The 115343-nt window shown below is 66.8% G+C and carries 108 protein-coding genes, 1 tRNA gene and 3 rRNA genes (1 of these 112 running past the window's edge); 78 read left to right on the top strand and 34 right to left on the bottom strand.

All coding sequences use genetic code 11. The annotated features are described in order from the left end of the window. The 9 genes from SOM10_RS05560 to rrf all read left to right on the top strand — a co-directional run. Positions 1-26: the 3' end of a bifunctional proline dehydrogenase/L-glutamate gamma-semialdehyde dehydrogenase gene (locus SOM10_RS05560; protein WP_320488838.1), read on the top strand. The gene continues 3676 nt to the left of window position 1, outside the view; the window shows 26 of its 3702 coding nt (coding positions 3677-3702); its start codon lies beyond the left edge, outside the window; it ends in the stop codon at positions 24-26. 90 nt (positions 27-116) lie between these two features. Then, the gene (locus SOM10_RS05555; protein ID WP_285363442.1) at positions 117-551 is read left to right on the top strand and encodes a hypothetical protein; all 435 of its coding nucleotides are present in this window, start codon (positions 117-119) and stop codon (positions 549-551) included. After that, a complete protein-coding gene (locus tag SOM10_RS05550) occupies positions 551-781 on the top strand; it encodes a helix-turn-helix transcriptional regulator (RefSeq protein WP_320488836.1) in 231 nt (76 codons plus the stop codon). The genes SOM10_RS05555 and SOM10_RS05550 overlap by 1 nt, the downstream gene beginning before the upstream one ends. 1 nt (position 782) lies before the next feature. Then, positions 783-1799: an NAD(P)-dependent alcohol dehydrogenase gene (locus SOM10_RS05545; protein WP_320488835.1), complete on the top strand. Its 1017-nt coding sequence runs from the start codon at positions 783-785 to the stop codon at positions 1797-1799. Between the two features lie 165 nt (positions 1800-1964). Next, positions 1965-2852, top strand: a complete 888-nt coding sequence (gene ddaH, locus SOM10_RS05540) for a dimethylargininase (protein ID WP_320488833.1) — start codon at positions 1965-1967, stop codon at positions 2850-2852. Next, positions 2849-4060 carry an ornithine--oxo-acid transaminase gene (rocD, locus tag SOM10_RS05535; RefSeq protein ID WP_320488831.1) on the top strand — a complete coding sequence of 404 codons (1212 nt, stop codon included), beginning with the start codon at positions 2849-2851 and terminating at the stop codon, positions 4058-4060. The genes ddaH and rocD overlap by 4 nt, the downstream gene beginning before the upstream one ends. Before the next feature lie 595 nt (positions 4061-4655). Continuing rightward, a 16S ribosomal RNA gene (locus SOM10_RS05530) occupies positions 4656-6180 on the top strand. 412 nt (positions 6181-6592) lie between these two features. After that, a 23S ribosomal RNA gene (locus SOM10_RS05525) occupies positions 6593-9697 on the top strand. A 109-nt stretch (positions 9698-9806) separates the two neighbouring features. Beyond that, positions 9807-9924 (top strand): 5S ribosomal RNA (gene rrf / locus SOM10_RS05520). Together the 16S, 23S and 5S rRNA genes form the textbook arrangement of a ribosomal RNA operon. Before the next feature lie 45 nt (positions 9925-9969). Here the strand turns inward: rrf and SOM10_RS05515 are convergent. Beyond that, positions 9970-11520, bottom strand: coding sequence for a hypothetical protein (locus SOM10_RS05515; protein ID WP_320488829.1), 1551 nt, complete (start codon positions 11518-11520; stop codon positions 9970-9972). On the opposite strand from SOM10_RS05515, the gene SOM10_RS05510 reads away from it, so the two are divergent. From SOM10_RS05510 to SOM10_RS05430, 17 genes are all read left to right on the top strand, one after another. Beyond that, a complete protein-coding gene (locus SOM10_RS05510; protein WP_320488827.1) occupies positions 11461-12498 on the top strand; it encodes a hypothetical protein in 1038 nt (345 codons plus the stop codon). The genes SOM10_RS05515 and SOM10_RS05510 overlap by 60 nt on opposite strands. Next, the gene (locus SOM10_RS05505; RefSeq protein WP_320488825.1) at positions 12498-13535 is read left to right on the top strand and encodes an HAD-IIA family hydrolase; all 1038 of its coding nucleotides are present in this window, start codon (positions 12498-12500) and stop codon (positions 13533-13535) included. Before SOM10_RS05510 ends, SOM10_RS05505 begins: the two co-directional genes overlap by 1 nt. Positions 13536-13598: 63 nt before the next feature. Then, a complete protein-coding gene (locus SOM10_RS05500; protein ID WP_320488823.1) occupies positions 13599-13775 on the top strand; it encodes a hypothetical protein in 177 nt (58 codons plus the stop codon). Beyond that, on the top strand, positions 13772-14569 hold the full coding sequence (locus SOM10_RS05495) for a TlyA family RNA methyltransferase (RefSeq protein WP_285363376.1): 798 nt from the start codon (positions 13772-13774) through the stop codon (positions 14567-14569). The genes SOM10_RS05500 and SOM10_RS05495 overlap by 4 nt, the downstream gene beginning before the upstream one ends. Continuing rightward, positions 14566-15480, top strand: coding sequence for an NAD kinase (locus tag SOM10_RS05490; RefSeq protein WP_053096854.1), 915 nt, complete (start codon positions 14566-14568; stop codon positions 15478-15480). Before SOM10_RS05495 ends, SOM10_RS05490 begins: the two co-directional genes overlap by 4 nt. Beyond that, positions 15477-17168, top strand: a complete 1692-nt coding sequence (gene recN, locus SOM10_RS05485) for a DNA repair protein RecN (protein ID WP_320488821.1) — start codon at positions 15477-15479, stop codon at positions 17166-17168. The genes SOM10_RS05490 and recN overlap by 4 nt, the downstream gene beginning before the upstream one ends. 17 nt (positions 17169-17185) lie before the next feature. Then, positions 17186-18904: a CTP synthase gene (locus SOM10_RS05480; protein ID WP_320488818.1), complete on the top strand. Its 1719-nt coding sequence runs from the start codon at positions 17186-17188 to the stop codon at positions 18902-18904. Between the two features lie 14 nt (positions 18905-18918). After that, positions 18919-19497, top strand: a complete 579-nt coding sequence (locus tag SOM10_RS05475) for an NUDIX hydrolase (protein ID WP_320488816.1) — start codon at positions 18919-18921, stop codon at positions 19495-19497. A 2-nt stretch (positions 19498-19499) separates the two neighbouring features. Further along, the gene (gene xerD / locus SOM10_RS05470) at positions 19500-20402 is read left to right on the top strand and encodes a site-specific tyrosine recombinase XerD (protein WP_320488814.1); all 903 of its coding nucleotides are present in this window, start codon (positions 19500-19502) and stop codon (positions 20400-20402) included. A 156-nt stretch (positions 20403-20558) separates the two neighbouring features. Beyond that, positions 20559-21392 (top strand): ParA family protein, encoded by an 834-nt coding sequence (locus SOM10_RS05465; RefSeq protein WP_053099169.1) that lies wholly within the window; start codon positions 20559-20561, stop codon positions 21390-21392. A gap of 103 nt (positions 21393-21495) precedes the next feature. Then, positions 21496-22314 carry a segregation and condensation protein A gene (locus SOM10_RS05460; RefSeq protein ID WP_056279127.1) on the top strand — a complete coding sequence of 273 codons (819 nt, stop codon included), beginning with the start codon at positions 21496-21498 and terminating at the stop codon, positions 22312-22314. Continuing rightward, on the top strand, positions 22304-22918 hold the full coding sequence (gene scpB / locus SOM10_RS05455) for an SMC-Scp complex subunit ScpB (protein WP_053096848.1): 615 nt from the start codon (positions 22304-22306) through the stop codon (positions 22916-22918). The genes SOM10_RS05460 and scpB overlap by 11 nt, the downstream gene beginning before the upstream one ends. Before the next feature lie 76 nt (positions 22919-22994). Then, positions 22995-23783 (top strand): pseudouridine synthase, encoded by a 789-nt coding sequence (locus SOM10_RS05450; RefSeq protein ID WP_056278993.1) that lies wholly within the window; start codon positions 22995-22997, stop codon positions 23781-23783. Beyond that, the gene (locus tag SOM10_RS05445; protein WP_082297845.1) at positions 23780-24925 is read left to right on the top strand and encodes a prephenate dehydrogenase; all 1146 of its coding nucleotides are present in this window, start codon (positions 23780-23782) and stop codon (positions 24923-24925) included. The genes SOM10_RS05450 and SOM10_RS05445 overlap by 4 nt, the downstream gene beginning before the upstream one ends. After that, complete coding sequence (cmk, locus tag SOM10_RS05440; protein ID WP_320488813.1) at positions 24918-25592, top strand: (d)CMP kinase; 675 nt, start codon at positions 24918-24920, stop codon at positions 25590-25592. The genes SOM10_RS05445 and cmk overlap by 8 nt, the downstream gene beginning before the upstream one ends. Beyond that, the gene (der, locus tag SOM10_RS05435) at positions 25585-27105 is read left to right on the top strand and encodes a ribosome biogenesis GTPase Der (protein ID WP_053096842.1); all 1521 of its coding nucleotides are present in this window, start codon (positions 25585-25587) and stop codon (positions 27103-27105) included. The genes cmk and der overlap by 8 nt, the downstream gene beginning before the upstream one ends. Before the next feature lie 108 nt (positions 27106-27213). Next, complete coding sequence (locus SOM10_RS05430) at positions 27214-28152, top strand: NUDIX hydrolase (RefSeq protein ID WP_320488811.1); 939 nt, start codon at positions 27214-27216, stop codon at positions 28150-28152. A 200-nt stretch (positions 28153-28352) separates the two neighbouring features. Here SOM10_RS05430 and SOM10_RS05425 read toward each other — a convergent pair whose 3' ends face one another. The 6 genes from SOM10_RS05425 to SOM10_RS05400 are packed head-to-tail and all read right to left on the bottom strand — an operon-like array spanning position 28353 to position 32195. Continuing rightward, positions 28353-29807, bottom strand: a complete 1455-nt coding sequence (locus tag SOM10_RS05425; protein ID WP_320488809.1) for an HNH endonuclease signature motif containing protein — start codon at positions 29805-29807, stop codon at positions 28353-28355. A 38-nt stretch (positions 29808-29845) separates the two neighbouring features. Next, a complete protein-coding gene (locus SOM10_RS05420) occupies positions 29846-30232 on the bottom strand; it encodes an RNA-binding S4 domain-containing protein (protein WP_053096838.1) in 387 nt (128 codons plus the stop codon). Continuing rightward, positions 30232-30900 carry a lysoplasmalogenase family protein gene (locus tag SOM10_RS05415; RefSeq protein ID WP_320488807.1) on the bottom strand — a complete coding sequence of 223 codons (669 nt, stop codon included), beginning with the start codon at positions 30898-30900 and terminating at the stop codon, positions 30232-30234. The genes SOM10_RS05420 and SOM10_RS05415 overlap by 1 nt, the downstream gene beginning before the upstream one ends. Positions 30901-30940: 40 nt before the next feature. Next, a complete protein-coding gene (locus SOM10_RS05410) occupies positions 30941-31396 on the bottom strand; it encodes a hypothetical protein (protein ID WP_320488805.1) in 456 nt (151 codons plus the stop codon). A gap of 20 nt (positions 31397-31416) precedes the next feature. Next, positions 31417-31614: a hypothetical protein gene (locus SOM10_RS05405; protein ID WP_320488804.1), complete on the bottom strand. Its 198-nt coding sequence runs from the start codon at positions 31612-31614 to the stop codon at positions 31417-31419. Further along, on the bottom strand, positions 31611-32195 hold the full coding sequence (locus tag SOM10_RS05400; RefSeq protein WP_320488803.1) for a GNAT family N-acetyltransferase: 585 nt from the start codon (positions 32193-32195) through the stop codon (positions 31611-31613). Before SOM10_RS05400 ends, SOM10_RS05405 begins: the two co-directional genes overlap by 4 nt. Positions 32196-32313: 118 nt before the next feature. Here SOM10_RS05400 and SOM10_RS05395 point away from each other — a divergent pair. After that, positions 32314-32390 (top strand) — tRNA-Pro (locus SOM10_RS05395). A gap of 115 nt (positions 32391-32505) precedes the next feature. On the opposite strand, the gene SOM10_RS05390 is transcribed toward SOM10_RS05395, so the two are convergent. Further along, positions 32506-32799, bottom strand: coding sequence for a tyrosine-type recombinase/integrase (locus SOM10_RS05390; protein ID WP_320488801.1), 294 nt, complete (start codon positions 32797-32799; stop codon positions 32506-32508). 224 nt (positions 32800-33023) lie between these two features. Between SOM10_RS05390 and SOM10_RS05385 the strand changes: the two genes are divergently transcribed. Further along, the gene (locus SOM10_RS05385; protein WP_320488800.1) at positions 33024-33359 is read left to right on the top strand and encodes a hypothetical protein; all 336 of its coding nucleotides are present in this window, start codon (positions 33024-33026) and stop codon (positions 33357-33359) included. 63 nt (positions 33360-33422) lie between these two features. On the opposite strand, the gene SOM10_RS05380 is transcribed toward SOM10_RS05385, so the two are convergent. From SOM10_RS05380 to SOM10_RS17935, 3 genes are all read right to left on the bottom strand, one after another. Further along, on the bottom strand, positions 33423-33902 hold the full coding sequence (locus tag SOM10_RS05380; protein WP_320488798.1) for a hypothetical protein: 480 nt from the start codon (positions 33900-33902) through the stop codon (positions 33423-33425). A 350-nt stretch (positions 33903-34252) separates the two neighbouring features. Next, on the bottom strand, positions 34253-36070 hold the full coding sequence (locus tag SOM10_RS05375; protein WP_320488797.1) for a hypothetical protein: 1818 nt from the start codon (positions 36068-36070) through the stop codon (positions 34253-34255). Between the two features lie 518 nt (positions 36071-36588). After that, complete coding sequence (locus tag SOM10_RS17935; protein WP_414683567.1) at positions 36589-36960, bottom strand: helix-turn-helix transcriptional regulator; 372 nt, start codon at positions 36958-36960, stop codon at positions 36589-36591. A gap of 1055 nt (positions 36961-38015) precedes the next feature. Between SOM10_RS17935 and SOM10_RS05370 the strand changes: the two genes are divergently transcribed. Both SOM10_RS05370 and SOM10_RS05365 read left to right on the top strand, forming a co-directional pair. Next, the gene (locus tag SOM10_RS05370; protein WP_320488795.1) at positions 38016-38249 is read left to right on the top strand and encodes a hypothetical protein; all 234 of its coding nucleotides are present in this window, start codon (positions 38016-38018) and stop codon (positions 38247-38249) included. 799 nt (positions 38250-39048) lie between these two features. Beyond that, complete coding sequence (locus SOM10_RS05365) at positions 39049-39216, top strand: hypothetical protein (protein ID WP_198032317.1); 168 nt, start codon at positions 39049-39051, stop codon at positions 39214-39216. 80 nt (positions 39217-39296) lie between these two features. Here SOM10_RS05365 and SOM10_RS05360 read toward each other — a convergent pair whose 3' ends face one another. From SOM10_RS05360 to SOM10_RS05345, 4 genes are all read right to left on the bottom strand, one after another. After that, positions 39297-39572: a hypothetical protein gene (locus SOM10_RS05360; RefSeq protein WP_320488791.1), complete on the bottom strand. Its 276-nt coding sequence runs from the start codon at positions 39570-39572 to the stop codon at positions 39297-39299. Positions 39573-39627: 55 nt separating this feature from the next. Beyond that, positions 39628-39912, bottom strand: a complete 285-nt coding sequence (locus SOM10_RS05355; RefSeq protein WP_232224452.1) for a hypothetical protein — start codon at positions 39910-39912, stop codon at positions 39628-39630. Between the two features lie 190 nt (positions 39913-40102). Continuing rightward, positions 40103-41692 (bottom strand): amidohydrolase, encoded by a 1590-nt coding sequence (locus tag SOM10_RS05350; RefSeq protein ID WP_320488789.1) that lies wholly within the window; start codon positions 41690-41692, stop codon positions 40103-40105. Further along, positions 41689-42927, bottom strand: a complete 1239-nt coding sequence (locus SOM10_RS05345; RefSeq protein WP_187249836.1) for an MFS transporter — start codon at positions 42925-42927, stop codon at positions 41689-41691. Before SOM10_RS05345 ends, SOM10_RS05350 begins: the two co-directional genes overlap by 4 nt. Positions 42928-43105: 178 nt before the next feature. Here SOM10_RS05345 and SOM10_RS05340 point away from each other — a divergent pair, with 178 nt between their 5' ends. Then, on the top strand, positions 43106-43708 hold the full coding sequence (locus SOM10_RS05340; RefSeq protein WP_072591474.1) for a TetR/AcrR family transcriptional regulator: 603 nt from the start codon (positions 43106-43108) through the stop codon (positions 43706-43708). A 30-nt stretch (positions 43709-43738) separates the two neighbouring features. Here the strand turns inward: SOM10_RS05340 and SOM10_RS05335 are convergent, their stop codons facing one another. Further along, positions 43739-44602, bottom strand: a complete 864-nt coding sequence (locus SOM10_RS05335) for a DUF72 domain-containing protein (protein ID WP_320488786.1) — start codon at positions 44600-44602, stop codon at positions 43739-43741. Positions 44603-45026: 424 nt separating this feature from the next. Here SOM10_RS05335 and SOM10_RS05330 point away from each other — a divergent pair, with 424 nt between their 5' ends. Beyond that, positions 45027-45416 (top strand): hypothetical protein, encoded by a 390-nt coding sequence (locus tag SOM10_RS05330; RefSeq protein WP_053096818.1) that lies wholly within the window; start codon positions 45027-45029, stop codon positions 45414-45416. Between the two features lie 5 nt (positions 45417-45421). Here the strand turns inward: SOM10_RS05330 and SOM10_RS05325 are convergent, their stop codons facing one another. The 3 genes from SOM10_RS05325 to SOM10_RS05315 are packed head-to-tail and all read right to left on the bottom strand — an operon-like array spanning position 45422 to position 51218. Then, on the bottom strand, positions 45422-48883 hold the full coding sequence (locus SOM10_RS05325) for an error-prone DNA polymerase (protein WP_320488784.1): 3462 nt from the start codon (positions 48881-48883) through the stop codon (positions 45422-45424). Continuing rightward, positions 48883-50424, bottom strand: a complete 1542-nt coding sequence (locus SOM10_RS05320; protein ID WP_320488782.1) for a DNA polymerase Y family protein — start codon at positions 50422-50424, stop codon at positions 48883-48885. The genes SOM10_RS05325 and SOM10_RS05320 overlap by 1 nt, the downstream gene beginning before the upstream one ends. After that, a complete protein-coding gene (locus SOM10_RS05315; protein ID WP_056278977.1) occupies positions 50421-51218 on the bottom strand; it encodes a hypothetical protein in 798 nt (265 codons plus the stop codon). Before SOM10_RS05315 ends, SOM10_RS05320 begins: the two co-directional genes overlap by 4 nt. A 132-nt stretch (positions 51219-51350) precedes the next feature. On the opposite strand from SOM10_RS05315, the gene SOM10_RS05310 reads away from it, so the two are divergent. The 5 genes from SOM10_RS05310 to SOM10_RS05290 are packed head-to-tail and all read left to right on the top strand — an operon-like array spanning position 51351 to position 54634. Then, on the top strand, positions 51351-51821 hold the full coding sequence (locus tag SOM10_RS05310) for a prepilin peptidase (protein ID WP_187249834.1): 471 nt from the start codon (positions 51351-51353) through the stop codon (positions 51819-51821). Positions 51822-51859: 38 nt separating this feature from the next. Further along, positions 51860-52072, top strand: a complete 213-nt coding sequence (locus SOM10_RS05305) for a hypothetical protein (RefSeq protein WP_042538484.1) — start codon at positions 51860-51862, stop codon at positions 52070-52072. Continuing rightward, positions 52065-52709: a CYTH domain-containing protein gene (locus SOM10_RS05300; RefSeq protein ID WP_056278975.1), complete on the top strand. Its 645-nt coding sequence runs from the start codon at positions 52065-52067 to the stop codon at positions 52707-52709. Before SOM10_RS05305 ends, SOM10_RS05300 begins: the two co-directional genes overlap by 8 nt. 54 nt (positions 52710-52763) lie before the next feature. Next, positions 52764-53918 (top strand): type III polyketide synthase, encoded by a 1155-nt coding sequence (locus SOM10_RS05295; protein ID WP_222839260.1) that lies wholly within the window; start codon positions 52764-52766, stop codon positions 53916-53918. Then, a complete protein-coding gene (locus SOM10_RS05290; protein ID WP_320488778.1) occupies positions 53915-54634 on the top strand; it encodes a methyltransferase domain-containing protein in 720 nt (239 codons plus the stop codon). The genes SOM10_RS05295 and SOM10_RS05290 overlap by 4 nt, the downstream gene beginning before the upstream one ends. A 56-nt stretch (positions 54635-54690) precedes the next feature. Here SOM10_RS05290 and lpdA read toward each other — a convergent pair whose 3' ends face one another. Then, entirely contained in the window at positions 54691-56088 is a 1398-nt protein-coding gene (lpdA, locus tag SOM10_RS05285) for a dihydrolipoyl dehydrogenase (protein WP_053096802.1), read from the bottom strand. A gap of 9 nt (positions 56089-56097) precedes the next feature. Beyond that, a complete protein-coding gene (locus tag SOM10_RS05280; RefSeq protein WP_320488775.1) occupies positions 56098-56757 on the bottom strand; it encodes a copper resistance protein CopC in 660 nt (219 codons plus the stop codon). Positions 56758-56856: 99 nt separating this feature from the next. On the opposite strand from SOM10_RS05280, the gene SOM10_RS05275 reads away from it, so the two are divergent. From SOM10_RS05275 to SOM10_RS05265, 3 genes are all read left to right on the top strand, one after another. Then, positions 56857-57342 (top strand): FHA domain-containing protein, encoded by a 486-nt coding sequence (locus SOM10_RS05275; RefSeq protein WP_150115087.1) that lies wholly within the window; start codon positions 56857-56859, stop codon positions 57340-57342. Continuing rightward, positions 57342-58028: a MerR family transcriptional regulator gene (locus SOM10_RS05270; protein ID WP_056278971.1), complete on the top strand. Its 687-nt coding sequence runs from the start codon at positions 57342-57344 to the stop codon at positions 58026-58028. The genes SOM10_RS05275 and SOM10_RS05270 overlap by 1 nt, the downstream gene beginning before the upstream one ends. A gap of 99 nt (positions 58029-58127) precedes the next feature. Continuing rightward, complete coding sequence (locus tag SOM10_RS05265; RefSeq protein WP_053096796.1) at positions 58128-58673, top strand: MerR family transcriptional regulator; 546 nt, start codon at positions 58128-58130, stop codon at positions 58671-58673. Positions 58674-58766: 93 nt separating this feature from the next. On the opposite strand, the gene SOM10_RS05260 is transcribed toward SOM10_RS05265, so the two are convergent. After that, positions 58767-59579 (bottom strand): ParA family protein, encoded by an 813-nt coding sequence (locus tag SOM10_RS05260; protein WP_053099164.1) that lies wholly within the window; start codon positions 59577-59579, stop codon positions 58767-58769. Positions 59580-59673: 94 nt separating this feature from the next. Here SOM10_RS05260 and SOM10_RS05255 point away from each other — a divergent pair, with 94 nt between their 5' ends. The 3 genes from SOM10_RS05255 (at position 59674) to def (ending at position 65540) form a co-directional block, all read left to right on the top strand. Next, positions 59674-63081, top strand: a complete 3408-nt coding sequence (locus SOM10_RS05255) for a pyruvate carboxylase (protein ID WP_320488773.1) — start codon at positions 59674-59676, stop codon at positions 63079-63081. Positions 63082-63147: 66 nt separating this feature from the next. Next, positions 63148-65049, top strand: coding sequence for a MinD/ParA family protein (locus tag SOM10_RS05250; RefSeq protein ID WP_320488772.1), 1902 nt, complete (start codon positions 63148-63150; stop codon positions 65047-65049). Beyond that, complete coding sequence (gene def / locus SOM10_RS05245; RefSeq protein WP_072591465.1) at positions 65049-65540, top strand: peptide deformylase; 492 nt, start codon at positions 65049-65051, stop codon at positions 65538-65540. The genes SOM10_RS05250 and def overlap by 1 nt, the downstream gene beginning before the upstream one ends. Before the next feature lie 58 nt (positions 65541-65598). Here def and SOM10_RS05240 read toward each other — a convergent pair whose 3' ends face one another. After that, entirely contained in the window at positions 65599-67431 is a 1833-nt protein-coding gene (locus SOM10_RS05240) for an AMP-dependent synthetase/ligase (RefSeq protein ID WP_320488769.1), read from the bottom strand. Positions 67432-67582: 151 nt separating this feature from the next. On the opposite strand from SOM10_RS05240, the gene SOM10_RS05235 reads away from it, so the two are divergent. Together SOM10_RS05235 and SOM10_RS05230 are read left to right on the top strand one after the other, a co-directional pair. Next, complete coding sequence (locus tag SOM10_RS05235; RefSeq protein ID WP_053099163.1) at positions 67583-68281, top strand: lysophospholipid acyltransferase family protein; 699 nt, start codon at positions 67583-67585, stop codon at positions 68279-68281. Between the two features lie 37 nt (positions 68282-68318). Beyond that, the gene (locus tag SOM10_RS05230; RefSeq protein ID WP_053096786.1) at positions 68319-69659 is read left to right on the top strand and encodes a class II 3-deoxy-7-phosphoheptulonate synthase; all 1341 of its coding nucleotides are present in this window, start codon (positions 68319-68321) and stop codon (positions 69657-69659) included. A 122-nt stretch (positions 69660-69781) separates the two neighbouring features. On the opposite strand, the gene pknB is transcribed toward SOM10_RS05230, so the two are convergent. Both pknB and SOM10_RS05220 read right to left on the bottom strand, forming a co-directional pair. Beyond that, on the bottom strand, positions 69782-71728 hold the full coding sequence (gene pknB / locus SOM10_RS05225; RefSeq protein ID WP_320488767.1) for a Stk1 family PASTA domain-containing Ser/Thr kinase: 1947 nt from the start codon (positions 71726-71728) through the stop codon (positions 69782-69784). Positions 71729-71807: 79 nt separating this feature from the next. Then, entirely contained in the window at positions 71808-73010 is a 1203-nt protein-coding gene (locus SOM10_RS05220) for a muramidase family protein (RefSeq protein ID WP_320488765.1), read from the bottom strand. 215 nt (positions 73011-73225) lie between these two features. Here SOM10_RS05220 and SOM10_RS05215 point away from each other — a divergent pair, with 215 nt between their 5' ends. Beyond that, positions 73226-73570 (top strand): Rv2175c family DNA-binding protein, encoded by a 345-nt coding sequence (locus SOM10_RS05215; RefSeq protein ID WP_332257703.1) that lies wholly within the window; start codon positions 73226-73228, stop codon positions 73568-73570. Positions 73571-73596: 26 nt separating this feature from the next. Here SOM10_RS05215 and SOM10_RS05210 read toward each other — a convergent pair whose 3' ends face one another. After that, positions 73597-74697, bottom strand: coding sequence for a polyprenyl synthetase family protein (locus tag SOM10_RS05210; RefSeq protein ID WP_414683566.1), 1101 nt, complete (start codon positions 74695-74697; stop codon positions 73597-73599). An 86-nt stretch (positions 74698-74783) separates the two neighbouring features. Between SOM10_RS05210 and SOM10_RS05205 the strand changes: the two genes are divergently transcribed. From SOM10_RS05205 to SOM10_RS05075, 27 genes are all read left to right on the top strand, one after another. Continuing rightward, positions 74784-75155, top strand: coding sequence for a DUF3040 domain-containing protein (locus SOM10_RS05205; protein ID WP_053096778.1), 372 nt, complete (start codon positions 74784-74786; stop codon positions 75153-75155). A gap of 279 nt (positions 75156-75434) precedes the next feature. Beyond that, positions 75435-75866: a division/cell wall cluster transcriptional repressor MraZ gene (gene mraZ, locus SOM10_RS05200; RefSeq protein ID WP_053096776.1), complete on the top strand. Its 432-nt coding sequence runs from the start codon at positions 75435-75437 to the stop codon at positions 75864-75866. Between the two features lie 117 nt (positions 75867-75983). Then, positions 75984-76922, top strand: coding sequence for a 16S rRNA (cytosine(1402)-N(4))-methyltransferase RsmH (gene rsmH / locus SOM10_RS05195; RefSeq protein ID WP_320488759.1), 939 nt, complete (start codon positions 75984-75986; stop codon positions 76920-76922). Next, complete coding sequence (locus SOM10_RS05190) at positions 76919-77494, top strand: hypothetical protein (protein ID WP_072591461.1); 576 nt, start codon at positions 76919-76921, stop codon at positions 77492-77494. The genes rsmH and SOM10_RS05190 overlap by 4 nt, the downstream gene beginning before the upstream one ends. 39 nt (positions 77495-77533) lie before the next feature. Continuing rightward, positions 77534-79315, top strand: a complete 1782-nt coding sequence (locus tag SOM10_RS05185) for a peptidoglycan D,D-transpeptidase FtsI family protein (protein WP_056278962.1) — start codon at positions 77534-77536, stop codon at positions 79313-79315. A 28-nt stretch (positions 79316-79343) separates the two neighbouring features. Beyond that, the gene (locus tag SOM10_RS05180; RefSeq protein ID WP_320488755.1) at positions 79344-80756 is read left to right on the top strand and encodes a UDP-N-acetylmuramoyl-tripeptide--D-alanyl-D-alanine ligase; all 1413 of its coding nucleotides are present in this window, start codon (positions 79344-79346) and stop codon (positions 80754-80756) included. Beyond that, on the top strand, positions 80753-81865 hold the full coding sequence (gene mraY, locus SOM10_RS05175) for a phospho-N-acetylmuramoyl-pentapeptide-transferase (protein ID WP_053096767.1): 1113 nt from the start codon (positions 80753-80755) through the stop codon (positions 81863-81865). Before SOM10_RS05180 ends, mraY begins: the two co-directional genes overlap by 4 nt. After that, positions 81855-83393, top strand: coding sequence for a UDP-N-acetylmuramoyl-L-alanine--D-glutamate ligase (gene murD, locus SOM10_RS05170; protein WP_320488754.1), 1539 nt, complete (start codon positions 81855-81857; stop codon positions 83391-83393). The genes mraY and murD overlap by 11 nt, the downstream gene beginning before the upstream one ends. Beyond that, positions 83362-84600, top strand: a complete 1239-nt coding sequence (ftsW, locus tag SOM10_RS05165) for a putative lipid II flippase FtsW (RefSeq protein ID WP_320488753.1) — start codon at positions 83362-83364, stop codon at positions 84598-84600. Before murD ends, ftsW begins: the two co-directional genes overlap by 32 nt. Beyond that, a complete protein-coding gene (locus SOM10_RS05160; protein ID WP_053096761.1) occupies positions 84597-85673 on the top strand; it encodes a UDP-N-acetylglucosamine--N-acetylmuramyl-(pentapeptide) pyrophosphoryl-undecaprenol N-acetylglucosamine transferase in 1077 nt (358 codons plus the stop codon). The genes ftsW and SOM10_RS05160 overlap by 4 nt, the downstream gene beginning before the upstream one ends. Positions 85674-85737: 64 nt before the next feature. Continuing rightward, positions 85738-87135, top strand: a complete 1398-nt coding sequence (gene murC / locus SOM10_RS05155; RefSeq protein ID WP_053096759.1) for a UDP-N-acetylmuramate--L-alanine ligase — start codon at positions 85738-85740, stop codon at positions 87133-87135. 3 nt (positions 87136-87138) lie between these two features. Beyond that, on the top strand, positions 87139-88086 hold the full coding sequence (locus tag SOM10_RS05150) for an FtsQ-type POTRA domain-containing protein (protein ID WP_320488752.1): 948 nt from the start codon (positions 87139-87141) through the stop codon (positions 88084-88086). A 175-nt stretch (positions 88087-88261) separates the two neighbouring features. Further along, positions 88262-89413 carry a cell division protein FtsZ gene (gene ftsZ / locus SOM10_RS05145; protein ID WP_053096755.1) on the top strand — a complete coding sequence of 384 codons (1152 nt, stop codon included), beginning with the start codon at positions 88262-88264 and terminating at the stop codon, positions 89411-89413. Then, positions 89410-90114, top strand: a complete 705-nt coding sequence (locus tag SOM10_RS05140) for a YggS family pyridoxal phosphate-dependent enzyme (protein WP_320488750.1) — start codon at positions 89410-89412, stop codon at positions 90112-90114. The genes ftsZ and SOM10_RS05140 overlap by 4 nt, the downstream gene beginning before the upstream one ends. 43 nt (positions 90115-90157) lie before the next feature. Then, complete coding sequence (locus tag SOM10_RS05135; protein ID WP_053096751.1) at positions 90158-90622, top strand: cell division protein SepF; 465 nt, start codon at positions 90158-90160, stop codon at positions 90620-90622. 3 nt (positions 90623-90625) lie between these two features. After that, on the top strand, positions 90626-90925 hold the full coding sequence (locus SOM10_RS05130; RefSeq protein ID WP_053096749.1) for a YggT family protein: 300 nt from the start codon (positions 90626-90628) through the stop codon (positions 90923-90925). 152 nt (positions 90926-91077) lie between these two features. Continuing rightward, positions 91078-91686 carry a DivIVA domain-containing protein gene (locus tag SOM10_RS05125; protein ID WP_053096747.1) on the top strand — a complete coding sequence of 203 codons (609 nt, stop codon included), beginning with the start codon at positions 91078-91080 and terminating at the stop codon, positions 91684-91686. 51 nt (positions 91687-91737) lie between these two features. Further along, positions 91738-92328: a signal peptidase II gene (gene lspA / locus SOM10_RS05120; protein WP_072592313.1), complete on the top strand. Its 591-nt coding sequence runs from the start codon at positions 91738-91740 to the stop codon at positions 92326-92328. Positions 92329-92330: 2 nt separating this feature from the next. Continuing rightward, on the top strand, positions 92331-93251 hold the full coding sequence (locus tag SOM10_RS05115) for an RluA family pseudouridine synthase (RefSeq protein WP_053096743.1): 921 nt from the start codon (positions 92331-92333) through the stop codon (positions 93249-93251). Between the two features lie 42 nt (positions 93252-93293). Beyond that, positions 93294-93893, top strand: a complete 600-nt coding sequence (locus tag SOM10_RS05110) for a GNAT family N-acetyltransferase (protein WP_320488747.1) — start codon at positions 93294-93296, stop codon at positions 93891-93893. Positions 93894-93924: 31 nt separating this feature from the next. Further along, entirely contained in the window at positions 93925-94509 is a 585-nt protein-coding gene (locus SOM10_RS05105; protein WP_072591451.1) for an RNA polymerase sigma factor, read from the top strand. After that, entirely contained in the window at positions 94496-95617 is a 1122-nt protein-coding gene (locus SOM10_RS05100; protein WP_320488745.1) for a hypothetical protein, read from the top strand. The genes SOM10_RS05105 and SOM10_RS05100 overlap by 14 nt, the downstream gene beginning before the upstream one ends. Before the next feature lie 71 nt (positions 95618-95688). After that, entirely contained in the window at positions 95689-99207 is a 3519-nt protein-coding gene (gene dnaE, locus SOM10_RS05095; RefSeq protein ID WP_053096735.1) for a DNA polymerase III subunit alpha, read from the top strand. A gap of 113 nt (positions 99208-99320) precedes the next feature. Continuing rightward, positions 99321-100751, top strand: a complete 1431-nt coding sequence (locus SOM10_RS05090) for a hypothetical protein (protein WP_320488743.1) — start codon at positions 99321-99323, stop codon at positions 100749-100751. After that, positions 100751-102058 carry a histidinol dehydrogenase gene (hisD, locus tag SOM10_RS05085; RefSeq protein WP_320489763.1) on the top strand — a complete coding sequence of 436 codons (1308 nt, stop codon included), beginning with the start codon at positions 100751-100753 and terminating at the stop codon, positions 102056-102058. Before SOM10_RS05090 ends, hisD begins: the two co-directional genes overlap by 1 nt. 10 nt (positions 102059-102068) lie before the next feature. After that, on the top strand, positions 102069-102539 hold the full coding sequence (gene nrdR / locus SOM10_RS05080) for a transcriptional regulator NrdR (protein ID WP_053096729.1): 471 nt from the start codon (positions 102069-102071) through the stop codon (positions 102537-102539). Positions 102540-102549: 10 nt separating this feature from the next. Beyond that, a complete protein-coding gene (locus SOM10_RS05075; protein ID WP_285363347.1) occupies positions 102550-103572 on the top strand; it encodes a quinone-dependent dihydroorotate dehydrogenase in 1023 nt (340 codons plus the stop codon). A 75-nt stretch (positions 103573-103647) separates the two neighbouring features. Here the strand turns inward: SOM10_RS05075 and SOM10_RS05070 are convergent, their stop codons facing one another. After that, complete coding sequence (locus SOM10_RS05070; protein WP_053096724.1) at positions 103648-104235, bottom strand: DUF3043 domain-containing protein; 588 nt, start codon at positions 104233-104235, stop codon at positions 103648-103650. Positions 104236-104281: 46 nt separating this feature from the next. On the opposite strand from SOM10_RS05070, the gene SOM10_RS05065 reads away from it, so the two are divergent. From SOM10_RS05065 to SOM10_RS05045, 5 genes are all read left to right on the top strand, one after another. Further along, positions 104282-105703 (top strand): dipeptidase, encoded by a 1422-nt coding sequence (locus tag SOM10_RS05065; RefSeq protein ID WP_320488742.1) that lies wholly within the window; start codon positions 104282-104284, stop codon positions 105701-105703. A gap of 71 nt (positions 105704-105774) precedes the next feature. Next, complete coding sequence (erpA, locus tag SOM10_RS05060; RefSeq protein WP_053096720.1) at positions 105775-106140, top strand: iron-sulfur cluster insertion protein ErpA; 366 nt, start codon at positions 105775-105777, stop codon at positions 106138-106140. Positions 106141-106236: 96 nt separating this feature from the next. Then, positions 106237-107136: a cytochrome c oxidase subunit II gene (gene coxB, locus SOM10_RS05055; protein ID WP_053096718.1), complete on the top strand. Its 900-nt coding sequence runs from the start codon at positions 106237-106239 to the stop codon at positions 107134-107136. Between the two features lie 3 nt (positions 107137-107139). Further along, the gene (gene ctaD, locus SOM10_RS05050) at positions 107140-108873 is read left to right on the top strand and encodes a cytochrome c oxidase subunit I (RefSeq protein ID WP_053096716.1); all 1734 of its coding nucleotides are present in this window, start codon (positions 107140-107142) and stop codon (positions 108871-108873) included. Between the two features lie 3 nt (positions 108874-108876). Next, positions 108877-109311 (top strand): cytochrome c oxidase subunit 4, encoded by a 435-nt coding sequence (locus SOM10_RS05045; protein ID WP_053096714.1) that lies wholly within the window; start codon positions 108877-108879, stop codon positions 109309-109311. 58 nt (positions 109312-109369) lie between these two features. On the opposite strand, the gene SOM10_RS05040 is transcribed toward SOM10_RS05045, so the two are convergent. From SOM10_RS05040 to SOM10_RS05010, 7 genes are all read right to left on the bottom strand, one after another. Next, the gene (locus SOM10_RS05040; RefSeq protein ID WP_072591446.1) at positions 109370-109789 is read right to left on the bottom strand and encodes a rhodanese-like domain-containing protein; all 420 of its coding nucleotides are present in this window, start codon (positions 109787-109789) and stop codon (positions 109370-109372) included. Between the two features lie 85 nt (positions 109790-109874). Beyond that, positions 109875-110378, bottom strand: a complete 504-nt coding sequence (locus SOM10_RS05035) for a GNAT family N-acetyltransferase (protein WP_285363345.1) — start codon at positions 110376-110378, stop codon at positions 109875-109877. Further along, positions 110375-110788, bottom strand: coding sequence for a RidA family protein (locus SOM10_RS05030; RefSeq protein ID WP_320488736.1), 414 nt, complete (start codon positions 110786-110788; stop codon positions 110375-110377). Before SOM10_RS05030 ends, SOM10_RS05035 begins: the two co-directional genes overlap by 4 nt. Positions 110789-110882: 94 nt before the next feature. After that, positions 110883-112697, bottom strand: a complete 1815-nt coding sequence (locus tag SOM10_RS05025) for a cytochrome bc complex cytochrome b subunit (protein ID WP_320488734.1) — start codon at positions 112695-112697, stop codon at positions 110883-110885. Further along, positions 112694-113770 carry a ubiquinol-cytochrome c reductase iron-sulfur subunit gene (locus SOM10_RS05020; protein ID WP_042538395.1) on the bottom strand — a complete coding sequence of 359 codons (1077 nt, stop codon included), beginning with the start codon at positions 113768-113770 and terminating at the stop codon, positions 112694-112696. The genes SOM10_RS05025 and SOM10_RS05020 overlap by 4 nt, the downstream gene beginning before the upstream one ends. 36 nt (positions 113771-113806) lie before the next feature. Then, the gene (locus tag SOM10_RS05015; protein WP_053096702.1) at positions 113807-114610 is read right to left on the bottom strand and encodes a c-type cytochrome; all 804 of its coding nucleotides are present in this window, start codon (positions 114608-114610) and stop codon (positions 113807-113809) included. A 20-nt stretch (positions 114611-114630) separates the two neighbouring features. Then, positions 114631-115287, bottom strand: coding sequence for a cytochrome c oxidase subunit 3 (locus SOM10_RS05010; protein WP_053096700.1), 657 nt, complete (start codon positions 115285-115287; stop codon positions 114631-114633). Between the last annotated feature and the right edge of the window lie 56 nt (positions 115288-115343).

Here is a 115343-nt window from a genome sequence, read left to right as displayed (position 1 = left end):
ACGCCTGGAGTGCTTCCGTCATCTGACGCCGCGCGAGCGCGGTGTAAAGAATTCTTGACACAGCGGATGCCGCAGGCGTAACCTCGTGTCAAGAATCTTTTACACGGGAGGGTGTCATGGTCTACGAGGAGCGCAACGTGTGGGTCGGTCTCGTCGTCAGCCTTATCGCCATCACGGCGTACGTCGTCGCGGTGCTGCAGCAGGCGGCCGGCGGTCCCGTGACCGAGGTCGACTGGCCGCCGCTGATGCTGTGGATGATCGGCGGCGGAATCGTCGTGACCATCGCGATCAGCATCATCTGGGGCATGATCGCCGGCGCACGTGACCCCGAGGGCGTGGGCAAGTCCGACATCCGCGATCGGGACATCGGTCGCATGGGGAGTCGTGTCGAGCAGGCGTTCGTGGCCATCGCGGGCACCGGCGTGATCCTGCTCTGCGCGATGAACGCGGACGTCTTCTGGATCGCCCACGCCATGTTCGCGGGCTTCGCGGTCGCGACGATCGTGGGCGGGATCGCGCGGGTCGTGGCCTATCGCCGGGGTCTCGTCTGATGGTCAAGCCGACGCTCGTCTCCAACCGCATCCGTGCGCATCGGGAGGCCGCCGGTCTGACCCAGGCCGAGCTCGCCCGCCGTGTCGGCGTGACTCGCCAGACGCTGATCGCGATCGAGCAGGAGAAGTACTCGCCGACCCTCGAACTGGCCTTCCAGATCGCCCGGGCATTCGGCGTCGGCATCGACGACCTGTTCCAGTACCCCGAGCCCACGAGCGCGGAGGTGTGAGATGACCGAGACGATGCCTGCCTGGGTGCGTGAGACGTACGGCCCGTCCGACGGAGTGCACCTCGAGCAGATCCCCGTTCCGATTCCGCGTCCGGGCGAGGTGGTGCTGCGCGTCGAGGCGACCGCCCTCAACGCCGGTGACATCCGCCTCATGCTCGGAGACCCCCTGCTCGTGCGTCCGGTCTTCGGCCTGACGCGCCCCAAGCATCCGGTGCGGGGAATGGAGGTGGCCGGCACCGTCGTCGCCGTCGGATCCCAGGAGATCGGCGCCGAGGTCGGCGAGCGCGTGGTGGGCGAGCTCGTCGGAGGAGGGGGACTCGCATCGCATGTCGCTGTGCCCGCGACGCGCCTCGTCCCGATCCCGCCGGATGTGACCTCCGTGACTGCGGCCTGCCTGCCGATCGCCGCAGGCACCGCATGGCAGGCCCTCGACCACGCGGGGATCGGCTTCCGCTCCGTCAAGCACATTGCGGCGGGCCACGTTCCTCGAGTCCTGGTGCTCGGCGCCTCCGGGGGAGTGGGCACCTTCGTGGTGCAGCTCGCGGCGCTGCGCGGTGCCGAGGTCTGGGCGACGTGCGGCGAACGCAACGCGCGCCTCGTCGAGCACCTCGGCGCCGTGCGCACCCTCGACCACCGTCGCTCGCCGCTGACGGAGCTGCCCGCAGCACACTTCGACGCGGTGATCGACATCGCCGGAGGGATGCCGCTGCGCGACCTGCAGCGCCTCGTGATCTCCGGCGGCCGGGTGGTGCTCGTGACGGGCGACGGCGGCCACGTGCTCGGCCCGATCCCGCGGATGCTGAAAGCGGCGTTCCTGTCGATCGGTTCGAGCCGCCGCATCCGCCCGCTCGCGGCGAGCCCTCGTCCGGAGATCCTCGCGAAGCTGCTCGAGCTCACCGCCGAGGGGCGGATCACACCCGTGATCGAGCGCGAATTCGGATTCGACGAGGCCCGCGCGGCCCTCGCGCATCTCGAAGCCGGGCATACGGTCGGCAAGGTCGTCGTCCGCGGAGCCTGAGCGAGAAGCGCCTGCGCTCTGGCGGCGTCCAGGGGGCGGGTGACAGAATGGATGCTGGCGTGCCCGAGTCGCATCTTCCCCGGGCGCCGGCTCTCATCGAGCGGCGCGGGTCGAAGGACCGCCGGGCCCCTGGACAGCGTCCGCCGCATCCGTTCGAGGAGCCCCATGTCTGTCGAAACCACTGCGCCGGCATCCGAGACCGCAGCCCCGGTCCGCACCGCACACCACCGTCACTACCTGATGTGCACGCCGTCGCACTTCACGGTGAACTACTCGATCAACCCGTGGATGGAGCCCTCGAAGCCGACCGACACGGCCAGGGCGGTCGAGCAGTGGCAGAAGCTGCACGACCTGTACCTCGAGCTCGGCCATGAGGTCGAGCTGATCGAGCCTCTCGCCGGGTTCCCCGACATGGTCTACACGGCGAACGGCGGGTTCCTGATCGACGGCCGCGCCTACGTGCCGAAGTTCCGCTTCGTCGAGCGCCAGGGCGAGGCACCCGCGTTCGCCGACTGGTTCCGCGCCGCGGGCTACGACATCGTGATCCCCGAAGAGGTCAACGAGGGCGAGGGCGACTTCCTGCTCGTCGGCGACGTGATCCTCGCCGGCACCGGGTTCCGCTCGACCGGCGACAGCCACCGCGAGGTCGGCGACGTCTTCGGCCGTGAGGTCGTGTCGCTCAACCTGGTCGACCCGCGCTTCTACCACCTGGACACCGCGATCGCGGTGCTCGACCCCGTGCAGGGCGTAGAGAACGGCGGCCCCGAGCGCGCGAACATCGCGTATCTGCCCGGCGCGTTCGATGACGAGAGCCGGGCGATCCTCGAGGAGCGCTTCCCCGAGGCGATCCTCGTGTCCGACGAGGACGGATCCGTCTTCGGTCTCAACTCCGCGAGCGACGGCTACAACGTGATCATCTCGCCGCGCGCGAAGGGCTTCGAGAAGCAGCTGCGCGAGCGCGGCTACAACCCGATCATGATCGACCTGTCCGAGCTGCTGCTCGGCGGCGGTGGCATCAAGTGCTGCACCCTCGAACTGCGCGGTGCGGTGTGACCGCCGTCGACTCCGGCGTGAGCGCCGAGGTGACGGCGGAGCCGCACGTCGCCCACAACTACCACCCGCTGCCGGTCAACATCGCCCGGGGTGAGGGTGCGTGGGTGACGGATGTCGAGGGCAAGCGGTACCTCGATCTGCTCGCCGCCTATTCGGCGGTGAACTTCGGGCACCGGCATCCGGCTCTCGTGGCGGCCCTGACCGAGCAGCTCGGTCGCGTCACCCTCACGAGCCGCGCCTTCATGAGCGATCGGCTCGAGCCGTTCGCCGCCGCGCTGTCGACTCTCGCCGGCAAAGACATGGTGCTGCCGATGAACACCGGCGCCGAAGCGGTCGAGACCGGCATCAAGGTCGCTCGCGCATGGGGGTATCGCGTCAAGGGCATCGCGGACGACCAGGCGCGCATCATCGTCGCGGCCGGCAACTTCCACGGCCGCACCACGACCATCGTCAGCTTCAGCGACGACCCCGAGGCGCGGACGGACTTCGGCCCGTACACGCCGGGATTCGACGTGGTTCCCTATGGGGACGCGGATGCCGTCGCAGCGGCCATCACCGAGAACACCGCCGCCGTGCTGATCGAGCCGATCCAGGGCGAGGGCGGAGTGGTGATCCCCCCGGAGGGGTACCTGCGCCGCATCCGCGAGATCTGCGACGAGAAGAACGTGCTGTTCATCGCCGATGAGATCCAGTCGGGTCTCGGCCGGGTCGGCGAGACCTTCGCCTGCGATCGGGAGGGCGTCGTGCCCGACCTGTATCTCCTGGGCAAGGCGCTGGGCGGCGGGATCCTTCCGGTGTCGGCGGTCGTCGGCAACGCGGATGTGCTCGGAGTCATCCGCCCGGGTGAACACGGTTCGACGTTCGGGGGCAACCCACTCGCCGCGGCCGTCGGCCTGCGGGTCGTCGAGATGCTCGAGTCCGGGGAGTTCCAGGAGCGCGCGCGCGCACTCGGCGCCCACCTCGCCGCCGGCCTCGAGCCGCTGATCGGGCACGGGGTGACCGAGGTGCGCATCGCCGGGCTGTGGGCCGGCGTCGACATCGACCCCGCCAAGGGCACCGGCCGCGAGATCGCGGAGAAGCTCCTCGACCGGGGTGTGCTCGTCAAGGACACCCACGGTCAGACGATCCGCATCGCCCCTCCGCTGGTGGTCCGCGCGACCGAACTCGACTGGGCGGTAGAGCAGCTGAAGCTGGTTCTCGGGGCGTGACCCCCTGTCCGCCGGGCGACACGCCCGGCGGACAGCCCGGATTTGCCGGAACCTCGGAACCCACGTAACTTATTACTTGTTCGCCCCACAGGGAAGCGGAGAGGCCGAGAGCCTTACCCCCCTCAAGCGGAGAACCACCTCCACTCGATCAGCTCTTCGGAGCAGATCGCAGACACACTTCTGTCTGACCTGGAGCTTCCACTTCGGAGAAACGGTCGATTTGACAGCGACTCCGGAACGGATAAGCTAGTGAAGTTGCCTCGGCGGCCTTGAGCCCCGAGCTGCAGATCTGGTTCTGAGCCTCACGGCGTGTCGATTTGACAGGCCGAATGGCACAGATAAGATAGAGAAGTTGCCCTTCGGGCCTGGTTGTGATGACTGGGTCGTGGGAGCATCCGATCCTTGAGAACTCAACAGCGTGCACTTGTCAAATGCCAAATAACCTCGATTCAGCTTCGGCTGGATGAGATTCCTTTGGATCAAAGACCAACCTCCTTGTGGGGTTGGCAACGGATAAAGTCAGCAATGATTTGTCTCTTTGGTCAGCATCAAACTCGCTGCGTCACCGTTTTCCCGGTGTCGTATGCATTTCTTTTTTACGGAGAGTTTGATCCTGGCTCAGGATGAACGCTGGCGGCGTGCTTAACACATGCAAGTCGAACGGTGAACACGGAGCTTGCTCTGTGGGATCAGTGGCGAACGGGTGAGTAACACGTGAGCAACCTGCCCCTGACTCTGGGATAAGCGCTGGAAACGGCGTCTAATACTGGATACGAGTAGCGACCGCATGGTCAGTTACTGGAAAGATTTATTGGTTGGGGATGGGCTCGCGGCCTATCAGCTTGTTGGTGAGGTAATGGCTCACCAAGGCGTCGACGGGTAGCCGGCCTGAGAGGGTGACCGGCCACACTGGGACTGAGACACGGCCCAGACTCCTACGGGAGGCAGCAGTGGGGAATATTGCACAATGGGCGCAAGCCTGATGCAGCAACGCCGCGTGAGGGATGACGGCCTTCGGGTTGTAAACCTCTTTTAGCAGGGAAGAAGCGAAAGTGACGGTACCTGCAGAAAAAGCGCCGGCTAACTACGTGCCAGCAGCCGCGGTAATACGTAGGGCGCAAGCGTTATCCGGAATTATTGGGCGTAAAGAGCTCGTAGGCGGTTTGTCGCGTCTGCTGTGAAATCCGGAGGCTCAACCTCCGGCCTGCAGTGGGTACGGGCAGACTAGAGTGCGGTAGGGGAGATTGGAATTCCTGGTGTAGCGGTGGAATGCGCAGATATCAGGAGGAACACCGATGGCGAAGGCAGATCTCTGGGCCGTAACTGACGCTGAGGAGCGAAAGGGTGGGGAGCAAACAGGCTTAGATACCCTGGTAGTCCACCCCGTAAACGTTGGGAACTAGTTGTGGGGTCCATTCCACGGATTCCGTGACGCAGCTAACGCATTAAGTTCCCCGCCTGGGGAGTACGGCCGCAAGGCTAAAACTCAAAGGAATTGACGGGGACCCGCACAAGCGGCGGAGCATGCGGATTAATTCGATGCAACGCGAAGAACCTTACCAAGGCTTGACATATACGAGAACGGGCCAGAAATGGTCAACTCTTTGGACACTCGTAAACAGGTGGTGCATGGTTGTCGTCAGCTCGTGTCGTGAGATGTTGGGTTAAGTCCCGCAACGAGCGCAACCCTCGTTCTATGTTGCCAGCACGTAATGGTGGGAACTCATGGGATACTGCCGGGGTCAACTCGGAGGAAGGTGGGGATGACGTCAAATCATCATGCCCCTTATGTCTTGGGCTTCACGCATGCTACAATGGCCGGTACAAAGGGCTGCAATACCGCGAGGTGGAGCGAATCCCAAAAAGCCGGTCCCAGTTCGGATTGAGGTCTGCAACTCGACCTCATGAAGTCGGAGTCGCTAGTAATCGCAGATCAGCAACGCTGCGGTGAATACGTTCCCGGGTCTTGTACACACCGCCCGTCAAGTCATGAAAGTCGGTAACACCTGAAGCCGGTGGCCTAACCCTTGTGGAGGGAGCCGTCGAAGGTGGGATCGGTAATTAGGACTAAGTCGTAACAAGGTAGCCGTACCGGAAGGTGCGGCTGGATCACCTCCTTTCTAAGGAGCATCTGACTCTTCGGAGTCCAGAACCCAGATCGAAGACGTTCGTTCTTCGCTGGGAGCTCATGGGTGGAACATTTGACATGACATCAGCGCAGCTGAGTCTCGTGAGTACGCTGACCTTCGGGTTGGTTGGAAAGTGGGGCTTCGTGAGCGGGGTGTCTGCACGCTGTTGGGTCCTGAGGGACCGGATGCGATCTTCGGATCGTTTCTGTACCTCTGGGCCTCTTGTTGTTTCCCCTGTGGGGGTGGCGAGAAGGGGTACCGCCCGTACTTTGAGAACTACACAGTGGACGCGAGCATCTTGCAGCCGGCTTCGGTCGGTTGCACAAGATGATCTTAAAGATCATTAGTCAATTTCATGCCAGGCCTTCGGGTCTGGTGTCGATTCTGATTCAAACTCATGTGATTTCAAGTCTTTAAGAGCAAACGGTGGATGCCTTGGCATCTGGAGCCGAAGAAGGACGTAGCAATCTGCGATAAGCCTCGGGGAACTGATAAGCAAGTTTTGATCCGAGGGTGTCCGAATGGGGAAACCCCGCTGGGCGGCGTGCCGACCTAGTGACTCCCGCCTGAATATATAGGGCGGGTAGAGGGAACGTGGGGAAGTGAAACATCTCAGTACCCACAGGAAGAGAAAGCAACCGCGATTCCGTTAGTAGTGGCGAGCGAAACCGGAACAGGCTAAACCTAGCGTGTGTGATAGCCGGCAGGCGTTGCACGTTGGGGGTTGTGGGACTTTTCAGTCATCTCTGCCGAGATGGCGGCGTTACACGATGGTATAGACGAACGGTCTTGAAAGGCCGGTCATAGAGGGTGCCAACCCCGTAGTCGAAATGCCAACCGTGGCGCGAAGAGTATCCCAAGTAGCACGGGGCCCGTGAAATCCCGTGTGAATCTGTCAGGACCACCTGATAAGCCTAAATACTCCCAGATGACCGATAGCGGACAAGTACCGTGAGGGAAAGGTGAAAAGTACCCCGGGAGGGGAGTGAAATAGTACCTGAAACCGTTTGCTTACAAACCGTTGGAGCAGCCTTAGTAGCTGTGACAGCGTGCCTTTTGAAGAATGAGCCTGCGAGTTAGCGATATGTGGCGAGGTTAACCCGTTGAGGGGTAGCCGTAGCGAAAGCGAGTCTGAATAGGGCGATTCAGTCGCATGTCCTAGACCCGAAGCGAAGTGATCTATCCATGGCCAGGTTGAAGCGACGGTAAGACGTCGTGGAGGACCGAACCCACTTAGGTTGAAAACTGAGGGGATGAGCTGTGGATAGGGGTGAAAGGCCAATCAAACTTCGTGATAGCTGGTTCTCTCCGAAATGCATTTAGGTGCAGCGTTGCGTGTTTCTTGCCGGAGGTAGAGCTACTGGATGGCCGATGGGCCCTACAAGGTTACTGACGTCAGCCAAACTCCGAATGCCGGTAAGTGAGAGCGCAGCAGTGAGACTGTGGGGGATAAGCTTCATAGTCGAGAGGGAAACAACCCAGACCACCAACTAAGGTCCCAAAGCGCGTGCTAAGTGGGAAAGGATGTGGAGTTGCCTTGACAACCAGGAGGTTGGCTTAGAAGCAGCCACCCTTGAAAGAGTGCGTAATAGCTCACTGGTCAAGTGATTCCGCGCCGACAATGTAACGGGGCTCAAGCACGCCACCGAAGTTGTGGCATTGACATTATTGGTAGGCCTTCGTGGTCCAGCCGTGTTGATGGGTAGGAGAGCGTCGTGTGGCCAGCGAAGCGGCGGTGTAAACCAGCCGTGGAGGCTACACGAGTGAGAATGCAGGCATGAGTAGCGAAAGACGTGTGAGAAACACGTCCTCCGAAAGACCAAGGGTTCCAGGGTCAAGCTAATCTTCCCTGGGTAAGTCGGGACCTAAGGCGAGGCCGACAGGCGTAGTCGATGGACAACGGGTTGATATTCCCGTACCGGCGAAGAACCGCCCAAGCTAATCCAGTAGTGCTAAGTGTCTGAATCCCAGTGACTGATCCCTTCGGGGTGACGCGTTGGGCCTAGCGCACGACCCCATTCTGGTGCGGTTAGCGTATTAACAGGTGTGACGCAGGAAGGTAGTCCAAGCCAGGCGATGGTTGTCCTGGTGCAAGTGCGTAGGCCGAGAGATAGGCAAATCCGTCTCTCACATAGGCTGAGACACGATGCGGATAAAAAGTGGATGATCCTATGCTGCCAAGAAAAGCATCGACGCGAGGTTCTAGCCGCCCGTACCCCAAACCGACTCAGGTGGTCAGGTAGAGAATACCAAGGAGATCGAGAGAATCGTGGTTAAGGAACTCGGCAAAATGCCCCCGTAACTTCGGGAGAAGGGGGGCCTTCGACGTATTAGGACTTGCTCCGAAAGCGTTTGGAGGCCGCAGAGACTAGTGGGTAGCGACTGTTTACTAAAAACACAGGTCCGTGCCAAGTCGCAAGACGATGTATACGGACTGACGCCTGCCCGGTGCTGGAAGGTTAAGAGGACCGGTTAGCCGCAAGGCGAAGCTGAGAATTTAAGCCCCAGTAAACGGCGGTGGTAACTATAACCATCCTAAGGTAGCGAAATTCCTTGTCGGGTAAGTTCCGACCTGCACGAATGGCGTAACGACTTCCCAACTGTCTCAACCGCGAACTCGGCGAAATTGCATTACGAGTAAAGATGCTCGTTACGCGCAGCAGGACGGAAAGACCCCGTGACCTTTACTACAGCTTGGTATTGGTGTTCGGTGTGGCTTGTGTAGGATAGGTGGGAGACTGTGAAGCATGGACGCCAGTTCATGTGGAGTCATTGTTGAAATACCACTCTGGTCACTCTGGATATCTAACTTCGAACCGTAATCCGGTTCAGGGACAGTGCCTGGTGGGTAGTTTAACTGGGGCGGTTGCCTCCCAAAAAGTAACGGAGGCGCCCAAAGGTTCCCTCAACCTGGTTGGCAATCAGGTGTCGAGTGTAAGTGCACAAGGGAGCTTGACTGTGAGACTGACAGGTCGAGCAGGGACGAAAGTCGGGACTAGTGATCCGGCAGTGGCTTGTGGAAGCGCTGTCGCTCAACGGATAAAAGGTACCTCGGGGATAACAGGCTGATCTTGCCCAAGAGTCCATATCGACGGCATGGTTTGGCACCTCGATGTCGGCTCGTCGCATCCTGGGGCTGGAGTAGGTCCCAAGGGTTGGGCTGTTCGCCCATTAAAGCGGTACGCGAGCTGGGTTTAGAACGTCGTGAGACAGTTCGGTCCCTATCCGCTGCGCGCGTAGGAAATTTGAGAGGATCTGACCCTAGTACGAGAGGACCGGGTTGGACGAACCTCTGGTGTGTCAGTTGTTCCGCCAGGAGCACCGCTGATTAGCTACGTTCGGGATGGATAACCGCTGAAAGCATCTAAGCGGGAAGCCGGCCTCAAGATGAGATTTCCATACCTTCGGGTGAGAGGCTCCCAGCCAGACTACTGGGTTGATAGGCCAGATGTGGAAGTGCAGTAATGCATGCAGCTGACTGGTACTAATAAGCCGATGACTTGATAACACACCGTTTGTTGGTGCTACGCGTCCACTGAGTGGTTCTCGATGTACGGTCGAGAACCCTACAGACAACAATGATTTGTCTATAGGTTTGATTGAAACATCAATAGTGTTTCGGCGGCCATAGCGTGAGGGAAACGCCCGGTTTACATTCCGAACCCGGAAGCTAAGCCTCACAGCGCCGATGGTACTGCAGGGGGGACCCTGTGGGAGAGTAGGACACCGCCGGACTTCTTTTAAGCAAATGGCCACCCATCGTTGGGTGGCCATTTTGCGTTAACAACATCTAGAACAGGGAGCATCATGCCGGAAGAGGAAGAGCGCCGTCCGCGTCGCAACGACGACCAGGGATCGCGCAGTAACCGACCTTCCGGAGGACGCTCGGAACAGAATCGCAGCAGCGGTCCGCGTCGCGACGACGCACCCCGCCGCGAGGGCGGTTACAGTCGTGACGGAGGAGCCCCCCGTTCTGGTGGGTACAACCGCGACAATCGCGATGGTGGCGCTCCCCGTTCGGGCGGCTATAACCGCGACAACCGTGATGGTGGCGCTCCCCGTTCGGGCGGCTATAACCGCGATGGTGGTGCCCCGCGCACTGGCGGCTACAACCGCGATGGTGGTGCCCCGCGCACTGGCGGTTACAACCGCGATGGTGGTGCCCCGCGCACCGGCGGTTACAACCGCGACGGTGGGGCTCCCCGTTCGGGTGGGTACAGCCGTGACAGCCGTGATGGTGGTGCTCCTCGCACTGGTGGGTACAACCGTGATAACCGTGATGGTGGTGCTCCTCGCACTGGTGGGTACAACCGTGATAACCGTGATGGTGGTGCTCCTCGCACTGGTGGGTACAACCGTGACAGCCGTGATGGTGGCGCTCCGCGTTCGGGCGGTTACAACCGTGACAGCCGTGACGGTGGCGCACCTCGTACCGGTGGCTACAACCGTGACGGTGGCGCTCCGCGTTCGGGCGGTTACAACCGTGACAGCCGTGATGGTGGCGCTCCCCGTACCGGTGGCTACAACCGCGACAATCGTGATGGTGGCGCACCTCGTACCGGTGGCTACAACCGCGACAATCGTGATGGTGGCGCACCTCGTACCGGTGGCTACAACCGCGACAATCGTGATGGTGGCGCACCTCGTACCGGTGGCTACAACCGCGACAACCGTGATGGTGGCGCTCCCCGTACCGGTGGCTACAACCGCGACAACCGCGACGGTGGCGCCCCCCGCACCGGTGGCTACAACCGTGACGGTGGCGCTCCGCGTTCTGGTGGGTACAACCGTGACAGCCGTGACGGTGGCGCACCTCGTACCGGTGGCTACAACCGTGACGGTGGCGCTCCCCGTACCGGTGGGTACAACCGTGACAGCCGTGACGGTGGCGCACCTCGTACCGGTGGCTACAACCGTGACGGTGGCGCTCCCCGTACCGGTGGGTACAACCGTGACAGCCGTGACGGTGGCGCACCTCGTACCGGTGGGTACAACCGTGACAGCCGTGACGGTGGCGCACCTCGTACCGGTGGCTACAACCGTGACGGTGGCGCTCCCCGTACCGGTGGGTACAACCGCGACAGTCGCGACGGCGGCGCTCCGCGTTCGGGCGGCTACAACCGCGACAGTCGCGACGGCGGCGCCCCCCGCACCGGCGGCTACAACCGCGACAGTCGCGATGGCGGCCCCCGCACGGGTGGCTACAACCGTGATGACCGCGCGCCGCGGCAGGACCGCGACTCGTCGCGCTCGTACCCGCAGCGTGGGGGAGTGGACCGTGAGCGTCCGGTGCAGGCAGCGGGCGATCGTCCTCGCTTCAACGACCCGCACATCCCCGATGACGTCACGGCCCGCGACCTGCACACGTCGGCGCGCAATGAGCTGAAGACCCTGAGCAAGGAGAACGCCGACCTCGTCGCTCGTCACCTCGCGATGGCGTCGCGTCTCATCGACGAGGATCCCGCTCTCGCTCATGAGCACGCTCTCGCAGCATCCCGCCGTGCCGGCCGCATCGCGATCGTCCGCGAGACCCTCGGGATCACCGCCTATGCGACCGAGGACTTCGCTCTTGCGCTGCGTGAGCTGCGCACGTACCGCCGCATCTCCGGCAAGGACGATCAGATCGCCCTGATGGTCGACAGCGAGCGGGGCATCGGCCGCCCCGACCGTGCGCTCGAGACCGGTCGCGCTGTCGACCGGACCGCTCTGACCACGCCCGTCCGTGTCTCGCTGGCGATCGCCATGTCGGGTGCACGTCTGGATCAGGGCGACCTCGAACTCGCGCTCGGCGAACTCGAGATCCCTGAGCTCGACCCCGACCGCGCATTCGAGTGGAGCCCCGCGCTCTTCGCTGCGCGCGCCGCCGTGCTCGAGGACCTGGGGCGCACCGACGAGGCAGAGTTCTGGGCGCATCGCGCCGAGGTCGCTGCGGAAGCGCTGGGCGTCGACGAAGCCGGTGATGAGGAGATCATCATCGAAGACGGTCTCATCGAAGGTGACTTCGATGACGACCATGCTGAAGACGGCCGGTCCGACTCTGAGTCTGACGATTCTGAGTCCGACGATTCTGAGTCCGACGATTCTGGCTCTGACGATTCTGAGTCCGACCTGGAGCCCGCCGAGTCCGACGAGACCATCGCGGCTGCAGGTGCTGAAGAGGCGGACACCGAGTCCGATATCGAGCCGGAACCGTCGATCGACGATGAGGTGCGTGAGCTTCTCGGCGAGGACGAGGACGAGGACGAGGACGGCGATCCCGCCGACACCGACGCGAAGCGCACAGCATCCGAGCCCTCTGAGGAGGCGTAGTGGGGCTGTTCTCCAAGAAGTCCGCACTGCGCACGCCGCTCGACGGCGTCGACGCCGTGCTCGCTGACCTGGATGGCGTCGTCTATGCGGGCCCTGGCGCGCTGCCCTACGCGGTGGAGAGCCTCAACGCGGCCGGTGAGACCGCGAGACTCGGTTACATCACGAACAACGCGTCGCGCACCGACGCGTCGGTCGCCGAGCACCTCAGCAGCCTGGGTCTCGACGTCGCCCCGGCTGATGTCATCACCAGCCCGCAGGCCGCCATGCGGCTGCTCGCCGGGATCGTGCCCCCTCCGGCGACGTTGCTGATCGTCGGGGGAGCCGGGCTCGTGGACGAGGCCGAGAAGGCCGGTTACACGGTGACTCGCAGTGCTGAGGATGTTCCGGATGCGGTCGTGCAGGGCTTCGCCCCTGAGGTCGCCTGGACGGACCTGGCAGAAGCGGCATTCGCCCTGAAGCTCCCCGAAGATGAGGGCGGCATCCCGTGGATCGCCACCAACACCGACTGGACGATCCCGCGCGAACGCGGCGTCGCCCCGGGCAACGGGACGCTCGTGTCCGCCGTGCACACGGCGATCGGTCGGCTCGCGACAGTGGCAGGCAAACCGGAGACTCCGATCTTCGAGGAGGCCATGTCGCGCTTCGGCGCGACGAAGCCGCTGTTCATCGGCGACCGTCTCGACACCGACATTCTCGGGGCGGTCAGGGCGGGTATCGACTCCGCGCTGGTGCTCACGGGCATCGACCGGCCGAAGCACGTGCTCGCGGCACCGGAAGGATCCCGTCCGACGTACATCCTGAGCGATCTGCGGGAACTGCACCAGCCGTACCCGGAGGTCACGTCCAAGGACGGCGTCTATTCGGTCAACGGCGCGTCTGTGCGCGTCACCGGTGCGGATGTCGAGATCATCGCCGAGGGCGAGGCGCAGATCGATCTGCTGCGCGCCGGGGCAGCCGCGATCTGGGCTTCCGGGACACCGGTGTTCGTGCTTCGCGTCCCTGAGCGCCTCTACGACGACCCCTTCCACCGGCCCTGACGGGCAGTCGGGCCCTCGCCGTGGCTCCGCCGACGTGTCGGCCCTGCCGCGTACAGTAGAAGCGTGAGCGAAGAGACGACGGACGCACCGACCGATGGTCTGTGGAGTCGCCTGCGCCTGATCGAGGGGCAGCCTCTCGCTGCCAGAGCGGACGCGTACTCCGGGCTGCATGACGAGCTGTCCCGCCGCCTCGACAGCGGCGCGAGACTCGATCAGCGCGATGCGCCGGGCGCCCGATGACGCGACTTGACGCTGCCCTCGCCGCGCGAGGACTCGCCCGCTCACGCACCCACGCCGCAACCCTGATCGCTGACGGTCTGGTGAGCATCGACGGCCGACCGGTCGTGAAGGCGTCGACGCCTGTCAGCGATGAGGCCGAGATCTCCGTCGCGGGTGCCGACCACTATGTCGGTCGCGGCGCGCACAAGCTGGTCGCCGCGCTCGACGGCTTCGGCATCTCTGCCGAAGGGCGCCTAGCGCTCGACATGGGCGCCTCCACCGGTGGCTTCACCCAGGTGCTGCGTGAGCGCGGAGCGCGCCGTGTGCTGGCCGTCGACGTCGGACACGATCAGATGGCCGCTGCCGTGGCATCCGATCCCGGTGTGGTGCGCGTCGAGGGGTACAACGTCCGATACATGACCCCAGAGAACCTGAGGGACGTGACCGGGGAGGACGCAGCCCCCGACCTCATCGTGGGCGACCTCTCGTTCATCTCGCTCGAGCATGTCCTGCCGGCCGTCGCGAGCGTGGCAGCGGCGGGATCCGACATCGTGCTGCTGGTCAAACCCCAGTTCGAGGTCGGTCGAACGGCCGTGCGCGGGGGACTGGTGACAGATCCCGCCACGCGCGCCGACGCCGTCGCGCGGACGGCGTGGAGCGCTTGGGACGCGCGGCTCGGCATGCTCGGCATCCTGTCCTCCCCGATTCTCGGGACCCACGGGAACACGGAATACCTTCTGCACCTCGCACCGGGCCGCGGCAGTGATCCGTCAGAATGGTCGGACCGCATCAACGAACTGACAGGGAGACGATGAACGAGCGCAACATCCTGGTCGTCGCCCATGCCGGGAGGGAAGACACGGTCGAAGCGGCCCTCCGCGTGGTCGATGCGCTGCGCGGCGCGGGGGCGCGCCCCGTGCTCGCTGCCGACGACAGCCTCGACCTGCGTGCCGTCGATGCCCGCTTCGCGGATGTCGACGTGCTCGGCGAGACGGTGCAGCAGGAGCAGCTCGAGCTCGCGATCGTCCTGGGCGGCGACGGCACGATCCTGCGAGCCGCCGAGCTGGTGCGCGGCTGCGCGGCTCCCGTGCTCGGGATCAACATGGGCCACGTCGGATTCCTCGCGGAGATCGACCGCGATGACATGGATGCCGCCATGCGCCGCGTCATCGACCGCGACTACGAGGTCGAAGAGCGTCTCGCGCTGTCCGTCCGGGTCAAGGACGTCGACGGCGAGGTGGTCTACGAGACGTTCGCCCTCAACGAGGCGACGGTCGAGAAGGCGAGTCGGGAGCGCATGATCGAGGTCGTGCTCGAGATCGACGGACGCCCCCTCTCGAGCTTCGGATGCGACGGAATGGTCGTGTCCACTCCGACCGGGTCCACGGCCTACAACTTCTCCGCGGGCGGTCCGGTCATCTGGCCGAGCGTCGAAGCCATCGCGGTGGTGCCGCTCTCGGCGCACGCGCTCTTCGCCAAGCCGCTGGTGGTCAGCCCCGATGCCGCCGTGGCCATCGAGATGCTCGAAGGCACGTCCGGCGCTGGCATCCTCTGGTGCGACGGGCGACGGTCCCACGACCTGCCGCCGGGGGCCCGAGTCGTCGTGCGGCGATCATCGCGCCCCGTGCGCCTCGCGCGTCTGCACCCGACCGCGTTCACCGATCGTCTGGTGCGCAAGTTCCAGTTGCCGGTCGCGGGATGGCGCGGGCAGGGGGCAGCCTCATGATCGAGGAGATGCGGATGCAGGGACTCGGCGTGATCGCCGACGCCGTGCTGCCTCTCGGGCCCGGATTCACCGCGATCACAGGTGAGACCGGTGCCGGCAAGACGATGGTCGTGACCGGCCTCGGCCTGCTGCTCGGTCAGCGCGCCGATTCCGGAGCGGTGCGTGCCGGTGCCACCCAGGCCTCGGTCGCGGGCGTGTGGATCGTCCCCGAGACCGGCGACGTCGCGGACATCGTGGCAGACGCCGGGGGCGAGCTGGAACCCGCCGGTTCCGGTGCCGCAGAGCTGTACGTCTCACGCACGCTGAGCGCCGAGGGACGCAGCCGTGCGAGCGTCGGAGGACGCGCGGCGCCTGCGGGTGTGCTGTCGGCCCTGGCCGAGGAGCTGGTCGTCGTGCACGGTCAGTCCGAGCAGCTCAGGCTGCGCTCTGCCGCTGCGCAGCGCGATGCGCTCGATCGCTTCGGAGGAGCGTCGATCGCCCGGGCGCTCGACGCCTACGCATCGTCGTTCACCCGGTGGCGCGAACTGGATTCCGAAATCGCGGACATCACCGAGAACCGTGATCGCCGAGCCGACGAGGCCTCCCGGCTTCGGGAGGCACTTGCTCTCATCGAGGCTGCCGCCCCCGAACCGGGCGAGGACGTCGAGCTGTCGGCACGGGCCGAGCGCCTGGCGAACGCCGAGGAGCTGCGCCTCGCGGCCTCGCTCGCCCACGGCGCGCTCTCGAACGAAGAGGGCGAGCCCGACGCATCCGCGTTGATCGCCGAGGCGCGTCGCGCGCTCGAACGGGTCTCCGACGCCGCGCTCACCGAGATATCCGCAGGCCTCGCCGACATCGGCTACCGGATCGCCGACATCGCCGGACAGCTCTCCGCCTACCTCGCCGATCTCGACGAATCGGGACCGCACGAGCTCGCTGCTGTCGAAGAACGGCGCGCGGCACTGAGCACGCTCATCCGTGCGCACGGTTCGCTGGACGAGGCACTCGAGCTGTGGCAGACCGGATCGACCCGGCTCGCCGAACTAGAAGACGACGGCGAGCGGCTCGCACGCCTCGAGGCCGAACGGGACGCCGCTCGCGCTGAGCTGGATTCCCGGGCCGAGGCACTGACCGCGAAGCGCACCGCAGCCGCAGCACGACTGGGCGTCGCCGTGAGCGATGAGCTGCACGAGCTCGCCATGCCGGACGCGACTCTCGAGGTCGCGGTCACGCCCGGGGCGGAGAGCGCTCACGGCCGCGACGACGTCGCCATCCTGCTCGCGCCCCACCCCGGTGCCGAACCCCGCTCCGTCTCGAAGGGGGCATCCGGCGGTGAGCTGTCGCGCGTGATGCTCGCCATCGAGGTCGTGATCGCCGGCACCGACCCCGTGCCGACCTTCGTCTTCGACGAGGTCGATGCCGGGATCGGCGGTGCGGCGGCGATCGAGGTCGGCCGACGACTCGCCCGACTCGCAGAGAAGTCGCAGGTGATCGCCGTGACTCATCTGGCTCAGGTCGCCGCGTTCGCCAACAACCACCTGTCCGTCGTGAAATCCCACGACGGAGCAGTCACCGCATCGAGTGTCCGCCGTCTCGAAGGCCAGGAGCGCGAGGCCGAGATGGCCCGACTGCTGTCCGGATTGACCGATTCGGATGCCGCGATCACCCACGCCCGAGAACTTCTCAGCCTCGGCGCCCTCACCTCCTGATAGGATCGAAGCCCGTGATGAACTCTTCTTCTGCGGGGCCCAAGAACGACACGACCAAGCACATCTTTGTGACGGGTGGTGTCGTTTCGTCTTTGGGTAAGGGGCTCACTGCCGCAAGCCTCGGCAACCTCCTCACCGCACGCGGACTCCGCGTCGTGATGCAGAAGCTCGACCCGTATCTCAACGTCGATCCGGGCACGATGAACCCGTTCCAGCACGGTGAGGTCTTCGTCACGGATGACGGTGCCGAGACCGACCTCGACATCGGCCACTACGAGCGCTTCCTCGACATCAACCTGTCGCAGGCGGCGAACGTCACGACCGGTCAGATCTACTCGCAGGTCATCGCCCGCGAGCGTCGCGGCGAGTACCTCGGCGACACCGTGCAGGTCATCCCGCACATCACCGATGAGATCAAGCGCCGCATGCGTCTGCAGGCGACCGAGGATCCTCGCCCCGACGTGATCATCACCGAGGTCGGCGGAACGGTCGGCGACATCGAGTCGCAGCCGTTCCTCGAGGCCGCTCGTCAGCTGCGTCACGAGCTCGGACGCGACAGCGTGTTCTTCGTGCACGTCTCGCTGGTTCCGTTCATGGGCGCATCCGGTGAGCAGAAGACGAAGCCGACCCAGCACTCGGTGGCGGCCCTCCGTCAGGTCGGCATCCAGCCCGATGCCCTCGTGCTCCGCAGCGACCGGCCTGTGAGCGAGAGCAACCGCAACAAGATCGCACTCATGTGCGACGTCGACGCCGAGGGCGTCATCAACACGGTCGACCTGCCGAGCATCTACGACATCCCCTCGACGCTCAACGACCAGGGGCTCGACTCGTACATCGTGCGGCGCCTCGGACTCGACAAGAAGGCTGCCGACGAGGTGGACTGGTCGCGCTGGAGCAAGGTCCTCCACGCCGTGCACAACCCGAAGCACGAGGTCACCATCGGCCTGGTCGGCAAGTACATCGACCTGCCGGACGCCTACCTCTCGGTGACCGAAGCGCTGAAGGCCGGCGGTTTCGCACAGGAGACCAAGGTCAACATCCGCTGGATCCCGTCGGACCGCTGCGAGACCCCCGAGGGCGCCCGCGAGCAGCTCGCCGCACTCGACGGCATCTGCGTTCCCGGTGGCTTCGGCATCCGTGGGATCGAGGGCAAGCTCGGTGCGCTGAAGTTCGCGCGCGAGCAGGGAATTCCGACCCTCGGCCTCTGCCTCGGCCTCCAGTGCATGGTCATCGAATACGCCCGTGATGTCGCCGGCATCGAGGGCGCGTCGTCGAGCGAGTTCGACCCCGAGACGACCGAGCCGGTCATCGCCACGATGGCGGAGCAGATCGAGATCCTCGACGGTGGAGACCTGGGCGGCACGATGCGGCTCGGCCTCTACAAGGCGGCGCTGGCGGAGGGCTCCCTGGCGAGCGAGCTGTACGGCGGCCCCGAGGCGTCGGAGCGTCACCGCCACCGCTACGAGGTCAACAACGCCTACCGTGTGCGTCTCTCCGAGGCCGGTCTGGTCTTCTCGGGTCTCAACCCCGAGCTCGACCTGGTCGAGTACGTCGAGCTCCCGCGGGACGTCCACCCGTACTACATCGCCACCCAGGCGCACCCGGAGCTCCGCTCGCGCCCGACCGACCCGCACCCGCTGTTCCGTGGCCTGGTCGGGGCTGCGATCGAGCGTCACCGCTCGAGCGAGCTCTTCGACGTCGGGGCCGATGCCGAGTTCGGCGAAGCAGTCGCCTGAGCGTGGCGAAGCCCATGTCTGAGTTCTATGAGCTGAGAGACGAGCCCTTCCAGCCGGAGGTTCTGCAGAGTGACCTCGTCTACGAGGGTGCCGTCTGGAATGTGCGCGACGACCGTGTGCGTTACGGCGACGGGGAGATCCGCCGTCAGTATGTCGCGCACACCGGCGCCGTAGCGATCCTCGCGCTCGATGACCAGGGTCGCGTACTGCTGATCCAGCAGTACCGGCACCCGATCCGTCACCGCGACTGGGAGCTGCCGGCAGGTCTGCTCGACATGCCGGGGGAGGAGCCCCTCGCGGCAGCTCAGCGCGAGCTGGCGGAGGAGGCCGATCTCGTCGCCGCGCACTGGGAGCCGCTCGTATCGTCGTGGACGACCCCGGGTGGCAACGACGAGGTCATCCACGTCTTCCTCGCGAGTGGTGTGTCGACGGCGAACGAAGCGCACGCGCGCGTGGACGAAGAGGCTGACATCCGCGTGGAGTGGGTGCCGCTCGATGCCGCGGTCGCCGCGGTGCTCGATGGGCGGATGCGCAACGGCATCCTCAGCATCGGCGTCCTCGCGGCCGCGCAGAGGCTGCGCGACCGGAGCTGAGCATGCAGCTCGACCGAGCGTTGGACACGTATCTGCGCCACGTCACGATCGAGCGCGGTCTCAGCGAGCACACCATCTCCGCGTATCGACGCGACCTGGACATGTATCTGGAGTGGCTCGTGTCCGAGGGGGTGACGGACACCGCTGAGATCAGCGCTGCGGTCGTCGGACGCTTCATCGCCGATCGCTCCGGGGCCGATCCGGCGCCTGCGGCGACGAGCCTCGCCCGCCTGCAGTCGTCGGTGCGCGGATGGCACCGGTTCCTGGCGCGTGAAGGGATCGAACCGGATGACCCGAGCGGCCGTCTCCGTCCGCCCAAGGCCCCGCGGCGTCTGCCGAAGGCGCTGACGATCGACCAGGTCGAGAGCCTCCTCGGCGCCCCCAGCGCGGAGGATCCGCTGGGCATCCGTGACCGGGCCCTGCTCGAGCTGCTCTACGCGACCGGCGCTCGTGTGTCGGAGGCCGTCGGGCTCGACGTCGACGACCTCGCTCATGGCGATGTCCTGCGCCTCCGCGGCAAGGGGTCGAAGGAACGTATCGTGCCGATCGGCTCGTTCGCCCGCGCAGCGGTTGACGCGTACCTCACCCGGGTCCGTCCCGGGCTCGCAGTGAAGGGTCGGGCGTCGGCGCGGCTGTTCCTCGGCGCGCGCGGTGCGCCCCTGTCACGCCAGAGCGCCTGGCTGGTCATCCGCGCGGCCGCGGAGAACGCGCACATCACCGCCGAGGTCTCACCGCACACGCTGCGGCACTCGTTCGCCACGCACCTGCTGCAGGGCGGCGCAGACGTGCGCGTCGTGCAGGAGCTGCTCGGACACGCCTCGGTCGCGACGACCCAGATCTACACGCACGTGTCTGTCGACACGCTGCGCGACATCTACGCGACGTCGCACCCTCGCGCCCGGTGAGCCGAGCTGCGGCCAAAACGCGGGATCGCCGCGGCCGAGGCGTGGAACCCTCCGGGCGATCGGTAGACTCGATCAAGCACGAAACGAGCAGGAGAATCGGTGGCTGAGAACGCGGCGAAGTCCAGGGCGAAGACGTCGAAGACCGACGACACCCCCATGGGACCCACCGGGCGTCCCTATCACGGCTTCGCGACCCCTGCTCCTCTCGCCTCGCATGGTCCCGCCCGCATCATCGCCCTCTGCAATCAGAAGGGCGGCGTCGGCAAGACGACTACCTCGATCAACCTCGCCGCGGCCCTCGCCGAATATGGCCGGAAGGTCCTCGCGGTCGACTTCGACCCGCAGGGCGCACTGTCGGCTGGTCTCGGGATTCAGACGCACGATGTGCCGACGATCTACGATCTGCTGCTCGACACCAAGCGCGACGCACATGATGCGATCGTGCACTCGGGTGTCGAAGGCCTCGACGTCATGCCGGCGAACATCGACCTGTCGGCCGCTGAGGTGCACCTCGTGAACGAGGTCGCCCGCGAGACGATCCTCGCCCGTGTCCTCCGCCAGGTCGCGGGGGAGTACGACGTCATCCTCATCGACTGCCAGCCCTCGCTCGGTCTGCTGACGGTCAACGCGCTGACCGCCGCTCACGGCGTCATCATCCCGCTCGAGTGCGAGTTCTTCGCGCTTCGCGGTGTGGCGCTGCTGATCGAGACGATCGACAAGGTGCGCGACCGGCTGAACCCGTCGATCACCATGGACGGCCTCCTCGCCACCATGTACGACCCGCGCACCCTGCACTCGCGTGAGGTTCTCGAGCGTGTGGTCGAGGCGTTCGGGGACGACGTCCTGGAGACCGTGATCGGTCGAACCGTCAAGTTCCCCGATGCATCGGTGTCCGGTGTGCCGATCACCGAGTTCGCTCCGGAGCACGCTGCCGCGCAGGCGTACCTGCGACTGGCGCGGGAGCTGGTCGCCCGTGGCGCTGTCGCCTGAGCTCGAGCCGCCAGACACCCCGGCTCAGTCCGTCTCGCCTCAGTCCGTCTCGCCTCAGTCCGTCTCGCCTCAGTCCGTCTCGCCCGTTCAGTCCGTCGCGGACATCGGCTCAGACATCGCTGACACCGCACCGCCGGCGGATGCCGGGTTCCGCGTCTCCCTGTCGAACTTCGACGGCCCGTTCGACCTTCTGCTGAACCTCATCTCGAAGCATGAGATGGACATCACCGAGGTGTCGCTGAGCGCCGTCACCAACGAGTTCATCGCATACCTCAAGGAGCTCGACGACGACGAGGAGCTCGATCAGGCGTCCGAGTTCCTGGTGGTCGCAGCGACGCTGCTCGACATGAAGGTGGCGGGACTGCTGCCTCAGGGCGAGCTGGTGGATGCCGAAGCCGTCGCTCTCCTCGAAGCACGTGACCTCCTCTTCGCGCGACTCCTGCAGTACCGCGCCTTCAAAGAGGTCTCGGCGTGGTTCGCCCGATGCCTGCAGCGCGAGGACCGTCGGCACGTGCGTGCTGTCCGGCTGGATGAGAAGCACAGGCGAAAGACCCCCGAGCTCGTGTGGTCGCTCAGCGCGGATGACTTCGCCGCGCTCGCGCTTCTCGCGTTCGCGCCGAAGGAGATCCCGCATGTCGGCCTCGATCACCTGCACGCTCCGCTCGTCAGCATCCGCGAACAGGCCGCGATCGTGGTCACTCTGCTGCGCGCGGCGGAGTCCGTGAGCTTCCGCGAGCTGGTCGCGGGTGTGAGCGAGCCCGGGATCGTGGTCGCGCGGTTCATCTCCGTGCTGGAGCTCTACCGGCACGCCGCACTCTCCTTCGAACAACTGGAACCGCTCGGCGAGCTCACGCTGCGCTGGGCAGCCGACTCCTGGTCGGACGAGACACTGGCATCCCTGGGAGCCGACTATGACCGATGACACCGTTGACGCAGTGACCGGAGCCGTGACCGAGCCGGCCGTGCGTGACACGCCTCTCTCCGAGCGCATCGAGGCGATCCTGCTGATCATCGACGAGCCGATCGGACTCGTCGCTCTCGCCGCTGCCGTCGGATCACCGGTCGCGGCCGTCCGACAGACGATCGAGACGCTGGTCGACGACTACGACGGCAAGGGTCACGGACCGCGACGGGGTTTCGAGCTGCGTGAGGTCGGCGGGGGCTGGCGCCTGTACGTCCGGGAGGACCACGACGACGTCGTCGCGGAATTCGTCGGGGGACAAGCGCCAGCGCGACTCTCGCAGGCGGCGCTCGAGACGCTCGCGGTGATCGCCTACAAGCAGCCCGTCACGCGCAGCCAGGTGGCGTCGATCCGCGCGGTGAACGTCGACTCCGTCGTACGGACGCTCCTCGCACGAGGTCTCATCACCGAGCTGTTCGCGGACTCCGAGACCGGCGCCATCAACTACGGCACGACCGACGCGCTGCTGCAGCACCTGGGCATCAACTCGCTCGACGAGCTGCCCCCCATCTCTCCTCTGCTCGACGACGGCGCGGACGGCTTCGACGAAGGGACCATCCGATGATCTCGGTCGTCCTGACGGCAGCGACCGGCCGCGACGGCGCGACGCGCAGAATCAGTTTCAACGAAGGGACCATCCGATGAGCGGCTTCGAGACACCAGAGGGCATCCGCCTGCAGAAGGTGCTGTCGGCGGCAGGCGTGGCCTCGCGACGCGTGATCGAGCAGTACATCGTCGAAGGGCGCATCCGTGTCAACGGCGTGACCGTCACCGAGCTCGGCCGTCGCGTCGACCCCGAGACCGATCTCATCGATGTGGACGGCACCGCTGTTCAGCTCGACGTGTCGAAGCGCTATGTGATGCTGAACAAGCCCACCGGGGTCGTCAGCAGCATGCGGGACGAGAACGATCGCCCGGATCTGCGCCGGTTCACCGAGGACTACGAGGAGCGGCTCTACAACGTCGGGCGGCTCGACGCGGAGACCAGCGGGCTGCTCGTGCTGACCAACGACGGAGACCTCGCTCACGTGCTCGCTCACCCGTCGTTCGGGGTGACCAAGGTCTACATCGCCAAGGTCGAAGGCGAAGTGACCGCGCAGACGATCTCGAAGCTCACCCGGGGCATCGAGCTCGACGACGGTCCGATCGCGGCAGACAAGGCGAGGCTGCTCGACACCTCTCGCGGGTCGAGTCTCGTCGAGCTGACACTGCACTCCGGGCGCAATCGCATCGTCCGACGGATGCTGGCAGCGGTCGGCCACCCGGTGACCGAACTCGTGCGCCGCCAGTTCGGCCCGCTGCACCTGGGAACCCTCCCGGTTGGGAAGACGCGCGAACTGACTAAAATCGAACTCGGCGCACTCTTGACTCTGTCGCGCCGTGATTCCGGTGTCGCCGAGGCGCCAGGCGAGCAACAGGAGAACGAGTGACCGATACGACGAGTGCGCCCACGGGGGCTCGGAGTTCTGTCGCGCCACGAATCGCGGCCAGACTCTCGGGAACCGTTCGCGTCGTCGGCGCCGGGCTGCTCGGCGCGAGCATCGGACATGCCCTTCGTGCGAAGGGTGTCGACGTGGTGCTCGCCGACACCTCGCCCGCCCAGCTGCGTCTCGCGATCGACTACGGGGCGGGCCGCTCGGCCGCCGAGGACGATTCGCCGGTGCTGATCGTGGTCGCCGTGCCGCCGGACGTCACCGCGGATGTCATCGAGTCGGAGCTGAGTCGTTTCCCTCACGCTGTCGTCACCGACGTGGCGAGCGTCAAGCTCGAGCCCCTGCACAGCCTGCAGCACCGTGGCGTCGACCTCACCCGCTACATCGGCTCGCACCCCCTCGCCGGACGCGAGCGCGGCGGAGCGATCTCTGCGCGCGCCGACCTCTTCGTGGGCCGCCCCTGGGTGGTGTGCCGGGATGCCGACACGACCGCCACCGATCTCGCGCTCGTCGAAGCGCTCGCCCTCGATGTCGGAGCGATGCCGCTCGAGATGACTCCCGAGGAGCACGACCGCTCGGTCGCTCTCACCTCCCACGTTCCTCAGGTCGTCGCGAGCCTGCTCGCCGGCCGTCTCGCCACCGCCGACGAGGGTGCGCTGCGCCTCTCCGGCCAGGGCGTCCGCGACACGACGCGTATCGCGGCATCCGCACCCGAACTCTGGGTGCAGATCCTCGGAGCGAACGCCGGGCCCGTGGTCGAGATCCTCGACGCTCTGGCATCCGATCTCCGCGAGGTGTCGGACGCTCTGCGCGCGCCCGAGGCCCCCGGGGCTCGGCGTGTGGTCGCCGAGACGATCCGGCAGGGTAACGACGGCGTCGAACGTCTTCCCGGAAAGCATGGGCAGAACCAGCGATTCGAGTCCCTGGTCGTGATGGTCGACGACACCGCCGGCCAGCTCGGTCGACTGTTCGGCGAACTCGGAGAGCTCGGCGTCAACGTCGAGGACCTCCGTCTCGAGCACTCGCCGGGCGCGCAGTTCGGCCTGGCCGAGATCAGCGTCGACCCTGCTGCGCTACACGGGGCGATCACCGGACTTCAGGAACGCGGCTGGCGGATTGCAGGTACGACCAATGACTGATTTCATCGCGATCGACGGGCCCGCCGGCTCCGGCAAGTCCAGCGTGTCCAAGGCGGTCGCTCGGGCTCTGGGCTTCGGCTACCTCGACACCGGCTCCGCGTACCGCGCTCTCGCCTGGCATGTGCTGGATCGAGGCGCCGACACGGCGGATGCCGCGGCGGTGCTCGACGCCGTCTCCGACTTCCCTGTGCGCCTCGGCCTCGACCCCGACGAGCGCACCGTGCTCGTCGGAGAGGTCGACGTCACGGACGCGATCCGCGAACCATCGGTCTCGAGCGCGGTGAGCGGCGTCGCCCGTGTGCCCGAGGTGCGGGACCGGGTCAATCGTCTCTTCCGCACCCTCGTCGCCGAGGCGCCGTACCCGGCGGTCGTCGTCGAAGGGCGGGACATCACCACCGTGGTGGCTCCCGACGCCCCGGTGCGCATCCTCCTCACGGCTGCGCCCGAGGTGCGCGCCGCACGACGTGCCGGCGAGCTCGCCGGCGAGAACGCCGAGGCCGTCGCGGCCGCACTGCACAAGCGCGACGCATCAGACAGCGCCGTCGTCGACTTCCTGAACGCCGCAGACGGCGTCGAGGTCGTCGATTCGACGGAGCTCGATTTCACACAGACCATCGACGCCGTCCTCGCGGTGATCGAACGAATCCGAGGAGTACACCATGGCTGACGACGAATACGAAGGCGGCCCCGACCAGCTCGCCGAGAAGATGGAGTCGCTCGACGAGCAGCTCGCGGAGGCGCGCGCCGAGACCCTGCGCGCCGGCCTCGCCGACTACGACCTGGACGATGAAGATGCCGCCCTTCTCGCCGGCATCACGATGGGCGAGGACGGGATCCAGTTCTTCCCGGCCCTGCCGGTCGTCGCGATCGTCGGTCGACCGAACGTCGGCAAGTCGGCTCTCGTGAACCGCATCCTCGGCCGTCGCGAGGCAGTCGTCGAGGACACCCCCGGTGTGACCCGCGACCGCGTGACGTACAAGGCCGAGTGGGCCGACCGTCGCTTCTCGCTCGTCGACACGGGCGGCTGGGAGCCCGACGCCCGCGGCATCGACCGCTCGGTCGCCGCGCAGGCGGAGGTCGCGATCGACCTCGCCGACATCGTGCTGTTCGTCGTCGACGCCATGGTCGGCGCCACGTCGACCGATGAGCACGTCGTGAAGCTGCTGCGCAAGAGCGGCAAGCCGGTCTTCCTCGTCGCCAACAAGATCGACGACGCTCGTCAGGAACCTGAGGCTGCGGCTCTCTGGAACCTCGGCCTCGGCGAGCCCTACCCGGTGTCGGCGATCCACGGTCGTGGCGTCGCCGATCTGCTCGACCAGCTGCTGAAGAAGCTGCCGGATGTCTCCGCGGTCGCGAAGGCCGAGATCGGCGGGCCGCGGCGCGTCGCGATCCTCGGTCGCCCGAACGTCGGCAAGTCCTCTCTGCTCAACAAGGCGGCCGGCGAAGAGCGCGTGGTCGTGAACGACCTCGCGGGAACCACCCGTGACCCGGTCGATGAGATCGTCGAGCTCGGTGGCAAGCTCTGGCGCCTCGTCGACACCGCCGGCATCCGCCGCCGGGTGCACATGGCGCAGGGTGCTGACTTCTACGCGTCGCTGCGCACGTCCGCTGCTCTCGAGAAGGCGGAGGTCGCGGTCGTCGTCCTCGATGTGTCCGAGACGATCAGCGAGCAGGACGTCCGCATCATCGATCTTGTGCTCGAGTCGGGCCGCTCTCTCGTGCTGGCATTCAACAAGTGGGATCGTCTGAACGACGACGACCTCGAGAACGCCGATCGACGTCGGTACCTCGAGCGTGAGATCGAGCAGGACCTGGCGCACGTCGCCTGGGCGCCCCGAGTGAACATCTCGGCCAAGACCGGTCGTCACCTCGACAAGCTCGTGCCGGCGCTCGAGACGGCGCTGGAGAACTGGGACCGTCGCATCCCGACGGGTAAGTTCAACGCCTTCCTCGCAGAGCTCGTCGCCGAGCACCCGCACCCGCTGCGTGGCGGAAAGCAGCCGCGCATCCTGTTCGGCACGCAGGCATCGACGCGTCCGCCGACGTTCGTGCTGTTCACGACGGGATTCCTCGACCCGGGCTACCGCCGCTTCATCCAGCGTCGTCTGCGCGAGCTCTACGAATTCGACGGAACTCCGATCGTCATCAACATGAGGGTCCGCGAGAAGCGCCAGCGCTGATCGCACCCGATTCGACAGCTGTGCCCGCGCGAATCCGCGCGGGCACAGCTGTTCCCGCGTATGACCCCGGCGGATGCCGACAGCCGGATGCTGTGACAGGCTGAAGGGGTGACTGTCGTACCTCCCGCCGCAGGTGAACCCCGCCGCCCAGATGGGCCGCGAAACCCGGGCGACGCCTGGGTGATCGCCCCCTCGGGGGAGAAGTACTGGGGGCGCTTCGGCGCGGCTGGACTGCTCGCCGTCGATCCGGAACGCGGGATCCTTCTTCAGCACCGGGTGTCCTGGTCGCACTTCGGTGGGACATGGGGGTTGCCTGGCGGCGCCATGCACGAGGGCGAGAGCGCGATCGTGGGCGCAGTGCGCGAGGCGCAGGAAGAGGCCGGGGTTCCGGATGCGGCCGTGCGACCCCGGTTCACCAGCGTGCTCGATCTGGACGTGTGGTCGTACACGACCGTCATCGCCGATGTGGTGCGTGCGTTCGACCCCGTGATCAGTGACCCCGAGAGCGTGGCTCTCGAGTGGGTGCCCGTCGATGAGGTGGACGCACGGCCGTTGCACCCCGGTTTCGGTAGCGCCTGGCCCGCTCTGCGCACCCTGCTCGATGTGCGCCTGTCGCTCGTCGTCGACGCCGCCAACGTGGTCGGCTCTGTGCCGAACGGATGGTGGAGAGATCGTGCCGGTGCGACGGCTCGTCTTGCCTCGCGCCTCGACGGACTCGCTGTGCCCGCGGCCGACCTCGGGGTCGGGGGAGCGACCTGGTTCCCGGAGATCGCTCTCGTCGTCGAAGGGCAGGCGCGCGGGATCGTGACTCCGTCGTCGGACGCCGATGCGGAGGTGCCCGAGCTGCTTCCCCCAGGTGGCGTCTCGATCGTCCGCGCCGACGGGGGCGGAGACGATGCGATTGTGGCTGAGGTGGAGCGTCGGACGCATGCTGGGCAGCATGTCGTGGTCGTCTCGAGCGACCGCGAGCTGCAGAACCGCGTCGACGCAGCGGGCGCGGCGCAAGTGCGCTCGGCGGGCTGGCTGTTGAGCGTGCTCCCGCAATAGTCGGGGCCGCTTTCGTCTCAGTGCGTGCTCCGCTCCGTCTCAGCGCGCGCTCCGCTTCGTCTTGGCTGTGCGCCCCCTCGTCCGACGGCGGCTGCGCTCAGCCTGAGGGGTGTTGCGCTCAGCGTGACGCGTGCTGCGCTCAGCGTGAGGATGCTGCGCTCAGCGTGAGGATGCTGCGCTCAGCGTGACGTGTGATGCGCTCAGACGAACATCACTCTTCGTCGCGGTGGGTCGACATACTCGCGGCCGAGCGGACTCGTCCACGTGAGCGACCCGTCAGAGGTCTGGCGCGCCGTCCACCGATGCCGCTCATGGATGTCCGGATGCTTGAGCGAGTGGTGCGTCGTGCAGAAGTGGCTGAGATTGTCGACGCGCGTGCGTCCACCACGGGCGTGGTCGTGGTTGTGGTCGACCTCGCAACGATGCACCGGCATCCTGCATCCGGGAAACCTGCAGTGCTGATCGCGTGCTCTGAGGAACCGTCGCATCGGCTCTGTCGGGGAGTATGAGTCGGTCTCCGTGACCAGTCCCTGCGCGTCGAGGAACAGACGTGCCCACCCGGTGCGATGTCCTGCGAGTCCCCGCGCGACGTCGGGATCGAGCGGCCCGTGTCCGTCGAGTTCAGCGGGACGATCGTCCTCCCCGGCGAGAGTGCTTGCAGCGACGGTGACCTGGATGCGGGCGGAGATGTTCTCCAGCCCTGTGCCTGTCGCTTCGCTCGGATCGGCAGTGAGGAGCAGGTCAGCCAGCACATCGGCGCGCATCTGGTCGAATGTGCGAGCGTCGCCGGAGAGGTGCTCGATGTCAGGGCTCGAGGGGTCGGCCATCGGGTCGATCAGTCCGGCAAGCGGGTCGGTGACGAACGTGCCGTCGGCGGCGATCACCCCTGTGTCGAAGTAGGACTCGTATCGGGGATCGTCGGGCGAGAGGTCGTCGAGGTAGAGCGAGCCCTCCGGTTCGTCCAGCGGCTCGAGGATAGGCTCCTGCTCGTTGCGGGTGCGAGTGATGTGCCGGGCCATCTGCGTGAGCCGATCGGAGATCGCCACTGCGACCCACTCGGGCAGGATCGCCGTGAGGGCCGCAAGCCCGTCGCCGACGGACTTGACGGTGACACACCGTTCCGCGGCCGCTCGGCGATGCTGCTCGACGACGGTCTCGCCGACGAGAGCTGCCGCCACCTGACGTGCATGGGTCTTCGTTCTCGGTGCCGTGTCGTTCTCAGCGACCACCAGAACGGCAGCCTCGTAGACGCTCATCGTCTCGGCGTCCACCCGCCCATCGCGGATGGCGTCGTCGACGATCTCGCTCGCTCGCACGATCTCACGGACATGACGCACGCCGATCGACCCGACAGAGAAGGCGGCCTGCACGGCCGGGAGCGTGCGCGTCAGAGTGCGTGCATCGGTGAAGGCGTACTCGACCGAACCTTTCGGGATGTGACCGGCCGCGGAGTACTCTGCGACCATCGAGCGGTAGATCGCCTCGCGATGGTGCGGGCTCTCCGAGACGTCGCTGTCGTGCATGCCGATCCGCTCGACCAGCAGCGCGTAGGACTCGGCCTCGAGCGCAGCGATCTGGCGGCGCGTGGCGACCCATTCGTCGAGCAGGCGGCAGCGCTCCTCGAGATCGAGGTCGAAGTCGGTACGCCGGGTCATAGGTCCACATTAGAACCTATGTTCGACCGCATCCAGGCTCAACCCTGGAATATGCCGTCATCCTCGTATCCTCGCCCGCGCAGCTTGTCGATGTCGCGACGCTCGCGTTTCGTGGGTCGCCCCGCCCCCCGATCACGCAGTCCGAGAGCCGCCTGCGGTTCGCGCTCCGGTGTGCGATCCTCATACGCCAGCGCAGCGAGAGGGGCGCCGACGCGCTTGACGAGCAGCTGACGCACGATGAGAATCCGATCGAATCCGGCGATCCGGATGCGCAGTTCGTCGCCGACGCGGATGTGCTGAGCAGCCTTCACTTTGTCGCCGTTCACGCGCACATGCCCCGCACGGCATGCAGTGGTGGCGGCCGAGCGCGTCTTGTAGACGCGGATCGCCCAGAGCCAGCTGTCGACCCGTGCTGCATCCGCCATCAGATGTCTCGCTTTCTCAGTGCGATCAGGGTGCCGGCGATGATCAGACCCTGCCCGAGCGTGTAGGTGGCCATGATGGCGGGGCTGCTCCAGTCCGGCAGGGAACCGGGCAGGAAGAGCCGAAGAGCCAAGAGAGTGTCACTGGCGAGAAAGAAGGCGCCGCCGATCGACACGAGCGCAGAGCATCGAGTGGCGGCGGCCGCTGTGCTCGCGAGGACGAGACCGTAGACAGCCACCGCGATCAGCAGCCCACCGGCGTGCGGGCCGATGAACACCAGCATCACCACCCACCACGCGGCGTAGACGAGCGCCCACCACGGCATCCGCCGCGCGGCGAGATGGCGCATGAAGAGCGCGATGTATGCCAGATGCGCGATGCCGAAGAACAGGAGCATCAGAGGCACTTCTGGCGCCGCGGGGAAGAACACCCCTGCGCTGTCGCCGAGCCACGAGAACAGGAGCGCCGCGATGGTCAACGCCAGCGCGGAGCGCTCCGCGGCGCGACCCACCGACACGAACACGGGCACGGCGAGCAAAGGCATGAGCAGGAGCTTCGTCGGGCCGGCTGCGGGGCTGCCGACGCTCAGCAGCGCCACGTGCGTCGCCGATGCCGCCGCATAGGGCAGAAAGGCCCAGAGAAGCGGGTCGGATGGACGGCGTCGCTGCATCTCACCATCGTAGGGCGGGATCGAACGCGGTCAGCCTCGCTCAGGATTCGACCGTGACCTGGGTGATCTGACCGTCGGCACCGAGGTGCACGGCGGGCCAGTAGCCCTCGGGGAAGTGCTGGCCGCAGGTGTCGATGAAATGGAGCACGACCGTGCCATCGGACGAAGCTTCGAGCGTCTCGAGGGTGAGGTCGGTCGCCGCGTCGTCGAGCTCGTGCTGCTCCGGGGCCGCATTGCTGAAGGCGGCGACGACCGCATCCGTCGCCAGTCGTCGTAGGACGCCGAGGGCGGCTATGGTCTGATGCACATGGGGGAGCAGTGCGGCAGCCTCATCGGCATCGGTGCCCTCGATCATGAGATCGAGCGGGGTGCCGGCGACGACCGTGCCGCCTGCATACCAGTCATGGGTCAGTACCGTTCCGTCGGACAGCTCGGTCGTGGCGCGCGTGAGGGTGCCCAGTTCGGGATCTTCGATGGTCGGGTTCTCGTCGCTCATGTCACCACGCTAGCGCTCGCTCACGGCCCGAGAGTCGAGCCGCGGGACTCGAGGTGCTCGCGCAGGATGCGAATGGCCTTGGGCCCGACTCCGTGGATCGCGAGCAGCGTCGTCTCGGACGCGCCGTCGAACTGGTCGAGACGCGTGAACCCGTGGAGCGCGAGCCCTCGTCGTGCGACCTTGCCCATGGACGCCGGTAGGTCCGTCTCTTCGCTCATGACGACAGATCCAGCGCGACCAGGGTTCGGCCGGGCTTCATCTCCGCGCGTTCTTCGAATCCCGCCGCCAGGAACGTGGTGAGCGTGCCGTGGAACAGATCGTTGGTGCGCTTCTTCTCGCCACGGGTGTCGACGGGGTACCCCTCGACCAGTCTGGCGCCGGAGCGTCGAGCGAGATCGACGGCGGCGCGCAGCAGCTCGAGGGTGATGCCCAAGCCGCGGTGTTCGCGACGGACCACGAAACATGTCACGGCCCATACGGACTCGTCATCGAAGGGTTCGGTTGATGCCGCCGCGATCATGCGCGTGCGCGGCACCCGCTGCTGCAGGGTTCGCGGACCGATCCTGATCCACCCCGCGGCCTCGCCGTCGATGTATGCGATCAGACCAGGTGGAGGGCCCGCCTGGATCTCATCGTGCAACATCTCTGTGCGTTGCGGCGTGGTGGTCTCATTCCACTCCTTGTTGTTCAGCATCGGCCAGATGCACTGGCAGCTGGCACCGTCGCCGCCGCCCGTCAGCGCATGCTGAACGTCATCCCATCGGGCGCTGGTCGCCACCTCGGTCGTGATCGTCACCATGGATGCGACCGTACGCCGGGGCTCCGACACCTCGCAACGCCCGGCGCTCACCCGGTTCGCGGAGTTCCGTCGAGTGGGGCTAAGATAGGGGAGTTGCCTGCGCGAGAGTGCAGAACAACGGGCTGTGGCGCAGCTTGGTAGCGCACTTGACTGGGGGTCAAGGGGTCGCAGGTTCAAATCCTGTCAGCCCGACCACAAAGCCCCGGAGAGCCGCAGAAGTACGCGGAACTCCGGGGCTTTTCTCGTGCCCGGAAACGGTCGTAAATCGGGGCGTCCAACATGCGTCCAACATGGAGATGCACGCCGGAAGTCAGAGAGCGCGCAGATCCCCGAGGCCGAGAGCCTTCGCACGTCGTCGCTCGACGGCGTCGATCACCTCATCGACACGATTTGGCCATAGGTGCGAGTAGGTGTTGAGGGTCTCTGTGGCGTCCTTGTGGCCGAGCATCAGCTGCACGAGCTTCACATCCGCGCCGGCGGCGACGGCGTTCGTTGCCGCAACGTGGCGCAGGTCATGCGCCGAATAGCCCGAAGCGGACTGAACCGCGCGGCGCGCCTTCAGCCAGATGCGGTTGCACCAGTTCTTTTCCGTCGACGGCTGCACCGCGGACCGTGCGCGACGAGGTCACCGGCCTTCGCGCAGAGGTCACCGAAGTGCGCCGCGCCGACACCCGAAAGATGCAGGCCGTCGCGCGTATCCTCCGCGCCCTGTTCGACCAGTGGCCCGGGCACGACACCCCCAACCTCGACCCCGAAGACATTGCCGGAGATCGAAGACACCGTTCCGCCCGCGTGGGTTCGCCGCCGGGCCGTCTGACAAGGAGAATGATGGACATCGCAATCCCCGTCGCACCCCTCGGCGTGCTCACCCTGCTCGGCTTCTTCGCGCCCCATGCGGTCGGCGCGCTGAACGGCGCTCTGCCGTTCGTGAAGACGGCCTGGCAGAAGAAGATCGTCTCGGTCACCGTGGCGCTCGTGCTCGCCGCGATAGTCGTGGTCTTCTACTACGCGATCACGAAGGAACCGATCACCGACTGGTGGTTGTTTGCCCTCCTGGCGATCGTGATCGTGAACGCGTCCTATGCGCTGATCACTCGCAGCTCGGCATCCGCTGTCGAGCGCGCCGCCGATCCGAACGTCATCACCGTTCACGAGAAACGCTGAGCTCCCTCGCCCGGCACGACAAAAGCCCCACCTGGCCTTCGGGCCGGGTGGGGCTTTCGTTGTTCATGGCCGGTAGCCGGCCGTGGTGATCGCGGCTCGCAGCGCGGCCATCGTTGGTTCGTCGAAGGGCCCTCTGTGGGGCCGCCGGATGAGCTTCAAGGACGCGTCGTTGGAGTATGTGCGAACCGCGTCGAGATAGATCTCTTCTAAGCCTGATAGCCAGTGGCGGAGTAGATCGTCGAGGGCGCGATTGTCGGGTGCGCCATCGAGGATGTATTTGATCGAGGCTACAGACTCGTCGACCTGGCTGTAAACGATCGTTTCGCTGCCGTCTGGCAGTTCGACAGTCCAGTACGAGAGGCCCATGGGGCCTCCGATGATGCGGGACTTTGCGCCTGGGGGAGGATCGCGCATGAGATCGGCCGTCGATGCCCTGTTCAGGATAATCGAGGTAGATCCTTCGCCGTGGGTGCCTCGCTTCTCGATGTCGTTGCGCATCTTGACGAAGTACTTCGCAATGGGATCCGCCTTCAACCTCTCCACGTGGGGGCTCGTACCACTCGCCAAAATCAGCGACTGACGAAGTGAGGTTCTGAAGAACGATCGTCACGGACCGGCCAGCGGAGACGGCGTTATAGAGCCCGGAGAGCGCTCGATCAGCGCCCTCGAGATAGTCTGCTTCGCCTTGCAGAGCGTTCTCCAGAACTCGCTTTGCGGACTCCAGTACGTCTGCTACTTCGCGCGCCATAGGGTGAGCCTACGGTCCACGCCGAACGCAGCAACAGATCGACAGTGCAGACACCGTCGCCGACGACCTCGCGAAGCACCGCAGACCCCCACCTAGCCTTCGAGCCGGGTGGCGGTCTTTCGTCGTTCAGCGCACCGTGTAGTGGTTACCGAGAGCCGAACAGCATCTGCAGGACAACACCCTTCACGGGGGAGTCCTTCCCCGCACCGATGAGCGAGAATCGCTTCGTTTCGAGTCGCCACTGTCCGTTGGCGTAGATCCGCGCATAGATCGATCGCAGCGGTTCGGACTCGAGTAGATCAACGCCCTCCGCTCCCAGCTCGAGGACGGTCGCGTTATTCATCGGCCGGTCAAGACCGCGGGCGCGAGCGATGTTGAGCATGAACTCTGGCGGACCCGCGGGCACGTCATCAGGCGTGCCGAACACTGCATACGGTGACAGATTCGACGCGTCGATCGGCCCGCCCAGGACTTTGAGTCGCCCCTCGATGTAGGCCGGCGAGAGATCCTTTGTCGCCCGCCCCGGTTTCCCCTTGTCGTAGGGCATTGCTGCCAGCTCAGGGTTCAGCGCGATGCATACGTCGTTGACGATCGAAGGCTGGTAGCTGGTCGGATAGGGGAGCTCGTTCTTCGCGGAGTGCGCCAGCGCCACGAGCTTGTTCTGTAGCAGCGGAGCGAACCCCAGCATCTGCAGAGGTCGTCCGGTGCCCCCATGCAGGGCAAAGCGGTAGTTCCCATAGTGAAGTTCCGAGGCACGCCTGATCGTCGGGTCGGCGCCGACGGCTTTCAGTCCACTGACGCCTTGCTCGTAGAGCGCTGCAGCGACAGCCGGGTGCGGGTTCGTGAAGGCCTCGACGATTGTCGGCCAGGAGCGCCACCCGTAGTTGCCCCGAGTCACCTCACCACCCATCCCCGTGAGGTTGATGTGCTTGATCGGGTTCCGCACGGACTTTGGCCGGGTCATGTAGTCGTACATGCCGAGGTCCGCGAGACCCCACATCATCAGCGGTGTGGCCTTGTATGTGCGGTCGGAAAGTCTGCCGGCGGTGGAGCGGCCGTTCAAGGTCAGCCCAAACCGCTCCGCGACGAGCGTCGCGACCGCGAAGTCGTCGGCGTGGTGGGGTTGTGTGTTCTGAGTGTTGATCTGCATGTCGCCCGCGATGCCAGCCGCTATCGCGCCTGCGAGAGGAACTCGAGAGTCGTAACCGCCTGAGAAACTGAGCGCGGGCTTCCAGTCGCCGAGTTCCATGAACGTCGCCATGGTCCGCGCGATGTTCTCGGCGCTCGTGCGGAGGGCATCCCGGTACGTCTCGCCCGAGTTCAGGTGCAATCCGTCCATCGCGCCACCGGACGCGGTTGCCGTCGGCGTCTGGCCCAAGCTCACACGAAGCGTCTGACGCGCTGGGACGAATTTAATCTGCTCGACATAGGTGTCGGGGCTGAGCTGCTGACCGCCATATACGGCGAGCAAAGCCCGGGAGAGAAGCACCTCCTCGTGAGGCGTGATCTGATCACTCATGTGCTGGCGGAGATCGGTGAGCGCGAGCATGGAATCGGACACAGCAACGTATCCATTCCCCTGGGTATGCACGAGTGGCAGCATCCCGAACGCGTCGCGGGTGAACGTGACGTTGCGTTGATCCCACCGGGCGCGGAGGAACTGGCCGCCGTAGGCGGCTGGGGCGATCAGGTGCTTCGCGGCGTAGGCCTTCCACCCCGTGAGTCCGAACACTACGGAGCCGGTGCGCTCGTCGATCATGTGCCCCTTGAAGAAGGTGGCGCTCGAGACGTCGAGACTATTGCCAAGGTCATGACTGACGATCGTCAGAGAAACGCCGGGAGCGACCTCCTGGCTGCGGACCTCGGTTTCTGGAGCCCCGACTGCACTTCGGTGCTTCTCAAGCCAACCTTCGAGCTTCGGCTGGGCAGCGTCGTTCGCAACGATGAATATGTAGTTCGACAACGATGCTCCCCCGTGAGCGTTCTGAGCCGACGCAGGCTCTCTCAGATTGCACCCGCGACGACGCGGCGCTCCGGCAAGCATATGACAGGCTCGGGTCAGTCATTCGCCGAGCCGGGGGGATATCGTGCGGACCTCAGTCGACTAGGTCCGGCTGCCAATCGACTCGCTTCGCCGTCCACACAAAGTCCGCGTCGTCGTCAGAGTTGGGGCAGCGGTCGTTCGAGCACCGCTTAGGAACGTGAGCACCGTCGAACTCCATGTACACGAGCTCCGAACCGCATTGGGCGCACACAAGATCCATGCAGACCAATCTACCTGTACGCGGATCGCTCCGGCCATGATGCGCCAGCGTGCGCGATAGGGGTCGGGTGGTCGGGCTGCGCGCGGCGGTTCGCGCCGACCGCGATCCACGGCTCGAGCCCTGGTAGATCACGCAGAGCCGTGCAGAGGGTGCGGGTCTCGGCGTCCGCGACGAATCGACCCACGTCCCTACGGACTCGGTCAGGACGTGGAGCCGATCACCTGCTGTCGCGAAGAGCTCGGCGATCACCGGCGCGGGGTCGGTCGTGTATCGGTTCCTGGAGCAGATCGCGTCGAGTGTGGTGCTGAGCAGCACGTAGGGGAGACCCTTCGGGGCATGGCCAGGTGTCCTTCCTCCTGCGGAGACGATGAGTTACGTCGCCGTTCCGATGTCGATGACCCGTGCGCCGTGCCCAGCCGTCACTCGACGACCGTAGTCGACTATCGACCCATGATTCAAGGTCTGGGCGGCGGAACGCATTGGGACGGCCTTGCTTGAAACACCTTGGACCATCACCTGCTGAGAGAAGATTCCGCAGAGTTTGGGCGGAGATTCCGCAGTACGCTGCAGCCTCCTTAGTGCGGAGCACCTACGGCTCGATAGCGTCCGATCGGGGAGGCGCCGTACGAGACAGAAGCGGCTCCAACCTCCGTATAACGGCTTCCGCGATCTCGTCACCCATGCTTGTTTGCCACTGGGCTATGTCACTATCGTTGCCCGCCTCGGAGGTGGCCGCCATTCCTGGCGGGATCGACGAGAAGTAGCATTGCGCGCATGAGAATGGTGTTCGAGCCAGACGAGCGCGCGGGGGCGCCGCTGTCGCGGCGAGAACCGTCGGACGAAGCGTGGCATCGATCGGGTGATGTCGCTGCGCGCATCCTCGAGAACCTCGCGCTTAGAGACGCTCGACTTGATGCCGAAGCGCGAGCGGCCAACATCCGTCCAACATGACAAAGTATGTGACTGTCTTTTGATGTCCGTCAGGGTCTGCAGCGAATGTGTCCAAATTACCTGATCAGGCGCTGTAACTGCGGGCGGCTATCTGTCATTGTCCATCGCTGCCTATGCCCCTCTGCTAGTCAAGGGGTCGCAGGTTCAAATCCTGTCAGCCCGACCGAGAAAGGCCCGGAAACTCGCAAGAGTCTCCGGGCCTTCTGCATGTCCGGGACAGTCCGAGGGCAGCAGGCATAAGGCCGTCACGCTGGGCGGCGTCGAGTGTGCCAGACACGCCCTCAGCACGGAGGCCGGCGACGGCCTGCCGGGTCTGCGCCTTGGCTTAGGCCCGGCGGGCCCTCGGTTGAACATCGAGACCGAAGCCGTCCATGGAGTGAGCGGCGGTGCTGACACGGAGGTACAGCATGGCGTTCATCGCGATTCCTGCATACTGAGCACATGAACATCGCTGACCCTCACGGGCCCATGAGTCCGTATGGCAAGGTCGGCTCGATCGTGAATGTCGTCATGTCCGCAGTATTCGGCGGGATCGCCGTCGTGGTGGGCATCGTTATCGGTGAGCCAATGCCGTTCGTCGGGGGCTCGGCTTCTGGGCGATGTGTGCCTTCGCCTTCGTGCCGATCATGCGTCGCGCGATCAAGTACGAGCGCGAGAAGAACGCGCGCCGCGCTGGCGCGATAGCCTCCCCGCATGAGGACATACCCAACCGTGGAGATCGCACTCTGGACTGAGGACGCGATCGTGCTGATGGACTGGCTGGAGACTGTCGACTTCGACGAAGTTCCGTCAGAGCACAAGGCAGTCAAGCAGGCGCTGACGGACCTCGCGTCGCGGCTGGAGGAAGTTGTCCCGTATGAGTTGCCCATGACGCCCGAACGAGTCGCGACTTCGCAAGAGGCTGTCAGTCGGGGCATGGGCAGGTGACCAGAAGTGACGAATGTCGATGCGGGGGAGGCGGTCTCTCCGTCAACTGATGATTCCGGGCCTGCCGCCAATTCCGTAGAACTGGCGGTGACCGGAAGAATCGGCGTCGTCCGCCATGAACAGGAGACGCTCGATGCTGATGCCGAGTTCCCGGCGACGGCGGACCCGGTCGATTTGTCTGCACTCATTCGCGCTGCCGATTGTGGGGCTCGCTCGTCGTGGACCGGAATCCGGCGGCGTCAAGACTTCACGTGCGAGGAGGCGGCCACAGGCATTGGGGCGGGCAGTACGGTGCCCCGACCGGCCCTGGGGTACCTATCGGGACACCTAGCCGGCTTCGCTGGGGAACTCCACCGGCTCGGGGCCGCGTCTGTGTGGCCACGGCCAACGTAACCCCAATGCAGCGCTGTATCTAGTGGTTGCGGACGCGCCTCAGTCCGATCGTGTGAACGGCGGTCGTCGGATCTCCGTTCATGTGCGGCGGCATCGAGATGCCGAGGCCCATCGCGTTTCGTGCAGAACAGCGTACGCCCGCACGCCGTCGTCCACCACGCCATATGACGTGGCTCCTATCGGGCGTATCCTTCGCTCGAGAGCCTGCCCCGACCACGGTCTGGGGACCCCGGCGGGGTCGCTCCGGTCGAGGGACTCTTCCTTCACATGATCACTCGTGATCCGGAGAGAGAGTCCCTCCGCTGTGCGATCCGTCGTCCTTCCGTCCGATTCCTCCTCACGTCAACCCCCTCCTCGTGTGCGTGGTCGACCGCATACCGTCGCCTCAACCGACAGAGGAGATGCAATGAGCGATCTGCAGAACACGCACGGAACTCCCGGTGGCGACGAAGAGGCGGACACCGCCTCGGGCGGTGCGCCCGAGGAGTCGTCGTCGAAGAGCACCGACGAGATCATCGAGGACGAGACCACCGACGAAGACGGTGCGCCCCTCGAGAACCCGTCCGGCGGCTGACCTCGACGACGTCCACACAGAGAAGACCCCCACCGGCACTGAGTCCTGTGGGGGTCTTCGTCGTCGGCGGGTCGCTGCACCTAGGCCGTGCGCACCGTCAGCATGCGCCACCCCTCGGGCACCTTCGCCTCGAGCGACGCCATGTCGTCGGCCTCGATCTCGCGCACGCCGTCGATACGGGTGAACGTGCCCGTCGCCTCCATCTTCGCTTCGCCCTTCAGCATCCGCACGGGCGCCGACGTCAGATAGAAGCCCGGCTTGCGGTGCTGTTCGAGCTCGACGAGCACCTCGGCCAGCGTCGTGCCGATGACGTCTGCAGTGCTGGTCTCGATGGGACGAATCAGAGCGATGAGCATCAGGCCAGCCTATGGCGCGGCCCTTGGGATTCGACGTACCGCTCCGCGCAGCGCATCAACTGACCGTCGTCGCGAGCGGAGGAAGGTGCGGGATCGTGACCGGCGACGTCGATCGGCTCGGCGGGTTGTGGAACCGCTGCAGGTCGCTGAGCACCTCTTCCGCCGACATGTACGAGCTCGCCAGGGGAAGGTTGCGCAGCCAGAGCACATCGACCTCGACGGCGTCGACCTGATAGATGCAGGCGACAGTCTGGCGCGCATCGTGCGGCTCGTACCTGTGGTCGACGATCAGCCACTCGGTTTCCGTGACCCTTCGGAGCTCGAACCTCGGATCGGGCATCGCGGACATCTCAACACTCCAATCAGTCGTTGTCACCATCGGCTGACAGAGGGAGCGCTCCGCGCCCGGGCGGGAAGACACCACCGCCTGGTCGACGGGCGCCCTCTGCCCGCCAGAGTTCACCAGAATTATAAGAACTCACCGGTATATCGCTCAAGTGAGCCGTGAGGGATGCGGCGGACAGCGCGCCTCAGGCTTCGTGCGCGGTCTTCCCGGCGATCACGGTGCGCAGGACTCGCGCTGTGAGCAGAGACGCGCTGCCCTCCGAGAACGGATCGACGTCGAGCACGGCGAAGTCTGCGACCTGGCCCACCGCGATCCGGCCCCGCCAGTCGCCATCTCCGATCGAGAGCGCCGCGTCACGAGTCGCATGCATGACCGCGCGTTCGAGGGGAAGAGCGAACTGCGGATGCACCGCCGGCACATCCGGGTCGAGAGCGGACGCCCGCGTTGTGGCGACGTACATGTTCGCGAGCGCCGCGTGCGGTGCGGTGGGGGCGTCGGTTGAGAAGGCGAGCAGTGCACCGGCATCCTCATACTCGGGCCACGCGAAGGCCCGATCCGCCCGGTCGTCGCCCAGCTGTGCTGCCCAGTTGGCGAAGATGGCGGGGTCGGCGTGGACCGGCTGCATGGAGGCCGTCACGCCGAGCCGTGCCATGCGCTCGGCCGTGCCGGGTGCTGCGTACTCGAGATGCTCGATCCGGTGGCGACGGGGGCGATCGCCATTGACGGTGATGGCGTGCTCGATGGCATCCAGCGCGAGGGCGCTCGCCTCGTCGCCGATGGCATGCAGCGCGACCTGCAGTCCGGCGGCATCCGCGGCCGCCACCACAGGGAGCAGCCGATCAGCGGGCCAGATCGGCGCGGCGTGGGAGCCATCCGCATACGGTGCGCGCATCGCCGCCGTGCACGCGTCGATCGTGCCGTCGAGCACGAGCTTGATCCCGATCACGCGAACGGTTCCGGAGTCGGCGCCGGCACGCTCGGCCGCCTCGGCGACCTGAGCCAGGTTCTGGGCATCGTCACCCGTGTTGGCGACGAACCAGTGGGCGGCGATCCGCAACGGCAGCGCGCCACGTCGTTCCGCGCGCTCGAGCGCTTCGAGCGCGAGCGCGTCGAACGCCATGTCGACGGCGCCGGTCACACCGGCCGCGAGGTACGCCTCGACGACGCGCTGCACCGCCGCATCCCGCTGCTCGTCGGTGGTGGTGGCATCGCGGTGCGCCCACGCGAACTGCTGCGCGGCCGTCTCGTAGAGCATCCCGGTCGGCTCGCCGTCGGCATCCCTCTCGATCCGACCGCCGATCGGGTCAGGGGTGTCGCGGGTGATGCCGAGCTCGCCGAGCGCCGCGGAGTTCACCCAGCACGAGTGGTAGTCGTTCGCATCGAGGTAGACGGGGACGTCAGCGACGACGGCGTCGATCATCGCCGCCGTCGGCGCGCCGCCGGGGATCGCATCGAAGAGCCATCCGCGTCCGCGGACGACGCCGGCAGAGGTCTCGCGTGCCGCTGTCACTCTGCGCTGGATCTCGTCGAGCGACCCGGCATCGGTGAGACCGATCTGACCGAGCGCCTCGCCCATCATGAGCAGGTGCGTGTGCGCGTCGATGAAGCCGGGAAGGACGACCCGTCCCTCGAGATCGACCACCGAGTCCGAGGAAAGGGCGTCGGATTCGGTCCCCACGAAGACGAACTCCGCGCCGTCGACGACGACTGCGTCGGCCCAGGCGGTGTCGTCGGCCGTGAAGAACCGGGCGTTGCGATACAGGGTGCGGGTCATCGGAGCGTCTCCTCGTGGGCGGCGGCACGCTCGAGGCGTGTCGAGAGCAGGGCGATCGCGCTTGCGGGCACGGCGAGAACGAAGCTGGCGATACCCAGTGCGACGGCGAATCCCTCGAAGCCGAGCACGCCGACCAATGCCGCACCGATCACCGGTGTGAGTGCCGAGCCGACGAGGTAGACGGCCAGGAGGGGGCCCGACCAGCGGCCGTCGGCATCGAGGGCGGCTGAGGTCGAGACGAAGTACATGAAGGCGATCGCGTAGACGGTGTTCCACGCGATGAACACGATGATGAACGCGGTCGGATCTGAGGTGAACCCCTCGACGATCTTCAGGACGCCTCCGGCCACCAGCAGCACCGCGAGCGGCAGTGCTCTTCCGAGCCGAGATCCGACGACCATGAGCAGCACAGATCCGATCAAGCCGCCCGCCGTCGCGCCGCTGAGCGCGAGGCCCAGGCCTTCGGGGGTCAGCCCGGTCTGCTCAGCACCCATGATGCCTGCCATGGCCCAGAGCGAGTCCTCACTCGCCGCCCACAGGGCGAACACGACGAGAAGGCCGAAACCGGCGATGGTGACAGTACGCGAGCGCGCGGGGGAGAGCCGCACCGTGCCGGTCGGTGGCACATCGATCGGCATCGCCTCGGCGACCGCGGCGCCGGCCTGTGGGTCGAGCACAGGCGCCGCGGGCAACCAGGCCGAGACGAGCAGGCCCACGATGCTGAAGAGCGCCAGCGCCCCGAAGACATCGATCGGGGCGAGCCCGATGAGGGGGATCACGGCCAGCACGATCGTGATCACGCCGCGATTCGCGAGACCGTTGAATCCGGCGACCCTGTCGGGGTTGCGGAACGCGGCGAGAGCGGCGCCCGAGGCGGCGACGGCCCCACCGGCTCCCGCACCGCCGACGAGCAGCCCCGGAAGGATGAGAGCGGGGACCGCAGCGGCGGTGGCGAAGCCGACCGCGGCGATGGCGAGTCCGGTTCTGGCTACGACCCGCCGGTGACTGCCGGCGCAGAGGGGGGCGATGGCCAGCCCGGTGACAGCCGTGAGCAGAAGAGTCGCGGTGACGAGCCAGCTGGCCGCGAGCACGTCCATGCCGAGACCCGTCTGAGCGGCGGTGATCATGTAGGGCGACAGGTTCACGCCCAGATAGCCGGCGATTCCGATCGCGAACGTGGCGGTGGCGGTGGGCAACCGGAGCGGAACCCGGGTGCTGAGGTCGATGGCGGTCATGGTTCTCCCACTGAGAGGGCACGGCGGTGTGCGCGAGGTGATGACGACGCGCATCGGGTGGGGCGCGGATCTCATAAACGAATGGTGTTCGTCAACGAATGGTGTTCACTATTATGCACAGGAGGGATGCCGGAGGGAAGAGATTTCTTCGTCGCCCGTCACAGAGAGCGAGGATGCGATGCCCAGGCCGTCGAGCCCCCTGCTGTCCCCCGACATCATCGGCGCGGCAGGCCTCGCGCTGTCGAGGGCCGGAGAGCCGTTCGGGGTGAACGCGATCGCGCGCAGGCTCGGTGTCCGGCCCTCTTCGCTGTACAACCATGTCGACGGCATGGACGGCATCATCGAGCTGATGCGCGGCCGTCTGGTCGAGGACTACCGGGTGAGGCCCGAGGAGAAGCAGTGGGACGACTTCCTGGTCGATCTGCTCAGACAGCAGCGCCAGATGTATGCCGATCACCCGCAGCTCGTACCGCTGCTGATCGGCAAGACGATCACTCATCCGGCGGTCATCGCCGCCTACGACGACCTGGCGACCGCTCTCGTCGACGGCGGTTTCCCCGAGGACGAGGTGCTCACGGTGATCGCGATCATCGACGCGTTCGCGATCGGCTTCGGCCTCGATCTGGCATCGCCGGACGAGGTCTGGGAGCCCGGGGAGGGGACGCGGACGCTCGGGCGCGTGATGGAGGGCGCCGAGCGCGGGACAGCCCGCGCGGATCGGACCTTCGAACTCGGCGTCGGGTTGCTGGTCGATTCGCTCCGTGCTCGCCTCACCCGATGACCCGGGAGCCGGTGGAGCGGCGGTGGCTGCTCAGGATCCGGTGCGTGCGGTGACGAGCGCCTGAAGCGCTGCCGCATCGTGCGGTGCGTGCCCGCGCGCGTCGTTGTCGAAGTAGACGTACACGTCGCGCGGTCGGCCGTCGCCGGCGCCCGTGCCGTCCGACCAGGCGCAGAGCAGGTCGGCCCATTCGTCGAGCTCGGCGGCGGTGTAGGCGCTGTGATAGAGCATCTGTGCGCCATGAAGCCGGACATAGACGACCTCGCTCGTCAGTGCGTCGAAACGTGGCCATCTGCCGGCGGTGTCGGCGATGACGAGCGAAGCGCCGTGGTGACTGAAGATGCGCAGTGCCTCAGGATCGTCGAATGTCTGCGACCTCGGCTCGATCGCGTAACGGATCGGCTGGTCGCTCTCGAGCTCCGTCCAGGCTCGTCCGTCGAGACGCGAATCGTGCGTCATCGCCAGCTTCTGAGCATCGCCCGTCGTGCGGGGGAGTGAATCGAGGAATCGTTCCAGGACCTCGGCGTCGAACTTCTCACGCTCCGGCAGCTGCCAGAGGATCGGTCCGAGTTGGGTTCCGAGGGCGAGGATGCCGGAGGCGAAGAAGTTGGCGAGTGCCTGTTCCGTGTCGCGGAGCCGCAGCATGTGCGTCACATAGCGGGATCCCTTGATGGCGAAGCTAAAGTCGTCCGGCACCTCGCTGCGCCAGCGACGGTAGCTATCCGGGCGTTGCAGCGAGTAGAACGATCCGTTGAGCTCGACGGTGGGGAAGTGCTGTCCGATGTGCTCGAGCTCCCGGCGTTGAGGCAGACCCCGGGGATAGAAGTCACCGCGCCAGCTCGCGTACCGCCAGCCCGACACGCCTATCCTCACCTGCGCAGCGCGTGCGGCGGTCATCGACTGATCCTCCTCCGCTGCCGCCGTGATTCGGGCGGCGTGAGGCGACGATAGGTGCGATGCCGCAGATGGGGAGCGGGGTTGACGCCCGTGGGCCACGTTGGTAGCGGCGTGCTCTCTCGCTCGGCTGTACGTGAAGACGAGGATCGCGCGTGGTGCGAGGACTGGTTGCCCTCTCGAGTCGTCCAACCCCATTTGGATCACTCGAGAGGGCTCACCGTCCTTCCCGGACGGTAGGGGAGGCGGCGAAGATTTTCGCTGCTCTCTCGACTGATATCCCCAGATGTTCAGCCGGTAGCCCCCGCTACTCCTTGCAGAATATCGCTTAATAGCTCTGTCCGCCATTTGGGGGACAAAGAAATCTACGAATGTTTCTTCCAAGACTGGGGCTTGCCGCGAGAACGTGCACTCATAGAGTGGGTTCATGGACAGAAAGCTCGTGCTGAACGCGCACCTCGCCATCGCCCACGGGCACCGCGTCGAGGTGACGGAGCGCATCGACGAGCTGACCGGAGAGTCGCTGATCCTGTCGGTCAGAGACCTCGACACGGGCATCCGGTATCGCCGCGTCGAAGAGCCGCGGGGTGAGTTCCTCCGGTGGCTCGGCCGTGTCGTCGACTGCACCGTGACCATCGGCGGCCACTCCTCGCAGACGACTCTCACCGTCGACGCCGACAGGGACGGATCAGGGGCGACGAGCGCCAGGGCTGCTCTGAACGGGGCGGATGCGGCGGTCGACGCCGCGAAGGCTGAAGCCGATCGCTGGGGCGGCGGAGACCGCGTCCCCGAGCCTGAGCCCGAACGCTTCTGGTGAGCCGCTCACCGGAAGTCCCTCGAACGATGCGTCACCCCCGTTCGGAGATCTTCGAACGCGTCGGCGAGGACGTTCACGACGCCCTCCGCTGAACGCTCGAGGATGCCGCGGATGATCAGCGCAGGAGAATCGCGCGCCACCCGGTGGTAACGACCCCACACCCCAGTCGAGCAGATGACGTTGACGAGACCGGTCTCATCCTCGAGGTTGAGGAAGGTGACACCGGCTGCGGTCGCCGGACGTTGACGGTGGGTCACAAGACCGGCGACCTCGATGCGTCGCCCCGTCTCGTGGCTCTGCAGATCTGCTGAGGTGAGCACGCCCCGTTCGCGCAGGAGCCCGCGGAAATGCGCCATCGGATGGTCGTCGGTCGAGACGCCGGTCGCCCAGAGATCTGCGGAGAGCCGCTCATAGCTGGACTGATCGCTGAACAGCGGCGGTTGCACGGCGATCGTCGTGCCGGGAAGGAACCGGGATCGGTCTTCAGCGGCTGCCCCGGACAGCCAGATCGCCTCTCTGCGCTGGAGGCCGAGGCACTCGAACGCGCCGGCGGTCGCCAGGGACTCCAGCTGCGCAGCGGTGGCATCCGTGCGCCTCACCAGATCGTTCAGATCGCGGAAAGGTCCGGCTGCCTCGCGCTCGGCGACGATCTTCTCCGCCAGTTGAGTGCCGATGCCGCGCACACCGCTGAGACCCATGCGCACCGCATAGGCGCCATCTCGACGGTGTGCCGCCGATTCGTCCGGAGAGGAGCGATCGAAGCGCGGTACCCGGGGCTGCAGAGGGTCGCTGCAGGTGTCCCGCCCCGTCGGCATCCGCAGCGGTGAGCCCTCGAGGGGTTCGAGAGTCTCGGTGGCCCCCGAGGCGTGCAGATCGGGTCGACGCACCTCGACCCCGTGTCGTCGTGCATCCGCGGTGAGTGTCGACGCGGAGTAGAAGCCCATCGGCTGCGACCGGAGGAGCCCCGCGAGGAACGCCGCGGGATAGTGCAGCTTGAGCCAGGAGCTCGCATAGACCAGGAGCGCGAAGGACAACGAGTGGGACTCTGCGAATCCGAAGTTCGCGAAGGCCTGGATCTGCGCGTAGATGCGATCCGACTGCTCGGCGGAGAGTCCGCGTCTGGTCATCCCCGCGTAGAGCTTGTCTCGCACCTTGTCGATCTTCTCGAGCCCGCGCTTGGACCCCATCGCGCGTCTGAGCAGATCGGCCTCGTCGGCGGTGCAGTCGCCGATGGCCGTCGCCATCTGGATCAGCTGCTCCTGGAAGATCGGGATGCCCAGTGTCCGCTCGAGGATCGGCTTGAGGTCATCGTGCGGATACGGGATCTCGAGCACCACGGGCTCTTCGCCACGGGCGGCTCTGGCGAGATTCTCCTCGTCGAGCGCATCCTTCGCCATCTTGCGGCGGACGAAGGGATGTACGGCCCCGCCCTGGATGGGCCCGGGGCGGATCAGCGCGATCTGGATGGCGAGGTCGTAGAAGGCCCGAGGCTGCAGGCGGGGGAGAAGGCCGATCTGCGCACGGGATTCGACCTGGAACACCCCGATCGAGTCGGCGCGGCAGAGCATGTCGTAGACGGCCGGCTCTTCTTTCGGAAGGGTCTCGAGCGTCCACCGCTCACCCGTGGCGTCGTGGATCAGGTCGAAGCAGTGCTGGAGCGCAGCCAGCATCCCGAGCCCGAGGAGATCGAACTTCACCAGCCCCATCCAGGCCGCGTCGTCTTTGTCCCACTGGATCACCGTGCGGTTCTCCATGCGTGCATGCTCGACGGGAACGACCTCGCCGACAGGACGCGCGGTGAGCACCATGCCGCCGGAGTGGATGCCGAGATGCCGGGGAGCCTTCAGCAGTTCGCCCGCGTAGTCGAGCACGTTCGCCGGGATGTCGTGCTCGTCGGCCACCTCGAGTCCGGCGCTCCACCCATCGACCTGCCTGGACCAGGCATCCTGCTGTCCCGGAGAGTAGCCGAGAGCTCTCGCCATGTCGCGCACCGCGTTCTTCGGACGGTACTGGATGACGTTCGCCACCTGTGCCGCACGTTCGCGTCCGTACTCGCGGTACACCCACTGGATGATCTCCTCACGGCGATCGGAGTCGAAATCGACATCGATGTCCGGTTCTTCCTGTCGGGTCGTCGCGAGGAAGCGCTCGAAGGGCAGACGGTAGAGGATCGGGTCGACGGCGGTGATGCCGAGCAGATAGCAGACGGCGCTCGCCGCGGCCGAGCCGCGCCCCTGGCACAGGATGCCGCGACGGCGCGCCTCGGCGACGATGCCGTGCACGATGAGGAAGTAGCCGGGGAAGTCCTTCTCCTCGATCACATCGAGCTCGCGTCCGATCCTGCGACGGCCGTCGGCATCCAGGCGCGGATACTTCGTCGGCACGGCATCCCACACCAGGTGGCGCAGCCAGCTCATCGGCGTGTGTCCGTCAGGGACCTCCTGCTTCGGGAGGGCAGGTCGTGCACGGCGGAGGGAGAAGGCCGACGCTGCGGCGAGTTCGAGGCCGTAGGAGATCGCACCGGGGTGGCGCCGGAAGCGCGCTGCCATCTCCGCGCCGCTGCGCAGATGCGCTCCTCCGTGAGTCGGAAGCCACCCGTCGAGCTCGTCCATGCTGCGCACGGCGCGCACGGCGGCGACCGCTTCGGCCAGTGATGCACGCTCGGGCGCTGCATAGTGCACGTTGTTCGTCGCCACCACCGGCAGTCGCATCCGTCTGGCGAGATCGGCGAGAGCGTCGTTGCGTCGTGTGTCCAGCGGGTCGCCGTGGTCAAAGAGCTCGACGGCGACGTGATCCTGGCCGAACAGATCCACCAGTCGGCGCAGCGGCGTCTGAGCATCTCCCGCCTCTAGGCCACGGCGGACCCCGCCCTTCCGGCATCCGGTGAGGATCGTCCAGTGCCCGTCTGAGGCGGCTGCCAGCTCCTCGAGGTCGTAGACGGGGCGCCCCTTCTCGCCACCGCGCAGGTGGGCGGCCGTCATCGCGCCGGAGAGACGGTGGTAGCCCTCCAGCCCGTCGGCGAGCACCAGCAGATGGTCGCCGACGGGATCGGGGGCGCCCCGCTGCGGTGCGTCGAGGCCGAGCGAGAGCTCTGCGCCGAACACGGTCTGGACGCTCACATCCATCAGCTCTGCGACCTCGGCGAAGCGGGCAGCACCGTAGAAGCCGTCGTGGTCGGTGAGCGCCAGTGCAGTGAGTCCGAGACGCTCGGCCTCGGCGAGCAGGTCCTCCGGTGAGGAGGCGCCGTCGAGGAAGGAATAGGACGAATGCGCATGCAGCTCGGCGTACGGGACGGCGTCCTCTGGCCTGCTGACGGACGTCGGTGGGTTCCGTGTGCGCTTGGTGCTGACGGGGCCGGGGTCGGGTCGGCTGCCGGGCGGGATGCCTCCCGTCGGGTAGGGCGATTCCTCGCCGCTGAGAGTGCGCTCCAGCTCGTTCCAGGACAGGGGAGGGTTGTGCCAGCCCATCAGCGGTACCTCCCCTCAGCCCACCACCGGCCTCCGGTGCAGAAGACGAGCCAGGCCCGATCATGATCGTCGACGATCTGCAGGCGGTGCCCTCTCTTGCCGCCGGAGTCCTCCCATCGGCGTTCATGGATCGGCCACGGACCGGCCCACGCCTGAACGTCGTCGCCGTCGATGCGAGCGGGCGCCGCCGAGAGCGCACCCCGTTCGTCGACGAGGACTGTCTCGCCGTCAGGGGAGAGCACTCCGATGGGGCGAGGAGGGCGGAACACCTCGGCGGGGAGAGGGTCGGGAAGGCTCCCCGGCCAGGGCTGCGCTGGGTCTCTGGGGGCGACGGCGCGTTCGCCCCACGGAGTGAGCACCTGACGATCGGCGAGCCAGCGCCCGCCGGAGAGGGCAGCGGTGACGACGCCCTCGTGGCCGAGCATCGTCTGCACGCGCGAGATGGCGTGATGCAGGCGTTCATCAGTGCCGGACCCGAAGAGGCCGGGCTGGTGATGGGCGGCATCGTCGACCGCCACGGGGACGATCCGCACCAGAGAGATTCCGCCGAAGGCACGAGCCTCATCGACCGGCTCCTTCGCGGATTCGGCTCCCAGTGCTTCGAGCTGCCAGCGCACCCGGTCGACGAGATCAGCGGCATCGAAGCAGGTGGGATGCAGCCAGGGGCGCGAGAACACCTTGCCGTCGTCGTCGGTGAGGTCGATGCGGACCTCGGTGCACACCACCGAGGCCTCACCGAGGGCGAGCATGACCGCATCGGCCGTCTGCCGCACGGCGAAGGCCACCTGATCGGCTCCGGCGAGTGGCGAGTCGAACTCGATGGAGCGAACGAGCTCGGGGTCAGGAGGTCGTGCCACCACCGCGCGGGAATCGGCGCCGGCGGCGAGGGCGTGCAGACGCGCGCCGCGCTCGCCGAAGCGATCGCGCACCTCGATCTCGTCGAGGGCCGCGAAGTCGCCGAGCGTGCGCACACCGAGCCGGACGAGCAGACCGGTGAGCTGCTCGTCTCTCAGAACGTTCACCGGGAGTGGGGCGAGGAAGTCCTTCGCGAGGCCTGCAGGTACGACGGTGCACGGTGCGCTCCCTCGCGCGGCGAGCTCGGCGGTGAAGGGGCCGTCGGCGATGCCCACGCGCACCTCGGGGAACCCGGCGTCGGTGAGGATGTCGATCAGGGCACGCCCCGCCTCGGCCTCGCCGTCGTGATAGCGCGCGATGCCCCGTGCCCGCACCGCCGCCAGCCCTGGACGCAGCAGTGCCGCACCGGGCGCGTGCTTCTCGATGAGTTGCAGCACGGGGAGGAACGCTCTCTCGTCGCGGGCGGGGTCGTGGGGCATCACGCGCAGTGAAGAGATATGGCCCTGAGCGACGCGGCGACGTTGGCCGGCGCGCACGCCGTGCTCCCTCGCCGATGCGGTGCACGCCACGACGGTGTTCGCATGCACCAGAGCGGTCGGCGGATGAGGCGGTGGCCCGCCGAGAACTGCTCTCAGCGGCCAATCGGGAAGCCACAGGACGAGGACGCGAAGTGGAGCGGCGGTCATCCGGCCACCGCCAGACGCGGGTACTCGAGCGGAGCGGCCTCGCCGCCGCGCAGGCCGGTCAGCCCTGTGATCTCGGCCATGGTCTCGGTGGCGACGTGCTCCGCCGGCAGCTCTTCCACTGCGCCGTGGGAGCCGGGAAGACGCACGCGCACGCTCGACGTCAGCGGACTGTGCCTCGTCCGCGCCGACACCGTCGCCGTGGAGCCTTCGATGAGCCCCCACCCCTCGCCGATGCCGAGCCAGTGCTGGTCGTGCAGCCGGATGGACCCCTCGCTCTGCGGCCAGGCGCCGGACTCCGCGGACTCGGTGACGAGCAGGGTGCTCCCGCGGTCTCGCAGTCGTGCGCTCAGTCGGGACACATCCGCATCGCGGGCCCTCCCTCCGGGCTGCACGGCGATCAGCGGAACCACCTCGGCGAGCGCAGAGGCCACGGCGAGCCAGCGGTCTCCTGGTTCGGGGACGAGGATCAGGCGAGGAAGCGCGATTCCGAACGCCGCTGCGGCTTCGACACCCAGTGTGGGCATGCCCACGACCGCGCACCAGTGGCCCTTGCCCGAGGCCGCGGCGAGCAGTGCGAGGACGAGACTGGGGGAGGGAGAGACGGTGTATGTCGCCCCCGTCTGCAGCCCCTCTTCGGGGAGCAGCGAGGAGAAGGCCGGATCGAGAGGGAGAAGCGGGTGCTCGCTGCGTCTGCGCTGCATGCGGCTGATCTCCCGGCGCAGCCGAAGAACCTCTCCGGCGCGGGAGTCGCCAGCCGGAGAGAGCGCGGTCACCGCATCGAGCCCGATCCCCATGAATCCATCCTCGAAGATATGTACTAATAAAGCAACTGGAGTAGATGACGATAGTTCGAACCTCCGACATCGCGGCGTGACGTTATCCACACGCGGTCATCGCCGCCGTCCGAGTTCTCCTAACCTGCGGGCATGGATCTCCGTACTGTGGCCGTCGTGACCGTTCATCTGGCCCTGTTCGCGATCGCCTGCCGACTCGTCGCCGTCGACATCCGCACGCATCGGCTGCCGAACCGGATCGTGCTCCCCACCCTCGCGGCGCTCATCGTGCTCGGAGTCGTCGACGCCATCACGGTCGGCCAGAGCGCCCCGTTGATCAGGGCCGTATCCGGGTTGCTGATCCTCGGCGGCTTCTACGCGACGCTCCGTCTGCTCAGCCGGGACGGCATGGGCGGAGGCGATGTCAAGCTCGCCGCCGTCATCGGTCTGGTCCTCGGATGGCACAGCTGGCAGGCGCTCGCCGTGGGAGCAGCATCCGCCTTCGTGCTCGGCGCCGTGTTCTCCCTCTCGCTGATGATGCTCCGCAGGGCGGACGGCTCCACGCGGATCGCCTTCGGACCGTGGATGATCATCGGCGCGCTCCTCGGCATCCTGATGGAGTGAGGCGCCGTGCAGGGTGCCGTCGGCGATAGGGTGAGGACATGGCACTCGCACGACTTCACGGCGGCCCGCTCGACGGGCAGATCATTCCTCTCGGCGACGCGGACGACAAGCTGATCGTCCCCTACAGCGAGACCCAGGTGGTGTACAACCGGCGCGGTGACGCGCAGAACACCGGCGACACCGACGGTCCCACCGAGATCGACTACTGGTACGACGAATCCCTCGAGGACATCAGCCCGTCGGATGACTGAGCACCCCAGCGAGTCGCCGTCTGGCTCCGAGCCCTCCAGGGTCGTCGAGGTCGAGCGCAAGTACGACGTCGATGACTCCACGCCCCTTCCGGTGTGGGTGGGGATCCCCGGAGTGGATGCCGTGTCGTCCGGAGAGGTGCGCGAGCTCGACGCTCGCTACTTCGACACCGTCGATGCTCGGCTCTCCCGTGCAGGGGTAGCCCTTCGTCGCCGCACCGGCGGCCCCGATGCCGGATGGCACATCAAGGGACCGCGAGAAGGTGACGGTCGCCTCGAGATCGGCTGGCCCCTGGGCGAAGACGACAGCATCCCGGATGCCGTGACCGAGACCATCTCGCGATGGGCGACGGCGCCGCTCACACCCCTCGCGCGGATCGAGAACACCCGCACGGCGTACCTGCTCACCGGGACGGCCGGAGTCGTCGCCGAGTTCGTCGATGACCGCGTTCGCGCGACCGATCTCCGACACGACGTGCAGCGGGAATGGCGGGAGTGGGAGTTCGAGCTCGGCCCCGCCGCGCCTGCCGATGCGGCGGGGCGAGCAGCCCTCTTCGACGCCGTGGAGCGGGTCGTCTCCGATGCCGGGGGTCGCGACGCGTCATCCGGCTCGAAGCTCGCGCGTGCTCTGGGTTTCTGACGCCCGATGCAAGCCCCTTCCGTGCTGGCGCGCGGTCATGCTTGAGTGACAGACATGACCCGCGCTGCCGTGCTCCGCTCATTGCGGACGATCGTTCCCGACACCGTCATCGAGCAGCACGAGGTGCGCGACATCTTCGCCTCGCAGCCCGATGTCGGACGCCTCGCCCAGCGGATCATCGGGGCGTCGTTCAACGGCTCGGGCATCGACACCCGCCACACCGTCATCCGAGAGCTCTCGCCCGCGGCCGGCACGGACGACAAGATGTTCTTCGACCGTGAGACGGGCCGCCTGCAGTCGCCGGGCACCGCAGCCCGCAACGACCTCTATACGCGCGAGGCGTCGCGTCTCTTCGTGGAGGTGGCGCGCAGCGCCTTGGATGCAGACCCCGACATCGTCGCCGCAGACGTCACGCACGTCATCACCGCATCCTGCACGGGCTTCCACGCGCCGGGCCCCGAGTACGAGATCGTGCGCGGGCTGGGGCTGTCCGACAGCGTGCAGCGCTATCACCTCGGATTCATGGGCTGCTACGCCTCGCTGCCGGCGCTCCGTGCGGCGAGCCAGTTCTGCGCAGCCGACCCCACGGCCGTGGTGCTCGTGGTCAGCGTCGAGCTGTGCACCGTGCACCTTCGCTCGTCGGAGGACCCGGATCTCATCGTCGCCAACTCGCTCTTCGCCGACGGGGCGGCTGCCGGCATCGTCACCGCACGCGACCTCGCCACTCCTGTTCCTGCGGTGCGTCTCGACGGCTTCCACACGGCGATAGCCGCGGAGGGCGAGAAGGACATGGCCTGGACCATCGGCGACCACGGCTTCGAGATGATCCTGTCGACGAAGGTGCCGCAGATCATCGGGGAGACCATCATCGGGGCGATCCGTCCGCTGTACGCGCGTGAGGGCGAGCTCGCAGCCGCGTTCGACGAGGGGCGCGTGGGGGAGCGGGTGGAGCACTGGGCCATCCACCCCGGTGGACGCAGCATCCTCGACCGCGTGCAGGAGCGACTGAATCTCAGCGACGATCAGCTCTTCCCGGCCCGGGAGACGCTGCGCGAGAACGGCAACATGTCGAGCGCCACTGTGCTCTTCGTCATCAAGCGGATCCTCGACGACGGCGCGAGGGACGGGTCGCGCGTCGCCGCGATGGCCTTCGGCCCTGGGCTGACCGCCGAGAGCGCACTGATGACGGTCACCACCGGCATCTCGTGAGACACGACCTCTCGACACGCGCCACCGAGGCGCGCGAGCTCATGGACGACCCGCACGCGGACATCGGGATGCTGGAGCGCACCTACCGGCGCTTCCGTCTCGTGAACGCGCTCGTCTCCCGACCTCGACTGCTCTATCGCCAGGACATCCTGCCGCGCGCCCGCCGCGGCCCGATCCGCATCCTCGACATCGGCGCGGGTGGCGGAGACGTATGCCGGATGATCGCGGCGCGAGCGCGGCGAGCGGGTCTCGAGGTGGAGATCACGGCGCTGGACGCCGACGAGCGGGCGATCCGCTGGGCGGCGGAGCACGATGGAGGGGCCGGCATCGCATATCGCTGCGCCTTCTCGTCAGACCTCGTGGAGGAGGGCGAGCAGTTCGACGTGGTCTTCTCGAATCACGTGCTGCACCACCTCACCGGGGCGCAGCTCTACGGCCTGCTGCGCGACTCCGAGGCGCTCGTCGGCAGCGGCGGTGTCGTGGTGCACCGCGACATCGCCCGCACTCGACTGGCCTACGTGTTGTACGACGTCGCGACGTGGGTCCTCGCGGGCACGCTGTTCCGGGGCTCGTTCATCCGAGAGGACGGCCTCATCAGCATCCGTCGCTCGTACACGAGGGGAGAACTCGCCGCGCTCGTGCCGTCCGGGTGGACCGTGCACTTCGGACTCCCCTCCCGGCTGGAGCTGCGCAGGCGAGCCGACGCGGTCTCATGACGCACGAAGGCCCGGCCACGCGTGAGCGTGCCGGGCCTTAGAGTCGATCGCGGTGATCAGAAGTTGATCATGTGACCTGCGAGGCCGTGGAAGCCCTCCTGCAGCGCCTCCGAGAGCGTCGGGTGCGTGTGCACGTTGCGAGCCAGCTCGAGGGCCGTGAGGTCCCACTTCTGGGCCAGCGTCAGCTCGGGCAGGAGCTCCGACACGTCGGGGCCGATCATGTGGGCGCCGATGAGCTCGAGGTGCTCGGCGTCGGCGATCAGCTTGACGAATCCGACGGGCTCGCCGAGTCCGTGCGCCTTGCCGTTGGCCATGAACGGGAACGTCGCGACCTTGATCTCGCGTCCCTCGTCCTTCGCCTGCTGCTCGGTGAGACCGAACGAGGCGACCTGCGGCGAGCAGAACGTCGCGCGCGGCATCATGCGGTAGTCGCCCAGCGTCTGGGTCTCCGCGCCGCCGATGGTCTCTGCGGCCACGACCCCCTGCGCCTCGGCCACATGGGCGAGCTGCAGCTTGGCGGTGACGTCGCCGATCGCGTAGATGCCCTCGACGTTCGTGCGCATGTGGTCGTCGATGTCGATCGCGCCGCGCTCGGTGAGCTTCACGCCGGTGGCCTCGAGACCGAAGCCCTCGATGTTGGGGGCGAAGCCGACCGACATGAGCACCTTGTCGGCCTCGATCGAACTCTGCTGACCGTCCTTGCCGGTGTAGGAGACGGTGACGGACGAGCCGTTGTCCACGACGGACTCGACCTTGGTGGAGGTCAGGATGTCGACGCCGTAGTTCTTGTACTGCTTGGCGATCTCCTTCGACACGTCGGCATCCTCGTTGGGGAGGGCACGGTCGAGGAACTCGATGATGGTGACCTTGACGCCGTAGTTCGTCATCACGTACGCGAACTCCATGCCGATGGCGCCGGCGCCCACGATGACGATGGACTTCGGCAGCTCACGCGAGAGGATCTGCTCTTCGTACGTCACGACGTTGTCGCTGAGCTGGACGCCCGGAAGAAGTCGGACCTTCGAGCCCGTGGCGATGATCGCGTTGTCGAAGGTGACCTCTTCGGTCGAGCCGTCGGACTTCGCGACCGAGATCGCCTTCGGGCCAGTGAAGGTGCCGCGACCGTCGTACTCGGTCACCTTGTTCTTCTTCATCAGGAAGTGGATGCCCTTGACGCGACCGTCGGCGACGACGCGGCTGCGGTCGAACGCCTTGCCGTAGTCGATCGTGAACTCACCCGAGATGCCGAAGAAGTCGGCCTTGTGGTTGAGCGTGTGCGCGAGCTCCGCGTTCTTCAGAAGAGCCTTGGAGGGGATGCAGCCCACGTTGAGGCACACACCGCCCCAGTACTTCTCTTCGATGATGGCGGTGGACAGACCGAGCTGCGCGCTGCGAACCGCAGCGACGTATCCGCCAGGACCTGCACCGAGGATGACGACATCGTAATGTGGCATGCCTTAAGCCTATCGCTCCGAGGAGAGGTCGGAATCGGCGGATGCCGGGTCGCGACGACCGCGGACGACGAGCCAGACGACGATGCCGACGAGCACGAGGACGCCGACGATCGAGAGCACCCAGATCATCGTCATCGGCGCCGCTGAGTCGTCGCTCTCGGGGGCCGGGGTGGCGTCCGTCCCGGGGCCCGCGGTCGCAGCCGGCTCGGGTGCTGCGGTGGCACTGGCAGTGGGCTCGGAGCCGGGCTCCGAGGTGGGCGCGGCCTCCGTGCTGTTCGTGACCGTGAAGTCGAACTCTCCCGAGGTCGGATGGCCGTCGCTCGACACGACCTTCCAGATCACGTGATAGACGCCGGCTGGGGCCTCGGCGGCGAGCGGCTGAGTGACGATCGCCCCCTCGACCGTGGCGGCTCCGTCGGTGACCGAGTTGCCGGACGGATCCGTCACGACGACCTCGGTCGCGCCGGTCTCATCGATGAGCTTCGCGCTGAAGGTGAGTGTCAATGCGGTGGGAAGCGTGTCGACCGTGCTGTCGGCCTCAGGGGAGGAGGCGAGCAGGCTGTCGTGGGCTGAGGCGGAGAGAGGTGCGAACAGCACGAGGAATGCGGTCAGGAGGGCGGCCGCAAGGGCGATCGGAGCTGCGGGGAGGCGACGGGCTGTGGTTTTCACGTGCTCAGCCTATGAAGTGTCGGTATGCGGTGCCTGATAGTGACGCGAGCTCCCGCGAGCGCCGTCCGATCAGTTAGTCTGGAGGACTAGGAGGGCATAGTGACAGACAGCCAGAATCGATCGGGCGGAGACGCCGCGATCCACCGTCCCGGCGAGCAGAGGCACGACGTGACGCAGACGTTCGGGCATGACTCGGACCTCTCCTTCGTGCCTTTCGGCGTGGAGCTCACCGACGTGGAGCAGGGCGCCATCGCGGCCCTTCCCTCCGGTTCCGCACTGCTTCTCGTGCGCTCCGGAGCTCTTGCGGGGGCCCGCTACCTTCTCGACACCGATGTGACGACCGTGGGCCGCCACCCCGAAGCCGACATCTTCTTCGACGACGTGACCGTCTCGCGCCGCCATGCGGAAGTGACTCGCAACGGATCGACGTTCGAGATCATCGACCAGCGTTCGCTCAACGGCACGTATGTGAACGGTGAGCGCGTCGACCGCAGTCCGCTGGTCGACGGCACCGAGCTTCGCGTCGGCAAGTTCCGGTTGAACTTCTTCGCCTCTCCCGTCGATCGCGTCGCGGCGATCGACTGATGGCGGCTTCCCCCGCCCGCGAACGCTCAGCGTCCGCGGGCCTTCTGAGCATCGGGCAGGTGCTGGCCCGGCTCACGCCCGAGTTTCCCGAGCTCACCTCCAGCAAGCTCCGTTTCCTCGAGGTGCAGGGGATCGTCAGCCCGTCGCGCACGGAGTCCGGCTACCGCAAGTTCTCGCAGGCCGACATCGAGCGACTGCGTCTCGGTCTCACGCTGCAGCGCGACCACTACCTGCCGCTCAGCATCATCCGCGAGCAGCTCGACGAGGCAGAGGCGAACGGTGAATCCGCGACCCTGGCTCCGCCGCCCTCGATCGCGCCCACTCCCCGGCGCTACCGCCGAGGAGAGCTGCTGTCGGCAGCAGGCGCGGGCCCCCAGCTTCTCAACGACGCGATCAGCACCGGCGTGATCGTCGCGCAGGAGAGCTACCCCGAGTCGACCGTCACGCTGCTTCGCGGCCTGGTCGCCCTCGATCGCCACGGCATCGAGCCCCGCCACCTGCGCTCGCTGAGGCAGGGCGCCGAGCGAGAGGTCGCACTGATCGAGTCTGCGATGTCGTCTCTGCTGCGTCGTACGGACGCCGCGTCGAGGGCGAAGGCGAGTGAGATGGCACCGAGCCTCGCCTCGAAGATCGACGAGGTGCGCTCGCTCTTCGTCAAGGACGCGCTCACCAGGTTGCTTTCGTAACGAACTGATTGCGACACACCTTCGGTGTCCCACGGATGTCATTGCCGGTGCCGGAGGCCTGCTCTAGCGTGGAGGTAACAGCTCCAGGGAGGATTTCAAATGAATGCGGATGAGCGTGCAGGCGACCCGCGGTTCGTGCCGGAACTCCTCTTCACCGACGGTCTGCCGGCGATGGACGACGAGGTCGGCTACCGCGGTGCGGTAGCGGCGCGGGCGGCCGGTATCACCTACCGGCAGCTGGACTACTGGGCTCGCACCGAGCTGGTGGAGCCCACGGTGCGCGGCGCCAGCGGTTCCGGGTCGCAGCGTCTCTACGGCTTCCGCGACATCCTCGTGCTCAAGCTCGTGAAGAGCCTTCTCGACACCGGCATCTCGCTGCAGCAGATCCGCACGGCGGTCGATGAACTCCGCCGCGCCGGCATCCGCGATCTCGCAGGAACGACGCTGATGAGCGACGGAGCCTCCGTCTACCTGTGCACCTCGAACGACGAGGTCATCGACCTGGTCAGTCGCGGTCAGGGAGTGTTCGGCATCGCTGTGGGCAAGGTCCTCCGCGAGGTCGAGTCGACGCTCGTCGAGTTCGATGCGACAGTGCCCGACCCGGTCGACGAGCTGTCGGCACGGCGCTCGAAGCGTTCCGCCTGAGCATTCGCCACCGAAGTCCCGCGAGCAGAGTCGCGCGACACGAAGAAACGGCCACCCTCGCGAGAGGATGGCCGTTCTGCTGTCCGGGGTGAGTCAGGCCTGCACGCCCGAGTCGGCGACCTGGATCCGGCCGGTGCGGATGATCCGGTCGAGCAGCTGATCGAAGTCGGAAGCGAGCTCCTGGGCCGAGTCGCCCGGCCAGATGTGGAGCGGCTTGGCTGCTCCCTGAGCCTGCTGCAGCGAGGTGCGCTCGGGAAGCTGGGGGGAGAGCACGAGCGGACCGAACATGTCGCGCAGCTCCTTGATGCGGAACTGGTGCTCGATCGACTGGGGGCGCACCCGGTTCACGACGATCCCGAGAGGCTGCAGTCGGGGGGAGAGGCCGCGACGGATCTCTTCGATCGCGCGCAGCGCGCGGTCGGCCGCAGCCACGGAGAAGAGCCCGGGCTCTGTGACGACCATCACCCGATCGCTCGCTGCCCACGCGGTGCGGGTGAGGGCGTTCAGCGACGGGGCGCAGTCGATGAGGACGAGGTCGTAATCGGCCTCGACGGCAGCGAGCGCCTCTTCGAGCTTCCAGACGTCGCGCACGCTCGGGTGCGGGCCGTCGAAGTTGATCGCGGACGGACTGCCGATCAGCACGTCGATGGTCCCGGGGTGCACCTTCGCCCAGCCGCTCGAGGTGATCGCCTGACGGACGACCTTCTCCTTCGGGTTCGCCAGGACATCGGCGATGTTGAGCCGACCTGCCACCTGGATGTCCATCCCGGTGGACACATCGGACTGTGGGTCGAGGTCGACGACGAGCGTTCGGACACCACGGGCGAAGGCTGCTGAGGCCAGGCCGAGTGTCACGGTCGTCTTGCCGACGCCTCCCTTGAGAGAGCTGACGCTGAGTACGTGCACGAACACCACGTTACCTTCCCCTAGGCTGGGTGCACACTCAGCCCCGCCCCATGCGCGCCGTATCCCGATGCGTATCGAGCTTCCAGAGGTGTGCATGTTCCAGAAGATCCTTGTGGCGAACCGCGGCGAGATCGCGATCCGTGCCTTCCGTGCGGCTTTCGAAGTCGGGGCCAGGACTGTGGCGGTGTTCCCGCACGAGGACCGTGGTTCGGTCCATCGGCTCAAGGCCGACGAGGCCTACGAGATCGGCGAACGCGGTCATCCGGTGCGCGCCTACCTCGACGTCGATGAGATCATCCGCGTCGCGAAGGATGCCGGGGCAGATGCGATCTACCCCGGATACGGCTTCCTCTCGGAGAACCCTGAGCTGGCCGAGAAGGCCGCCGCCAACGGCATCGTCTTCATCGGGCCCCCTGCGAAGGTCCTCGAGATGGCGGGCAACAAGGTCGAGGCCAAGCGTCATGCCATCGAGGCCGGCGTTCCGGTGCTCCGTTCGACGGAGGCGTCCGATGACATCGATGCACTCGTCGCCCAGGCCGCCGAGATCGGCTTCCCGCTGTTCGCGAAGGCCGTCGCCGGCGGTGGCGGACGCGGCATGCGACGCGTCGAGTCCGCAGGTGAGCTCGCTCCGGCACTCGCAGAGGCCATGCGCGAGGCCGCCAGCGCGTTCGGCGATCCGAGGATGTTCCTCGAGCAGGCTGTCCTTCGTCCTCGGCACATCGAAGTGCAGATCCTCGCCGACAAGACGGGCGAGACCGTGCACCTCTTCGAGCGGGACTGCTCCGTGCAGCGCCGTCACCAGAAGGTGGTGGAGATCGCCCCGGCACCGAACCTCGACGACGGCATCCGCACCGCGCTGCACGGCTACGCCGTCGCGTTCGCCCGTTCCATCGGATACGAGAACGCGGGAACGGTCGAGTTCCTGCTCGAGACCGCGGGGGAGCGCACCGGCGAGGTCGTCTTCATCGAGATGAATCCGCGCATCCAGGTCGAGCACACGGTCACCGAGGAAGTGACCGACGTCGATCTCGTGCAGAGTCAGATGCGCATCGCGGCGGGACAGACGCTTGTGGAGCTCGGTCTCGAGCAGAAGGATCTCCATGTGCGGGGAGCTGCGCTGCAGTGCCGCATCACGACGGAGGATCCCACTCAGGGGTTCCGTCCGGACACCGGCAAGATCACCACATACCGCTCACCGGGTGGCGCAGGGATCCGGCTCGACGGCGGCACCGTCCATCAGGGCGCGCAGATCAGCCCGCACTTCGACTCGATGCTCGCGAAGCTGACCTGCCGTGGTCGCGACTACCCTGCTGCGGTGGCGCGCGCGCGGCGCGCGCTGGCGGAGTTCCGCATCCGCGGCGTCTCGACGAACATCCCGTTCCTGCAGGCGCTGCTCGAGGATGACGCGTTCATCGCCGGCGACGTGAGCACGTCCTTCATCGACGAGCGTCCCGACCTGCTGCGCGGACGCGAGTCGAAGGATCGCGGTACTCGGATCCTGAACTGGCTGGTGGACGTGACGGTCAACAAGCCCCACGGCATCCACCCCGGCTCGTTGGATCCGCGGGCCAAGCTTCCGGCCGTGGACCTGTCCGCCACCCCGGCATCCGGTTCACGGCAGCGCCTGCTCGAGTTGGGACCGGAGGGCTTCGCGAAGAGCCTCCGCGCGCAGAGTGCCCTCGCCATCACGGACACGACCTTCCGTGATGCGCACCAGTCGCTCCTGGCCACCCGGGTGCGCACGAGGGATCTCGTCGCGGTCGCACCGCACATCGCCAGGCTGACGCCGGAGCTGTTCTCGGTCGAGGCCTGGGGAGGTGCCACCTACGACGTCGCTCTGCGCTTCCTGGGCGAAGACCCCTGGGAGCGTCTCGACAAGCTGCGGGCCGCCCTTCCGAACGTCGCGATCCAGATGCTTCTCCGGGGACGCAACACCGTGGGCTACACGCCCTACCCGACGGCGGTCACCGAAGCGTTCGTGAAGGAGGCGGCGGCGAGCGGGGTCGACATCTTCCGGATCTTCGATGCCCTCAACGACATCGAGCAGATGCGCCCAGCGATCGAGGCGGTGCGGAACACGGGTACGGCCATAGCCGAGGTGGCGCTCTGCTACACCAGCGACCTGCTGAACCCGGCCGAGGACCTGTACACCCTCGACTACTACCTGAACCTCGCCGAGCAGATCGTCGGGGCCGGCGCGCACATCCTGGCGATCAAGGACATGGCGGGCCTTCTGCGTCCTGCGGCGGCGGCGAAACTCGTCACCGCGCTGCGCGAGCGCTTCGATCTGCCCGTGCATCTGCACACGCACGACACCCCCGGCGGACAGCTCGCCACCCTGCTCGCCGCCAGCGCGGCGGGAGTGGATGCGGTCGACGCGGCATCCGCTCCGCTGTCCGGCACGACCAGCCAGCCCTCCCTCTCATCTCTCGTCGCCGCGCTCGCGCACACGGATCGGGACAGCGGGATCTCGCTCGACAGCGTCTCGAACCTCGAGCCGTACTGGGAGTCGGTCCGTCGGATGTACGCGCCGTTCGAATCCGGACTTCCGGGCCCCACAGGCCGGGTCTACCACCACGAGATCCCGGGCGGTCAGCTGTCGAACCTGCGTCAGCAGGCGAAGGCGCTCGGCCTCGCAGAGGACTTCGAGCTGATCGAGGACATGTACGCCGCCGCCGATCGGATCCTCGGCCGGGTTCCCAAGGTGACCCCATCGTCGAAGGTGGTCGGCGATCTCGCGCTGCACCTGGCAGCGGTGAAGGCGGACCCCGCCGATTTCGAGGCGAACCCCGAGAAGTACGACGTGCCCGACTCCGTCGTCGGGTTCATGGCGGGTGAACTCGGCGACCTCCCGGGCGGATGGCCCGAGCCCTTCCGCACGAAGGTTCTGGCGGGACGGTCCGTGCGCACAGGCATGACGGAGATCTCGGCCGACGATGAGGCGGCCCTCGCAGGTGACGGTGCGACCCGTCGGGCGCGACTGAACACGCTGCTGTTCCCCGCGCCGATGCGCGAGTTCACCGAGCGACGCGACGTGTTCGGCGATCTCTCGGTGCTCGACACGGCCGACTACCTCTACGGTCTCGTCCAAGGACAGGAGCACGTCGTCGAGATCGATCGCGGCGTCCAGCTGTACGTGGGGCTCGAAGCCATCGGCGATGCGGACGACAAGGGCATGCGCACCGTCATGACGACGCTCAACGGTCAGCTGCGACCGGTGTTCGTGCGCGACAGATCGGTGGCAGTGGACGTGCACGAGATCGAGAAGGCCGACACCTCGGTGCCCGGTCAGGTGGCCGCACCGTTCTCGGGCGTCGTGACGCTCAAATCGGAAGTCGGTGACTCGGTGCGCGCCGGCGAACCGGTCGCATCCATCGAGGCGATGAAGATGGAGGCCGCCATCACGGCCCCCGTCGACGGTGTGGTCGAGCGGCTCGCGATCGGTGCGACGCAACAGGTCGAGGCCGGCGATCTTTTGGTCGTGATCCGCCCGGCGCACTAATCTTGTGCGGGCGAGGCCGCGTTCGACGAAACGCACCCGAGGCCCGCACAAGCTTGGAGTGACACAGTGACCCCGAAGAACGTGGCAGACAACCCGGACGATGAGTCCAGAGGGGTTCTCGACGACGCGACGTCGTTGGACACCTCGGCGATCGGGATACTAGGCAACACCGCACAGGTGAGCGTGGTGTTGCCGACGGACGATGACGACGACCTGGAAGACGATGGCGTCATCGAGGGCGAGGTCGTCGCGGATCTGATCGTCGACGAGCCCGTCGCCGCTGCGAAGGCTGCGGCGGAGATCGCACCGGCACCGCTCGGTGCGGCGCCGATGATCATCGAGCTGCCGCCGGAGCCCGCGAAGGAAGAGATCCAGCGCCCCGAAGTCGAGGCGGAAGCAGAGCCCCAGGCGGAGCCTGAGCCTGCGGTCGAGCCTGAGTCTGAGGTCGAGCCTGAGCCTGAGGTCGAGCCTGAGCCTGAGGTCGAGCCTGAGCCTGAGGTCGAGCCTGAGCCTGAGGTCGAGCCCGAGCCCGAGCCCGAGCCTGAGGTCGAGTCCGAGCCTGAATCTGAGGTCGAGTCTGAGTCTGAGGTCGAGCGTGAAATCGAGCCCGAGCCCGAGCCCGAGCCCGAGCCCGAGCCCGCGGTCGCTCCCGCGACCGAATCGCAGTCGGAGACCGAACAGGACGCTCAGCCCGAGCCCCGGCGCACGCGTGAAAGCACTCCGGTGACTGCATCAGCCACGGATGCCGGCGCCGTTCCGTCCGCCAAGCCGGCTGCAGCGCCTGCTGACGCCGTCGCCGCGGAGGAGGCCGCTGCCGCCGCGGCGTTCATCGCGAAGGCGAAGGCGGACTTCGACGCCGCGCCGACCTCGAGGAGAGCGTCGGCGGCATCATCTCTCGCCAAGAAGGAGACTTCGGCAATGGACGCACAGAAGCCCAGGAACGCCGCGGCACCCGCGACTCGATCGACCCGTGCCGATGTGCAGCTCTCGTCGAAGCGTCTGGACGACCTCGGCGACTCCTCTCGCGAGAGCGCCGACCTCCTCACCGCCGACCGACTGCTCGATCCGCACCGTCTCACCAAGCCCGAACCCGAAGGGGCGTGGAGTCACTTCCTCTACGCCATCTCGGGGCGTCGGATCAACATCGGTGACGGACGCCGCGCCCGCGAGCGGAAGGCTCTGAGCGCGCGGATCGCCGCTCCGATCGTCGGGGGAGCCCGGTTCGTCCCCGTGCTGTCGCGGAAGGGCGGAGTCGGCAAGACGACGATCACCGCTCTGCTGGGCATGGCTCTCGCCGACGCCAGGGACGATCGCGTCATCGCGGTCGACGCCAACCCCGACCGCGGCACCCTCGCCGAGCGCGTGGTGCGGCCGCACCACAACAAGTCGGTGCGCGACCTCGTTCGCATCCATGACGAGGTCAGGGGGTATCACGACATCTCTGCGATCGTCGCGCGAGACGCCACCCGCCTCGACGTGCTCGCGTCCGACTCGGATCCTCGGATCGCCGAGGCGTTCAGCGACAGCGACTATCGCGACGTGGCAGGCGTCGCCGCACACTACTACTCGCTCGTGCTCACGGACACCGGAACAGGCATCGTGCACTCGGTCATGTCGGCCACGCTCGATCTGGCCGATCAGATCGTGATCGTGTCGGGGCTGAGCGTCGATGAGGCGCGGCTGGCGTCGGAGACCCTGACGTGGCTCGAGAGCAACGGATACGCGGAGCAGGCCCGCGAGGCGGTCGTGGTGCTGAACCAGTCGACGCCCGGCGCCCCGCTGGTGCGCCTCAACGAGCTCGAAGCGCATTTCGGCACGAGGGCGAAGCATGTGGTGCGGATGCCGTATGACTCGCAGATCGCCGGGGGCGGGACCATCGTCTTCGCCAATCTCCAGCCTGAGACACGGGTGGCGGCACGGGAGCTGGCTGCGCTGCTCGTCGAAGGTCTGCGGGCGAAGGGCGCCTGATGGCGGTCCGTGAGATCCGGGTCTTCGGAGACCCCGTGCTTCGCACCGTCTGCGCACCGATCGACCGTATCGACGAGGGGGTGCGCGCGCTCGTCGCCGATCTGATCGACACCGTCGAGCTGCCTGGCCGTGCCGGTGTCGCGGCTCCGCAGATCGGCGTCGCGCTCCGCGCCTTCAGCTACAACATCGACGGTGACATCGGCTACGTGCTCAATCCCGTCCTGACCGAGGTCCGGGGTGAGCCGGTGCCCACGGGGGAGGGCTGCCTGTCGGTTCCCGGCCTGTGGCACGACGCCCTGCGACACCCGTGGGCCCGCGTCGAGGGCATCGACCTCGACGGCGAGCCGGTGGTGCTCGAAGGAAGCGGTCTGCTGGCGCAGGCGCTCCAGCACGAGACCGATCACCTCGATGGGAAGCTCTACCTCACGAGGCTGGATGCCGAGACCCGCAAGCGTGCGATGCGCGAGGTCAGAGAGAGCGCCTGGTTCTGATCCCCGGACACTGAGAAAGGCCCCGCCGGAGCGGGGCCTTTCTGCTGTCTCGCGAGCCTCAGCCGCCGATCGCGACGTTGGTCGTCGAGACGGGTTCGTCGTAGATGGCAGCGATCTCGTCGGCGAAGTCGCTCATGATCACGTTGCGCTTGATCGACAGCTTCGGAGTGAGGTGACCGGAGGCCTCGGTCCACTCGCTGTCGAGAACGGTGAACTTGCGGATGGACTCCGCGCGCGACACGCGGGCGTTGGCGGCATCGACCGCCTTCTGGATCTCGGCACGGACGGCATCGTTCGTGGCGGCCTCGGCGAGCGGCATCTCCTTCGGGAGGCCGGCGTTGCCGAGCCAGGTCGGAAGCATCTCGGGATCCAGCGTGACGAGCGCGGAGATGAACGGACGCTGGTCGCCGACGACGACGACCTGTCCAATGATCGGATTCGCGCGGATCGGGTCTTCCAGCGCGGCCGGCGCGACGTTCTTTCCGCCGGCCGTGACGATGATCTCCTTCTTGCGACCGGTGATGGTCAGGAAGCCCTCGGAGTCGAAGCTGCCGATGTCGCCCGTGTGGAACCAGCCGCCGTCGCTGAACGCCTCTGCGGTCGCCTCGGGGTTGTTCCAGTACTCCTTGAAGACGTTGATGCCGCGGACCTGGATCTCACCGTCGTCCGCGAGTCGCACACCCACACCGGGGAGCGCGGGGCCGACGGTGCCGATCTTCGACTTGTCGGCCAGGTTCACGGTCGCCGGAGCAGTCGTCTCGGTGAGACCGTATCCCTCGAGGATCACGACGCCGAGGCTGTGGAAGAAGTGGCCCAGACGTGAACCGAGGGGAGCGGAGCCCGACACCGCGTAGACGACTCTGCCGCCCATGGCTTCACGCAGCTTGCTGTAGACGAGCTTGTTGAAGAGTGCGAACTTGAGCTTCGTCCCGATCGGGATGCTCTTGCCCTCCTCGACGAGCTTCGAGTGCTGGATGGCGACGTCCGCGGCGGCGCGGAAGATCTTCCCCTTCCCACCGGCCTCGGCCTTCTGCTCGGCGGAGTTGTAGACCTTCTCGAAGACGCGCGGCACGGCGAGGAGGTAGGTCGGCTTGAACGACCCGAGCGCCGGCAGCAGCTGTCGAGTGTCGGGCTGGTGTCCGGTGCGCACGCCGGCGTGGATGTTGAGGATCGAGATGAAGCGCGCGAACACGTGCGCTGTCGTGATGAAGAGCAGCGTGGAGGAACCCGGTGTCTGAACCACTGCGTCGAGTGCCGTCGCGGAATTGCGGCACAGCTCGACGAAGTTGCTGTGTGTGAGGACGCAGCCCTTGGGGCGGCCGGTCGACCCCGAGGTGTAGATGAGGGTGGCGATGTCAGAACCGACGGCGATGTTGCGGAGACGCTCGATCTCGGCATCGGTGACGGATGCCCCCTGGGCGGTCAGCGAATCGATCGCTCCGAGGTGCAGCTGCCATACCTCGCGGAGCAGCGGGAGGTCGCCGCGCACCTCGTCGAGCCGAGCGAAGTGCTCCGGCGACTCGACCACGAGGGCGATGGCACCGGAATCCTCGAGGATCCACTGGATCTGCGAAGGAGAGCTGGTCTCGTAGATCGGGACCATCACGGCGCCGGCGTAGAACAGCGCGAAGTCGACGAGAGTCCACTCGTAGGTCGTGCGTGCGAGGAAGCCCACCTTCTCACCCGGCTGGATGCCCGCGGCGACGAAGCCCTTGGCCAGCGCGATGACCGCAGTCTCGAAGTCGGCTGCGGTGATGTCGCGCCATCCGTCGCCATCGGGCACTGCGAAGAGGGGGCGATCGGGAGTCGCCTGGACGCGCTTCGCCAGCAGGTCGGCGATGTTCGCGTCTGGGTCGGCGGGGACGACGGCGGGGACTTCAAACTGGACCACGGCAGCTCCTTCGGTACCGGTCGGGCACTGGGTTGCACACGAGTCTAGAGCATGACACTCGGTCGCATATCAGGTGACACTCAGTCGCCGATCGGGTCTCGCGAGACCGCGGCTGTTGCGGATGCCGAGCACGACGCTAGACTTCACCTCGATGTTCTACTGGCTGATGAAGTACGTGGCGATCGGTCCCGTGGTCAAAGCGATATTCCGACCATGGGTGGTCGGGCGCGCGAACATCCCGGCGAACGGCGCGGCGATCCTCGCCAGCAACCACCTCTCCTTCGCCGATTCCATCTTCCTGCCGCTGATGATCGACCGACCGATGTCGTTCCTCGCCAAGAGCGACTACTTCACCGGACGCGGGATCAAGGGCTGGGCCACCAAGTTCTTCATGAAGGCGACGGGGCAGATCCCGATCGACCGCTCCGGCGGCAAGGCGTCCGAAGCCTCTCTCAACACCGGCCTGCAGGTCCTCGGACGCGGCGACCTGCTCGGCATCTATCCGGAGGGCACGCGGAGCCCCGACGGCCGGCTCTACCGTGGCCGCACGGGGATCGCCCGGATGGCGATGGAGGCGAAGGTCCCGGTGATCCCGGTGATCATGGTCGACACCGACACCGCGATGCCCATCGGGCAGCGCCTGCCGCGCGTGGTGCGGGTCGGGATCGTCATCGGAGAGCCCCTGGACTTCTCCCGCTACGCGGGCATGGAGAACGATCGCTACATCCTCCGCTCGGTCACGGACGAGATCATGGTCGCCCTCCAGCGACTGGGTGAACAGCAGTACGACGACGTGTACGCATCGACCGTGAAGGACCGGCTCCCGGCCCGCGTCACACAGCGCTCCTGAGGCATCCCGGCTTCGTCGCGAGCACTAGGCTGGACACATGCTCCAGCACCACATCGACGCGCTTGATGCGTGGCGCTCGCTCCCGATCAAACAGCAGCCTCAGTGGCTCGACGCAGAGCGTGTCTCCGAGGTCTCCACGCAGATCTCGACGCTCCCGCCCCTGGTGTTCGCCGGCGAGGTCGACAACCTCCGCGATCGTCTTGCGCGAGCAGCGTCCGGCAAGGCGTTCCTGCTGCAGGGCGGCGACTGCGCAGAGACCTTCGCGGGTGCCACCGCCGACCAGATCCGCAACAGGATCAAGACGGTCCTGCAGATGGCCGTGGTGCTGACGTACGGCGCATCGATGCCCGTGGTGAAGATGGGTCGCATGGCCGGCCAGTTCGCCAAGCCGCGGTCGAGCGACACCGAGACCCGTGGCGATGTCACGCTTCCCGCCTACCGCGGCGACATCGTGAACGGCTACGACTTCACCGAGGCGTCCCGCCGCGCCGATCCCGGCCGCCTGCTGCAGGGATACCACACGGCCGCGTCGACGCTGAACCTCATCCGCGCGTTCACGCAGGGTGGCTTCGCCGATCTGCGCGAGGTGCACTCGTGGAACAAGGGCTTCGCGCAGAACCCGGCGAACCAGCGCTACGAGCGCATGGCGGCCGAGATCGACCGGGCCATCAAGTTCATGGAGGCGGCCGGCGCCGACTTCGACGAGCTCACCCGCGTCGAGTTCTTCACCGGGCACGAGGGCCTGCTGATGGACTACGAGCGCCCGATGACCCGCATCGACTCCCGTACGGACACGCCGTTCAACACCTCGGCGCACTTCCTGTGGATCGGGGAGCGCACGCGCGAGCTCGACGGTGCGCACGTCGACTACTTCTCGAAGATCCGCAACCCCATCGGCGTGAAGCTCGGTCCGACCACGTCGCCCGATACGGCGCTCGCGCTGATCGACAAGCTCGACCCTGACCGCGAGCCGGGCCGTCTGACGTTCATCACGCGCATGGGCGCGGGCAAGATCCGCGACGCGCTGCCGCCGCTGCTCGAGGCCGTCCGCGACTCGGGCGCGCAGCCGCTGTGGGTCACCGACCCCATGCACGGCAACGGCATCACGACGCCCACGGGGTACAAGACGCGTCGCTTCGATGATGTCGTCGACGAGGTCCGCGGCTTCTTCGAGGCGCACCGGGCCGTGGGCACGTTCCCCGGCGGCATCCACGTCGAGCTCACCGGTGACGACGTCACCGAGTGCCTGGGCGGATCCGAGCACATCGACGAGGCCGCCCTCGCGACCCGCTACGAGAGCCTGTGCGACCCGCGTCTCAACCACATGCAGTCGCTCGAGCTCGCCTTCCTCGTGGCCGAAGAGCTCGAGAAGCGCTGACCACGATCCATCAGACAGAAGGGTCCTCTCCGTAGTCGGAGAGGACCCTTTCTGTGTGGCGGCTGCGTCAGGCGGCCGACGGCGTGCGGCCGCGGACGATAGGGGCGGAGACCGCCCCCCTCCTAGAACGCGCTGCTGCGGATCTGGAGAGTGATCTCGGTGCCCTTCGGGCGCTGCGCGCCGGCACCCGGATCGGACCCGCTGACCTCGGTGAAGTCGTTGGGGAAAGCGTTCCAGATGCCGTTCCAGGTCGGTTCGAAACCGGCGTCCCGGATCACCTGGGCGGCCTCGTCGCGGCTCATCCCCTCGACCTCGGGCACGGGGAACAGTTCGGGTCCTTTCGAGACGATCAGCTGAACAGTATCGCCGGGGCGCCGATTGCCCTCTTCGGCGCGGTCGGTGACGCCGATGACGACATCCTTCGCGACCGAGTCGCTGAAGACGAACTGCGAGTCCGGGTTGACCTCGACGCCCTTGTCGCGCAGCGTGTTCGTCGCCTGATCGACGCTCATTCCCGCGACATCGGGGAACGCGCCGGCGGAGACGTACAGCTCGACCGTGTCGTCCTCGCGCAGCTCGCAGCCCTCGGCGCACGCATAGACCTCGCCGCCGTCGCGAGGCGTCACGAAGGCGTTGATCACGCGCCCGGCCTCGGCGTCGGAGAAGAGCTGCAGGGAGTTCTCTGTGACGTTGATCCTGATGTCCGCGAGGTAGTCGCGAGCTTCCTGCTCGGTCTTGCCGTTGAGGGTCTCCACCGTGTGCGACGCCGGACCCGAGGACACGAAGACGGTGATCTCGGTGCCCTTGTCGAGGCGTTCGCCCTCGCCGGGGTCCGTACGGATCGTCTCACCGGCGGCGATGTCGATGGAGCTCTCCTCGCCGCGCACCGGCACGAAGCCCTCTGCAGTCAACGCCGATGCGGCGTCGTCGTACGACAGACCGGCCACCCCCGGGACGGCGACGAGTGAACCAGGACCGGACCCGAACCACCAGCCGACACCACCGGCGACGGTCGCGAGAAGCAGCACCAGCGTCAGAAGGAACGCTCCGCGCGCGCGACGTCGTGATGAGCGGCGACGCAGGAGCGTCGCGTTGTCGACGGCAGCCGTGACCGGGGCGGTCGGGTCGGCGATGACCATCGTGCTCGGCATGACCTTGGTGAGGTCCGCGGAGTCGGCCTGCGAGCGCTGCGACGTCGTCGCAGCGGCGACGGCGGGTGCGATCCCGAGCCCGCGCTCGATCTCGCGCAGTCGCTCCAGCATCTGCTGCGCATCGTCGGGACGCTCATCCGGCGATTTCTCCGTGGCCCAGAGCACGAGTTCGTCGAGCTCCTCCGGCACGCCGGGATTGCGCACGCTCGGGCGCGGCACGGACTCGGTGGCGTGCTGGAAGGCGATCTGCATGGGCTGCTCGCCCTTGTACGGCTGTTCGCCGACGAGCATCTCGTACAGCATGATGCCCAGCGCGTAGATGTCGCTCCTGGCGTCGGCAGTGCCGCGAGTGACGAGCTCAGGTGCGAGATAGGCGATGGTTCCGAGCAGCTGCTGTCCGGTGGCCGTGTTCGCGGTGGTAGCACGGGCGAGACCGAAGTCGCCGATCTTGATGCGTCCGTCTTCGGCCAGCAGCACGTTCTCGGGCTTCACGTCACGGTGCACGATCCCGGCGCGGTGCGCTGCGGAGAGGCCGGCGAGGACGGCATCCATGATGGTGATCGTCTGCGGGATCGTGAGCCGCTTCTGCTCGCGCAGCAGTTCGCGCAGCGTGATGCCGGGAAGGTACTCCATCACCAGGTATGCGAGTTCGCCGTCCTGGCCCTGGTCGAACACGTTGACGACGTGGGGATCGGCCAGCCGCGCGGCAGCTCGTGCCTCTTGGATGAACCGGCTCTGGAAGGCGGAGTCGTCGCTCAGGTGCGCGTGCATGACCTTCAGAGCGATGCGCCGCTCGAGGCGGAGATCGGTGGCGACATAGACGGTCGCCATGCCTCCCCGGGCGATTCGGGCGCGCACGCGGTACCGACCGTCGACAAGCCGCCCGATGAGGGGGTCGGCCTGCTGATTGGTCGTCACGTCAAGATTCTATGGAGAACTGCCTGAAAGCCCCGGGAGCGGCTCGCCCCTTGCACCTGCGGGTTTGCCCGGAAGCGCGTCACCCGTGGACACCGAGCCACTGGTGGGCCTGGGTCTCCCACTGGCCGTAACGATCGGGATACGCGGAGATCTGGACGGCCTGCGCGGCATCCGTGAACGACATGCTCTCCCAGCCTGAGATGTCGAAGAGACCCCGGGAGGCCTGCCCGTTCGGGTCCGACGAGCCGCCGAAGAAGACACGGGTGCTCCGGTCGGCGTCGACCGCCTGCTCGGGCGAACCCCAGCCCATGCTGGGGCGCTGCTGGAAGAGGCCGAGGGAGTCGCGGTCACCCCATGACAGATTGCGCATGCTGGATTCGACCATGGCGGTGGCGAGAGCGATCGCGATGGCGCGGTCGGGCGCGCCGAGCTCGCGTCCGACGCGGATGATGAGCGAGGCGTTCGCGGCCTGTTCGGCGTCGAGGTTCGCGAACAGCTGGGGAGGGGGCGTGGCCGCCGCCGGGGCGGGCATCGGAGCCGGAGCCGGCGCTGGCGCCGCCGCGACGGTCAGCGACTGGCCGGGGTAGATGATGGCTCCGGAACCCAGGCCGTTCAGCGCGAGGAGCTGCGCGACGGTCGTGCCGTACTTCTTCGCGATGGCGAACAGGGTGTCTCCTGCGGCGACAGCGTGCGCCTGGCCACCGGTCGCGGTCGGAACGGGGGCGGCTGTCTGCGCGGGGGATGCCGGTGGTGCGGCCGACGGAGCTGACGCGCCGCTGAGCGCGAGCTGCTGGCCGGGGTAGATCACGGACGACCGGTCGAGGCCGTTCGCGGCGAGAACAGCGTCGACGCTTGTCCCGTGCTTCTGCGCGATGCCGAACACGGTCTCGCCGGCGACGACGGTGTGCGTCGCCGTCGGAGCCGCCTGAACCGGGGCCGGGGCCGGCGAGGGGGCGCTCGCTCCTGCCAACGACAGCGTCTGCCCCGGGTAGATCACCGAACGCCAACTGAGTCCGTTCCAAGCGAGGACGTCGACGGTGCGCAGACCGAACCGGTTCGCGATCGACGAGATCGTGTCGCCCGGCCGCACCGTGTACACGGCAGGAGGCGCCTCGGTCGGCGCGATCCGCGTCGGCGTCGCCTGCAGTCGTTCGATCGGAGACGAGACCGCGTCGGCGGATGCGGGGGTGGCAGCGATCCCCGCAGACAGCGTGCCCAGGAGGGCGGCGGGCACCCCGAGCTGAAGAGTGCGCGTTCGTCGCGCGACGGCAGGCGTTCTCACGGGGATCCCCCTTGTTCGGCGTCCGCCCACGCTGACACGGATGTAAACGGATGTCAACAGGAGTGACGGATGGTGCGGATGGTGCCGATGTGAACCGAACCCCCGATGCGGAAAGTGCGATCGGCGCTCAGAGGTGAGATAGTTGCAACGTGTCTGTGCCGTCTGAAAGCAACCCGTCTGAAACCTCGCAGCCCGAGGCTGCGTCCGCGAACGCTGTGAGCGCCGCCGGCGTCACCGCCACCGAGTGGCTCACGATGCCCGACCTCGTGGAGGTCCTCGACGAGGCCCTGGGACGTGTGCGCAGGCTCATCGACGAGCACTACCTCGTCGGCTCGCGCCGCTCCGGCGTGTTCGCGGTTCCGTCGGTGTTCATCGTCGACAACCACCCGCTGCCCTCGCTGCGAGGCACGATCATCGTGCTGCAGGATGCGGGCTTCTCCGACGACGAGGTCATCGACTGGCTCCTCGCTCCCGAGGAGGAACTGGGTCGCTCGCCGATCGACGCGCTCCTGGCCGGACACAAGAGTGCTGTCCGCAGGGTCGCCCGCACCCTCGCCTGAACCGAGCTCTCTGGAGCGGTTCGCGCTCAGGCCGAGCGCACCGTCGCAGCGCGTGCGAGATCGCGCAGGTCTCCGACAGCGGTGGTGTCGAGCCGCGCTCCGGAGAGAGCGCGATCGGCTTCCCGCGCATAGTCGTCGATCATCCGCTCCACGCGCTCCAGGGCGCCGGAGGCCGTGATCGTCGCCTGAAGGAATGCGACCTGCTCGCTGGTGAGGTCGGGATCGCCGAGCATCTCATCGAACAGGGTGCGAGCGGACGCGTCGAGAGTCTGCCTCGTCAGAGCGACCAGCACGGTGCGCTTGCCCTCGCGCAGGTCGTCACCAGCAGGTTTGCCGGTCACGGCGGCGTCGCCGTAGACGCCGAGCAGGTCGTCGCGCAGCTGGAAGGCCATCCCGACCGGATGGCCGAACTCGCGAAGCGCCAGAAGCTGGTCCTCGTCGGCATCCGCGATCGCTGCTCCGAGCACGAGGGGCTGCTCGATGCTGTACCTCGCGGATTTGAGGGAGACGACGCGAAGCGCACGCTCGACGTGCGAGTCCGTGGCGTGGACGCTCCAGGCGGACTCCTCCGCGATGTCGAGGAATTGGCCCACGGTGACGTCCCGGCGCATCCGTCCGTATTCGCGGCGGACCGCCGAGGCATGGGGGAGCGGCTCGATCGCCTCCTCGAGGAGGTCGTCGCTCCAGGCCACCAGCAGGTCACCGAGCAGGATCGCCGACGAGCGGCCGAAGGCGGCGGGGTCGCCTCGCCATCCGGCTGCGACGTGCGCGCCTTCGAGCGCGCGGTGGGCCGCCGGACGTCCCCGCCTCGTGTCGGAGTTGTCGATCAGGTCGTCGTGCACCAGTGCGGCCGACTGGAAGATCTCCAGAGCCGCACAGACGTCCCAGAGGCCCGTCGATTCTTCGGCGTCGTGGTCGCGGAAACGTGCGATCGACTGCCATCCCGCGTGGCAGAAACGGGCCCGCAGGCGCTTGCCACCCACCAGGGTGTCGGCTGCCGAGTCGATCAGGCCTTCGGCATCCGGGCCGTATTCGGCCGACTCGCCTCGCATCCGGTCGAGGAAGAGGCGCAGGCGTGCGGCGACGGCGTCGGAGACAAATGAGGGGGACGGCACGACTCCCAGCATACGTAAAGCCAACGGAGGCCCTTGAAGCTAGCCCGCAGCGGCATACCGCGCGTAGAATGGACGGACGAATACCCGAGGGGGACGAAATGCCACTCTCCGAACAGGAGCAGCGTCTGCTCGACGAGATGGAACGCCATCTCCTCCACAACGACGCCGATGTCGTCACTGCGCCGTCTGGTGACCGCGCTCTCAGCTACCGCAACCTCGTGTACGGAGCCCTTCTGCTCCTCGCCGGTGTGGGCGGGCTGATCGTCGGAGTCGTCCTCGGGGATGTCTGGGGAGTCGTGGTCGGAGTGATCGGATTCGCCGCCATGCTCGGCGGCGTCATGATCGCTGTGACCCCCGTCCGCAAGCCCCTCTCCGCTGCACCCCGCGAACGCGCGGCGAAGCAGCAGAGCTCAGCGTCCTTCATGGATCGCATGAACGATCGATGGGACCGCCGCCAAGACGGCAACTGACCCACACACCTTCACGAAGGCCCGGATGCTCTGAGCATCCGGGCCTTCGTGCGTTCGGGCCCGTATGCCGGCCCGGGTCTGCGTCGTGATGCCGGGCTCCGTCCTCCACTCGCGCTCCACCATCCTCCACCGCCCTTGAGCCGCGGAAATCCGCGGCTCTTTGTTGTACGCGCACTCACAAAAGCGGTCTGGACAGGGATTGATCGTAGGTTTGTGGAGGAAAGTGGAGTAAAGTGGGGCGCACCTCGAGTTGGCCGGACGGAGAGGGGGTGATGGCTGATGTTGCTGGGAACGCATTCTCCGAAGTTGGACGACAAAGGACGGGTCATCCTTCCTGCGAAGTTCCGCGAAGACCTCGGTGGCGGCATCGTCGTCACCCGAGGGCAGGAACGCTGCCTCTACGTCTTCAGCACGGCCGAGTTCGAGACGATGCACGAGCGGATCCGCCAGGCGCCGCTCGCGAACAAGCAGGCGCGTGACTTCATGCGCCTGTTCCTCTCCGGTGCGAGTGCGGAGATGCCCGACAGTCAGAACCGCATCACCATCCCCGTGCACCTCCGTCAATACGCGGGGCTGCAGAAGGAGCTCATCGTCACCGGAGTCGGCGCCCACGCCGAGATCTGGGATGCGGAGAGCTGGAACACCTACCTCGCAGCAGGCGAGGAGACCTACGCAGATCTCGAGCAGGAGGTGATTCCGGGCCTCTTCTGACCACGGCTGTGATGCCCCGCCGCTCCTGCCCCGACACACTTCCCCGGTGCCGGGTCGTGAAGCGGAGGGGGATCAGGGCCCTGGTCACCGAGATACAGAGATCACCCGAGAAAGATCATGAACCTCCGCGACATCCACACCCCCGTACTCCTCGAACGCTGCGTCGAGCTTCTCGCCCCTGCGCTGCAGGCGGACGGAGCGGTGCTCGTCGATGCCACCCTCGGCATGGGCGGTCACTCCGAAGCGCTGCTCGAGCGGTTCCCGAACATCCGCCTCGTCGGCCTCGATCGGGACACCGACGCTCTACGCATCGCGGGGGAGCGTCTCGCTCGTTTCCGTGACCGGGTGACGCTGGTGCACACGGTCTATGACGAGATCGGACTTCACGCTCAGGGCGCATCGGGCATCCTCTTCGACCTGGGCGTCTCGTCGCTGCAGCTCGATGAAGCCGAACGCGGCTTCGCCTATTCGAAGGATGCGCCGCTGGACATGCGGATGGATCAGACGAGGGGCGTGACGGCCGCCGAGGTGATCGCGACCTACACCGAAGGCAACCTGCGTCGCATCTTCGAGCGCTATGGCGAGGAGAAGCTCGCGGGACGCTATGCGCGCTTCATCATCGCCGCACGCGAGAAGAAGCCGATCACGCGCTCCGGCGAACTCGTCGAGATCCTCCAGGCGGCGACGCCCGCAGCTGCTCAGCGGGCCGGGCACCCGGCCAAGCGCGTCTTCCAGGCGCTGCGGATCGAAGTGAACACCGAGCTCAACGTACTCGCGGATGCGATTCCCGCAGCCATGGATGCGCTCGCGGTCGGCGGACGCATCGTGGTGATGTCATACCAGTCTCTCGAGGACCGACTCGTGAAGCAGGCCTTCGCCGCCGGTGCAGCCTCCACCGCACCGCGGGGACTCCCCGTCGAGCTGCCGGAGCACGCGCCGCGGTTCCGCATCATCACCAAGGGTGCGGAGCTCGCCGACGACGCCGAACGGGCTCGCAACCCCCGCGCCATCCCTGTCCGACTGCGTGCCGCAGAGAAAGTGCGTGAGAGCTCATGAGTCTGAACGTCGCAGCGCCGAGACCGAGGGCGCTCCCCGAGGCACCCGAACGCGCACCGCGTCGGCGTCTCGAGCCGGTGACGGGAACCCCCGTCCGCCGCAAGCCGAAGCTCGCCTACGCGCTGGTGGCGCTCGCAGGAGCCATGGCCATCGGAGGCGTGCAGATCGGCCTCTCGCTGGCGATCACCCAGGACTCCTTCGTGCTGGCAGGGCTCACGTCGCAGCAGCACGAACTGGATCTGCGGACGAACGCCCTGCAGGAGGATCTCACCGGGATGAGCTCACCCCAGTCGCTCGCCGCCAGTGCCGCATCCCTGGGCATGGTCGTGGCAGGGGCCCCGTCCTACCTTCGCCTGAGCGATGGAGCCGTCTTCGGCCAGGGAACCGGCGCGACCGGCTCGTCGACCATCGATCCGAACGGCGCCGGCGCGGTGAGCAACTCCCTGCTGAACGACGTGCCGGTGAACGCCTCCACGGCAGACGACCCCGCGCCCGACGGAGCGGCCGGGCAGTCTGCGCAGGAGCTTCCGCCGGCGATCACCGACGGACTCCCGAGCCCCAGCACTCGCTAGACGACCACACCCACCATCGAGACCTGACGGAGAGAGTCCATGACGACACGAGCCACCCGGACACCCCGGCGACGCACGGTCGTCGCTCTCGCGGTGATCCTGGCGATCCTGGCCGCCTTCGTCGTGCGGCTCGTCGACATCCAGGTGGTGAAGGCCGACGAGCACGTCGCACAGTCGCTCGAGTTCATCGCGCACCGCACCGCGATTCCCGGTGAACGCGGCTCGGTGGTCGACAGCGACGGATCCGTGCTGGCCGAGAGCGTCATGGTCTACGACGCGCAGCTCAGCCCCCAGGTCATCCGCCTCCTGGAGGAGGACGAGAAGAACCCGCCGCCACTGCCCTGGGCTGAGGCGTCGACGCGCATCGCCGAGATCATGGGGCTGGATGCGGACGAGCTGCGTGCCGATGTCGCCGCTGCCCTCGCCGAGAACCCCGATTCGCAGTACCTGCCGCTGGTCAAGGGCCTCAGCACCGAGAAGTACATCGAGCTGCGCGACCTCAAGGTCGGCTCGTATCTCGTGATGAAGCCGCGCGAGGTCAGGGTCTACCCGAACGGCGCCGTGGCGGGAAACCTGCTCGGATACCTCGACGGGACCGGCACTGCGCAGGCCGGCATCGAGAAGATGGACGAGAAGTGCCTCGCCCCCACGGACGGCGAGGAGTCGTACCGCACCGGCAAGAACTCCGTCGTCATCCCCGGCAGTGAGAGCAGGGTGGACGCGGTCGACGGCGGCACCGTGCAGCTCACGATCAACAGCGACCTGCAGTGGTACATGCAGCAGATGATCGCCGAAGAGGCGCAGGCCCAGGGTGCCAAGGGCGGCACCGTCACCGTCGTCGAGGTGGGCACCGGAAAGATCCGCGCCGCGGCCGAATGGCCCACCATGGACCCGAACGATCTCGACGCCTCAGCGCCCGAGACGTGGGTGAGCAAGCTCTTCACCTACCCGTTCGAGCCGGGATCGACGTTCAAGGCCGTGACGGCCGCTGCGGTGATGGAGAACGGCGGTGTGACGATGACGAGTCCCACGGTGTCGGCCTCCTCGCACGAGAAGTTCGACAACGGCGCCGTGATCAACGACGCGTTCGTGCACCCGACCTTCCAGTACACCCTCGCCGGCGCGCTCATCGATTCATCGAACGTCGCGCTGTCGAAGTTCGGCACGATGGTGAGCCCGGATGTCCGTCACGACTACCTCGAGCGCTTCGGCGTCGGCGAGACGACGATCGGCTTCCCCAGTGAGACCTCGGGGGAGATCCACCCCACGAGCGAGTGGGACAACCAGTCGCTCTACACCACCACGTTCGGTCAGTACTTCACGGTCACGGCGCCGCAGCTCGCCGGCGCCTACCAGGCGATTGCCAACGGCGGCGAGAAGATCGGTCTCTCGCTGATCGAGTCCTGCACGGCCGCTGACGGCACGGTGGTCACGCCGGGTGCTCCCGAGTCCGAGCAGATCATCAAGCCCCAGACCGCGGCCGACCTCACGCGGATGCTCGAGAACGTGGCCGTCCAGGGCGGCAACGCCGACCGCATCCAGGTTCCCGGCTACCGGGTGACCAGCAAGACGGGTACCGCGCAGATCCCGGACGGCAAGGGCGGCTACAAGTCGGGCGTGTACTACACGAGCATGGTGGGCTTCGCGCCGGTCGACGATCCGCAGTACGTCGTGGTGGTGACTCTCGACGAGCCGACTAGAGTTACATCGTCTGCTGCTACCGCTTCTGCCTTCCAGAAGGCGATGACCCAGACCATGAAGACCTACCGCGTGATGCCGTCCTCCAGCCCGATGGACGCACTGCTTCCGAAGTTCGAATAGACGGCGCCCCGCCGCGCCTGGAGACGTCATGATCGCCCTGTCGCTTGCTGAGATCGCCGCCGTCCTCGGGGGTGACCTCCGCCTCGCCGGTTCTGCCACCGCCGACACCGTCATCGACGGTGTCGTGGACACGGACTCGCGCACCATGGCCCCCGGCTCCGTGTTCGTCGCGAAGCCGGGCGCAGAGACGGACGGACACCGGTTCGTCGGCGCTGCGCTCGCTGCGGGGGCAGCGCTCGCGATCGTCGAGCACCCGGTCGACGAGGAGATCACCCAGATCGTCGTCCCTGACGTCATCGTCGCCCTCGCCGATCTCGCCCGCGAGGTCGTCGCCCGCGTTCGCGCAGCCGGAGACCTCAAGATCGTCGGGATCACGGGGTCGAACGGCAAGACGACGACGAAGAACTTCCTCGCCCGCATCCTCTCCGACGAAGGCGAGACGATCGCCCCCATCAACTCGTACAACAACGAGGTGGGCGCGCCCGTCACCATGCTGCGCATCACGTACGGCACGCGGTTCCTCGTCAGCGAGTTCGGAGCCGACGGGCCCGGCAGCATCGCCCGCCTCGCCGGACTCGTCGAGCCGGACGTCGCTGTGGTGCTGATGGTCGGCATGGCGCACGCGGGCGGCTTCGGCGGCATCGAGGCGACGGCCAAGGCCAAGTCCGAGCTCGTCGCCGCCGCGAGGCCCACGGGTACGGCGGTGCTCAACGTCGACGACTCACGCGTCGCGGCGATGGGCGCGCTCGCGACGTCCCGCGGGATGCGGGTCGTCGGCTTCGGTCAGAGCGACGCGGCCGATGTCCAGGCGCACGACCTCGAGGTCACGGCATCCGGCACCTCGTGTGTCATCGACGCGGCGGGGGAGCGTCTTCCGCTCCGCCTGCAGGTGCTCGGCGCCCACCACGTCGGCAACGCCCTGGCGGCCATCGCCGCCGCGGGCGTTCTCGGGGTCTCGACGGCCGACGCGATCGACCGTCTCGAGACGGTCGAGATCGCGGAGCGCTGGCGTATGCAGCCCATGGGCAGCGACCGCGTGCGCATCATCAACGACGCCTACAACGCCAGCCCGGACTCGATGGCCGCAGCGCTGCGGACTCTCGCGCAGATCACCGGTCCCGGCGAGCGGACGGTCGCCGTGCTCGGCGCCATGAGCGAGCTCGGCGAGACCGCGGGCGAGGAGCACGACCGGATCGGTCTGCTCGCCGTGCGTCTGAACATCCAGCGCATCGTCGTCGTCGGCCCCGAGGCCCGCCGCCTCTTCATCTCCGCGATCGGCGAAGGATCCTGGGACAGCGAGGCCGTGTTCTTCGCCGACCAGGATGCCGCGTTCGAGTACCTGCGCTCCGAACTCCGCGACGGCGACCGGGTGCTCGTGAAGTCCTCCAATTCCGTAGGGCTCCGGCACCTCGGCGATCGTCTGGGAGAATTGTTCTCGTGAGATCTCTCATCATGGCGGCGGCCATATCGCTCGCCTTCACTCTTTTTCTTACTCCCGTCTTCCTCCGGCTCTTCCGGAAGTGGGGCTGGGGCCAGGTCATCCGCACCCCGGAGGCCATCGAGAACCCGAACCACGAAGCCAAACGTGGCACGCCGACCATGGGCGGCGTCATCTTCATCGTCGGCACGATGGTCGGCTACTTCACGGCCACGTACGTCGGAGGCGGAACTCCCGCGCTGTCCGCGCTTCTCGTGATCTGGCTCATGGTCGGCTTCGGGGCAGTGGGCTTCATCGACGACTACATGAAGGTGCGCAGTCAGCGCAGCCTCGGGCTCTCGGGGTGGCGCAAGATCATCGGGCAGCTCGTCGTGATGATCCCGTTCGGCATCGTCGCGCTGAACTTCCCGAACGCCTTCGACCAGACTCCGGCATCCGGCTCGATCTCGCTCTTCCGCGACATCCCGTGGTTGAACCTGTTCGCGTTCACCGCGATCCTCGGCTGGGCGCTCTATCTGCTGTGGATCTCGATCATCGGCGTCGCGACCTCGAACAGCGTCAACCTCACCGACGGGCTCGACGGTCTCGCAGCCGGCGCCGGGGTCATCGTCGTGGGGGCGTACAGCCTGATCGCGTTCTGGCAGTTCAAGCAGTCGTGCGTGGGCGAGGGGGTCGAGACCGCCGCGCTCGGCGGATGCTACGAGGTCCGCGACCCGTTCAGCCTGGCGATCATCGCGGCCTCCTTCGCCTCGAGCCTGATCGGCTTCCTGTGGTGGAACGCTCCCAAGGCGAAGGTCTTCATGGGCGATGTCGGCTCGATGGCGATCGGAGGCGTCATCACCGCGATGGCGATCCTCACCCGCACCGAGCTGCTGCTGTTCGTGATCGCCGGCGTCTTCGTCCTGGCCTCCGGATCGGTGATCCTGCAGCGCGCCTACTTCAAGATCACGCGCGGAAAGCGACTCTTCCTGATGAGTCCGTTCCACCATCATCTCGAGATGCGCGGATGGTCCGAGGTCACGATCGTGGTCCGCATGTGGATCATCGCGGGCCTGCTCGCGATCTCAGCAGTCGGACTCTTCTACGTGGAGTGGCTGACTCGTGTCGACTGACGAGAGGCTCGCGACGCTGACCAGCTGGAACGCCGACTGGTCGGGCCTGCGCGTCGCCGTTCTCGGACTGTCCATGACCGGCTTCTCGGTGGCGGACACGCTCACCGAACTCGGTGCGGACGTCCTGGTGCTGACCGAGTCGGCGGAGGAGGAGTATGCCAAGCTCCTGCCCGTGATCGGTGCTCGTCTGGAGCTGGGAACGCTGGACCGGGTCCCTGAAGCTCTGACCGCATTCGCGCCGGAGGTCATCATCGCCTCGCCGGGATTCCCTCCCTCGCACACCGTGATCCGCTGGGCGCAAGATGCCGGCATCGCGCTCTGGGGCGATGTCGAACTCGCCTGGCGTCTGCGCGACAAGGTGACCCGCGCCGACGGCTCCCCGGCCGACTGGGTGCTCATCACGGGCACCAACGGCAAGACGACGACGACGCAGCTGACCGCGTCGCTCCTCGTCGAGGGAGGTCTGCGTGCGGCGCCGTGCGGCAACATCGGCGTGCCCGTTCTCGACGCGGTCCGCGACCCCGCCGGTTTCGACGTGCTCGTCGTCGAGCTCTCCAGCCACCAGCTCTGGTACCTCGGACTCTCCGAGACCGAAGGCGAGCTGTATCCGCACGCCTCGGTGTGCCTGAACCTCGCGGACGACCACCTGGTGTGGCACGGCAGTGCGCAGGCGTACCGCGATGCGAAGGCCCTGGTGTACCGCAACACGAGAGTCGCCTGCGTCTATAACAAGGCCGACGAGGCGACCAGGCTCATGGTCGAGGACGCCGAGGTGGTCGAGGGTGCCCGCGCGATCGGATTCGATCTCGGCATCCCCGGCCCCAGCGATGTCGGCGTGGTGGAGGGGCTGCTCGTCGATCGTGCGTTCTTGGACGACCGGGCCAGCAGCGCACTCGAGCTCACGACCGTCGCCGACCTGCGAGACGCCGGCCTGGCCGCCCCGCACATCGTGCAGAACATCCTGGCGGCGAGTGCGCTCGCTCGTTCTCTGGGCGTCGAGCCGCGCGCCATCCACTCGGCTCTGCAGTCGTTCCGTCTCGACGAGCATCGGATCCAGGTCATCGCCCGCCATCGCGGCATCACCTGGGTCGACGACTCCAAGGCCACCAACCCCCACGCTGCCGCGTCATCGCTCCGCGCATACCCTGGTGCGGTCTGGGTGGTCGGCGGCGACCTGAAGGGCGTCGACATCGGCGAGCTGGTCGCCACGGCCGGGACCACCGCCCGGGCGGCGGTCGTCATCGGAGTCCAGCGCTCAGCCGTCGTCGCCGCATTCGAGCGACACGCGCCGGGGGTTCCGGTGTTCGAGGTGGATGCTGGCGAGACTGGTCAGGTCATGAATCGCGTCGTGGAGATCGCCGCGGGAATCGTCGATGGCGAGGGAACAGTTCTGCTGGCCCCCGCCGCCGCGTCCTTCGATCAGTTCTCCAGTTACGCGGATCGAGGACACCGCTTCGCCGAAGCGGTGCGGGACTGGATAGACCGGGGGAGCACCGATGACGCAGGTCGAACGCCCCCCGCGCTCTGATCCCGGCAGCACCGGCTCCCGCGGTCTCGCGGCGAGAGTGTCGCTCGGGCGTCGTTTCACCCCCGTGTCGACCGAGTTCCTGATGATCGCATCGGCTGCGCTGATGCTGACGACCTTCGGCCTCGTGATGGTGCTCTCGGCGACGAGCGCGACCGCGGTCTCGAAGGGTGAGAATCCGATGGACGGCGCGCTTCGGCAGGGCATCTTCGCCGTGCTCGGCGTGCCGCTGATGTTCCTGATCTCCCGACTCCCGATCACGTTCCTCAAGCGCATGGCGTGGCCGGCACTGTTCGGATCCATCGCGCTCCAGCTGCTGGTCTTCACCCCGCTCGGCATCGAGGACGGCGGAAACCGCAACTGGATCATGATCGCCGGGTTCACCCTGCAGCCGTCGGAGTTCCTCAAGCTCGCCCTCGCGCTGTGGATCGGCTACGTCCTGATGCGCAAGCAGACCATGCTCGGCACCTGGCATCAGGTCTTCATCCCCGTGGTGCCCGTGGGAGCCCTGGCGATCGGGACGGTGATCGCCGGCAAGGACCTCGGCACCGCGATGGTGCTGGTCATCATCCTGCTCGGCTGCCTCTTCTTCTCGGGGGTGAAGCTCCGGCTGTTCATCCTGCCGGTGCTGCTCGGCGTCGTCGCCGTCATCGCGCTGGCCGTCACGAGCCCTGACCGCATGCGTCGTATCACGGCGACGTGCTCCGACATGTCGGCGTACACCGGCGACTGCTACCAGTCGATCCACGGGATCTGGGGAATGGCGTCGGGAGGAATCTTCGGCGTGGGGCTGGGCAACTCGCAGGAGAAGTACGGCTGGCTGCCCGCCGCCGGCAACGACTTCATCTTCGCCATCGTCGGCGAAGAGCTCGGCCTGATCGGCTGCATCGTCGTGCTGGCCCTCTTCACGCTGTTCACCATCGGTGCCTTCCACATCATCCGCAAGACCGCCGATCCGTTCATCCGGGTCGTAGCCGGCGGGATCACCGTCTGGATCACCGGTCAGGCCGTGTTCAACATCGGCGTCGTGATCGGACTGTTCCCCGTCATGGGAGTGCCGCTGCCGTTCATGTCGCAGGGAGGCACGGCTCTCCTCGCCGTCCTCATCGCGTGCGGAGTGCTGCTGTCGTTCGCGCGCACGATCCCCGTCGCCGAGGGTCGTTCGGCGGCACGGACCCCTTCAGCAGGGCGGGGTAAGGTCACACGGTGACCACGTACCTTCTCGCCGGCGGTGGAACCGCCGGTCACGTCAACCCTCTGCTCGCCGTCGCCGATGCGCTGCGCGCCCGGGACGCCGATGCCTCGATCCTGGTGCTCGGAACGGCCGAGGGGCTCGAGTCCCGACTCGTGCCGGCTCGAGGGTATGAGCTCCTCATCGTCGACAAGGTGCCGTTCCCGCGTCGGCCCGACAAGCAGGCCGCGTTGTTCCCCGCCAGGTTCCGCCGCGCCGTCGCCCAGGTGCGCGATCACATCCGCGCTCACCGCGTCGACGTCGTCGTGGGCTTCGGCGGCTATGCCTCCGCCCCGGCCTACGTGGCAGCAGGCCGTGAGCGCGTGCCGTTCGTCGTGCACGAGGCCAACGCGAAGCCGGGCCTCGCGAACGTGCTGGGTGCTCGACGCGCCGCGGCCACGGGAGTCGCATTCGCCGGAACCCCCCTGCGCGGCGGCGAGGTGGTCGGCATGCCGCTGCGTCGAGAGGTCATCGAGCTCGACCGCGCGGCCTCTCGCGATGAGGCCGCCGCGCACTTCGGGCTCGACCCGGCGCGCCCGGTCCTTCTCGTCTTCGGCGGGTCGCTGGGGGCCCAGAGGCTGAACGAGGCCATCGCAGACTCCTGGGGCGACATCCTGGCCGCCGACTGGCAGCTGCTGCACGTCACGGGCGAACGCAGTGATCTGGCCGACCCCGAGGTGCCGGGATACACCATGCGCCGATACGTCGACCGGATGGACCTCGCCTTCGCGCTCGCCGACCTCATCGTGTCCCGTTCCGGCGCAGCCACCGTGAGCGAGATCAGCGCCCTGGGGATCCCCGCGCTGTACGTGCCGTACTCCGTCGGCAACGGGGAGCAGCGACTGAACGCGGCGTCCGCCGTGGCAGCCGGGGCCGCTCGTCTTCTCGACGACGCCACCTTCGACGGCGACGCGGTGCGCCGCCTCGTGATCCCCGTCATGAACGATCCGCAGCAGCTCACGGCTATGCAGTCCGCCGCCGAGCAGGTGGGCACCCGCACCGGCACGGAGAACGTCGTCGCACTCGTGGATCGCGCCCTCCGGTCCTCCTGATCTCACCGTCGACACGGCTCCTCGACGCCGAATCGTCCTCACCGAAAAGTAGACTGAAACCGACATGATCAGACCTGACCTCTCCCTCCCGATCCCCGAGTCGATCTCCTCCGCGCACTTCATCGGCATCGGCGGATCCGGCATGAGCGGCCTCGCCAAGATGTTCCTCGACGCGGGGATCCGCGTCTCGGGAAGCGATCGAGCCGACAGCGACAACCTGCGCGCACTCGCGGCCGCCGGAGCGGATGTGCACGTCGGGCACGACGCGGCGCATCTCGGCGATGCCGACACGGTCGTCCACACCGGAGCGATCTGGCCGGAGAACCCCGAGTTCGTCACGGCGAAGCAGCGCGGGCTGCACGTGATCCACCGCTCGCAGGCCTTGCACTGGCTGATCGGATCGCGTCGACTGGTCTCCGTGGCCGGCGCGCACGGCAAGACGACGTCGACGGGCATGATCGTGACCGCGCTGCAGCAGCTCGGAGCCGACCCGAACTTCGTCAACGGCGGCGTGATCGAGCAGCTCGGCGTCTCGAGCGCCACCGGATCGGGTGAGCTCTTCGTGATCGAGGCGGATGAGTCCGACGGCACGTTCCTGCTCTACGACACGGCTGTCGCGCTGATCACCAATGTCGACCCCGATCACCTCGACCACTACGGGTCCGACGACGCGTTCCACGACGCGTTCGTGCGGTTCGCCGACGCGGCCACGGAGGCGGTCGTGATCTCCAGCGACGACGCCGGCGCCCTGCGAGTGGGAGCGGGGCTCTCGCACCCGAACGTCGTGACGTTCGGGCAGGCGGAGGATGCCGATGTCAGGGTGACCGACATCGTGGCGGCCGGGCCCGTCTCGGCCACCGTCAGCTCCGGAGCCGAGAGCGTGCGCCTCCAGCTCGCCGTGCCCGGCGTGCACAACGCCATCAACGCGGCAGGCGCCATCGCGGTCCTCCTCTCGGTGGGCTTCGGCCTGACCGAGTCCGCCAAGGCCGTCGAGGGCTTCGCCGGCACGGTCCGCCGCCTCGAGCAGCACGGCGTCGAGCGCGGCGTCACCGTCTACGACGACTACTCCCACCACCCGACCGAGGTGCGGGCGGCTCTCGAGGCGATGCGATCGATCGCCGGCACGGGCAGGATCATCGCGATCCAGCAGCCCCACACCTACTCGCGAACGCAGCACATGTTCCGCGAGTTCGCGGACGTGCTGGAGACGTATGCAGACCACACGGTCGTGCTCGACGTCTACGGTGCTCGCGAGGATCCGGTCCCGGGCGTCACGGGAGAGCTCGTGAGCGGGGCGTTCCACGACCCGTCGCACGTCCACTTCGTCGCCGACTGGCAGCAGGCAGCCGATTACACGGCGTCCGTCGCTCGCGACGGCGATTTCGTCGTCACGCTCGGCTGCGGCAACGTCTACCAGATCATCCCGCAGGTGCTCGAGTCTCTGCGGACCACCGAGGTCTGACGCATGCGTCGTCCGCCTCCGCTTCCCACGCCTCCCGCGGGCACCGCGGAGGACACGCCCAGGCGACGGGAGGGTCCGGCGACGCGAGGGCGCGCGCGGGACGTCGAGCAGGACGAACGCACAGGTCCGCAGGCCGCGGCGGTCGGCCTCGACTCCGACGTCCGTGCGGACATCGACGGGGATGCCGGGATGCGGCCGACATCGACGCGGGACGTCTGGCGGGCGGCGCGAGCGAGACGCAAGGCGCTGCGGGCCGAGATCCGACGGTTCACGCAGCGCTCCCGACGGCGTCGCATCATCTGGCTGAGCGCGGTCGGTGCTGTCGTCCTGCTGATCGGTGGCACCACCGCCGCGGCGTACAGCCCGCTGTTCGCCGTGGAGAAGATCACGGTCGTGGGCGCGACGACGCTGGATGCCGCGGCGGTGGAGGCCGCCCTCGGCGAGCAGGTGGGCACCCCCTTGGCGCTGGTCGACTCGAGCGAGGTCAAGGCCGCGCTGCTGGGATTCCCGCTGATCGAGACCTATGCGCTCGAGGCGAAGCCGCCGCACGATCTCACGGTGCGGATCGTCGAGCGCACGCCGGTCGGCGTGATCCGCTCGGATGCGGGCTATACGCTCGTCGACGCCGCGGGCGTCGCGCTGGCGACGACCTCCGATCAGCCGGCGGGACAGCCGGTGCTCGACATCGACGGCGGCACCGACTCGGTCGCGTTCGAGAGTGCGGGTCTCGTGGTGCGCTCGGTGCCCGCTGATCTCCGAGCGCTGCTGACCGGAGTGCAGGCCACGACAGCTGATGACGTGACGTTGACGCTCAGCAGCGGGCTGACTGTCGTCTGGGGCAGCTCGGATGACTCCCCGATGAAGAGCGAAGTGCTCACGAAGACGCTGCTCAGCAATCCTGAGGCGTCGACGATCGATGTCACATCGCCGCATGCGGTGGTCGTGGGCTGAGGTTTCGACGGCAAACGGGCGACACGCCCGTGTCGCTGCGTGTGCGCGGGGACGTGACGCTTACCTTCGAACAAGAGAAACCAATACCGGGAAATACTTTACACCTCTAGTTGAGGTTTAAGGTTCGGCCCGCGGAATCTTACCCCAGACAGGCTCGACTATTCGGAGGCCGGCCATGAGCCAGAACCAGAACTACCTCGCCGTGATCAAGGTCGTCGGCGTCGGCGGTGGCGGCGTCAACGCCGTCAACCGCATGATCGATCTCGGGCTCCGCGGAGTCGAGTTCATCGCAGTGAACACCGACGCACAGGCGCTGCTCATGAGCGATGCCGACGTCAAGCTCGATGTCGGTCGCGAGCTCACTCGCGGACTCGGCGCCGGCGCTGACCCCGAGGTCGGCCGTCGCGCCGCCGAGGATCACGCCGAGGAGATCGAGCAGGCGCTCACCGGTGCCGACATGGTCTTCGTGACCGCAGGCGAGGGCGGTGGAACGGGAACGGGTGGAGCCCCCGTCGTCGCGCGCATCGCGAAGTCGATCGGCGCACTGACCATCGGCGTCGTGACGAAGCCCTTCTCGTTCGAAGGCCGTCGTCGTCAGAGCCAGGCTGAAGCCGGTGTGGTGAAGCTGAAGGAAGAAGTCGACACCCTCATCGTGGTGCCGAACGACCGTCTGCTCGAGATCAGCGATCGCGGCATCTCGATGATCGAGGCCTTCGCGACCGCAGACCAGGTGCTCCTCGCCGGTGTCCAGGGCATCACCGACCTCATCACGACTCCCGGTCTCATCAACCTCGACTTCGCCGACGTCAAGTCGGTCATGCAGGGCGCCGGTTCGGCGCTGATGGGAATCGGATCGGCACGCGGTGCCGACCGTGCCATCAAGGCCGCCGAACTCGCGGTCGAGTCGCCGCTCCTCGAGGCCAGCATCGAGGGTGCTCACGGAGTCCTGCTCTCGATCCAGGGTGGGTCGAACCTCGGCATCTTCGAGATCCACGACGCTGCGGACCTCGTGAAGGAAGCCGCGCACCCCGAGGCCAACATCATCTTCGGTACGGTCATCGACGACACGCTCGGCGACGAGGTGCGTGTCACCGTGATCGCGGCCGGCTTCGACAGCGGTGAGCCTTCGCTGCGCCTCGACCCCATGGTCGTCTCGCGGCCCGCCGCGGCCAGCACGCTGCCCGAGGTGGCGCTCTCGAACGACGAGGAGAGCAAGCCCGCTGCCGAGGCGCCCGCGCCCGAGAAGCCGCAGCAGCGCGTCCCGGCGACGAGCATCGAGCCTGCTTTCGCGGACGACGACATCGACATCCCCGAATTCCTGAAGTGACGCAGGCGCAGGGCCAGGCCGGGTCCGGTCTGGCAGCGCGGCTGTCGGCGATCGATCATCGGATCGCCGACGCCGCGCGCCTGGCCGGCAGGGACCCGGCGGAGATCTCCCGCATCGTCGTGACCAAGTTCCACCCGTCGTCGCTCGTTCGCGAGCTGCACGCGCTGGGTGTGCGCGAGGTGGGGGAGAACCGCCAGCAGGAGCTCTCGTCGAAGACCGCCGAGCTGACGGACCTCGACCTCCGGTGGCACTTCATCGGGCAGGCGCAGACCAATAAGGCCGGTGCGATCCGCCGCAGCGCGGATGCCGTGCACTCGGTAGACCGCGACCGGCTGGCCGACGCACTGCATCGGGCGGCCGACGGGGATGACCTTCTCGACGTGCTCGTGCAGGTCAATCTCACCGATGATCACGGACGCGGCGGCGTCGCGCCCGCCGAGGCGGCCACTCTCGCCGAGCACATCATGACGCTGCCCTCGCTGCGGCTTCGCGGTGTGATGGCGGTCGCGCCGCTCGATGAGGAACCCGCTTCCGCGTTCGCGCGCCTGCACTCGATCGCAGAGAGCGTGCGCGCCGTCGAGCCGTCGGCGACCTGGATGTCCGCAGGGATGACGGGCGATTTCGTCGAGGCCATCGAGGCCGGCGCGACACACCTGCGGATCGGCTCCGCAATCACGGGACCCCGCCCCGACCGGGGTTAACCTGTGAACAGACCAACCCGACACGTTCGAACCGGAGGACACGATGGGTAACCCGCTGAAGAAGACCATGGTGTATCTCGGCCTCGCTGACGAGGAAGAGGTCTACGAGGAGGAGCCGACCCCGGCCCGCTCGCACCGCGAGCGCGAACGCGAGGAGCCCGCTCCCGCGCCCGTGACCCCGCTACGGCGCCCCGTCGCCGTGCGCCAGCCCGCAGGAGGGGCAGTGAACGAGATCCTCACCGTGCACCCGAAGCAGTATCGCGATGCTCAGCTCATCGCGGAGAGCTTCCGCGAGGGTGTGCCGGTCATCATCAATCTCTCGCAGATGAGCGACGCAGACGCCCGCCGTCTGATCGACTTCGCCTCCGGACTCTCGCTCGGCCTGTACGGCCGCATCGAGCGGGTCACGTCGAAGGTCTTCCTCCTGTCGCCGGAGAACATCGCGGTCTCGGGTCACGGGGGAATCGCGCACGCGGACGCCGAGTCCGCGGGCTTCGACCAGTCGTAGACCGTGGGGTTCGTCGTCTCCATCGTCGCCAGCATCGTACATCTGGCTCTGCTGCTGTACCTGCTGGTGCTCTTCGCCCGACTCATTCTCAGCTACATCCCGATGTTCAATCGGGAGTGGCGACCGAAGGGCGCCGGACTCGTCGCGGCTGAGCTCGTCTACACGGTGACCGATCCGCCCGTCCGGTTCTTCCGGCGGATCATCCCTCCTCTGCGAATCGGCTCGCTCTCCCTGGATTTCGGCTTCTCGATCACCATCCTGATCGTGCTGATCCTGATGAGTGTCGTCCGAAGCTTCATCTGAGACCCCTGGGACTTCGGCGCTCTGGAGTGTCGCGGGATCGCGACTGACAGGCTCGGGGACTATGCTTGGCTCCCAGGTGCGCGCCCCGGGTTCGCGCCGAATCTCGACCACGCCATTCCAAACTGGCAACCGAACTCATCGAAGGAGCCACCATGGCACTTACCCCGGATGACGTCGTCACCAAGCAGTTCCAGCACGTCCGCTTCAAGGACGGCTTCGACCCGGACGAGGTCGACGACTTCCTCGACGAGATCGTCATCGAGTGGCGCAAGGCCCTCGAAGAGAACGTCGAACTCAAGGCCAAGCTGGCCGCGTACGAGTCCGGCGATGCACCGGCCGCTCCCGCAGCCGCTGCAGAGGCACCCGCCGCCGTGGTCGAAGAGGCTCCTGCGCCTGCTGCTGCCGCTCCCGCGGAGCCCGCTCCGTCGGGTTCGGCGACTGCGACCGCCGGCATCATCGAGCTCGCTCAGCGCCTTCACGACGAGCACGTCGCCGAGGGTGAGGCCAAGCGCGCCCAGCTCATCGCCGAGGCCGAAGGCGAGGTCAACCGCATCCGCACGGAGGCCGAGGCCAAGCAGCGCGAAGAGTCGGCTCGTCTCGAGCGCGAGCGCAACGCCCTCGAGGCCCGGATCACCGAGCTCCGCAACTTCGAGCGCGATTACCGCTCGCAGCTGCGCGGCTACATCGAGGGTCAGCTCCGCGATCTCGACGAGAAGTCGGCGTCGACGGACTCGACTCCGGTTTCCGCGATCGGACTGTAGGTCGTCCTTTTGCCAGGACGCCGTCCCCTTCGTCGGTCGGCGGCCGGCGCGATAGTTGCGGTTCTCGCAGCGATCGTGCTGGCCGCCGATCAGTTTGTGAAGTACCTCACGACCGAGAACCTGCCGCTCCAGCAGCCGGTGCCGGTGCTCGGTGAGTTCCTTCAGCTGTACTACGTGCGCAACCCCGGCGCAGCGTTCTCGCTCGGATCCGATGTCACATGGATCTTCACCATCGCTCTGGCGGTGGTGGCCGGTGTGATCGTGTGGAAGGCCCTGGGTCTTCAGTCACGCCTCTGGGCCGTCGTCCTGGGCTGCCTGCTCGGTGGAGTGCTCGGAAACCTCACCGATCGTCTCTTCCGCGATCCTGGTTTCCCCATGGGGCACGTGGTCGACATGATCTCGATGCCGTGGATGATGCCGGCGATCTTCAACGTCGCCGACATCTTCATCGTCACCGGGATGATCTCGGTCGCGCTGCTCGTCGTGCTGGGACTCCGCTTCGACGGCACCCGGGAGCGTGACCACGCTCCTGTGGAGACCGATGACGAAGCCGAGGCTGCCGCGTTGGCCGAGGAGACCGGAGGCGAGACCTCTCGCCCGGGTACCGCCTCTCCGGATGCCGCCGCCGCGGACGGACGCTGAGCATGGAATTCCGCACCCTCCCCGTTCCTGACGGGCTGGACGGGACGCGCGTCGACGCGGCACTCGCGAAGATGCTGGGCTTCTCGCGCACCTTCGCCGCCGAGGTCGCCTCGGCGGGCGGCGTGCGCGTCGACGGGGTGACGCTCGACAAGTCCGATCGCCTGCGCGGCGGAGGGTGGCTCGAGGTGGAGTGGCAGCCGAAGGAGGAGCCGCGGATCATCCCGATCGCGGTTCCGGAACTCGGAATCGTCTACGACGATGACGACATCGTCGTGGTCGACAAGCCCACGGGCGTCGCCGCTCATCCCTCGCTCGGATGGGAGGGGCCGACCGTCGTCGGCGCTCTCGCAGCGGCGGGGTTCCGGGTCGCCACGAGTGGCGCTCCGGAGCGGCAGGGGATCGTGCATCGTCTGGATGTCGGCACCAGCGGGCTCATGGTCGTCGCCAAGAGCGAGACGGCGTACTCGTCGCTGAAGCACGCGTTCAAGGAGCGCACGGTGGAGAAGATCTATCACGCCGTCGTCCAGGGGCACCCCGACCCGCTGACGGGGACGATCGATGCTCCGATCGGCCGGCATCCGAATCACTCCTGGAAGTTCGCCGTCGTTCCCGACGGCAAACCGTCGGTGACCCACTATGAGACCCTCGAGGCCTTCCCGGGAGCCTCGCTGCTCGAGATCCATCTCGAGACCGGACGCACGCACCAGATCCGCGTGCACATGGCGGCCCTACGGCACCCGTGCGCGGGCGACCCGCTCTACGGAGCGGATCCGACGCTGTCGGCACGGCTCGGACTCACCCGACAGTGGCTGCACGCGCACAAGCTCGCCTTCACCCACCCGGCGACGGGGGAGTGGGTGCAGTTCGAGTCGGGGTACCCCGCGGATTTCGAACGTGCCCTGGAGATCCTGCGCGGCGAGTGAATCGACGTCGTCGATGTCGGCGGTGTGGGTCAGACTGAGCCCATGAGCATCGAGGTGCGACCCGCTACCGACTTCGACGACGTGGCCGCTCTCGTCGGCCCCAAGAAGCCGACGTCGAACGTGTGCTTCTGCCTGAGCTACCGCATCGGCAGCGCCGAGAACAGGGCGCTGCGAGGCGATAAGCGAGCGGAGCGCGTGCGTGAGCTCTGCCACCAGGATCCGCCTCCAGGCGTGATCGCGTACCTCGACGACGAACCCGTGGGCTGGGCGGCGGTGCATCCGCGCAGGGAGACGAGCTTCGCGCGCAACAGACTGATCCCGCATGTCGACGATCTCGATGTGTGGTCGCTCTGGTGCATCCGCGTCCGTCCAGGCCATCGGAAACAGGGCATCTCGCACGCTCTGATCGACGGAGCGGTGGCTCATGCGAAGAAGAGCGGCGCGCCCGCGATCGAGGGGTATCCGGTCGACAACCGTGGCGAGACGGTGAATCTCACGATGGCCTACGTCGGCACGATGGGGCTCTTCGAGAGTGCCGGATTCGCGAAGGCGGCCGATACCGGCTCGACGCTCGACGGCTTCCCGCGGGTGCTCATGCGACTCGATCTGCGAGATCCGCGGAAGAGAGCGAAGAAAGCGTGAACCCGACTGCACGTCAGAGGCAATACATAGTGTGAGCACAGACAGTGAGATCATCCGGCGGTCGCTGAGTCGGCCTGAGGCGTTCGCCGAGCTGTTCGACCGACATGCACGTGCGGTGAACGCGTTCGCGACATATCGGGTGGGTGCCCATGCCGCCGAGGACGTGCTCAGCGAGACCTTTCTCGTCGCCTTCCGCCGTCGAGGGGACTTCGACCTGAGCAAGCACTCAGCCTCTCCCTGGCTGCTCGGAATCGCCTCGCGGCTCATCCGTCGGCACAGAGCCGTCGAGGCACGGCATTGGCGCTCATTCGCCGCGGTCGTCGGGGAGGACCATACGTCGCTCGGTGGACTCGATGACGCGATGCGGCGCGTGGACGCCGAGCGCGAAGTGCGTGCCCTGCGGCAGAAGATCGCGGCGTTGTCCCCCAAGGATCGAGAGACGCTTCTGCTCTACGCCTGGCAGGGGCTGAGCTACGAAGACATCGCGGAGACTCTCGGTGTGCCTGTGGGCACCGTGCGCTCCCGGTTGAATCGCGTTCGCACGCGACTCGATCCGGCGCGAAAGGCCCGTTCGTTCGAGATGCAGCAGGAAGGAGAAGTCCGTGGACGTGTTTGAGAAGGTTCAGAAGACCAAGCCGGATGTCGATGGTGCGGACTCGCATCTCGACTCGGCCCGCGCTCGACTGATGAGCGAGATCGCCGCGGGGAAGACCTCGGTGTCCGCTCGCCCTGCCGCACCGAAGCGGCTCGTGGCCGGCGTGCTCGTGGGCGCCGCATTGGCGGCCACGGCGGGCGTGCTGGTGAACACGGGACTCACCGAACAGCCGAAGCCCGTGATCGAGGCCGTTCCGACGCGGGAGCCAGGACAGACGCTGAAGCCGTCGCCGACGCCCGCGCCGACACAGGAGCCGATGACGGCTGCGGGGGCCTTCGGCGCCGCCGCGACTGCGGCTCGGTCCTTCACCGGCCTGACGCTGGCACCGGGACAGTACCTGCGCGTGCACACGCAGTCGGAGCAGATCGTCTATCACCAGCCCGATCCGAACGGCGGGCAGTATCAGGCTGATCGGTCGAACGCTCAGAACGCCTGGCGCGGAAGCTCCTCCTGGAACTCCTATGCGCCGGCCGACCCGACGCAGCAGTGGTTCTTCGCCACCGATCAGCCCTGGACGGTGAGCGACACCTTCGGGCCGGACGCCGCGGCGCTCGCCCAGGCGCACAAGGAGGCGATGGCCTCGGGCGGCGATCCGTACTTCTCGAACGGGCCGTCAGCACCCTGGGCCACCCCGGACGGGTACGGGCTCGTGGCGTTCTTCTCGGCGATGCCCACGGACCCGGCGGCGCTCATCGCGTGGATCCGAGAGAATCAGGGGATCGTCGCGGGCGATCAGGACTACAAGGTCGGGTGGGTCCTCATCGAGCTTCTGTCGTACAACATGGGGTCGGGTGCTGAGCGGGCGACGATGTACGACGCCCTCAGCATGCTTTCCGGGTCTGAGATCGTGTCCGCCGATGCGACCTCGGCGACGCTGCGGTTCTCGGCGTCGACAGAGGCTCTGTCGGGTCAGCCAGCGGTTCAGCGGCGCTCGATCACGATCGACACGACCACGGGGCTCGTCACGGAGACGACCGCGGTGCTCGACGTCGCCTCTTCGCTGATCCCCGCATCCCTGGCAGACGAGAGGCATGTCTTCACCGTGAGCGTCGTGGACTCGCTCCCCTGAAGCGACGCAGGACCCCGGAGCGGCAGGTGCGGCGACGCTCGATGTCGGATGCCGAAAGTAGACTCGAAGGCATGGCATCCGACTCCTTCGTCCACCTGCACGTGCACAGCGAGTACTCGATGCTCGACGGGGCGGCGAAGATCGCGGCGATGACGCAGGCGGCGGCAGATTACGACATGCCGGCCATCGCCGTGACCGATCACGGCAACACCTTCGCGGCGTTCGAGTTCTACAAGGCGGCGAACGCCGCGGGCGTCAAGCCGATCATCGGTCTCGAGGCCTATGTGACTCCCGGCACGCATCGCAGCGACAAGACGCGTGTGCAATGGGGCTCCCCGGATCAGAAGAGCGACGATGTCTCCGGCTCCGGTGCCTACACCCACATGACGATGTGGAGCGAGAGCACGCAGGGGATGCACAACCTGTTCCGTCTCAGCTCGCTGTCGAGCATGGAGGGCTACTACTTCAAGCCCCGCATGGACCGGGAGCTCCTGCAGACATACGGCAAGGGCCTGATCGCCACCACAGGATGCCCCTCGGGTGAGATCCAGACGCGACTGCGCCTCGGCCAGTACGACGCCGCACGTGCGGCGGCCGCCGAGTTCCAGGACCTGTTCGGCAAGGAGAACTACTTCGCCGAGATCATGGATCACGGTCTCTCCATCGAGCGCAGGGTCATGACCGATCTGATCCGGCTCGCCAAGGATCTGAACATCCCGCTCGTCGGCACCAACGACTCGCACTACACGCACCAGCACGAGGCCGATGCCCATGAGGCGCTGCTGTGCGTGCAGTCCGGTTCGACGCTCGACGATCCCAACCGGTTCAAGTTCGACGGCGACGGGTACTACATCAAGACCGCCGCAGAGATGCGTCAGCTGTTCCGCGACCACCCCGAGGCCTGCGACAACACGCTGCTCATCGCCGAGCGGTGCGAGGTCGAATTCAACACGGCGGCCAACTACATGCCGCGCTTCCCCGTGCCGGACGGCGAGACGGAGGACAGCTGGCTCATCAAGGAGGTCGAAGCGGGCCTCCACTACCGATACCCGAGCGGCATCCCCGACAAGGTGCGCAAGCAGGCCGAGTACGAGACCGGCATCATCCTGCAGATGGGGTTCCCCGGCTACTTCCTCGTCGTCGCCGACTTCATCAACTGGGCGAAGGACAACGGAATCCGCGTCGGTCCGGGCCGTGGCTCGGGCGCCGGGTCGATGGTCGCCTATGCCATGAAGATCACCGACCTCGACCCGCTCGAGCACGGTCTCATCTTCGAGCGCTTCCTCAACCCCGACCGCGTCTCGATGCCCGACTTCGACGTCGACTTCGATGACCGTCGCCGCGGCGAGGTCATCGACTACGTGACGAGGAAGTACGGCTCCGAGCGCGTCGCTCAGATCGTCACCTACGGCACGATCAAGTCGAAGCAGGCTCTGAAGGATGCGGGGCGTGTGCTGGGATTCCCGTTCAGCATGGGCGAGCGGCTGACGAAGGCGATGCCGCCGCCCGTCATGGGCAAGGACATGCCTCTCGACGGCATGTTCGACTCGGCGCACCCCCGCTACAAGGAGGCGAGCGAGTTCCGTGCGCTCATCGAGACCGATCCCGAGGCGAAGACGGTCTTCGACCGCGCCCTCGGTCTCGAAGGTCTGAAGCGCCAGTGGGGCGTGCACGCCGCCGGTGTGATCATGTCGTCCGAGCCCCTGCTCGACATCATCCCGATCATGCGCCGCGAGCAGGACGGCCAGATCGTCACCCAGTTCGACTACCCGTCCTGCGAGTCGCTCGGGCTGATCAAGATGGACTTCCTGGGGCTCCGCAACCTCACGATCATCTCGGACGCTCTCGACAACATCCGCACCAACCGCGGGGAGGAGCTCGACCTCGAACACCTCGCCCTGGATGACCGCGGCGCCTACGAGCTGCTCGGTCGCGGCGAATCGCTCGGCGTCTTCCAGCTCGACGGCGGGCCGATGCGATCGCTGATGCGCCTGATGCGTCCGGACAACTTCGGCGATATCTCCGCCCTCATCGCGCTGTACCGCCCGGGTCCGATGGGTGCGAACTCGCACACGAACTATGCGCTGCGCAAGAACGGCCAGCAGCCGATCACACCGATCCACCCGGAGTTCACCGAATCGCTCGCCGACATCCTCGACGAGTCCTACGGCCTGATCATCTACCAGGAGCAGGTGATGGCCATCGCCCAGCGCGTGGCCGGGTTCTCGCTCGGCCAGGCCGACATCCTGCGCCGAGCGATGGGCAAGAAGAAGAAGTCCGAGCTCGACAAGCAGTTCGAGGGCTTCCAAGCCGGCATGCACGCGAACGGGTACTCCGACGGTGCCGTCAACGCGATCTGGGAGATCCTCCTCCCGTTCTCGGACTACGCCTTCAACAAAGCGCACTCGGCGGCATACGGGGTCGTCTCATACTGGACCGCCTACCTCAAGGCGCACTATCCCGCCGAGTACATGGCCGCGCTGCTCACCAGCGTCGGCGACTCGAAAGACAAGATGGCGCTCTATCTCAATGAGTGCCGTCGAATGGGCATCAAGGTGCTCCCGCCCGATGTCTCAGAGTCGATCAAGTACTTCGCCGCTGTCGGCGACGACATCCGATTCGGGCTCGGTGCCGTCCGCAACGTCGGCAGCAACGTGGTCGAGGGCATCATCGCGGCCCGCAAGGATGAGCGATTCTCCTCGTTCCATCACTTCCTCGAGAAGGTCCCGCTGCACGTCTCGAACAAGCGCACGGTCGAGTCTCTGATCAAGGCCGGCGCGTTCGACTCGATGGGCGACTCGCGCCGCGCGCTGCTCGAAGTCCACGAGGATGCCGTCGAGGCGGCTGTGGATCGCAAGCGGAACGAAGCACAGGGTGCGATCGGCTTCGACTTCGACAGTCTGTACGACGGAATGGAAGAGGCGCCGCCTGCCAAGGTGCCCGCCCGCCCCGAATGGATCAAGAAGGACAAGCTCGCTTTCGAGCGCGAGATGCTCGGGCTCTACGTGTCGGACCACCCCCTGGCCGGGCTCGAGGTGCCGCTGGCGAAGCACGCGTCGATCTCGATCCACAACCTCATCAACTCGGAGGACATGCAGGACGGTGAGCAGGTCACCGTCGCCGGTCTCGTCACGAGCGTGCAGCATCGCGTCGCGAAGGCCAGTGGCAATCCGTACGGAATGATCACCGTCGAGGACTTCAACGGCGAGGTGACGGTCATGTTCATGGGCAAGACGTACACCGAGTTCCAGCACATCCTGCAGCAGGACTCGATCCTCGCCGTGCGCGGCCGGGTGTCGAAGCGCGATGACGGACTCAACCTGCATGCGCAGTCGGCGTTCGCGCCGGATGTCGGTTCCTTCGACGCCGCGGGTCCGCTCTCGCTCGTGCTCGCCGAGCAGAGGGCGACGGAGCGGGTGATGCACGAGCTCGCCGACGTGCTGCGCCGTCACAACGGGGACACCGAGGTCGTGCTGCGGGTGCACCGCGGCGGCACGGCGAAGGTCTTCGACGTGCCGATGCCGGTCAAGGTCTCGGCCGATCTGTTCGGAGATCTCAAATCGCTGCTCGGGCCGACCTGCCTGGGCTGAGCACCAGCGGACGCTGCCGCTCGATGGGTCCTCACGGACGCACCGGGTAGTATCGGGACGCGTTCGGGTGCACGACGACTAAGGCTCTGCACCGTGGCGAAAGGACCCTCCCCATGAGCACGGAATCACCCTTCCTGAACAGTGACGACTCAGCTGCAGACCGGTCGTCGGCGTCAGACGAGTCACCTCTCGACGAGGACTTCTCCGATGACGACGGCGTCCTCTATGACGATGAGGTGACGCCGGAGTACGGCATCCTCGGATTCACCCTGCGGGAGCTGCTCATCGTCGGCGTGTGGCTGATCGCCTTCATCGCGTCGTTCTTCCCGTACGTCGGGGACTCGTCCATCTGGGGTGCCGGAATCCAGTGGGTCCTCCCGATCGGCGTGCCGACGGTCGCCGTGTTCCTGCTGGTCCTCCGCCGTTTCTCACCCGACGGCATCCGCCGGGTCGGCTCGCTGGGGATCGACCAGTTCGCTTCCGTGGCGTTCTCCGTCTCAGCGGTCTTCTGGCTCGGCGCACTCTGGAACGCCGTCGCGTTCGCGATCGAGTTCAGTGTCTTCGGGCTGCCCTGGAACGGCGTCGTTCAGCTGCTCGCAGCGCTCGCGCTCGTCGTCCTCACGGTCTTCGCTCCGCTGGTGCCCGGCCTCAAGGAAGACTTCCAGGGCCGACTCGTCACGCTCGCGCACCGCAACGCCAATCCGGTCCGACCGGTCATCGCGCGTCCCCGCCCCGAGCCTGCCGCCCCGGGCGCCGACGCTCCCGTCGCCGTCGAGGCCGATGCTTCGGCCGACACGGACCTGCGACCTGCGTCGTACGCATCGCCCGCCTCGTCGAGCGATGTCGCTCCTGAGGCCCACACCGCCGCGACGGATGCCGCGCCGACGGCCTACGGGACGGACGCCGCGCCGACGGCCTACGTGACGGACGCCTGCGGGACGGACGCCGCGCCGACGGCCTACGGGACGGACGCCGCACCGACGGCCTACGCGACGGACGCTGCCCCGACCGCCTACACGACACCCTCGGCGGAGGGGATCGACGTCGAACTGTCCCGTGAGCAAGCGACCGATGAGGTCGCCCGTCTCGATGTCGCCGAGCAGGTGCCGCTGTCCTCCCACGCGTCGGGCGGGGGGACCGGGACCGAGGAGACGACCTCCGATGAGGAGTACACCCCGGCGTACTCGCGCCGGTCGCGCGGCCAGGAACCCGAGATCGTGTCCGACACCGGAAGCATCGAGTCGCTTCTCGGTGCGACCGCGCGCGATGTCTCGTCGCCCGAGACGACCGCGTTCCCCGCCGTCGAACACGACTCGGACTTCGCCGCGACGAGCCCTCAGGACGCCTACTCGACCCCGCAGCCCTTCTGGATCCTCGCGCCGACCGAGCGGGACGTGCATGACGAACGCGGCGAGGTCATCTTCCGAATCGGACCGAATGCGTGGGCGCTCGTCATCGAGGACCGCGGTGGCGCCTATGTCATCCGACACGACGACGGTCGCATCGGCTACCTGCACGACATCTCAGACATCACGAAGGGCTGATCTTGCGCACGATCGATCTGCGAGGGCGCACGCTCTCGCCGGCTGACATGCTCGCGGCCGTGCCGCGAGCCACCCAGGCACGGGCCGAGGCTCTCGACACCGCCACGCGCATCGTCGAGGACGTGCGCGAGCGCGGCGAAGAGGCGCTGCGCGAGCAGGCTGAACGCTTCGATCGTGTCACGGGTCATGAGATCCGCGTGCCCGCGCAGCACATCGCCGATGCTCTCGAGACCCTCGCGCCTGGTGTCCGCGATGCCCTCGACGAGGCGATTCGCCGGGTGCGCATCGCCTCCGAAGCCCAGGTTCCCGAACGTCGGATCACCCGGATCGGCGCCGGCGCGACGATCACCCAACGCTGGCAGCCTGTGCACCGCGCGGGCGTGTACATCCCCGGCGGCAAGGCGGTGTATCCCTCCAGCGTCATCATGAACGTCGTCCCCGCCCAGGTCGCGGGCGTCGAGCAGATCGCGCTCGCTTCACCGCCCCAGGCGGATCAGGGAGGTCGCGTCCACCCCACGATCCTCGCCGCGGCAGGCCTCCTCGGCATCACGGAGGTGTACGCCATCGGCGGCGCCGGCGCCATCGGTTCCTTCGCGCACGGCGTCGCCGGCATCGGACTCGACCCGGTCGACGTGCTGTCAGGACCCGGCAACAACTACGTCGCCTCCGCCAAGCGGGCAGTGGCCGGGGTCGTCGGCACGGACTCCGAGGCGGGGGCCACAGAGATCCTCGTCGTCGCAGATGCCGCCGCCGACCCGCGTCTCATCGCCGCCGACCTCGTCAGTCAGGCCGAGCACGACGAGCAGGCTTCGGCCGTCCTCGTCACCGACTCGCCTCAGCTCGCCGATCGTGTCGCCGAAGAGGTGGCGCGGCAGGCCGGCGCGACCCGTCACGCGACCCGGGTGGCCGCAGCTCTCGACGGACCGCAGTCCGCGATCGTGCTCGTCGACGACCGTGCCATGGCCACGGCGTTCAGCAATGCGTACGCTCCCGAGCACCTCGAACTTCACCTCGAGGATGCCGAGGACGCCGCCGACAGCTTCACGAGCGCAGGTGCGGTGTTCGTCGGCGACCACACGCCGGTGAGTCTGGGCGACTACATGGCGGGCAGCAACCACGTTCTGCCGACCGGGGGACAGGCGCGCTATGCGCCGGGACTCGGCGCCTACACGTTCCTTCGTCCGCAGCAGGTGATCTCCTACGATCGGGCCGCCCTGGCCGAGGTCCGTGAGGGGGTCGTCGCCCTCGCCGAGACCGAAGTGCTCCCCGCGCACGGCGAGGCGATCGAGGCGCGTTTCACCGCGTAGGATCGGTCAGATGCACTGCCCCTTCTGCCGTCACTCGGACTCTCGCGTCATCGATTCCCGCACCAGCGACGACGGTCTCTCGATCAGGCGCCGTCGTCAGTGCCCTGAGTGCGGCGGGCGTTTCACGACCACCGAGACGGCCAGCCTCAACGTCATCAAGCGTTCGGGCGTCATGGAGCCGTTCAGTCGCGAGAAGGTGATCTCCGGCGTGCGCAAGGCGTGTCAGGGGCGCCCCGTGACCGAGGCCGATCTGGCGGTCCTCGCTCAGCGTGTCGAGGAGGCCGTGCGGCAGACAGGTGTCTCGCAGCTCGATACGAACGAGATCGGCTTGGCCATCCTCGGACCCCTCCGCGACCTCGATGAGGTCGCATACCTGCGGTTCGCGAGCGTGTATCAGGCTTTCGATTCGCTCGAGGATTTCGAGAGCGCGATCACGGATCTGCGCGCCGACCACGTCAAGCCGGAGCCTGCCGACCGGTAATCTGGCAGTGATGTATCCGCTGCTCTTTCGCGCTGTCCTGTCGCGCTTCGACCCCGAGTTCGCCCACCACGCCGGTATGGCGGTGATCCGCGTGCTCGGAGTGCCTCCGCTCTCCTGGGCGACGCGGGCACTGACGAAGCCGGACCCGTCGCTGCGGGTGGACGCACTCGGCCTGAGCTTCTCCTCGCCCTTCGGCATCGCCGCCGGGTTCGACAAGAACGCGATCGGCGTCCGCGGTCTTGCAGCGCTCGGCTTCGGCCACGTCGAGGTCGGCACCGTCACCGCGATCCCGCAGGAGGGCAACCCGAAGCCCCGACTGTTCCGGCTGATCGCCGATCGTGCGGTCATCAACCGCATGGGATTCAACAACGAGGGCGCGGATGCCGCGGCCCGGCGCCTCGCGCGGTTGCGTCGCGGCGCCCCTGACACGGTCATCGGAGTCAACATCGGCAAGAGCCGTGTCGTCGACGTCGAGGACGCCACTGCCGACTACGTCGCTTCGGCGACGCGGCTGGCCCCGCTGGCCGACTATCTGGCCGTCAACGTCTCGTCCCCGAACACCCCGGGTCTTCGGGGACTGCAGGCGGTGGAGACGCTGGCTCCGCTGCTCCGGGCGGTGCGCGCGGCATCCGGAAAGACCCCGCTGCTCGTCAAGATCGCCCCCGATCTGGCTGACGACGAGATCGCCGCGATCGCGAAGCTCGCCGTCGACGAGGGCCTCGCCGGCATCATCGCGCACAACACCACGATCAGCAGGGATGGACTCACGACGGACGCGGCGACGGTCGCGGCCATCGGAGCGGGCGGCCTCTCCGGCGCGCCCCTCAAGGAGCGCTCGCTTCAGGTGCTGCGTCTGGTTCGCTCGACCGTGCCCGCAGAGTTCTGCGTCATCGCCGTCGGGGGAGTGGAGACGCCCGCGGACGTTCAGGAGCGACTCGAAGCGGGCGCGACGCTCGTGCAGGGCTACACGGCGTTCCTGTACCGCGGTCCGTTCTGGGGACGCGAGATCAACCGGGGCCTCGTCGCACGCTGAGAAGCTGCGCGTACGAACAAGAGAGGCGCCTCGTGCTCATAGAGCACGAGGCGCCTCTCTCGATGATTCAGGGGATCAGGCGGGGCGGTCGCCGCGCTTGACCTGCGGCTTGGGCAGACGCATGAACCGCATCTGCAGCGACCGCATCGCGGCGTACCAGCCGAGACCGCGCTCCATGCGGTCCTTGCCGAACTTCGCGGCGACCTTGCGCTTGACGCGCATCCCCAGCAGGATCATGCCGCCGATCGCGAGGATCAGGTACGCCATCATGACCAGGTACGCCCAGCCGGCGATCGCGAAGCCGCCGATGGCGAGGTTGGCCGGAAGGAGCGAGATGAGGATGACGAGCACCATGACGCCCATCACGAACTCGGCGGGGTGCCATCCGGCGTCCACGTAGTCGCGGACCCAGCGGCGCTGCGGGCCCTTGTCGCGAGCCGGGAGGTACTTCTCCTCGCCGGCCGCCAGACCGGCCTGCGCGCGGTTGCGTCGCTCGCTGAGCTCGGCGCGCGCTGCGGCCTTGGCCTCCTTGGTGTTCGCGACCAGAGGACGGCGGCGGGCCGCTTCCTGCTCGGCCCGGGTCGGCGTCGCGCGTCCCTTGCCCGACGCGGTCGTCTCGGCGGCGTCGTCGTTCGTCGAAGGGGGGACAGGGGTAGTGGCCACGAGGTTCCTCGGTTCAGTGAAGGCGGATCACCTTAAGATTACTCGCATGACATCTCCTGCCCAGCCCGGCGACCAGAATCTGTCCAGCGAACGCGAGCCGGCCGTCCTCGAGGCCGCAGCCACAGGGTTCCCGGCCGCGCTGAGCGACCTGGGCGCACTCGTCCGCATCCCCGGCATGGCCTGGCCTGCGTTCGACCAGACGCAGCTCGAACGCAGCTCGGAGGCGGTCGCCGCGCTCGCGACGGCGACGGGGGTCTTCGACGACGTGCGAGTGCTGCGCGCCGCGATCCCCGGCACCGACGAGCACGGGCAGCCTGCCGTGCTCGCGACGCGTGCTGCGCGCAACGGCAAGCCGACGATCCTGCTCTACGCGCACCACGACGTGCAGCCTCCAGGAGACGACGCGCTGTGGGAGACGCCGCCGTTCGAACCAACGGTGCGCGACGGACGCCTGTACGGGCGCGGAGCCGCCGATGACAAAGCGGGCATCATGGCGCACATCGCCGCGATCCGCGCTGTGGCCGAGGTCGTCGGAGACGAACTCGAGCTCGGGATCGCGATGTTCATCGAGGGGGAGGAGGAGTACGGATCGCGCTCCTTCGCTCAGTTCCTCGCGGACAACAAGGAAGCGCTCCGGGCGGATGCGATCGTGGTCGCCGACTCTGGCAACTGGGATTCGGTCACCCCCGGCCTCACCGTCTCGCTCCGTGGCAATGCGCGCTTCACCGTGCGCGTGCGCACCCTCGACCACGCGTCCCACTCGGGCATGTTCGGCGGAGCGGTTCCGGACGCCATGATGGCCACGGTGAGGATGCTCGCCACGCTCTGGAACGAGGACGGCTCCGTCGCCGTCGAGGGGATGACCGAGCGCGACGCGCCGACGCCGGAGTACACCGAGGACACGCTCCGCGATGAAGCGGGTCTTCTTCCTGGCACGTCTCCGGTCGGCGGCGGCAGCATTCTCAGCCGGATCGGGAACAAGCCGGCGGTCACGGTCATCGGGATCGATGCGACGAGCGTCGCCGCGGCGTCGAACACCCTCCTTCCCGAGGTGACGGTGGTCGTGAGCGCGCGCGTCGCGCCAGGTCAGACGGGGGAGGAGGCGTATGCCGCCCTCGAGGCGCATCTGCGCGCGAACGCGCCGTTCGGTGCGGAGCTGACCTTCACCGACGTCGACCTGGGAAACGGCTTCCTCGTCGACACCAGCGGCTGGGCGGTCGCCCTCACCCGCGATGCGATGCGCGACGGGTACGGTGTGCCGCCGGTCGACCTCGGCGTCGGCGGTTCGATCCCGTTCATCGCTGATCTGGTGCGGGAGTTCCCCGACGCGCAGATTCTCGTTACCGGCGTCGAGGACCCGCACTCGCGTGCCCACAGCCCGAATGAATCGCTGCACCTCGACACGTTCCGCCATGCGGTCGCGACCGAGGCTCTGCTGCTCTCGCGCATGAACGACATCATCATCTGAGCCGCATCCGCGAGCCTGAGGGTAAAATCGAGATATCAGCCGTGCGAGCGCGGCCCGTCACAAGGAGCGACATGAGCGACACCACACTGACTTCGGCAGAGACCACCCAGGCGCACGGCGTGAAGCTGACCGATGCCGCGGCCACGAAGGTCAAGAACCTTCTCGAGCAGGAGGGCCGGGATGACCTGCGTCTGCGCGTAGCCGTTCAGCCCGGCGGATGCTCCGGCCTGATCTACCAGCTGTACTTCGACGAGCGATTCCTCGAGGGCGACGAGACCGTCGACTTCGACGGCGTCGAGGTCATCATCGACAACATGAGCGTCCCGTACCTCGACGGCGCCTCCATCGACTTCAAGGACACGATCTCGGAGCAGGGCTTCACGATCGACAACCCCAACGCCGCAGGCAGCTGCGCCTGCGGAGACAGCTTCCACTGATCCGAACCCCTCCGCCAACCTGCGTGGTTGGCATGAATCAGGTGTGAGGTTGCCCTAGACTTGGGTGTGCCCTGTCCGCAATCTGAAAGGTGCATCGTGCCCTCGAAACGCCGCCTTCGTTGGGCCGCTCTCCCCCTGGGAGTAGCGGCAGCCGTGGCCCTGGCGGGATGTACTGCCACTGAGCTGAACGGTTACCTCCCGGGCTTCGTGGAGGGTGAGCCTGCGGCCACCAACCAGACCGAGCGCGTCTCGTCGCTCTGGGTCAACTCCTGGATCGTCCTCCTCGCCGTCGGCGTGATCACCTGGGGCCTGATGGCCTGGGCCGCGATCGCCTACCGTCGCCGGAAGGGTCAGACAGGTCTGCCCGTGCAGATGCGGTACAACATGCCGATCGAGATCTTCTACACGGTCGTGCCGCTGATCCTCGTGCTGGGCATGTTCTTCTTCACCGCGCGTGACCAGTCGGCGATCGAGACGAAGTGGGACGAACCCGACGTCGAGATCACGGCCATCGCCAAGCAGTGGGCGTGGGACTTCCAGTACGACGGTGAAGAAGAGGACAACTCCGACGCCGTCTGGACGATGGGAATCCAGGCCCAGCCGGACGCGGACGGCACCATCGATCAGGCGCAGCTCCCGACGCTGGTGCTGCCGGTCGACCAGAAGGTCACGATCAACCTGCAGTCCCGCGATGTCATCCACTCGTTCTGGATCATCGACTTCCTGTACAAGAAGGACATGTACATCGGGAAGGACAACTCCTGGTCCTTCATCCCGACCCGAGTCGGCGAGTACGCCGGCAAGTGCGCCGAGCTCTGCGGCGAGTACCACTCGATGATGCTCTTCAACGTCAAGGTCGTCGAGCAGGACGAGTACGACGCCTACCTCCAGACTCTCGAGGAGGAAGGCAACACGGGAGACATCACGGACGCGTACGACCGTCTGTCGAACTACCCGGGGACCACCGCCCCGACCTCCGAGGAAGGAGAGGAGTAAGCCATGTCGACCACTGAAGCCCCCCGCACCGACGAGGCCCCTCGCTCTCGACCCACCACCCTGCCCGCACGTCAGGCTGCTCTCATGAGCTCGTCGCGTGTCGAGCAGAAGGGCAACATCGTCGTCAAGTGGATCACCTCCACCGACCACAAGACGATCGGGTACATGTACCTCATCGCCTCGGTGCTGTTCTTCCTCCTCGGCGGCGTGATGGCACTCGTCATCCGTGCAGAGCTCTTCGCTCCGGGAATGCAGATCATCCCGACCAAGGAGCAGTACAACCAGCTCTTCACGATGCACGGCACGATCATGCTGCTGATGTTCGCGACACCGCTGTTCGCCGGCTTCGCCAACGCGATCCTGCCGCTGCAGCTCGGCGCCCCGGACGTCGCCTTCCCGCGTCTGAACGCGTTCGCGTTCTGGCTGTTCCTCTTCGGCTCGACGATCGCCGTCGCCGGCTTCCTCACCCCGCAGGGTGCGGCCTCGTTCGGATGGTTCGCCTATCAGCCGCTCGCCAGTGCGTCCTTCTCTCCGGGTGCCGGTGGAAACCTCTGGATGCTGGGTCTCGGCATCTCGGGCTTCGGAACCATCCTCGGCGCCGTGAACTTCATCACCACGGTGATCACGATGCGCGCACCGGGTATGACGATGTGGCGCATGCCGATCTTCTCGTGGAACACGCTCATCACGAGCCTCCTCATCCTGATGGCCTTCCCGGTGCTCGCCGCCGCGATCTTCGCCGCAGGTGCGGACCGCGTGCTCGGCGCTCACATCTACGACCCGGCCAACGGCGGTGTCCTGCTCTGGCAGCACCTGTTCTGGTTCTTCGGTCACCCTGAGGTCTACATCATCGCTCTGCCGTTCTTCGGCATCGTCTCCGAGATCTTCCCGGTCTTCAGCCGCAAGCCGATCTTCGGATACAAGACGCTCGTGTACGCGACGATCGCGATCGCCGCACTGTCCGTCGCCGTGTGGGCTCACCACATGTACGTGACCGGCTCTGTGCTGCTGCCGTTCTTCGCCCTCATGACGATGCTCATCGCAGTGCCGACGGGTGTGAAGATCTTCAACTGGATCGGCACGCTGTGGCGTGGATCGGTGACCTTCGAGACCCCGATGGTGTTCGCACTCGGCTTCCTGGTGTCGTTCGTCTTCGGTGGCCTGACCGGTGTCATCCTCGCGGCTCCGCCGCTGGACTTCCACCTGTCCGACTCGTACTTCGTGGTCGCGCACTTCCACTACGTCGTCTTCGGCACCGTCGTGTTCGCCATGTTCGCCGGGTTCTACTTCTGGTGGCCGAAGTGGACCGGACGCATGCTCAACGAGCGCCTGGGCTACGTGCACTTCTGGATGCTGTTCATCGGCTTCCACATGACGTTCCTCATCCAGCACTGGCTGGGCGTCGACGGCATGGTGCGTCGCTACGCCGACTACTCGCCGGAAGACGGATGGACGTGGGGCAACCAGGTCTCGACGATCGGCGCGATCATCCTCGGTGCCTCGATGCTGCCCTTCTTCCTGAACGTGTGGATCACGGCTCGCAAGGCTCCGAAGGTCACGGTGAACGACCCGTGGGGCTACGGCGCTTCGCTCGAGTGGGCGACGTCCTGCCCGCCGCCGCGTCACAACTTCACGTCGATCCCGCGTATCCGCAGTGAGCGTCCCGCGTTCGACCTGAACCATCCCGAGGCTGCGGAGTTCACGCCCGCTGCGCCCGGCGAGCGAGAGGGCCACTGAGCCATGCGCGACAATGTCATCCTCTGGTGGGTCCTGACCGCCTTCTTCGCCCTGGTCGGCGTCGTCTACACCGGCTGGCACATCCTCGCCACGCCGTCGGACAACTTCGCCGCGCGGATCGAATGGGTCGGCACCGTGGCGCTGTTCTTCGCCGCGTTCATGGGCGCGATGATCGCGTTCTACCTCGACCGCACGCACAAGGCTCAGAACGGCGAATTGCCTGAGGACATCCTCACGAGCGACATCGACGACGGAGACCCCGAGCTCGGCGAGTTCAGCCCCTGGTCCTGGTGGCCGATCGTCCTCGCGGGTTCCGCTGCCGTCTTCGTCGTGGGACTGGCCGTCGGACACTTCCTGCTTCCGATCGGCCTGGCGATCTTCGTCGTCGCGATCGTCGGCTGGGTCTACGAGTACTACCGCGGGAACTTCGCCCGCTGATCTGCATGCAGAAAGCCCCTGGGATCTCCATCCCAGGGGCTTTCTGCATGTCCTGTCGCTACGCGCGGCTGCGGACACGGGCGATGCCCGTCAGCGGGTCGACAGGCCGACGGTGGACGCCGTCGGCGTCCTCCACGGGATAGCCCTCCCTGACCCAATACTCGAACCCGCCGATCATCTCGCGAACGGCGTAGCCGAGCTTCGCGAACTCCAGAGCGCCCTTCGCGCCGGCGTTGCACCCCGGGCTCCAGCAGTAGACGACGACGGCGGCGTCGAGGGGGATCTCGGCAGGAGCGCGGCTCGCGATCTCGCTGTAGTGCATCTGTGTCGCTCCAGCGACGCGTCCCTGCGCCCACGCTTCCTCTGAGCGGACATCGATGATGACGATGTCGTCTTCGGAGCGGAGAGCGGCATACACATCGCTCGCATCGGTCTCGTAGGCGAGCTTGGCGGCGTAGTAGTCAGCGCGATCGATCATGCGCTCAGCCTAGGCAACGGCGCGAGGTCCCGCCGTCATCATCCGGACGGCGGCGCACTGGAATCCGCCAATGTGGACTGCAGGCTCAGAGCTCCACTGTCATCTGGACGCGGCGTCCGTATCGGTCGAGGCCAAGGGAGGCCTCGGTCTCCACCAGGCCGCGCTGGAACGGCGTCTCCGGGATGCTCTCGAGGAACCCGCACGACGCGTAGAAGGGCGCGTTCCACGGGATCTCGGCATAGGTCCGCAAGGTCATGCGCGTGTAGCCGCGATCCCGCGCCTCATCGAGTGCAGCGCTCACAAGGCGGCGTCCGAATCCCTGTCGTCCCACGGTGGGGAGGACAGACAGCTGTTCGAGGTGCGCATGACCGTCGGAGTCCAGGACATGGACGAAACCCACAGGGGAGGAGCCCTCTGACTCTTCCAGAACGAGAACGAATCCCGGCTCGGCGAGGCGTTCGGCACCGTTCGCAGCGGGAGGCCATACTGGCGCCCCCAGACTGTCGATCAGGAGAGCGTCAGCCTGGGCCTCGATGGCGGTCAGGAGCTCCGCATCCTCGGACGTGGCGGGCCTGATCGCAGCGCTCATCGGTTCGTCTCCGCGATCGCAGCGACCGCTTCGATCTCCACCAGCTGGTCGTCGTACCCCAGCACGGTGACGCCCATGAGGGTGCTCGGTACGTCGTGCTCCGCGAAGGCCTCGTGAACGACGTTCCATGCCGTGACCAGATCAGCCTGAGACGACGACGCCACGAGGACCCGCGTGCTGATGACGTCGGCGATCGTGGCGCCACTGGCGCGCAGCGCGAGATCGAGGGTCTCCAGGCAACGTGACGCTTGCGCGGCGTAGTCGCCGGGGGCCGTGGTGGTTCCGTCGTCCTCGAGCGGGTAGGCGCCCGCGAGGAAGATGAGTCGGGAGCCCGCCGGAGCAGTGGCGGCGTAGGCATAGGGGGCGGCAGCGAGATCGGCGGATCGGATGAGTTGGACTGCTGAGCTCATGGCACGATCCTTCCACGTTCACTTGAGAGCCTCCCGGACATGAAGAAGGCCCTGTCCGGAACGGACAGGGCCTTCTTGCGGGGAAGCGGCGATGTTACTCGTCGTCCTCGGACTTCTTCCTGCGAGGCTTCTTCACCGGCTCGGTCGCGATGACCGTGCTGGGAGTGTTCGCTGTCTCGTCGACGTGCGTCTCGCTGACGGTGATCGGAGCGTCGGGGACGCCCGCGCGCTCGTGGGCGCCCTGGATCTCGGCCGCCTCGGTCTCATCGTTCTGAGCCGTGACGTGGTGCTGGTGAGCGTCCGCAGCTTCGATCTCCGCCTGCGTGAGCGGCGCGAGCCGGTCCTCGAAGAACCACCGTGAGATGGAAGAACGGAGGTTCTCCGTCCACGAGATTCGTCCCTTCGCGTTCGGACGCACGACCAGAGGCTCGTAGTTGTCCACATCGATGAGCTTCCAGCGGTCGTACGTGTCGACCGGCTGGTGCACCTCGATGAACTCGCCGCCGGGAAGGCGGACGATGCGTCCGGACTCGAAACCGTGCAGCACGATCTCGCGGTCCTTCTTCTGCAGCGCGAGGGCGATCCGCTTGGCGATGAAGTAGCCGAGGACCGGTCCGACGAACAGCAGCGCCTGGAGCGCGTGGATCACGCCCTCCATGGTCAGCATGAAGTGCGTCGCGATGAGGTCGGAGGATGCTGCAGCCCACAGGACGGCGTAGAAGATCACGCCGGCGACGCCGATCGCGGTGCGGGTCGCCGCGTTGCGCGGGCGCTGAGCGATGTGGTGCTCGCGCTTGTCTCCCGTGATCCACGCCTCGATGAAGGGGTAGATCGCGACGAGCACGATGAAGAGCCCGAGGACGACCAGCGGCAGCAGGATCCCGAACGACCAGGTGCGATCGAGGAAGACCACGTCGAGGTTGGACGGAGCGAGGCGCAGGGCGCCGTCCGCGAATCCGATGTACCAGTCAGGCTGAGTACCGGCGGAGACGGGGGAGGGGTCGTACGGGCCGTAGTTCCAGATCGGGTTGATCTGGAAGAACGTCGCGATCAGCACGATCGTGCCGAAGACGATGAACAGGTAGCCGCCCATCTTCGACATGTACACCGGCATCATCGGGTAGCCGACGACGTTGTCGTTCGTGCGGCCGGGGCCGGCGAACTGCGTGTGCTTGTTGACGATCATCAGCATGAGGTGCACGGCGATGAGGCCGATCACCAGCAACGGCAGAAGCAGGATGTGCAGCGTGTACAGGCGTCCGACGATGTCCGTACCCGGGAACTCGCCGCCGAAGAGGAGGAACGAGGTCCAGGTGCCGATCAGCGGGATGCCCTTGATCATGCCGTCGATGATGCGGAGGCCGTTGCCCGAGAGCAGGTCGTCGGGAAGCGAGTATCCGGTGAAGCCCTCGGCCATCGCCAGGACGAACAGCACGAAGCCGATCACCCAGTTGAGCTCGCGGGGCTTGCGGAATGCGCCGGTGAAGAACACGCGCAGCATGTGCACGCCGATTCCCGCGACGAAGACGAGTGCGGCCCAGTGGTGGATCTGGCGAACCAGGAGACCACCGCGGAGGTCGAACGAGATGTGCAGCGACGACTCGAGTGCCGCCGACATCTCGATGCCGCGCATCGGAGCATAGGCGCCCGTGTAGTGCGTCTCGACCATGGAGGCCTGGAAGAAGAACGTCAGGAAGGTTCCGGACAAGAACACGACCACGAAGCTCCACAGCGCGATCTCGCCGAGCATGAACGACCAGTGGTCGGGGAAGATCTTGCGGCCGAGCTCCTTGACGAAGCCGGAGATGCTGGTGCGCTCATCGATGTAGTTCGACGCGGCGCCGACGAATCGGCCGCCGAGAGGCGCCTTGTTGTCCTTGTCCTCTTTGGACAGCGTTGCGGTGCTCAATGGCGCTCCCAGAAGCTCGGGCCGACGGGCTCGGTGAAGTCACTGCGTGCGACGAGGTAGCCCTCGTCGTCGACGGTGATGGGCAGCTGCGGCAGCGGACGCGCGGCAGGTCCGAAGATGACCTTGGCGTGATCCGTGACGTCGAACTGCGACTGGTGGCAGGGGCAGAGGAGGTGGTGCGTCTGCTGCTCGTAGAGTGCCACCGGGCATCCGACGTGCGTGCAGACCTTCGAGTACGCGACGATGCCGTCGTACGACCAGTCCTTGCGGTCTTCGGCCTCGATGAGCTGCTCGGGGCGCAGGCGCATCATCAGCACGATGGCCTTGGCCTTCTCCTCGAGGTAGCCGTCGTGGTGGCTGAGCTCTGCGAGATCCTCGGGGATCACGTGGAATGCGGATCCGAGGGTCACATCCGCTGCGCGGATCGGTGTGCCGTCGGGGTCGCGCACGAGACGCTGGCCCTTCTCCCACATGGTGTGCTTCAGCAGCGTGACCGGATCGCCCGCGGTGGGGTCGTCGGGTGTGCTGTGCGGAGCGAGACCGCGGAAGAGCGTGACACCGGGGATGATCGAGGCCACGATCGCCGCGAACAGCGAGTTGCGTATCATCGTGCGTCGTCCGAAACCGGACTCCTCGTTGGCCGTGGCGAACGCCTCGACGACGGCCTCTCGCGTCGAGTCCTTGCCCCGGGTGGGGTGACGGTGCTCGATGTGCTCCTTGTCGCTCATCAGCGCCTTGGACCAGTGGATCGCGCCGATGCCGATCGAGAGCAGCGCGAGTGCGATGCCCAGACCGATGAAGAGGTTGTTCTGACGGATGTCGATGAGCGCGCCGCTCTCGATGGGGAAGAGCATGTAGGCGGCGACCGCCCAGATGCTTCCTGCCAGCGAGAGATAGAACAGCGTGTAGACCGTGCGTTCTGCAGCCTTCTCAGCGCGCGGGTCCTTGTCGGTCATCCGCGCGCGGTGCGGCGGCAGCCCCGGGTTCTGCACGGGATCGCTGACTGCGACACCCAGCCCCGGAGAGGGCTGGTAGGCCCTGTCAAGAGCCTGCGAGTCGTCGTCGTGTGCCATGGTGCTCCTCGTACGTTCCTCTTCGATGAATAAGCGTCAGTTGGACTTCGCCGTGATCCACACGGTGATGGCGACGAGCGCGCCGATGCCGAAGATCCAGACGAACAGGCCCTCGGAGACGGGACCGAGCGAACCGAGCGAGAAACCGCCGATCTGCACGGACTGCTGCTGGTAGAGCAGAGCCGAGATGATGTCGCGCTTGTCTTCGTCCGACAGGTTCATGTCGCCGAAGACGGGCATGTTCTGGGGGCCGGTGACCATGGCTGCGTACATGTGCAGCGCGCTGGTCTCGGTCAGTGCGGGGGCGTACTTGCCCTCGGTGAGTGCTCCTCCGGCGGCCGCCACGTTGTGGCACATCGCGCAGTTGACGCGGAACAGCTCCGCGCCGTTGGCGACGTCGCCTTCACCGTCGAGGATGTGGTCCTCGGGGAAGGTGGGGCCGGGAGCCGACTCCTGCACGAAGGAGGAGATCGCGAGGATCTGCTCCTCGGTGAACTGCGGCTCCTTCTGCGGCGCCTGGGGCCCCTGCATCTGCAGCGGCATGCGGCCGGTCGACATCTGGAACTCGACCGCGAGCTCGCCGACGCCGTAGAGGCTCGGTCCGTTCGCCGTGCCCTGCAGATCGAGACCGTGGCAGGTGGCGCAGTTGGCCGTGAACAGCTTCTCGCCGTCCTCGACGGTGAGCGTGCTCGCCGCGGTGGTCTGGGTGTCGGTCGCAGCGAAGGCTGCGGACGTTCCGGCGTACACGGCGCCGGTGATCATGAGGCCTGCTCCGATGAGGGCTGCCGCAGCCAGGGGACTGCGACGGCCATTCGAACGGCGCTTCTTCTCTCGTGCCATCTCGTGGATCAGCTCCGCTCTTATTTCAGGAAGTAAATGACGACGAACAGCACGATCCAGACGACGTCGACGAAGTGCCAGTAGTAGGACACCACGATCGAGGAGGTCGCCTCCTTGTGCCGGAAATTCTTGACGGCGTACGCACGGCCGATGACGAGGAGGAAGGCGATCAGACCGCCGGTGACGTGCAGGGCGTGGAAGCCGGTCGTCAGGTAGAACGCGGATGCGTAGGAGTCAGCGCTGATCGGCATGCCTTCTGCGACGAGCTGCGCGTACTCCCAGACCTGCCCGGAGACGAAGATCGCGCCGAGGGCGAAGGTGAGGAAGAACCACTCGACCATGCCCCAGCCGAACAGGCGACGGCGGCCGGCGCCGTTCTTCTGTCCCTTGGCGATGCGGTACGGCTGCAGGTCCTCGGCCGCGAACACGCCCATCTGGCACGTGAACGAGGAGAGCACGAGGATCGCCGTGTTCACGAACGCGAACGGGACGTTCAGCAGTTCGGTGCGGTCGGCCCAGAGCTCGGGGGAGGTGCTGCGGAGTGTGAAGTAGATCGCGAAGAGTCCCGCGAAGAACATCACCTCGCTGCCGAGCCACACAATGGTGCCGACAGCTACCGGGTTGGGGCGCTTGATCGTTCTTGCCGCCGGGGCATACGTCGCTGAGGTCGTCACCATTCCATTATGGCCGATCTCCGGGCGTGATTCTCGCACCGGAGGCCCTCGTTTCGCCC

Origin of the sequence: Microbacterium sp. CFBP9023 (genome assembly GCF_034045055.1) — a bacterium.
GTDB lineage: Bacteria > Actinomycetota > Actinomycetes > Actinomycetales > Microbacteriaceae > Microbacterium.
This window is presented reverse-complemented; position numbering and strand designations above follow the sequence as displayed.

Excerpts from the sequence above, each read along its gene's own strand:
- def (WP_072591465.1), top strand. The coding sequence starts at position 65,049 with ATGGCGGTCCGTGAGATCCGGGTCTTCGGAGACCCCGTGCTTCGCACC.
- SOM10_RS05315 (WP_056278977.1), bottom strand. The coding sequence starts at position 51,218 with ATGGGGATCGGGCTCGATGCGGTGACCGCGCTCTCTCCGGCTGGCGAC.
- SOM10_RS05030 (WP_320488736.1), bottom strand. The coding sequence starts at position 110,788 with ATGAGCTCAGCAGTCCAACTCATCCGATCCGCCGATCTCGCTGCCGCC.
- SOM10_RS05125 (WP_053096747.1), top strand. The coding sequence starts at position 91,078 with ATGGCACTTACCCCGGATGACGTCGTCACCAAGCAGTTCCAGCACGTC.
- SOM10_RS05090 (WP_320488743.1), top strand. The coding sequence starts at position 99,321 with ATGAGCACGGAATCACCCTTCCTGAACAGTGACGACTCAGCTGCAGAC.
- nrdR (WP_053096729.1), top strand. The coding sequence starts at position 102,069 with ATGCACTGCCCCTTCTGCCGTCACTCGGACTCTCGCGTCATCGATTCC.
- mraZ (WP_053096776.1), top strand. The coding sequence starts at position 75,435 with ATGTTGCTGGGAACGCATTCTCCGAAGTTGGACGACAAAGGACGGGTC.
- SOM10_RS05410 (WP_320488805.1), bottom strand. The coding sequence starts at position 31,396 with ATGAGCGACGAGAACCCGACCATCGAAGATCCCGAACTGGGCACCCTC.
- cmk (WP_320488813.1), top strand. The coding sequence starts at position 24,918 with ATGACTGATTTCATCGCGATCGACGGGCCCGCCGGCTCCGGCAAGTCC.
- SOM10_RS05475 (WP_320488816.1), top strand. The coding sequence starts at position 18,919 with ATGTCTGAGTTCTATGAGCTGAGAGACGAGCCCTTCCAGCCGGAGGTT.
- SOM10_RS05150 (WP_320488752.1), top strand. The coding sequence starts at position 87,139 with ATGCGTCGTCCGCCTCCGCTTCCCACGCCTCCCGCGGGCACCGCGGAG.
- SOM10_RS05365 (WP_198032317.1), top strand. The coding sequence starts at position 39,049 with ATGAGCGATCTGCAGAACACGCACGGAACTCCCGGTGGCGACGAAGAG.
- SOM10_RS05205 (WP_053096778.1), top strand. The coding sequence starts at position 74,784 with ATGCCACTCTCCGAACAGGAGCAGCGTCTGCTCGACGAGATGGAACGC.
- SOM10_RS05325 (WP_320488784.1), bottom strand. The coding sequence starts at position 48,883 with ATGGGCTGGCACAACCCTCCCCTGTCCTGGAACGAGCTGGAGCGCACT.
- SOM10_RS05490 (WP_053096854.1), top strand. The coding sequence starts at position 14,566 with ATGAACGAGCGCAACATCCTGGTCGTCGCCCATGCCGGGAGGGAAGAC.
- SOM10_RS05330 (WP_053096818.1), top strand. The coding sequence starts at position 45,027 with ATGGACAGAAAGCTCGTGCTGAACGCGCACCTCGCCATCGCCCACGGG.
- ftsZ (WP_053096755.1), top strand. The coding sequence starts at position 88,262 with ATGAGCCAGAACCAGAACTACCTCGCCGTGATCAAGGTCGTCGGCGTC.
- SOM10_RS05040 (WP_072591446.1), bottom strand. The coding sequence starts at position 109,789 with ATGATCGATCGCGCTGACTACTACGCCGCCAAGCTCGCCTACGAGACC.
- SOM10_RS05045 (WP_053096714.1), top strand. The coding sequence starts at position 108,877 with ATGCGCGACAATGTCATCCTCTGGTGGGTCCTGACCGCCTTCTTCGCC.
- SOM10_RS05190 (WP_072591461.1), top strand. The coding sequence starts at position 76,919 with ATGAGTCTGAACGTCGCAGCGCCGAGACCGAGGGCGCTCCCCGAGGCA.
- SOM10_RS05320 (WP_320488782.1), bottom strand. The coding sequence starts at position 50,424 with ATGACCGCCGCTCCACTTCGCGTCCTCGTCCTGTGGCTTCCCGATTGG.
- SOM10_RS05415 (WP_320488807.1), bottom strand. The coding sequence starts at position 30,900 with ATGCAGCGACGCCGTCCATCCGACCCGCTTCTCTGGGCCTTTCTGCCC.
- SOM10_RS05235 (WP_053099163.1), top strand. The coding sequence starts at position 67,583 with ATGTTCTACTGGCTGATGAAGTACGTGGCGATCGGTCCCGTGGTCAAA.
- SOM10_RS05355 (WP_232224452.1), bottom strand. The coding sequence starts at position 39,912 with ATGCCCGATCCGAGGTTCGAGCTCCGAAGGGTCACGGAAACCGAGTGG.
- SOM10_RS05360 (WP_320488791.1), bottom strand. The coding sequence starts at position 39,572 with ATGCTCATCGCTCTGATTCGTCCCATCGAGACCAGCACTGCAGACGTC.
- SOM10_RS05450 (WP_056278993.1), top strand. The coding sequence starts at position 22,995 with ATGAGCGGCTTCGAGACACCAGAGGGCATCCGCCTGCAGAAGGTGCTG.
- ddaH (WP_320488833.1), top strand. The coding sequence starts at position 1,965 with ATGTCTGTCGAAACCACTGCGCCGGCATCCGAGACCGCAGCCCCGGTC.
- SOM10_RS05545 (WP_320488835.1), top strand. The coding sequence starts at position 783 with ATGACCGAGACGATGCCTGCCTGGGTGCGTGAGACGTACGGCCCGTCC.
- scpB (WP_053096848.1), top strand. The coding sequence starts at position 22,304 with ATGACCGATGACACCGTTGACGCAGTGACCGGAGCCGTGACCGAGCCG.
- SOM10_RS05305 (WP_042538484.1), top strand. The coding sequence starts at position 51,860 with ATGGCACTCGCACGACTTCACGGCGGCCCGCTCGACGGGCAGATCATT.
- SOM10_RS05035 (WP_285363345.1), bottom strand. The coding sequence starts at position 110,378 with ATGAGCGCTGCGATCAGGCCCGCCACGTCCGAGGATGCGGAGCTCCTG.
- SOM10_RS05555 (WP_285363442.1), top strand. The coding sequence starts at position 117 with ATGGTCTACGAGGAGCGCAACGTGTGGGTCGGTCTCGTCGTCAGCCTT.
- SOM10_RS05340 (WP_072591474.1), top strand. The coding sequence starts at position 43,106 with ATGCCCAGGCCGTCGAGCCCCCTGCTGTCCCCCGACATCATCGGCGCG.
- SOM10_RS05425 (WP_320488809.1), bottom strand. The coding sequence starts at position 29,807 with ATGACCCGGCGTACCGACTTCGACCTCGATCTCGAGGAGCGCTGCCGC.
- SOM10_RS05270 (WP_056278971.1), top strand. The coding sequence starts at position 57,342 with ATGGCGGCTTCCCCCGCCCGCGAACGCTCAGCGTCCGCGGGCCTTCTG.
- recN (WP_320488821.1), top strand. The coding sequence starts at position 15,477 with ATGATCGAGGAGATGCGGATGCAGGGACTCGGCGTGATCGCCGACGCC.
- SOM10_RS05420 (WP_053096838.1), bottom strand. The coding sequence starts at position 30,232 with ATGGCGGATGCAGCACGGGTCGACAGCTGGCTCTGGGCGATCCGCGTC.
- SOM10_RS05310 (WP_187249834.1), top strand. The coding sequence starts at position 51,351 with ATGGATCTCCGTACTGTGGCCGTCGTGACCGTTCATCTGGCCCTGTTC.
- SOM10_RS05255 (WP_320488773.1), top strand. The coding sequence starts at position 59,674 with ATGTTCCAGAAGATCCTTGTGGCGAACCGCGGCGAGATCGCGATCCGT.
- SOM10_RS05495 (WP_285363376.1), top strand. The coding sequence starts at position 13,772 with ATGACGCGACTTGACGCTGCCCTCGCCGCGCGAGGACTCGCCCGCTCA.
- SOM10_RS05370 (WP_320488795.1), top strand. The coding sequence starts at position 38,016 with ATGAGGACATACCCAACCGTGGAGATCGCACTCTGGACTGAGGACGCG.
- SOM10_RS05135 (WP_053096751.1), top strand. The coding sequence starts at position 90,158 with ATGGGTAACCCGCTGAAGAAGACCATGGTGTATCTCGGCCTCGCTGAC.
- SOM10_RS05400 (WP_320488803.1), bottom strand. The coding sequence starts at position 32,195 with ATGGTGACGATCACGACCGAGGTGGCGACCAGCGCCCGATGGGATGAC.
- SOM10_RS05015 (WP_053096702.1), bottom strand. The coding sequence starts at position 114,610 with ATGGCACGAGAGAAGAAGCGCCGTTCGAATGGCCGTCGCAGTCCCCTG.
- SOM10_RS05550 (WP_320488836.1), top strand. The coding sequence starts at position 551 with ATGGTCAAGCCGACGCTCGTCTCCAACCGCATCCGTGCGCATCGGGAG.
- SOM10_RS05335 (WP_320488786.1), bottom strand. The coding sequence starts at position 44,602 with ATGACCGCCGCACGCGCTGCGCAGGTGAGGATAGGCGTGTCGGGCTGG.
- SOM10_RS05345 (WP_187249836.1), bottom strand. The coding sequence starts at position 42,927 with ATGACCGCCATCGACCTCAGCACCCGGGTTCCGCTCCGGTTGCCCACC.
- SOM10_RS05180 (WP_320488755.1), top strand. The coding sequence starts at position 79,344 with ATGATCGCCCTGTCGCTTGCTGAGATCGCCGCCGTCCTCGGGGGTGAC.
- SOM10_RS05110 (WP_320488747.1), top strand. The coding sequence starts at position 93,294 with ATGAGCATCGAGGTGCGACCCGCTACCGACTTCGACGACGTGGCCGCT.
- SOM10_RS05465 (WP_053099169.1), top strand. The coding sequence starts at position 20,559 with ATGGGACCCACCGGGCGTCCCTATCACGGCTTCGCGACCCCTGCTCCT.
- SOM10_RS05265 (WP_053096796.1), top strand. The coding sequence starts at position 58,128 with ATGAATGCGGATGAGCGTGCAGGCGACCCGCGGTTCGTGCCGGAACTC.
- SOM10_RS05350 (WP_320488789.1), bottom strand. The coding sequence starts at position 41,692 with ATGACCCGCACCCTGTATCGCAACGCCCGGTTCTTCACGGCCGACGAC.
- xerD (WP_320488814.1), top strand. The coding sequence starts at position 19,500 with ATGCAGCTCGACCGAGCGTTGGACACGTATCTGCGCCACGTCACGATC.
- SOM10_RS05065 (WP_320488742.1), top strand. The coding sequence starts at position 104,282 with ATGACATCTCCTGCCCAGCCCGGCGACCAGAATCTGTCCAGCGAACGC.
- murC (WP_053096759.1), top strand. The coding sequence starts at position 85,738 with ATGATCAGACCTGACCTCTCCCTCCCGATCCCCGAGTCGATCTCCTCC.
- der (WP_053096842.1), top strand. The coding sequence starts at position 25,585 with ATGGCTGACGACGAATACGAAGGCGGCCCCGACCAGCTCGCCGAGAAG.
- SOM10_RS05185 (WP_056278962.1), top strand. The coding sequence starts at position 77,534 with ATGACGACACGAGCCACCCGGACACCCCGGCGACGCACGGTCGTCGCT.
- SOM10_RS05480 (WP_320488818.1), top strand. The coding sequence starts at position 17,186 with ATGAACTCTTCTTCTGCGGGGCCCAAGAACGACACGACCAAGCACATC.
- rsmH (WP_320488759.1), top strand. The coding sequence starts at position 75,984 with ATGAACCTCCGCGACATCCACACCCCCGTACTCCTCGAACGCTGCGTC.
- SOM10_RS05020 (WP_042538395.1), bottom strand. The coding sequence starts at position 113,770 with ATGGCACACGACGACGACTCGCAGGCTCTTGACAGGGCCTACCAGCCC.
- SOM10_RS05010 (WP_053096700.1), bottom strand. The coding sequence starts at position 115,287 with ATGGTGACGACCTCAGCGACGTATGCCCCGGCGGCAAGAACGATCAAG.
- erpA (WP_053096720.1), top strand. The coding sequence starts at position 105,775 with ATGAGCGACACCACACTGACTTCGGCAGAGACCACCCAGGCGCACGGC.
- lpdA (WP_053096802.1), bottom strand. The coding sequence starts at position 56,088 with ATGCCACATTACGATGTCGTCATCCTCGGTGCAGGTCCTGGCGGATAC.
- SOM10_RS05300 (WP_056278975.1), top strand. The coding sequence starts at position 52,065 with ATGACTGAGCACCCCAGCGAGTCGCCGTCTGGCTCCGAGCCCTCCAGG.
- ctaD (WP_053096716.1), top strand. The coding sequence starts at position 107,140 with ATGTCGACCACTGAAGCCCCCCGCACCGACGAGGCCCCTCGCTCTCGA.
- SOM10_RS05230 (WP_053096786.1), top strand. The coding sequence starts at position 68,319 with ATGCTCCAGCACCACATCGACGCGCTTGATGCGTGGCGCTCGCTCCCG.
- ftsW (WP_320488753.1), top strand. The coding sequence starts at position 83,362 with ATGACGCAGGTCGAACGCCCCCCGCGCTCTGATCCCGGCAGCACCGGC.
- dnaE (WP_053096735.1), top strand. The coding sequence starts at position 95,689 with ATGGCATCCGACTCCTTCGTCCACCTGCACGTGCACAGCGAGTACTCG.
- SOM10_RS05295 (WP_222839260.1), top strand. The coding sequence starts at position 52,764 with ATGACCCGCGCTGCCGTGCTCCGCTCATTGCGGACGATCGTTCCCGAC.
- SOM10_RS05075 (WP_285363347.1), top strand. The coding sequence starts at position 102,550 with ATGTATCCGCTGCTCTTTCGCGCTGTCCTGTCGCGCTTCGACCCCGAG.
- SOM10_RS05210 (WP_414683566.1), bottom strand. The coding sequence starts at position 74,697 with ATGCTGGGAGTCGTGCCGTCCCCCTCATTTGTCTCCGACGCCGTCGCC.
- SOM10_RS05115 (WP_053096743.1), top strand. The coding sequence starts at position 92,331 with ATGGAATTCCGCACCCTCCCCGTTCCTGACGGGCTGGACGGGACGCGC.
- SOM10_RS05385 (WP_320488800.1), top strand. The coding sequence starts at position 33,024 with ATGGACATCGCAATCCCCGTCGCACCCCTCGGCGTGCTCACCCTGCTC.
- SOM10_RS05405 (WP_320488804.1), bottom strand. The coding sequence starts at position 31,614 with ATGAGCGAAGAGACGGACCTACCGGCGTCCATGGGCAAGGTCGCACGA.